The sequence below is a fragment of the Pseudomonas sp. GW821-FHT09A09 genome (assembly GCF_059418405.1).
Genome location: NZ_JBWKPU010000006.1, coordinates 85,438 through 199,784, shown reverse-complemented (window position 1 = coordinate 199,784; position 114,347 = coordinate 85,438). Strand labels below are relative to the sequence as shown.

The 114,347-nt window shown below is 61.9% G+C and carries 96 protein-coding genes and 1 pseudogene (1 of these 97 running past the window's edge); 34 read left to right on the top strand and 63 right to left on the bottom strand.

The genetic code is table 11. The features are described 5' to 3' along the window. From fapF to AC07OV_RS07480, 7 genes are all read right to left on the bottom strand, one after another. Positions 1 to 1,226 carry the 5' portion of a fibril amyloid transporter FapF gene (gene fapF, locus AC07OV_RS07510; RefSeq protein ID WP_176997764.1) on the bottom strand. 88 nt of this gene lie to the left of the window's left edge, so 1,226 of the gene's 1,314 nt are visible here — the first part of the coding sequence; its start codon is at positions 1,224 to 1,226; the stop codon falls past the left edge of the window. Between the two features lie 49 nt (positions 1,227 to 1,275). Next, positions 1,276 to 2,022: a fibril amyloid subunit FapE gene (fapE, locus tag AC07OV_RS07505; protein WP_494998769.1), complete on the bottom strand. Its 747-nt coding sequence runs from the start codon at positions 2,020 to 2,022 to the stop codon at positions 1,276 to 1,278. 37 nt (positions 2,023 to 2,059) lie between these two features. Then, entirely contained in the window at positions 2,060 to 2,737 is a 678-nt protein-coding gene (fapD, locus tag AC07OV_RS07500; protein WP_176997762.1) for a fibril amyloid maturation endopeptidase FapD, read from the bottom strand. Positions 2,738 to 2,799: 62 nt separating this feature from the next. Next, on the bottom strand, positions 2,800 to 3,507 hold the full coding sequence (gene fapC / locus AC07OV_RS07495) for an amyloid-like fimbrin subunit FapC (protein ID WP_494998768.1): 708 nt from the start codon (positions 3,505 to 3,507) through the stop codon (positions 2,800 to 2,802). A gap of 66 nt (positions 3,508 to 3,573) precedes the next feature. Continuing rightward, the gene (gene fapB / locus AC07OV_RS07490) at positions 3,574 to 4,137 is read right to left on the bottom strand and encodes a fibril amyloid subunit FapB (protein WP_494998767.1); all 564 of its coding nucleotides are present in this window, start codon (positions 4,135 to 4,137) and stop codon (positions 3,574 to 3,576) included. Position 4,138: 1 nt separating this feature from the next. Beyond that, the gene (fapA, locus tag AC07OV_RS07485) at positions 4,139 to 4,591 is read right to left on the bottom strand and encodes a fibril amyloid chaperone protein FapA (RefSeq protein ID WP_494998766.1); all 453 of its coding nucleotides are present in this window, start codon (positions 4,589 to 4,591) and stop codon (positions 4,139 to 4,141) included. Between the two features lie 328 nt (positions 4,592 to 4,919). Next, on the bottom strand, positions 4,920 to 5,915 hold the full coding sequence (locus AC07OV_RS07480) for a FecR family protein (RefSeq protein ID WP_494998765.1): 996 nt from the start codon (positions 5,913 to 5,915) through the stop codon (positions 4,920 to 4,922). 153 nt (positions 5,916 to 6,068) lie between these two features. Between AC07OV_RS07480 and AC07OV_RS07475 the strand changes: the two genes are divergently transcribed. Continuing rightward, positions 6,069 to 6,338, top strand: a complete 270-nt coding sequence (locus tag AC07OV_RS07475) for a PepSY domain-containing protein (protein WP_495091931.1) — start codon at positions 6,069 to 6,071, stop codon at positions 6,336 to 6,338. A gap of 20 nt (positions 6,339 to 6,358) precedes the next feature. On the opposite strand, the gene AC07OV_RS07470 is transcribed toward AC07OV_RS07475, so the two are convergent. Continuing rightward, positions 6,359 to 11,494 (bottom strand): dermonecrotic toxin domain-containing protein, encoded by a 5,136-nt coding sequence (locus AC07OV_RS07470; protein WP_495091930.1) that lies wholly within the window; start codon positions 11,492 to 11,494, stop codon positions 6,359 to 6,361. A gap of 174 nt (positions 11,495 to 11,668) precedes the next feature. On the opposite strand from AC07OV_RS07470, the gene AC07OV_RS07465 reads away from it, so the two are divergent. Beyond that, positions 11,669 to 12,706, top strand: a complete 1,038-nt coding sequence (locus tag AC07OV_RS07465) for an Ldh family oxidoreductase (protein ID WP_495091929.1) — start codon at positions 11,669 to 11,671, stop codon at positions 12,704 to 12,706. A gap of 36 nt (positions 12,707 to 12,742) precedes the next feature. On the opposite strand, the gene AC07OV_RS07460 is transcribed toward AC07OV_RS07465, so the two are convergent. Then, entirely contained in the window at positions 12,743 to 13,063 is a 321-nt protein-coding gene (locus AC07OV_RS07460) for an ElaB/YgaM/YqjD family protein (protein ID WP_016979401.1), read from the bottom strand. A gap of 163 nt (positions 13,064 to 13,226) precedes the next feature. Between AC07OV_RS07460 and AC07OV_RS07455 the strand changes: the two genes are divergently transcribed. Next, positions 13,227 to 13,481 (top strand): hypothetical protein, encoded by a 255-nt coding sequence (locus AC07OV_RS07455; protein WP_003190904.1) that lies wholly within the window; start codon positions 13,227 to 13,229, stop codon positions 13,479 to 13,481. On the opposite strand, the gene AC07OV_RS07450 is transcribed toward AC07OV_RS07455, so the two are convergent. Next, a complete protein-coding gene (locus AC07OV_RS07450; RefSeq protein WP_494998761.1) occupies positions 13,474 to 14,367 on the bottom strand; it encodes a LysR family transcriptional regulator in 894 nt (297 codons plus the stop codon). The two genes, AC07OV_RS07455 and AC07OV_RS07450, sit on opposite strands and share 8 nt — an antisense overlap. A gap of 83 nt (positions 14,368 to 14,450) precedes the next feature. Here AC07OV_RS07450 and AC07OV_RS07445 point away from each other — a divergent pair, with 83 nt between their 5' ends. Next, on the top strand, positions 14,451 to 15,377 hold the full coding sequence (locus AC07OV_RS07445; RefSeq protein ID WP_495091928.1) for a carbon-nitrogen hydrolase family protein: 927 nt from the start codon (positions 14,451 to 14,453) through the stop codon (positions 15,375 to 15,377). A gap of 88 nt (positions 15,378 to 15,465) precedes the next feature. Here AC07OV_RS07445 and AC07OV_RS07440 read toward each other — a convergent pair whose 3' ends face one another. The 3 genes from AC07OV_RS07440 to AC07OV_RS07430 are packed head-to-tail and all read right to left on the bottom strand — an operon-like array spanning position 15,466 to position 17,930. Then, positions 15,466 to 16,023 carry a GNAT family N-acetyltransferase gene (locus AC07OV_RS07440; RefSeq protein WP_495091927.1) on the bottom strand — a complete coding sequence of 186 codons (558 nt, stop codon included), beginning with the start codon at positions 16,021 to 16,023 and terminating at the stop codon, positions 15,466 to 15,468. A 5-nt stretch (positions 16,024 to 16,028) separates the two neighbouring features. Beyond that, positions 16,029 to 16,490 (bottom strand): LEA/WHy family protein, encoded by a 462-nt coding sequence (locus AC07OV_RS07435; protein ID WP_495091926.1) that lies wholly within the window; start codon positions 16,488 to 16,490, stop codon positions 16,029 to 16,031. Between the two features lie 12 nt (positions 16,491 to 16,502). Continuing rightward, complete coding sequence (locus tag AC07OV_RS07430) at positions 16,503 to 17,930, bottom strand: nucleobase:cation symporter-2 family protein (protein WP_457409025.1); 1,428 nt, start codon at positions 17,928 to 17,930, stop codon at positions 16,503 to 16,505. Positions 17,931 to 18,165: 235 nt separating this feature from the next. Here AC07OV_RS07430 and AC07OV_RS07425 point away from each other — a divergent pair, with 235 nt between their 5' ends. Further along, a complete protein-coding gene (locus AC07OV_RS07425) occupies positions 18,166 to 19,791 on the top strand; it encodes a methyl-accepting chemotaxis protein (protein ID WP_495091925.1) in 1,626 nt (541 codons plus the stop codon). A gap of 122 nt (positions 19,792 to 19,913) precedes the next feature. On the opposite strand, the gene AC07OV_RS07420 is transcribed toward AC07OV_RS07425, so the two are convergent. From AC07OV_RS07420 to AC07OV_RS07375, 10 genes and pseudogenes are all read right to left on the bottom strand, one after another. Beyond that, positions 19,914 to 20,891 (bottom strand): 2-hydroxyacid dehydrogenase, encoded by a 978-nt coding sequence (locus AC07OV_RS07420; RefSeq protein WP_495091924.1) that lies wholly within the window; start codon positions 20,889 to 20,891, stop codon positions 19,914 to 19,916. After that, positions 20,888 to 22,180, bottom strand: coding sequence for an MFS transporter (locus tag AC07OV_RS07415; protein WP_495091923.1), 1,293 nt, complete (start codon positions 22,178 to 22,180; stop codon positions 20,888 to 20,890). Before AC07OV_RS07415 ends, AC07OV_RS07420 begins: the two co-directional genes overlap by 4 nt. Positions 22,181 to 22,225: 45 nt before the next feature. Continuing rightward, positions 22,226 to 23,167, bottom strand: coding sequence for a sugar kinase (locus AC07OV_RS07410; RefSeq protein ID WP_495091922.1), 942 nt, complete (start codon positions 23,165 to 23,167; stop codon positions 22,226 to 22,228). Continuing rightward, complete coding sequence (locus AC07OV_RS07405; RefSeq protein ID WP_495091921.1) at positions 23,160 to 23,942, bottom strand: sugar phosphate isomerase/epimerase family protein; 783 nt, start codon at positions 23,940 to 23,942, stop codon at positions 23,160 to 23,162. Before AC07OV_RS07405 ends, AC07OV_RS07410 begins: the two co-directional genes overlap by 8 nt. A 96-nt stretch (positions 23,943 to 24,038) precedes the next feature. Continuing rightward, a pseudogene (locus AC07OV_RS07400) lies at positions 24,039 to 25,081 on the bottom strand (LacI family DNA-binding transcriptional regulator). Positions 25,082 to 25,189: 108 nt separating this feature from the next. After that, entirely contained in the window at positions 25,190 to 25,789 is a 600-nt protein-coding gene (locus AC07OV_RS07395; protein WP_494999092.1) for a LysE family translocator, read from the bottom strand. Positions 25,790 to 25,843: 54 nt separating this feature from the next. Continuing rightward, positions 25,844 to 26,683, bottom strand: a complete 840-nt coding sequence (locus tag AC07OV_RS07390) for an AraC family ligand binding domain-containing protein (RefSeq protein WP_494999093.1) — start codon at positions 26,681 to 26,683, stop codon at positions 25,844 to 25,846. A gap of 72 nt (positions 26,684 to 26,755) precedes the next feature. After that, entirely contained in the window at positions 26,756 to 27,397 is a 642-nt protein-coding gene (locus tag AC07OV_RS07385; RefSeq protein WP_495091920.1) for a DUF1345 domain-containing protein, read from the bottom strand. Between the two features lie 237 nt (positions 27,398 to 27,634). Continuing rightward, entirely contained in the window at positions 27,635 to 30,733 is a 3,099-nt protein-coding gene (locus tag AC07OV_RS07380; protein ID WP_495091919.1) for a multidrug efflux RND transporter permease subunit, read from the bottom strand. 6 nt (positions 30,734 to 30,739) lie between these two features. Then, the gene (locus AC07OV_RS07375; RefSeq protein ID WP_495091918.1) at positions 30,740 to 31,894 is read right to left on the bottom strand and encodes an efflux RND transporter periplasmic adaptor subunit; all 1,155 of its coding nucleotides are present in this window, start codon (positions 31,892 to 31,894) and stop codon (positions 30,740 to 30,742) included. A gap of 335 nt (positions 31,895 to 32,229) precedes the next feature. Between AC07OV_RS07375 and AC07OV_RS07370 the strand changes: the two genes are divergently transcribed. Next, positions 32,230 to 32,931 carry a response regulator gene (locus tag AC07OV_RS07370; protein WP_176997738.1) on the top strand — a complete coding sequence of 234 codons (702 nt, stop codon included), beginning with the start codon at positions 32,230 to 32,232 and terminating at the stop codon, positions 32,929 to 32,931. Between the two features lie 3 nt (positions 32,932 to 32,934). Next, positions 32,935 to 34,236, top strand: coding sequence for an ATP-binding protein (locus AC07OV_RS07365; RefSeq protein WP_495091917.1), 1,302 nt, complete (start codon positions 32,935 to 32,937; stop codon positions 34,234 to 34,236). Here the strand turns inward: AC07OV_RS07365 and AC07OV_RS07360 are convergent, their stop codons facing one another. From AC07OV_RS07360 to AC07OV_RS07350, 3 genes are all read right to left on the bottom strand, one after another. Next, entirely contained in the window at positions 34,237 to 34,905 is a 669-nt protein-coding gene (locus tag AC07OV_RS07360; protein WP_495091916.1) for an anti-sigma factor, read from the bottom strand. Then, entirely contained in the window at positions 34,902 to 35,429 is a 528-nt protein-coding gene (locus AC07OV_RS07355) for a sigma-70 family RNA polymerase sigma factor (protein WP_495091942.1), read from the bottom strand. The genes AC07OV_RS07360 and AC07OV_RS07355 overlap by 4 nt, the downstream gene beginning before the upstream one ends. Before the next feature lie 154 nt (positions 35,430 to 35,583). Continuing rightward, a complete protein-coding gene (locus AC07OV_RS07350) occupies positions 35,584 to 36,105 on the bottom strand; it encodes a DUF3455 domain-containing protein (RefSeq protein WP_178925999.1) in 522 nt (173 codons plus the stop codon). 138 nt (positions 36,106 to 36,243) lie between these two features. Here AC07OV_RS07350 and AC07OV_RS07345 point away from each other — a divergent pair, with 138 nt between their 5' ends. Then, positions 36,244 to 37,023: a class I SAM-dependent methyltransferase gene (locus AC07OV_RS07345; protein WP_494999098.1), complete on the top strand. Its 780-nt coding sequence runs from the start codon at positions 36,244 to 36,246 to the stop codon at positions 37,021 to 37,023. A gap of 82 nt (positions 37,024 to 37,105) precedes the next feature. Then, positions 37,106 to 37,891, top strand: a complete 786-nt coding sequence (locus AC07OV_RS07340; protein ID WP_494999099.1) for a sulfite exporter TauE/SafE family protein — start codon at positions 37,106 to 37,108, stop codon at positions 37,889 to 37,891. An 854-nt stretch (positions 37,892 to 38,745) separates the two neighbouring features. On the opposite strand, the gene AC07OV_RS07335 is transcribed toward AC07OV_RS07340, so the two are convergent. Next, positions 38,746 to 39,984, bottom strand: a complete 1,239-nt coding sequence (locus tag AC07OV_RS07335) for an acyl-CoA dehydrogenase family protein (RefSeq protein ID WP_495091915.1) — start codon at positions 39,982 to 39,984, stop codon at positions 38,746 to 38,748. 267 nt (positions 39,985 to 40,251) lie between these two features. On the opposite strand from AC07OV_RS07335, the gene sfnG reads away from it, so the two are divergent. Continuing rightward, entirely contained in the window at positions 40,252 to 41,337 is a 1,086-nt protein-coding gene (gene sfnG, locus AC07OV_RS07330; RefSeq protein ID WP_495091914.1) for a dimethylsulfone monooxygenase SfnG, read from the top strand. On the opposite strand, the gene AC07OV_RS07325 is transcribed toward sfnG, so the two are convergent. Then, positions 41,321 to 42,421 carry a GNAT family N-acetyltransferase/peptidase C39 family protein gene (locus AC07OV_RS07325; protein WP_176998389.1) on the bottom strand — a complete coding sequence of 367 codons (1,101 nt, stop codon included), beginning with the start codon at positions 42,419 to 42,421 and terminating at the stop codon, positions 41,321 to 41,323. The two genes, sfnG and AC07OV_RS07325, sit on opposite strands and share 17 nt — an antisense overlap. 94 nt (positions 42,422 to 42,515) lie before the next feature. Between AC07OV_RS07325 and AC07OV_RS07320 the strand changes: the two genes are divergently transcribed. From AC07OV_RS07320 to AC07OV_RS07310, 3 genes are all read left to right on the top strand, one after another. Beyond that, positions 42,516 to 44,102 (top strand): RimK family ATP-grasp domain-containing protein, encoded by a 1,587-nt coding sequence (locus tag AC07OV_RS07320; protein WP_494997043.1) that lies wholly within the window; start codon positions 42,516 to 42,518, stop codon positions 44,100 to 44,102. Positions 44,103 to 44,108: 6 nt separating this feature from the next. Further along, positions 44,109 to 45,050, top strand: a complete 942-nt coding sequence (locus tag AC07OV_RS07315; protein ID WP_495091913.1) for a magnesium transporter CorA family protein — start codon at positions 44,109 to 44,111, stop codon at positions 45,048 to 45,050. 90 nt (positions 45,051 to 45,140) lie between these two features. Then, complete coding sequence (locus AC07OV_RS07310) at positions 45,141 to 47,042, top strand: acyltransferase family protein (RefSeq protein ID WP_495091912.1); 1,902 nt, start codon at positions 45,141 to 45,143, stop codon at positions 47,040 to 47,042. 51 nt (positions 47,043 to 47,093) lie between these two features. On the opposite strand, the gene map is transcribed toward AC07OV_RS07310, so the two are convergent. After that, the gene (map, locus tag AC07OV_RS07305; protein WP_495091911.1) at positions 47,094 to 47,852 is read right to left on the bottom strand and encodes a type I methionyl aminopeptidase; all 759 of its coding nucleotides are present in this window, start codon (positions 47,850 to 47,852) and stop codon (positions 47,094 to 47,096) included. Next, positions 47,852 to 48,052: a ParD-like family protein gene (locus AC07OV_RS07300; RefSeq protein WP_003190946.1), complete on the bottom strand. Its 201-nt coding sequence runs from the start codon at positions 48,050 to 48,052 to the stop codon at positions 47,852 to 47,854. The genes map and AC07OV_RS07300 overlap by 1 nt, the downstream gene beginning before the upstream one ends. A 272-nt stretch (positions 48,053 to 48,324) precedes the next feature. On the opposite strand from AC07OV_RS07300, the gene ilvA reads away from it, so the two are divergent. Beyond that, positions 48,325 to 49,347 carry a threonine ammonia-lyase, biosynthetic gene (ilvA, locus tag AC07OV_RS07295; RefSeq protein WP_494997044.1) on the top strand — a complete coding sequence of 341 codons (1,023 nt, stop codon included), beginning with the start codon at positions 48,325 to 48,327 and terminating at the stop codon, positions 49,345 to 49,347. Positions 49,348 to 49,601: 254 nt separating this feature from the next. Further along, the gene (locus AC07OV_RS07290; RefSeq protein WP_176998385.1) at positions 49,602 to 49,871 is read left to right on the top strand and encodes a DUF1652 domain-containing protein; all 270 of its coding nucleotides are present in this window, start codon (positions 49,602 to 49,604) and stop codon (positions 49,869 to 49,871) included. On the opposite strand, the gene AC07OV_RS07285 is transcribed toward AC07OV_RS07290, so the two are convergent. From AC07OV_RS07285 to AC07OV_RS07235, 11 genes are all read right to left on the bottom strand, one after another. Beyond that, positions 49,868 to 50,266: a hypothetical protein gene (locus AC07OV_RS07285; protein WP_494997045.1), complete on the bottom strand. Its 399-nt coding sequence runs from the start codon at positions 50,264 to 50,266 to the stop codon at positions 49,868 to 49,870. The genes AC07OV_RS07290 and AC07OV_RS07285 overlap by 4 nt on opposite strands. 78 nt (positions 50,267 to 50,344) lie before the next feature. Then, positions 50,345 to 50,617 carry a DUF2790 domain-containing protein gene (locus tag AC07OV_RS07280; RefSeq protein WP_176998383.1) on the bottom strand — a complete coding sequence of 91 codons (273 nt, stop codon included), beginning with the start codon at positions 50,615 to 50,617 and terminating at the stop codon, positions 50,345 to 50,347. A gap of 159 nt (positions 50,618 to 50,776) precedes the next feature. Beyond that, a complete protein-coding gene (locus AC07OV_RS07275) occupies positions 50,777 to 51,715 on the bottom strand; it encodes a carbohydrate kinase family protein (RefSeq protein WP_495091910.1) in 939 nt (312 codons plus the stop codon). 12 nt (positions 51,716 to 51,727) lie between these two features. Continuing rightward, positions 51,728 to 53,209 carry a xylulokinase gene (gene xylB, locus AC07OV_RS07270; protein WP_494997047.1) on the bottom strand — a complete coding sequence of 494 codons (1,482 nt, stop codon included), beginning with the start codon at positions 53,207 to 53,209 and terminating at the stop codon, positions 51,728 to 51,730. 134 nt (positions 53,210 to 53,343) lie between these two features. Beyond that, on the bottom strand, positions 53,344 to 54,825 hold the full coding sequence (locus AC07OV_RS07265) for a mannitol dehydrogenase family protein (protein WP_495091909.1): 1,482 nt from the start codon (positions 54,823 to 54,825) through the stop codon (positions 53,344 to 53,346). A 16-nt stretch (positions 54,826 to 54,841) separates the two neighbouring features. Beyond that, complete coding sequence (locus AC07OV_RS07260; protein WP_176998379.1) at positions 54,842 to 55,945, bottom strand: ABC transporter ATP-binding protein; 1,104 nt, start codon at positions 55,943 to 55,945, stop codon at positions 54,842 to 54,844. Between the two features lie 141 nt (positions 55,946 to 56,086). After that, a complete protein-coding gene (locus tag AC07OV_RS07255; RefSeq protein WP_016968929.1) occupies positions 56,087 to 56,917 on the bottom strand; it encodes a carbohydrate ABC transporter permease in 831 nt (276 codons plus the stop codon). 10 nt (positions 56,918 to 56,927) lie between these two features. Beyond that, positions 56,928 to 57,818 carry a carbohydrate ABC transporter permease gene (locus AC07OV_RS07250; protein WP_176998378.1) on the bottom strand — a complete coding sequence of 297 codons (891 nt, stop codon included), beginning with the start codon at positions 57,816 to 57,818 and terminating at the stop codon, positions 56,928 to 56,930. A 181-nt stretch (positions 57,819 to 57,999) separates the two neighbouring features. Next, complete coding sequence (locus tag AC07OV_RS07245; protein ID WP_495091908.1) at positions 58,000 to 59,322, bottom strand: ABC transporter substrate-binding protein; 1,323 nt, start codon at positions 59,320 to 59,322, stop codon at positions 58,000 to 58,002. 302 nt (positions 59,323 to 59,624) lie between these two features. Then, positions 59,625 to 60,530 (bottom strand): AraC family transcriptional regulator, encoded by a 906-nt coding sequence (locus AC07OV_RS07240; protein WP_176998376.1) that lies wholly within the window; start codon positions 60,528 to 60,530, stop codon positions 59,625 to 59,627. 72 nt (positions 60,531 to 60,602) lie between these two features. Further along, positions 60,603 to 61,892, bottom strand: coding sequence for a glycosyltransferase (locus tag AC07OV_RS07235; protein ID WP_495091941.1), 1,290 nt, complete (start codon positions 61,890 to 61,892; stop codon positions 60,603 to 60,605). A gap of 222 nt (positions 61,893 to 62,114) precedes the next feature. Between AC07OV_RS07235 and AC07OV_RS07230 the strand changes: the two genes are divergently transcribed. The 8 genes from AC07OV_RS07230 to AC07OV_RS07195 all read left to right on the top strand — a co-directional run bounded on the left by AC07OV_RS07230 (position 62,115) and on the right by AC07OV_RS07195 (position 75,782). Next, positions 62,115 to 62,531 (top strand): hypothetical protein, encoded by a 417-nt coding sequence (locus AC07OV_RS07230; RefSeq protein ID WP_494997051.1) that lies wholly within the window; start codon positions 62,115 to 62,117, stop codon positions 62,529 to 62,531. 128 nt (positions 62,532 to 62,659) lie between these two features. Next, on the top strand, positions 62,660 to 63,160 hold the full coding sequence (gene tpx / locus AC07OV_RS07225) for a thiol peroxidase (RefSeq protein WP_178923335.1): 501 nt from the start codon (positions 62,660 to 62,662) through the stop codon (positions 63,158 to 63,160). Between the two features lie 231 nt (positions 63,161 to 63,391). After that, a complete protein-coding gene (locus AC07OV_RS07220) occupies positions 63,392 to 64,696 on the top strand; it encodes an MdtA/MuxA family multidrug efflux RND transporter periplasmic adaptor subunit (RefSeq protein ID WP_494997052.1) in 1,305 nt (434 codons plus the stop codon). Beyond that, entirely contained in the window at positions 64,693 to 67,794 is a 3,102-nt protein-coding gene (locus AC07OV_RS07215; protein ID WP_176998372.1) for an MdtB/MuxB family multidrug efflux RND transporter permease subunit, read from the top strand. Before AC07OV_RS07220 ends, AC07OV_RS07215 begins: the two co-directional genes overlap by 4 nt. Further along, positions 67,791 to 70,898: an efflux RND transporter permease subunit gene (locus AC07OV_RS07210; protein ID WP_176998371.1), complete on the top strand. Its 3,108-nt coding sequence runs from the start codon at positions 67,791 to 67,793 to the stop codon at positions 70,896 to 70,898. Before AC07OV_RS07215 ends, AC07OV_RS07210 begins: the two co-directional genes overlap by 4 nt. Then, the gene (locus AC07OV_RS07205) at positions 70,895 to 72,460 is read left to right on the top strand and encodes an efflux transporter outer membrane subunit (RefSeq protein ID WP_495091907.1); all 1,566 of its coding nucleotides are present in this window, start codon (positions 70,895 to 70,897) and stop codon (positions 72,458 to 72,460) included. Before AC07OV_RS07210 ends, AC07OV_RS07205 begins: the two co-directional genes overlap by 4 nt. A gap of 424 nt (positions 72,461 to 72,884) precedes the next feature. After that, positions 72,885 to 74,981 (top strand): putative bifunctional diguanylate cyclase/phosphodiesterase, encoded by a 2,097-nt coding sequence (locus AC07OV_RS07200; RefSeq protein ID WP_494997054.1) that lies wholly within the window; start codon positions 72,885 to 72,887, stop codon positions 74,979 to 74,981. Positions 74,982 to 75,035: 54 nt separating this feature from the next. Next, positions 75,036 to 75,782, top strand: coding sequence for an SDR family oxidoreductase (locus AC07OV_RS07195; protein ID WP_495091906.1), 747 nt, complete (start codon positions 75,036 to 75,038; stop codon positions 75,780 to 75,782). Positions 75,783 to 75,794: 12 nt separating this feature from the next. On the opposite strand, the gene AC07OV_RS07190 is transcribed toward AC07OV_RS07195, so the two are convergent. From AC07OV_RS07190 to AC07OV_RS07175, 4 genes are all read right to left on the bottom strand, one after another. Next, positions 75,795 to 76,259 (bottom strand): hypothetical protein, encoded by a 465-nt coding sequence (locus AC07OV_RS07190; protein ID WP_495091905.1) that lies wholly within the window; start codon positions 76,257 to 76,259, stop codon positions 75,795 to 75,797. A 92-nt stretch (positions 76,260 to 76,351) separates the two neighbouring features. Then, the gene (mapR, locus tag AC07OV_RS07185; RefSeq protein WP_176998367.1) at positions 76,352 to 77,761 is read right to left on the bottom strand and encodes a GntR family transcriptional regulator MpaR; all 1,410 of its coding nucleotides are present in this window, start codon (positions 77,759 to 77,761) and stop codon (positions 76,352 to 76,354) included. A 158-nt stretch (positions 77,762 to 77,919) separates the two neighbouring features. After that, the gene (ccoG, locus tag AC07OV_RS07180) at positions 77,920 to 79,335 is read right to left on the bottom strand and encodes a cytochrome c oxidase accessory protein CcoG (protein ID WP_495091904.1); all 1,416 of its coding nucleotides are present in this window, start codon (positions 79,333 to 79,335) and stop codon (positions 77,920 to 77,922) included. 184 nt (positions 79,336 to 79,519) lie between these two features. After that, positions 79,520 to 79,759, bottom strand: coding sequence for a DUF3203 family protein (locus AC07OV_RS07175; RefSeq protein ID WP_176998365.1), 240 nt, complete (start codon positions 79,757 to 79,759; stop codon positions 79,520 to 79,522). A gap of 121 nt (positions 79,760 to 79,880) precedes the next feature. Here AC07OV_RS07175 and AC07OV_RS07170 point away from each other — a divergent pair, with 121 nt between their 5' ends. After that, positions 79,881 to 80,378, top strand: coding sequence for an MgtC/SapB family protein (locus AC07OV_RS07170; RefSeq protein ID WP_176998364.1), 498 nt, complete (start codon positions 79,881 to 79,883; stop codon positions 80,376 to 80,378). 19 nt (positions 80,379 to 80,397) lie between these two features. On the opposite strand, the gene AC07OV_RS07165 is transcribed toward AC07OV_RS07170, so the two are convergent. Both AC07OV_RS07165 and AC07OV_RS07160 read right to left on the bottom strand, forming a co-directional pair. After that, the gene (locus tag AC07OV_RS07165; protein WP_495091903.1) at positions 80,398 to 81,048 is read right to left on the bottom strand and encodes a hypothetical protein; all 651 of its coding nucleotides are present in this window, start codon (positions 81,046 to 81,048) and stop codon (positions 80,398 to 80,400) included. Positions 81,049 to 81,266: 218 nt separating this feature from the next. Continuing rightward, a complete protein-coding gene (locus AC07OV_RS07160; protein WP_176998362.1) occupies positions 81,267 to 81,425 on the bottom strand; it encodes a hypothetical protein in 159 nt (52 codons plus the stop codon). Positions 81,426 to 81,628: 203 nt separating this feature from the next. On the opposite strand from AC07OV_RS07160, the gene AC07OV_RS07155 reads away from it, so the two are divergent. The 4 genes from AC07OV_RS07155 (at position 81,629) to AC07OV_RS07140 (ending at position 90,615) form a co-directional block, all read left to right on the top strand. Continuing rightward, a complete protein-coding gene (locus AC07OV_RS07155; RefSeq protein ID WP_495091902.1) occupies positions 81,629 to 83,617 on the top strand; it encodes an alpha-1,4-glucan--maltose-1-phosphate maltosyltransferase in 1,989 nt (662 codons plus the stop codon). A gap of 183 nt (positions 83,618 to 83,800) precedes the next feature. Beyond that, positions 83,801 to 87,163, top strand: coding sequence for a maltose alpha-D-glucosyltransferase (gene treS, locus AC07OV_RS07150; RefSeq protein ID WP_495091901.1), 3,363 nt, complete (start codon positions 83,801 to 83,803; stop codon positions 87,161 to 87,163). After that, the gene (glgB, locus tag AC07OV_RS07145) at positions 87,160 to 89,397 is read left to right on the top strand and encodes a 1,4-alpha-glucan branching protein GlgB (protein ID WP_495091900.1); all 2,238 of its coding nucleotides are present in this window, start codon (positions 87,160 to 87,162) and stop codon (positions 89,395 to 89,397) included. Before treS ends, glgB begins: the two co-directional genes overlap by 4 nt. 51 nt (positions 89,398 to 89,448) lie before the next feature. Then, positions 89,449 to 90,615, top strand: coding sequence for a GGDEF domain-containing protein (locus AC07OV_RS07140; RefSeq protein WP_494997061.1), 1,167 nt, complete (start codon positions 89,449 to 89,451; stop codon positions 90,613 to 90,615). Positions 90,616 to 90,618: 3 nt separating this feature from the next. On the opposite strand, the gene AC07OV_RS07135 is transcribed toward AC07OV_RS07140, so the two are convergent. From AC07OV_RS07135 to AC07OV_RS07110, 6 genes are all read right to left on the bottom strand, one after another. Continuing rightward, entirely contained in the window at positions 90,619 to 92,805 is a 2,187-nt protein-coding gene (locus AC07OV_RS07135) for an ATP-binding protein (protein ID WP_495091899.1), read from the bottom strand. A gap of 151 nt (positions 92,806 to 92,956) precedes the next feature. Further along, a complete protein-coding gene (locus tag AC07OV_RS07130; protein ID WP_176998356.1) occupies positions 92,957 to 93,808 on the bottom strand; it encodes a CAP domain-containing protein in 852 nt (283 codons plus the stop codon). Between the two features lie 81 nt (positions 93,809 to 93,889). Continuing rightward, positions 93,890 to 95,215: an MFS transporter gene (locus tag AC07OV_RS07125; protein ID WP_176998355.1), complete on the bottom strand. Its 1,326-nt coding sequence runs from the start codon at positions 95,213 to 95,215 to the stop codon at positions 93,890 to 93,892. A 58-nt stretch (positions 95,216 to 95,273) separates the two neighbouring features. Beyond that, complete coding sequence (lhgO, locus tag AC07OV_RS07120) at positions 95,274 to 96,467, bottom strand: L-2-hydroxyglutarate oxidase (protein WP_495091898.1); 1,194 nt, start codon at positions 96,465 to 96,467, stop codon at positions 95,274 to 95,276. A 105-nt stretch (positions 96,468 to 96,572) separates the two neighbouring features. Next, positions 96,573 to 97,283: a FadR/GntR family transcriptional regulator gene (locus AC07OV_RS07115; protein WP_495091897.1), complete on the bottom strand. Its 711-nt coding sequence runs from the start codon at positions 97,281 to 97,283 to the stop codon at positions 96,573 to 96,575. A gap of 54 nt (positions 97,284 to 97,337) precedes the next feature. Beyond that, positions 97,338 to 98,519, bottom strand: a complete 1,182-nt coding sequence (locus AC07OV_RS07110) for an MFS transporter (RefSeq protein WP_495091896.1) — start codon at positions 98,517 to 98,519, stop codon at positions 97,338 to 97,340. A gap of 113 nt (positions 98,520 to 98,632) precedes the next feature. Here AC07OV_RS07110 and AC07OV_RS07105 point away from each other — a divergent pair, with 113 nt between their 5' ends. Both AC07OV_RS07105 and AC07OV_RS07100 read left to right on the top strand, forming a co-directional pair. After that, on the top strand, positions 98,633 to 99,541 hold the full coding sequence (locus AC07OV_RS07105) for a LysR family transcriptional regulator (RefSeq protein WP_495091895.1): 909 nt from the start codon (positions 98,633 to 98,635) through the stop codon (positions 99,539 to 99,541). A 22-nt stretch (positions 99,542 to 99,563) separates the two neighbouring features. Further along, on the top strand, positions 99,564 to 100,238 hold the full coding sequence (locus AC07OV_RS07100; protein ID WP_495091894.1) for a GNAT family N-acetyltransferase: 675 nt from the start codon (positions 99,564 to 99,566) through the stop codon (positions 100,236 to 100,238). A 75-nt stretch (positions 100,239 to 100,313) separates the two neighbouring features. Here the strand turns inward: AC07OV_RS07100 and AC07OV_RS07095 are convergent, their stop codons facing one another. Together AC07OV_RS07095 and AC07OV_RS07090 are read right to left on the bottom strand one after the other, a co-directional pair. After that, on the bottom strand, positions 100,314 to 100,691 hold the full coding sequence (locus tag AC07OV_RS07095) for a COG4315 family predicted lipoprotein (protein WP_176998349.1): 378 nt from the start codon (positions 100,689 to 100,691) through the stop codon (positions 100,314 to 100,316). A gap of 112 nt (positions 100,692 to 100,803) precedes the next feature. Then, positions 100,804 to 101,406: a TetR/AcrR family transcriptional regulator gene (locus AC07OV_RS07090; RefSeq protein ID WP_176998348.1), complete on the bottom strand. Its 603-nt coding sequence runs from the start codon at positions 101,404 to 101,406 to the stop codon at positions 100,804 to 100,806. A 72-nt stretch (positions 101,407 to 101,478) separates the two neighbouring features. Here AC07OV_RS07090 and AC07OV_RS07085 point away from each other — a divergent pair, with 72 nt between their 5' ends. After that, positions 101,479 to 102,078 carry an NAD(P)H-dependent oxidoreductase gene (locus tag AC07OV_RS07085; RefSeq protein ID WP_495091893.1) on the top strand — a complete coding sequence of 200 codons (600 nt, stop codon included), beginning with the start codon at positions 101,479 to 101,481 and terminating at the stop codon, positions 102,076 to 102,078. A gap of 1 nt (position 102,079) precedes the next feature. On the opposite strand, the gene AC07OV_RS07080 is transcribed toward AC07OV_RS07085, so the two are convergent. From AC07OV_RS07080 to AC07OV_RS07065, 4 genes are all read right to left on the bottom strand, one after another. Beyond that, complete coding sequence (locus AC07OV_RS07080; RefSeq protein ID WP_176998346.1) at positions 102,080 to 102,469, bottom strand: hypothetical protein; 390 nt, start codon at positions 102,467 to 102,469, stop codon at positions 102,080 to 102,082. Positions 102,470 to 102,501: 32 nt separating this feature from the next. Beyond that, positions 102,502 to 103,758, bottom strand: a complete 1,257-nt coding sequence (locus AC07OV_RS07075) for a 3-phosphoshikimate 1-carboxyvinyltransferase (protein WP_494997070.1) — start codon at positions 103,756 to 103,758, stop codon at positions 102,502 to 102,504. 546 nt (positions 103,759 to 104,304) lie between these two features. Continuing rightward, entirely contained in the window at positions 104,305 to 104,859 is a 555-nt protein-coding gene (locus tag AC07OV_RS07070; protein ID WP_495091892.1) for a UPF0149 family protein, read from the bottom strand. A gap of 62 nt (positions 104,860 to 104,921) precedes the next feature. Further along, the gene (locus AC07OV_RS07065) at positions 104,922 to 106,190 is read right to left on the bottom strand and encodes a chloride channel protein (RefSeq protein ID WP_495091891.1); all 1,269 of its coding nucleotides are present in this window, start codon (positions 106,188 to 106,190) and stop codon (positions 104,922 to 104,924) included. Positions 106,191 to 106,382: 192 nt separating this feature from the next. On the opposite strand from AC07OV_RS07065, the gene AC07OV_RS07060 reads away from it, so the two are divergent. Next, positions 106,383 to 107,195, top strand: a complete 813-nt coding sequence (locus AC07OV_RS07060) for a crotonase/enoyl-CoA hydratase family protein (protein WP_178923397.1) — start codon at positions 106,383 to 106,385, stop codon at positions 107,193 to 107,195. A gap of 5 nt (positions 107,196 to 107,200) precedes the next feature. Continuing rightward, entirely contained in the window at positions 107,201 to 108,034 is an 834-nt protein-coding gene (gene nudC, locus AC07OV_RS07055; protein ID WP_494997073.1) for an NAD(+) diphosphatase, read from the top strand. On the opposite strand, the gene AC07OV_RS07050 is transcribed toward nudC, so the two are convergent. The 3 genes from AC07OV_RS07050 to AC07OV_RS07040 form a co-directional block, all read right to left on the bottom strand. Continuing rightward, the gene (locus AC07OV_RS07050; RefSeq protein WP_178923401.1) at positions 108,002 to 108,781 is read right to left on the bottom strand and encodes a TSUP family transporter; all 780 of its coding nucleotides are present in this window, start codon (positions 108,779 to 108,781) and stop codon (positions 108,002 to 108,004) included. The two genes, nudC and AC07OV_RS07050, sit on opposite strands and share 33 nt — an antisense overlap. A gap of 191 nt (positions 108,782 to 108,972) precedes the next feature. Continuing rightward, positions 108,973 to 109,692: a phosphatidylcholine synthase gene (gene pcsA / locus AC07OV_RS07045; protein WP_494997074.1), complete on the bottom strand. Its 720-nt coding sequence runs from the start codon at positions 109,690 to 109,692 to the stop codon at positions 108,973 to 108,975. Between the two features lie 149 nt (positions 109,693 to 109,841). After that, positions 109,842 to 110,756, bottom strand: coding sequence for a class I SAM-dependent methyltransferase (locus AC07OV_RS07040; protein WP_495091890.1), 915 nt, complete (start codon positions 110,754 to 110,756; stop codon positions 109,842 to 109,844). Between the two features lie 191 nt (positions 110,757 to 110,947). On the opposite strand from AC07OV_RS07040, the gene mdeB reads away from it, so the two are divergent. After that, positions 110,948 to 113,626: an alpha-ketoglutarate dehydrogenase gene (gene mdeB, locus AC07OV_RS07035; RefSeq protein WP_495091889.1), complete on the top strand. Its 2,679-nt coding sequence runs from the start codon at positions 110,948 to 110,950 to the stop codon at positions 113,624 to 113,626. Positions 113,627 to 113,748: 122 nt separating this feature from the next. Here the strand turns inward: mdeB and AC07OV_RS07030 are convergent, their stop codons facing one another. Then, complete coding sequence (locus AC07OV_RS07030) at positions 113,749 to 114,237, bottom strand: DUF1289 domain-containing protein (RefSeq protein ID WP_176997511.1); 489 nt, start codon at positions 114,235 to 114,237, stop codon at positions 113,749 to 113,751. Between the last annotated feature and the right edge of the window lie 110 nt (positions 114,238 to 114,347).

Sequence of the window (114,347 nt, the reverse complement as noted above, 5' to 3'; positions counted from 1 at the left end):
TTGTCGGTGGCCGCGATCGTCATGCCGACGTTGAAATAGCCGGCGTTGGCATCGCTGGAAACCACCGACTGCCAATCGCCGCCATCCGGCTTGAGCTGGCTCTTGCGTTGCACCAGGTCCGACACCGAGAACGACATACTCATCTTCTCGTTGAGTGCAAAGGCCACGCCTGCACCGATCTGGAAGCTGTCACCCAGTTTGACCTTGCCCGGCACTTTCTGGCCGACGTTGGAGCTGATGTCGCTGAACGAGTCTTCCAGGTTGTGGGTATAGGACAACGAGCCGAACAGCACCGCCGGATCGAAGGTCTTGACCAGGGAGATCCCCGGCGTGATCGACCACACACCGTTGCCGGTCGGCAGGTTTTCCGGGACATACAGGTTGGTGTTGGTTGGCGACTGGACCAGCTTGATGCCGAACGGATCCTCGCCGGTAGGCGCTTTCACCCGCACCGATACCACCGCATCCGGCAGGTTGACGCTTTCGTCGAGGAACTTGTAGGCAATGCCAAAGTTGACGTCACCAATGGTTGGGTCACGGGTCACCGACTGTTCGGAGGTGGCGGTGCCGCTGCCACCGTTGGCGCCGCCCGACTGATACGTCGACTCGCGGTAAACCACCGGCACGTTCACGTCGAACTGCCAACGGTTATCCAGGTTGTAGCGACCGGTGAGGTCCAGCGTCCAGTTATCCGACTTGATCCGGTCCAGGTTGATGTTGCCGAGGAAGATCGAATCGAGCGCCAGAAAACCGTTCAGCGTCAACTGACGGGCATCGTAGCGAGAATAGGTCACCCCGGTTTCAAAGCTGAACTTGCCGTTGCCGAAGAAACCGCTGGCTTCGTTGTACAAGTTGCTCACGCTCTGCGCGGGCGCCGAGTCGTCCTTGAGCGATTGGCCATAGGATGCACCGCCGCCAGCCCCTCCCGAGGCTGCGGCTGCGCCAACCCCCGGCGTATTGCCAGCCACGGTGGTGCCACCTTTCTGGAAGTCGGCTGGCGACTTGGCCAGGCGTTTGGGCGGTGGTGCCGCTGGCTGATCCTCGACCTGCCGAACCCGTTGCTCCAATACCGCCAGTGCTTTCTGCTGAACTTCGTAGCGTTGCTTGAGTTCCAGCAGTTCCTGTTTCAGCGTTTCAATATCGGCGTCCGGCGCGGCATACAACATGGATGCCGGCAGGAGCGTACTCAAACAAACCACGGCACGTAGCGATAAAGATCGATGCATGAAGTCAGCCGTCCCTTTCTAATGCGTAAGTGTCGAGGCTCAGCGTAGTTCAATAACCGGGAGTGCGTAGGCCCTTGAGTTGATTCAAATTGAGGTTCTGCGCGAAATTGTTCAAACCGTTGTTGCCCAGCACCACATTGAGCTGAGTCAGGTTGTTCACAAAGTTGCTGTTGCCCTGAATAACCGTGCCCTGCAGGACGTTGCCGCCACCAATCTGCTGGACCACGTTGCCCTGGTTATTGTTGGCCAGGATCGCCATTTGCAACCCGCCATTCTTGGCCGAAACGCTGACCTGGCCGGCGCCGCTTTGCCCGGTGATGGTCTGGCCAGCAACCAGGGCTTGCCCGGACTGCACGATGTTGGCCGGTGCCAGACCGTTCTGGGTCACATTGATGTCGACGCCATTGTTGGCGGTGTTGCCGTCGCCGGCCGCCCGCACGCTCTGGGTCACACCCTGGCCGCTGCCCAGGCCGGAGCCGCCGATGACGGTGCCTGTGCCCGTGTTGGGTGTGGAGCCGTTGCCGACGGTGCTGGTGGTGGTGACATAAAATTGCGGTGTGACGGTGGAGGAGTTGACCTGCATGCTGGCATTGGCGGTGATGCTGTCACCGGCAGCGTTGGTCCAGGTGCTGCTCATGACAATGCCAAAACTGATGATCCGCCCGGGCATTACGTAGCGCCCACGCAGGTCGGCCATTTCTGAATCCTTGAGTTCGATCGGCTTGAACGCCGATGACGCATAAACGGGCATTGAGGCTGCCAGGCACATGACCGTCAGCCAACGGTAAGTGTTCATCGTCTGCTCCTGGAGCGTCCTGCCCCGTGTGGCGCTTTTAGAAAAAGTCGCTCTGGATGAAACCGAAGTCCTTCAATTCGCTGTCCCGCACTGGGGCGAATTCGTTCAGCTTGTTCTTGGCGGTCAGCGGTGTGGGTGGGTCGAGCAGGGCGTTGGTCTTGTCGTAGCCTTGGCCCAGCACAGCGAACACGATGCCGTTCCAGCCTTTGACGAAGTCGTCCTTCGCGTACCGTTTGTGGCCCAGTACCGGGTCGCCGATGTACACCCAATCCTTATCGGCCCGCTGCATGACCACGAAGTGCTTGTAGCCGCGTATTTCCAGCAGCACCACAACGGGCACTTTCACCGTGAGCAACACTTCTGGTGTGATCCGGTAGCCCTTGGCACGCATGCCGATGCTTTCCAGGTAGCGCTTCATGTCGAGCATCGAGAAGCCCTGGGTACGCACCAGGTCCTGGTCGGCGTTGACCAGCATGCCTTTGATCACGTGGTCTTCATCCACGTCCATCCAATAGGCTTGGCGCAAAATGGTCGCGAGCGCGGCAGCACCACAGCTGAAATCGGTTTTCTGTTCCACCAGGTTGGCGAACTTGCGCTCGCGGATGCTCTCAACCTTTTTGTAGATCAGCCCACCACCGGGCATGACCACGGCCATTTGCCCTGCCCAGGTCGGGCCGGTGAGTGATAACAGGAGGAGGAAGGCAACGAGGCGCATGATCGTATGACCTGTTGGACACTGGAATGAAAAAGGGCCTTGTTGCCAAGGCCCTATCTGGATCAGAAGCGAGTGGTGGATTGCACGACTACGTTGTTCTGACCTTGGTTGTTGCTACCCGACAGTACGTTGGAGTTCGACACCCCGGAGCCGTAGTTCATCGAGTTGTTCACGCTGGCGTTGTTGACCACAGGTTTGGTGTTCCAGCCATGGCCGCTGCTCAGGTTGAGCACCAGGTTGCCGGACACGTCCTGCACGCCGTTGATGGTTGCAGCACCACCAGTACCGTCTTTGTTAGCCTGAACAACGGTGCTGTTGCTGCCTTGGTTGGAGTTGCCGGCTGCGGCGTTCAACTGAATGATGCCCGAGGCGTTGTTGCCGCTGTCGTTGAGCGATGCGTTGTTTTTGGTGCCGCTGTTGAGCACGAAGTTGCCGGTGTTCGATTGTGCCGAGTTCACGGTGGCGAACACGAAGTCAGCATCGGCGTTTTGCACGATGACATCGTTTTTGCCTTGGTTGTTGGCACCGCTGAGTACGTTGCCGTTTGTTACGCCGCTGTCGTGGTTATACGAGTCGTTGGCCGAGGCATTATTTTTGGTTTTGTCATTGATCACCACGTTGCCATGGTTGCTTTGACCATCATTGGAGGTCGCGCTGGCGCTGGTGGTTGGAGCAGGCTGTGGATGATGGGGTTGACCCGCTTGAGCAGCAACAGCCATGAGAGCAGCGAGAGCGAAAGCCAGTGGTTTGAGGGCCATTGTAGTTTTCATGGTGTATCTCCTTGCTTCTATTAGTTGGTTAAGTGTTGGTACGGTCTAGCTATCGACCCAGCTCCATCAGTTGAGTCGTAAATTCAGGGTGTTAGCCACTCGGTTCCCCACCCCGGCGCTCTGGTTGACCTGTACCACTCCACGGCTACCGGTGAAGGCCTGGTCGCTGGTAACGACCTGGCGGCTGCCAGTGGTAGAGGTCAATCCCGAGTCTGTTGCAAGCGCAACGTTCTGTTGCGACATGACACTGTCGTCGATGCTCTGCGGGCCAGCGTTGACGCTGATACGCACGGCATTGATCATCTGGTTCTGGGCCCCGGCCGACTGATTGACGCTCAGTACGCCGTTGCCATTGCTGAAAGAGTTGCCCTGGATCGACGCCTTGGCGTTCAGGGACCGGTCGGCGGGTGCGCCGCTGATTTTCTGGGTGACGTTGATGTTGGCCTGGACGTTGTGGCCCATGGTGATGGCGACGTTGTTGCTCAACTGTTGTTGGTCGCCTGCGGCCTGGTTGAGCGTGACGACGCCGCTGTATTGCTTGCCCGAGTTGTCGATGGTGGCGTTGTCATTGCTGTCGGCCATCGCCGATGAGCAAGCCAGCATCGCAAGCAGGATCAAGGAGTGATTCATGTCAGCGTCCCCCTACCATGCTGCCGAGGTTATTCAGAGGCTGCAGGCCTTGGGAGATCGCGCCGTTTACGGTTCCGGAGACGCTGCTGCCGCCACCGTGCCCGGCAGCCATGCTTGAACCGAGGCCAGTGCCATTGGCGGTAAGGGTGTTCAAACCCGAGAGGTTGCCGCCCGGCATGAGGGTACGGTTGATGCTGGTGCCGCTGCTGATCCCCGCGATGTCGCTATCGCTGAGCTCGCCGTTCATGGCGCGGAAGACTTGGGATGAAGGATTGGCGTTGGCGGTAACGGGATTCGGGTCAACACCCGGAGAGCGGCCAGCCATGTGGCCTTGAACAGTGCGCTGGATAATGATCTCGCCATCCCCGGCAGCCAGCACCGGAATGCTCACGCTGGCACTCAGTGCACAGCTGATCAGCAGGAGGCTCAGTGAGCCTGGATTGTGAGTGTCCATGGCAGTGTTCCTTATTCTTCGCGCTGACCCTAAACAGCGCTGTCAGGGATAGAGCAGAACGCGTGCCGCTTTTTGTTTTCCTCATGTATTCAATGGGTTGTGGTCGGTCTATGAAAATTCCTTCGAGAGGCTGTTTCAGCCGTGAGACAGCCATTGTTGCGCCGGATATACGCAGGCACGCCGCGTTGCATTCGCCGGGCTGTATCAGCGATGGAACAGTGCGTATGACAAAACGATGAATCCGCTCAGGGCGGGCGGTTCAGGGGAGGAGGGTGTTTCAAAAATGGACACTGCAGGCGCGAGAGCGCCCAAGACGTGCAGGTACGGCTCAGCCTTTCGGGGCTTTACGCGGGATTGAATTGAGTACAGGGTTGCCGTCCAGGTTCTGTGTCAGGTAGACCGGCAAGACCTTGGGCAGGGAGGGGACGAGGTTGTTGACCTCATTAATGTTGTAGATGCCGCCGATGCGGATTGCACCGGTATTGGCGTCCGCCAGCATCACGGGTTTGTTCAAGTAGCGATTGATCAGCGGCAATGCGTCGGCCAGTGCCAGGTTGTCTAGCACCAGTTTGCCCTGGCGCCAGGCAAGTGCGGTGTCATTGGGGTTGAATGCATTCACGCGAGGGGTGAAGTCACCATGCTGGTAGCTGGCCTGCATCCCTGGGGTCAGCGGCACGCTGCCGTGCACGGTGTCGCTTGCGATCTGCACCGAGCCTTCGAGCAGCATCACCCGCACCTGGTCTTCATATTTCCAGACGTTGAACTGTGTGCCCGTCACCCGTACCTGGCCTTCGCCGGCCCGCACGATAAACGGGTGGCTGCTGTCATGGGTGACTTTGAAAAAAGCCTCGCCCTTTTTCAGCGTGACCCGGCGTTGGTCCTTGTAGTTGCTGTAGACCAGCTCCGTGCCGAGGTTCAATTCCACCTGGCTGCCATCTCCCAGGGTGACTTTGCGCAGGCCATTGGCCGCTTCGAAGTGTTCGTACGAGCTGGGTAACCAGCCTGCCTCCCAGCCGGTAAAGGCCGCAATAGGCAGGGCGGCGAGGCAGACGGCAGCCGCCACGGCGTAAGTGCGCAGGCGGCTGCGAGGCTTGAACGGCACCACGGTCGGCGCGGGTTCAGTGCGCGGGAGGTGATCGGCGACGTCCCAGATCTCCAGCATGGCCGCGTATTCGAAGGCGTGCAGCGGATGAGCATCGTGCCATTGCTCAAAAGCCTGACGTTCGTCTGCGGTGCAATCACTGGCATGCAGGCGCATGCACCAATGCGCGGCGGCGTCGGTGATAGCGTCGTATTCGGCTTCTGAAAGGGACTTTTCGCTCATTAACTCATCCTGATTTCGCACATTCTAACCTCCCCAGGTGGACCACGAGAACAGCCATCATGGCGATTGCACATCAATTGGAACTTATTCTCGTTTGGAAACACCTAAAATATTCAGGACATGAGTCCGATATTGCCTTGATGGAGAACGAAGATGCTCAAGAAAACGTTAATCGCCCTGTGTGCCACTTCTGCCTTGCTGAGCGCCGGCTCAGCCCTGGCTGACAAGCCTGGCGCGGGCTGGATCACCATTGAAAAGGCCATTGAAGTCGCCAAGACCAAGGCCGGGTATGTCGAGGTCTACCAGGCCGAGGCTGACGACAACGGCTATTGGGAAGTCAAGGGGCGCAAGTCCGATGGCACTGTGTACGAAGCACGCATTGACGGTGCGTCGGGCAATATCCTGCGCGACCAGAAAGATTGATACCCACCACCGGGGGCCGCTCAGGCCCCCGGATCCAATCTGCGGCCCAGGTGCGTGATCAGATACGTCACCGAATCTGCGTTGGCCAGAATGATGTCCAGCCGCCGATCTGGATCACTCATGAACGTTTGCCGGGCATCGTCCAGCGTCCTCGTGCCCGTGAGATGCAGCACTTTATTGCGCAGTTTGGTCGAGCCGACGCTGCCGAAGTCCTCCCAACGCTCTGCCAAGTCATCCCAGCTTTTGAATAGCATGGTTGCCGGTGTCAATACAGACAGCGCGGTGCTTTGCAAATTGGACAGGGCCGTGTATTTACGCAGGCCGTCAGCGGTTCCACGATTGATGATATCGAGAAAGGGACGCATCGTGTCCATATACGCGATGTCTTCAGTATCGGAGACCAAGTGACTCATCTCGTGAATCAACGTCGCTGCACGGGCATGGTCGTCAAGGTCGAACGGCACCATGAGATGCGGTTGATAGGTGCTCATTCGTGTATTGAAAAAGTGTTCCAGCAAGTAGATTTTTCGATCCGCGTCTTCAGGAATCACAAAAGCATAGGTTTGGGTGGGCGACCACCGGGCGGAGCCAGTGACAAATCGGGGTGAGTTGAGGCTGATCAAATCTTGCTGGGTCAGCCCATTGAAGATTTCTGCGACGCGCGTTTGAATCTTGAGCAACTGGCCCGGGGTAATGTTGAGTATGCCGAACATCTCCGTCAAGAAACGTCCGCATGGGGAGTCGGGATCGCTTTGCAGTGCAAATAGCGCCAGATTGCGTGCGCATCTGAATGTGTAGAAAACCGCAACATTGAGTGCCCCATCAATGCAGGCCGCTCTTGTGGGGGCCGCCGACCGGATTGCTGGCATTCCTACCGCTTCAATATTGATCGAATCACGCTCGGTTCTGCGGGTAATGGTACGGTTTCTGACGCGCGACAGTGCAGGACCGAAGCGCGGCTCCCGCTCGGATAGATCAAGCACCCATTGGCCCTGCGAGTTGCGTTCGAGGTAGGGCCCCAGTGCCTGGGCAAGGCTTACTCGCCAACGTTCACCCACCCTTTGGACCGGGTACACACGTCCGGCTACCGGCGCGTACGTCCGGTTCCGGGTCGGGTCGGTGAACAGGTGGTTGGCGGAGCTTTCCTGCAGATCCGCGAGGGACGCGCCGACATCTTCAAAGCGGCGCATCCGCGTGCGTGTAGGGTCGGTGATATCCAGGCCTTCGATGGTCATGGCGGGCGCTGGTGAGTCTGCTGGCAGATCGGTGGGAGGTGAGGGCGTGACAATCGTCATCAATGCATCAAGCTCCTTGCGCAGGGAGGCCAGTGTCGCTACGCCCTGGATGAAAGTGCGCAGTCCCTCCCCGAAATGCTGTTCTTGCAGCGCCTCGGCCGAGGCTTTGAACAGTTTGTAGCTGCGCCAGACCACCAGTGGGTATTCGAGCTTGCCCGCAATGAAGTGCAGCGCCATGGGAATGCCTTTGCGCAACAGGCTGGTGATTCCGTCCCATTGATCCTTGCCGTCGCGGGTGAATTGGCAGGCGAGCATCTTGAGCAGTTGTGCGACGTTATCACTGAATAGCCGCAGTAAAATATTGTGCCTGATCGGATTCGACGCCAGGCGGGCGTCGCTTTTGCCCTGACGGGTTGGTTGTTTGAGCAGGTTGCGCCATATCGCTTGGTCGGGATCGCCCAGTTGCAGGATGATCCAATCCTGAAGGGCACCGGCTCGATTAATCTCACTGAGCAGTTCGTCTTCGTTGGCGTATTCGGTGAGCACACGCAGTGGCGCATACGGCGCATAGAGCACAAGCGGGCCAGTTGCCGGCGCCCGGGGACCGATGACGTAGACACAAGGCACCGTCACCGGTAGCGCCCCGGCAGTCGCGATTATTTGCAGAGGGCGAATCATTGCAGTGGCGCCGCTGACTTTATCCCGCGCCACAGCATCCGGCATGTCAAAGATTTGCTGAATAACGCCCCAGGCCGAGGGGCTGATGCGTTCTTCAAGTTTTTCCTCATGGGCGTGGCGCAACAGTTGCCATGGCAGTTGCCGGCAAAACAGGTCACGTCGCTTGCGGGCATCGTCGGTGTCGGCGCTGAGGTGGGTGGTGATCAGTTCGCGATAGGTTTTGGCAATGTCCAGTTGGCGTACCAACTGCACCACCGCCATGCCGTCCAGGCTCGCTGGCAGCGGCGTGAGCCCCAGGGCGCTGGGGGTGAGGTTGTCGGGCAGCAGGTCGGGGAGGTGGCGCAAGGCAAAATCGGTCAGGGTTTGAGTATGGCCGTCGAGCGCCACGCGTGCAGGTATCAAGATCGCTTCAGGGTCCAGCGCGGTATCCGGATAACGTGCCTTAATCAGGTTCGTCAAGGCACTGGCGACGTGCTCGCGCAGGGGGGGCAACCCATGCAGGTAATCCTGATTGTCCGGCGCACTGAGCCGGTATTGCTCAAGCAGTTCGGCGTGGAGCAATTGCTCTTCGGCGGACGCCATGCCCAGCCACACCGGCAGCGTCTGCTGGTGAACGATCGCTTCTGCGATTGCACGGGCGCGCGGCAGATTCGACGGTGCCAGCCGTTGCATTTCATCGTCCAGACGGTCTTGCAGCCGTGTGGGCTTCAATGGCATGGCAAGCCAATAGTCGAGCGTATCCAGGTGGTAGTCCAGGTAGCTCTGCTGGCGGTTGTTCAGGAAGTGTTCGTCAATGCGCTGCAAGGGACCGAGGCGATAGACCTGATGGGGCGCGCGAAGACTGATGGGCAGGTTCTGCAGCAGGTATCGATCAGGCAGTGCCAGGCGCTGTTGAAGTGCCTGACGCAAAACCTTCAGTGAGGCAAAGGGCTCGTGGCCCTGTTGCGGAGTCCAGAGGACGACTTCACCTGAAAGGTCAGGGTCGGTCCCACCGCGCTGTGTCAACACGAAACAGTTGGCCAGGGCGCGGGGTGTTTCGTCATCGCCGCGGGTCAGTGTCAAGCTATAGGCATCGGGCAGGAAACCTTCAAGCCCATGACGCTTGTCGCGGGTCATGCTGTCTGGGCGCAGGACCGTATCGAGTATGGCGTGATGGTGGGGGCTCAACGTCTTGTTGAGCAGACGCAATTGAGCCTCGCTGCGTAGCCCCTGCATCAAGGCCGCGCTCATGTCGGCGCGATGGCTTTCCAGGAACGCGCGCGGCAGTGCGCGTAAGTCCTGCTCAACAAAAAGTGGCATGGCCCGCTCTATGATCTGATTGAAGCCAAGGCTGTCCAGGTTATTCCAGCGCGTGGCTGTCCCGGCACGGCGAGCGTTGTACAGGCCAGTGCGTGGTGAGCCGTCGATAGGTGTTGCTGCGTTTGCTAAACGTTCTACAAGGTGATCGACCATGTTTCGTGAAGACACAGGGTCCCGATCCTCTTGTTGTTGCGCCTCAGTGGCGTAGGTATTGGCAAACACATCCGTGGGGTCCAGGTCCAGCAAACGCAGGTTCAACTCCTGCTTCAGGGCATGCGCGGCCAGGCTGCGCAACGTGGGGTGCTTCTGCCGTTGTGCCTTCAAGGCTGCTTCAGCTGCACGCAGCGCGACCAGATGTTGTTTGGCGCGTTCTGCCTGTACCGTCGAGGGACGGCCATTGCCGCTGCTGGCCGGGTGCAGGCTCCACCGCCCTCCGGCTTCCAGTGCCAGCAGCCGACTGTCGAGCATGTGGCGCAGGTCCAGTGCGCAGTCGAGCAGCGCAGCCAGGTCGGCTTCGCCATCGCTGCGGCGAAACAGCGCGAGTGCGTGCTCCACGTTGCTCGATTGCTTGCGCGCAATGTCTTGGACCATTCCGGCGAAAACGCTGCCCCCCACGGGCAGTCCGCTGACTTGCACCCCATCCATTGCCAGGTACAGGCTGCGCTCGTCCAGGGACAGGAAGTTCAACAGTTCGTTCTGATGGCCGGCCGCCTTGAGCATGCTCAGCAGGACATCTTTCAGGTCCTCAAGGTCCTTCAAGACTTGCAGCCCGCGGGATTGGGTATAGAGGTAGGCATGCTGGCCGCTGATCAACAGCGTCGCGGCCAGTTCCACATAATGTTGATAGGGCGCATGGAGGCTGATCTTTTCGATATTCAAGGTCGCATGCCAGTCGCGGCGTGATGCCTTGTCGGGAAGGAAAAACGCGCGCAGTCGATGCGCTTCTTCGGATGAAAGAATCCCGTTTTGGTGCTTGAACAGCAGGTCGGCGCGAAATTTGTCACTCATCAGTTGAGCAAACAGATCCATGCGCGATTGATCGCCGTCAACAGTTTCATTCCACCACGTCTGCAACCGGCTGCTCAACAGAGAGGACAGCACGCCAGCGGTGTGTTCCACAACGCGCTCCCAGCGTTCGAAATCCTGTTTGAGCCTTTCCTCTGTCATGGCGCTTCTATCGTGCCTGGGGTGGGTGAAGGTGCGCGTACGGTTGGGCGGCCACTCCGGTTTCAGGTAGTACTGCAACAGGGTTTCACTGAGGGGCGTCGAGGCTAACCATCGGTCAACAGCGTTATCTCCTGCTGAAACCAGGAACGTGTTTACCAACGTATAGCGTTGATCGAGGGTGGGAAAATAAGAGCGCGCCATGATGTTCAACAGCGTGTCGAGCATTGAGGTGAGGCTCGGCGTCGTGCGTAATTCATCCAGGGCACGTTGCACGTTCTGCTGCTGGCTTGCCTCAATCGCCTGTTCCTGCTCCACAAACACAATGCCTTCAACCGGTGCAGTGGTCAGGGCGAATAAGCTGTCGAAAGCAAAATCCTGACGCTCTTTTATGGATAAAAAGCTAATTAAATCAATATGTAGCGTTTTGTTTCTAAGGCGTTCTCTGATGGCGGCAAGGGCCACAGCGCGGTTGTCGAATACTTCGATTCCTCCATAGGGGCTGTACAGCAGGGCCTTCCTCGCATCAGGAGTCGGGCTCATCATGAAGACGCCAGCCAGCGTTGTTGCAGGTTCTCCGGACCTCTCGATCACCAGCGATTCGACGATCATCGGAAACTCACACGCTTGGCGCCCGGCATCGGTTGCGGTGTAGATCGTCATCAGCCAGTCGAGATCGTTCAACGTCAAGCCCAGCGCGCGTTCCCGTTCTGAAGGGTGTTTGCGACGGATCGGGCGCAGGAATTCATCAAAAAAATACGGTGGAGTGAGCTGTACCATCAACCTTTCTCTGTGGCATTCGGGGCGGGCCAGCAGGCTAGGGCGGTGGTGTTGCCTAATGGGGCTACATATTTGCCGTAAACGCCATTGACAGTAGCCGCAGGCGGCGTTGTTTAATCACAGGTCTGGATTTCACGCTGTATGCCCCCTCCAATCATAAAATCGGAGCTTCAGATGTCTGCCCAGCCCACGGTTGTTGACAGTTCCAGTGCCACCATCGGTTTCTCCAAGCTGGTGGCCTTGCTCCACGCCATCTTTGTCCGTCACGGCACTTCACCTGAAGTGGCCGCCATCCTCGCGCACAATTGCGCCAGCGCCGAACGGGATGGCGCCCACAGCCACGGTATTTTTCGTATTCCCGGTTACCTCAGCACCCTGGCCAGTGGCTGGGTGAATGGCAAGGCAGCGCCTGTGGTCACCGACGTGGCTTCCGGTTTTGTACGAGTGGACGCCGGCAACGGTTTCGCCCAGCCGGCCCTGGAGGCCGCTCGCAGCTTGTTGGTAGAGAAAGCCCGCAGTGCCGGGATCGCCTTGCTGGCCATCCACAACTCCCATCACTTTGCCGCGTTATGGCCGGATGTCGAGCCGTTTGCCGAGCAAGGTCTGGTGGCCCTGAGCGTGGTCAACAGCATGACCTGCGTGGTGCCCCACGGGGCGGACCGCCCGCTGTTTGGCACCAACCCTATTGCCTTCGCTGCACCGCGTGCCGATGGCTTGCCCATCGTGTTCGACCTGGCCACCAGCGCCATCGCCCACGGTGATGTGCAGATCGCTGCCCGCAAGGGCGAGCGCCTGCCACCGGGCATGGGCGTGGACAGCCTGGGCCAGCCCACCCAGGACCCAAAGGCCGTGCTGGAAGGCGGCGCACTGTTGCCGTTTGGCGGGCACAAGGGTTCGGCGCTGTCGATGATGGTCGAGCTGTTGGCAGCGGCCCTGACGGGCGGCAATTTCTCCTTCGAATTCAACTGGGCCGATCACCCGGGCGCCCGCACGCCGTGGACCGGCCAACTGCTCATTCTGATCGACCCGAGCAAGACCGCCGGGCAAAGCTTCGCCGAGCGCAGCCAGGAACTGGTGCGGCAGATGCATGCGGCGGGGTTGCGGCGTTTGCCAGGGGACCGACGTCATCGCACGCGGGCGCGGTCGGACCAGCAGGGTATCGAGGTTGATGCAGAGGAATTGGCGCGGCTGCGCGTGCTGGCCGAGCAATAAAACAGGCTGCGCCGTATCCGGCGCAGCCTTCATGTATCAGTTGCGGCGGCCCAGCAGCAGGCCTACCACCAGGCCGAAACCTGCGGAAATCGCCACGGTCTGCCACGGGTGGCCACCGATGTAGGTTTCGGTGGCGTCTACGACGGGCTTACTGCGCTCGCGCACATTGGACACCGAGTCCAGGGCTTGCTTGAGCTTGATGGCGACCTGCTCGCGCAGGGTTTCACCTTCTTCGCCCACCAGGGATGCACTGCTTTTGAGCAGCTTGTCCGATTCTTCGATCAGCGCGGTCAGTTCGCTGAAGGCTTGGTCCTTGATTTGGTCTTCGACGGCTTGGGCAGCGGTTTTGCGGGCCATTGTGTGACTCCTTGCGAGTGAATGTGACAGTGAACAATGGAGTGCCGGGCAGCGGCAAAAGTTGCAGTTTTTTTGCGCCTGCCAACGACTGGGCAAAATCCGAATCAGGAAATTTCGACCTACAGTGTAAGATGTCGTCTATTTGTGCAGCAGGTAATTCAACATGAGCTTCAATCTGGCCAACAAGACCCTCGCCGAACGCGCCGAGCTGGAAGATGAAAAGTCCCGCCTCTACGACCTGTGGCAAACCAACCTGGGCAAGGCCAAGGGCGAAGCGGCACGGTTATTCGGCGAGCGCGCCAAACGCAAGGGCAAGTGGGCCGAGTGGGTCCGCGCCGAGCTGGACGGCATGTCGCCGCCCGAGTTCTCCAACATGGTGCGCAGTGAGGTCAACAAGTTGATGGCGGCGGCTAAATAAAGCTCGCCACAATCGCTTCACGCACCTTCAGCAACATCGGGTCCAGCTGCGCCTGGGTCCGCCAGCCCAACTCCACCGGGTAGCGCGGCAACGCCAGCGGGCAGGGCAGTACGTGCAGGCCGGTCATGTCGGCAATAGCCTGCGCCGCGTGCCCGGGAATGGTCGCCACCGCCTGGCTGCCCTTGAGCAAAAACGGCAGCGCCGCGAAGTGGCTGGTGGAGGCACAGACTTGGCGGCTCAACCCCTGTGCCGCCAAACCCTCATCGGTAATCCCGATAAACCCACCGGATGACACCAGCACGTGTTCACGGGCGACGAACTCGTCCAGGCTGATGCTGGCCTGGTCTGAATCCACCAGGCAGCGGTAATCACCTTCTCCCAACACTTGCCGACTGAGCCGGCCGTGGGCAAAGCCGCCCGCCGTGATTGCCAGGTCCAGGGTACGGTCGAGCAGGGCACCGGCGACGATCTGGCTGTGGGTCTGGCGAAAGATCACCCGCAGTTTCGGCGCGCGCCGGGCGATTGCTTCCATCAGGCGCCGGCCGTAGGCAATCTCGAAATCATCCGACAACCCCAGCACCACGGAGCGTCCCTGATACTGCTGGTTATCCGGGTTGACCATGGCCAGGCTTTGCCGGCAGCGCTCCAGCGCCTCGCTGATCACCGGTTTCAACTGATTGGCACGCAATGTCGGCGCCAGGCCGCGCCCGGTGCGCACGAACAATGGGTCGCCATACACTTCGCGCAAACGCCGCAACCCCGCACTGATGGCCGACTGCGTCACGCCCAGGCGCACGGCGGCGCGGCTGGCGCTGGACTCGTCATGCAGGGCTTCAAAGGTTTTCAGCAGATTGAGGTCAACCTGGGCGATATTCATTTGGTTCATATCATTCAGCATTGGGGTGGGCTTTATTCATGATCATGGCTGGCCGGAGAATGGGCAACCCCCCTGACTCTGGAGTGATCGTGATGCCTGTTTCTACTGTGGCGGCCCTGCAAATCGGATCCTTGCCGGGCGGCAAAGGCGAGACCCTGGCGCAAATCCTTGGCTACGAGGACGCAATCATCCGCAGCGGCGCGCAACTGGTGGTGATGCCCGAGGCGCTGCTGGGCGGCTATCCCAAAGGTGAAGCCTTCGGTACTCAATTGGGCTACCGCCTGCCGGAAGGTCGCGAAGCCTTCGCCCGCTACTTTGCCAATGCGGTCGATGTACCCGGCGTCGAGACCGACGCCCTGGCCAGCCTGTCGGCGCGCACCGGCGCCAGCCTGGTGGTGGGTGTGATCGAGCGCAGTGGCAACACCCTGTATTGCACGGTGCTGTATTTCGAGCCTACGGGCGGGTGGGTGGCCAAGCACCGCAAGTTGATGCCCACCGGCACCGAGCGGTTGATCTGGGGCAAGGGCGACGGCTCGACTCTGCCAGTGATCGACGCGGCGGTGGGGCGTATCGGCGGTGCCGTATGCTGGGAAAACATGATGCCGCTGCTGCGCACGGCCATGTACGCCAAGGGCGTGGACATCTGGTGCGCACCCACCGTGGATGAGCGTGAAATGTGGCAAGTGAGCATGCGCCATGTGGCCCATGAAGGCCGCTGCTTTGTGGTGAGCGCCTGCCAGGTACAGGCCTCGCCGGCGGCGTTGGGGGTGGAGGTGGCCAACTGGCCGTCAGACCGTCCCTTGATCGCCGGAGGCAGCGTGATTGTCGGGCCCATGGGCGACATCCTGGCCGGGCCATTGGTGGGGGAAGCAGGACTGTTGACGGCGCAGATCGACACCGATGACTTGGTGCGGGCGCGGTATGACTATGACGTCGTGGGGCACTATGCGCGGCCGGATGTGTTCGAATTGAGCGTGGATGAGCGCGCCAAACCGGGCGTTCGCTTCACCACCGGTTAAACCTGTAGGAGCCGGCTTGCCGGCGATAGCGGTCTATCAGTCACTCAATTTATTGGCAGGGAGGCCGCCATCGCCGACAAGCCGGCTCCTACAGGGTGGGTGTCGATTTTTGGAAATTCAGCCATTCCTCGCGGGTAATTTCCCAGATTTCCCGGGGAAAGGTGCCTTCGACAAAGTGACCTTCTACCGTCTTGACCAAGCGCATGCCGCCCCGCTCGGAGATCCGCCGCGATCCCTGGTTGGGCGCTGCCTTGGGCGCGCGCAATACCGGGCGTTCGAGCACGTTGAACCAGTAGTCGGTGACCACCGCGCAGGCCTCGGTCATCAACCCTTGGCCGTGCCATGGCTGGCCGAGCCAAAAGCCGCGGTTGTCGTCTTCGGAATCGAACAGGCTGATGTTGCCGATCAACGTGTCAGGTGAGTCCCTCAGGAAGATCGACCAGCACCATTCCTCGCCCCGTGCCATGCCGGGCAAGGCCACGTTCTCCAGGAAGCTGCGCGCACCATCCGCCGGGTAAGGCCAGGGCACCTCATCGTTGAGGTAACGCACCACTTCCCAATGGGGGAATATCTGCTGGATCGCGTCGGCATGGTCCAGGGTCAGTGGGCGCAGGATCAGGCGTTCGGTATAGAGCGTCGGTTGCATGGCGATCACCACGTGGCCGTGTTGGGCAGGTCGAGCGTGCCACGGTCGACAAAACGCATGGTGCCAAACAGCCCACCCGCCAGCTTGCCGCGTAGCACGTATGGCAGGTTGTTCAGGCTCTGGGTCTGGCTCAGGCCCAACGTCTGGCGCAACACAGAAAACGCCGAAACACTCACCGGGACCATCAAAACCGTCTCGGAAAAACGCGGGATGGAACCGCTCTGGTCACTCACCCCCGAGGCCAACGGCCGACCATTGACGTCCAGGTCCAGGGCCACGCCGTTGTAGTTGATCGCCGTTTCATTGGGGTTTTGCACCCGCAACTTCACGGCGAAACGCACTTCCAGGTCCTGGCTTTGCAGGGGTTCAATGCCGACCACGGTGATATTCACCGGGTCGCGGTTGGGGAACAGGGCGCAGGCGCTCAAGGTCAGCAGTAACAGCGATACAACCATGAGCTTGCGCATTAACAGTGCTCCCTATTTCGTGACGTCCGGGTCCTGCATCACCTTGAGGGTAGAGGACTCCGGATCAAATTCATCTTCTTCCAGTTCTATGAACTCTTCCGGCAGGAAAATGTTCAGCAGGATTGCACAGAACGCGCCCACGGTGATCGGCGATTCGAAGATGTTGTGCAGCGCCTTGGGCAGGTCGCGCAGCACTTCCGGCACGGCGGCGACACCCAGGCCCATGCCGAGGGAGATTGCCACGATCAGCACGTTGCGTCGATGCAGCCCGGCTTCGGCGAGGATCTTGATACCGGCCACGGCCACGGTGCCGAACATGATCAAGGTAGCGCCGCCCAGCACCGGCTTGGGCATCAACTGCAGTACCGCGCCGATCATCGGAAACAGCCCCAGCAGCACCAGCAGGCCGGCGATGAAGTACGCCACGTAGCGGCTGGCCACGCCAGTCAACTGAATCACCCCATTGTTCTGGGCGAAGGTCACCATCGGCAGGCTGTTGAAGGTCGCGGCCATCGCCGAGTTCAAGCCGTCGGCCAGCAGGCCCGACTTGATGCGCTTGATGTACAGCGGGCCCTTGACCGGCTGTTGGGAAATCATCGAGTTGGCGGTCAGGTCACCGGCCGCTTCCAGCGGGGAAATCAGGAAGATCACCGCCACCGGGATAAACGCCACCCAGTCGAACGAGAACCCGTATTTGAACGGCACCGGCACGCTGATCAGCGGCACATGGGGCAGGGCGGCCATGTCGACGCGGCCCATCCACCAGGCCACCACAAAGCCCAGGGTCAGGCCGATCACGATCGAGCCCAGGCGCAGGAACGGGTTGCTGAAGCGGTTGAGTACCACGATGGTCAGCAGCACCAGCGCGGCCAGGCCCATATTGCCAGCGGCACCCAGGTCGCTGGCGCCAAAGCCACCGGCCATGTCGGTGACCGCGACTTTGATCAGCGACAGGCCCATCAAGGTGATGATGGTGCCGGTCACCACCGGGGTGATCAGTTTGCGCAGCTTGCCGATGAACTGGCTGAGCACCACTTCAATAAAGGCGGCAAAAAAGCAGATGCCGAAGATCGTCGACAGGATCTCATCGGTGCCACCGCCCCGGGCCTTGACCATGAACCCCGCGCTGAGGATCACGCTGATAAACGAAAAGCTGGTGCCCTGCAGGCACAGCAGCCCCGAGCCCACCGGGCCGAACGTGCGCGCTTGCACAAAGGTGCCCAGCCCCGACACGAACAACGCCATGCTCACCAGGTACGGCACTTCGCTTTCCAGGCCCAGCACGCCGCCCACGATCAATGTCGGGGTGATGATGCCGACAAAACTCGCCAGCACGTGCTGCAGCGCGGCAAAGATTGCTGCGGTGAAGTGCGGGCGGTCTTCCAGGCCGTAGATCAGGTCGGATTTATAGCGGGGGCGGGGGGCTTGAGCGTCAGACAAAATGCGGGCTCGGGTCAGAAAATGGAGGCGAAGAATGCCAGAAACTGCCGGTCGTCAGAAGTGTAAAAAAATATTTATGAAGGCCCTGCGGGAAACCGCAAGCCCTGCCGATACCTCGTATAGGCCCACATACTAACGATAACAGTGGTGACCAAAGGTCAGAGCGGCGCGTTGACACCGACTGATCGTTTCGCGGCAGGGACGCTCGCAAACACTACTTCTGAGAGCACCCCCTATGTCCCTCCGTCATCTGAATATCGCCCCACGCGCATTTCTCGGTTTCGCGTTCATTGCGTTGCTAGTGGTTTTACTGGGGGTGTTTGCGGTCAACCGCATGACGCAGATCCGTCAGTCGTCGGTGGACATGAGCGCCACCCAACTGCCCAGCGTGACCTACCTTGGCAACATCACCGAAAACGTACTGCGCCTGCGCATCCTGTCGTTCCGCGTGCTGGTCAACCGTGAGCCGGCTGGCTTGCAGGAAGCTGAAACCCGCATGGCTGTGTTGGCCGACAAGGTAAAAACGGCCCAGGCCGGCTATGCGGCGTTGCCGGCCGGTACGGAGGAGGCGGCGCTGTACAAGACGTTTGTCACCACGCTGAACAACTACTTCACCGCCCAGGCCGAGATGCTGGCCCTGTCCAAGCAGGGCAAAGTCGAAGAGATGCGCACGCTGATCAACACCCGCATCAAGGACGGCACCGACCTGATGGGCGAGCAGTTGAACAAGCTGATCGCTATCAACGCAGCCGATGCCAAGGAAGCCGACGCCGAAGCGGGGCATAGCTACGAGGGCGCCATTACCGGGGTGATCGCCGTGTCAGTCGCGGCTGCACTGCTTACGGTGCTGCTGGCCTGGTTGTTGACCCGCAGTATCGTCACCCCATTGCGCAAAGCGCTGGAAGTGGCCGAGACGATTGCCGGTGGCAACCTGAGCAAGGCCATCGAAGACGACGGCAAAGATGAACCGGCCCGCCTGCTCAGCGCCCTGGCGTCGATGCAAACCAACCTGCGCCAGACCATCCAGCACATCGCCGGCTCGGCCACTCAGCTAGCGTCGGCGGCGGAGGAGTTGAGCGCCGTTACCGAAGAGGCTTCTAAAGGCCTGCAGCAACAGAACAATGAAATCGACCAGGCGGCCACCGCCGTCAATGAAATGACCGCTGCCGTGGAAGAAGTGGCGCGCAACGCCGTGTCCACTTCCGAAGCGTCCAGCCAGTCCAACCAGGCCGCCCGCGAAGGTCGCGACCGCGTGGTGGAAACCGTCGGCGCGATCCAGACCATGACTCAGGACGTGCAAAACACCGCCGCAATGATCGAAGGCCTGGCCACCCAAGGCCGTGACATCGGCAAAGTACTCGACGTGATCCGCGCGATTGCCGAGCAGACCAACCTGCTGGCGCTCAACGCCGCCATCGAAGCGGCGCGTGCCGGGGAAGCGGGGCGCGGTTTTGCGGTGGTGGCAGATGAAGTGCGGGCCTTGGCCCACCGTACGGCGCAGTCGACCCAGGAAATCGAAAAGATGGTCGCCGGCATCCAGAACGGCACCGGTGAAGCCGTGCAATCGATGCAGCAGAGCAACCAGCGCACCCAGACCACCCTGGAAATGGCCCGCGCTGCCGGTGTTGCCCTGGAGCAGATTACCCAGTCCATCAGCCTGATCAACGAACGCAATCTGGTGATCGCCAGCGCGTCGGAAGAGCAGGCCCAGGTGTCGCGCGAAGTGGACCGCAACCTGGTCAACATCCGCGACCTGGCGACCCAGTCGGCGGCGGGCGCCAACCAGACCAGCGCGGCCAGCCACGAGCTGTCGCGCCTGGCGGTGGACCTGAACGCGATGGTGGCGCGCTTCGTCATCTAACCGCCCCCCCTGTAGGAGCCGGCTTGCCGGCGATAGCGGTCTGTCAGTTAACACATGCGTCGACTGATACACCGCTATCGCTGGCAAGCCAGCTCCTACAGGGGTGTGTGGTGTGTCAGGTATTAGCGTTTCCAGGCGGCTGCATTGACCAGATTCTTCGGTCGCTCGCCGTCCAGCGCCTGCAACAGATTATCCACCGCACACTTGGCCATCGCCTCCCGCGTCTCATGGGTGGCCGAGCCGATGTGCGGCGTCGCCACCACGTTATTCAAACGCAGCAACGGCGAGTCGTGACTCAACGGCTCACGCTCGAACACATCCAGCCCCGCCGCCCGAATCGTGCGCTGTTGCAAGGCCTCCACCAGTGCCGCTTCATCCACCACCTTGCCCCGCGAGATGTTGATGAAAATCGTCTCCGGGCCCATCAGGGCAAATTCTTCGGCGCCGATCAGCTTCTCGGTTTCCGCAGTCAACGGCAGCGTCAGGCAGACAAAGTCGGCCTGTTGCAGCAAATCATTCAAGCTGCGGTACTGCGCGCCAAAACGTGCCTCCACCGCGGGTTTGGGCGAATGGCTGTGGTAGATCACCGGCATGCCAAAACCGAAATGCCCGCGCTGGGCCAGGGCTTCGCCGATACGGCCCATGCCGATGATGCCCAGGGTCTTGCCGTGTACATCGGTGCCAAAATGCGCCGGGCCGATGTTCTTGTTCCATTGGCCGGCACGCACCATGTCGGCCAGTTCCACCACGCGGCGGGCGGTGGCCAGGATCAGCGCGAAGCCGGTGTCGGCAGTGGTTTCGGTGAGCACGTCCGGGGTGTTGCTGAGCAGGATGCCGCGCCGGGTCAGGTAGTCGATGTCGTAGTTATCGACCCCTACCGAGACGCTCGCCACGGCTTCCAGCTGCGGCGCCAGGTCCAGCAAATTGGCATCCAGGCGCAGACTGGCACCGAGCAGGCCATGGGCGCCAGGCAGAGCGTCGCGCAGCTTGGCCAGGCCGGTGTCGTCGAGGGCTTCGATCAGGGTGACATCGGCCTGTTCATGCAGGCGGGCCATCAACGGCGCGGAGAGTTTCTTGTACAACACGACAGACTTTTTCATGCGGTCTTTACCTTCAATTCCAGGTTGGGCGCCGGCGTGCGGTCGCTGGCGCCGGGCTTGAGAAAAATCGTCAGTACCACCGACAGCAGCAACGCGCCGCTCATCAGCAGGTACGAGGCACCGGGCGAGCCGGTGCTGCTATTGAGGTAGCCCACCAGGTAGGAGCCGCCAAAGGAGCCAAGGGCGCCCATGCTGTTGATCAGCGCCATGGCGCCACCGGCCACGTTGGCTGGCAGGATCTCCGGGACGATGGCGAAAAACGGCCCGTAGGGCGCATACATGCAGGCCCCGGCGATCACCAGCAGGGTATAGGACCACCAGAAATGCTCGGCCCCCAGCACGTAGGAGGCGTAGAACGCGACCGAGGCAATCAGCAACGGCGGCCACACGAAGCGTTTGCGCTTTTGCAGCTTGTCCGAGCCCCACGACACCGCGAGCATGCCAATCACCGCCGCCAGGTAAGGCAACGCCGACAGCCAGCCGGCCTCGACCATGTCCATCTGCAAGCCGGCCTTGAGGATCGACGGCAGCCACAGCACAAAGCCGTACACGCCGATGCTCCAGCAAAAGAACTGCAACGCCAGGATGACCACCTTGGGCGAGCGGAACGCTTCGGCGTAATTCTTCACCGCCTTGATGCCGACCTGCTCGGCGGCCAGGGCACTGTCCAGGTCGCGCTTTTCAGTGTCGCTGAGCCACTTGGCATCCTTGGGACGCTCGTCTGCCAGCTTCCACCAGATAAATGCCCAGATCACCGCCGGCAGGCCCTCGATGATGAACATCCAGCGCCAGCTGAAATGCTGCACCAGGTAGCCCGACACCACCGACATCCACAGCATGGTCACCGGGTTGCCGAGGATCAGGAAGGTGTTGGCCCGCGAGCGTTCGGCCCGGGTGAACCAGTGGCACAGGTACACCAGCATTGCCGGCATCACCGCGGCTTCGACCACGCCGAGCATGAAGCGTATGGCGATCAGCATGTAGGCGTTGGACACCACGCCGGTCAGCGTGGCCAGGCCGCCCCAGAGGATCAGGCTGACGAAGATGAGTTTTTTCACGCTGCGCTTTTGCGCGTAGATCGCCCCCGGCACCTGGAAGAAAAAGTAGCCAAGGAAGAACAGTGCTCCCAGCAACGACGACATGCCGGGGGTGATCATCAGGTCTTCGGCCATCCCGGAGGCAGCGGCAAAGCCATAGTTGGCACGGTCCAGGTAGGCCAGGCTGTAGGTGATAAAAACGATCGGCATGATGTACCACCAGCGGCGGGTGGCGAGTTTCAGCGTATCCATGGTGTGGCTCCTGAGCTTGTTGTAGTTGTGGCAACAGGGAGTGGTTTATGCAACGGATCGAACGGGCAGCTCTGAACGGGTGGGCAAGCCTTCCATGTCGCCACGGCTCTGCACGGCACGGCTGCCGATCCAGTTGCCGCGCTGGATGGCCTCGGGGAAGCTGAGGTTTTCCAGGAGTGCGCTGATCATGCCGACGGCAAAACCGTCGCCAGCGCCCACCGTGTCCACGACTTTTTCCACTGGCACGGCGGCGACAAAGCCCTGGTCCATGTGTGTGCGGTAGTAGGCGCCATCCGGCCCCAGCTTGATGGCCACGGCTTCGGCGCCCTGGTCGAGGTAGAAGGCGGCGATGTCGGCGGGGTCGTCGAAGCCGGTGAGCAAACGGCCTTCGCCCAGGCCCGGCAGTACCCAGTCGGCCAGGGCGGCCAGGGCGTTGATCTCGCGGATCATCGTTTGCTGGTTGGCCCACAGCGACGGGCGCAGGTTCGGGTCGAACGACACGCTGCGGCCCGCCTTGCGCATTTGCGTCATCAGCTCGCTGGACAGTTCGCGGGTAGCGTCGGACAAGGCCGGCGGAATGCCGGTGGCGTGCAGGTGGCGGGCCTCAAGCAGCGCCGGGCTGATGGCCGCCACCGATAAATGGCTGGCGGCCGACCCTTTGCGAAAGTACTCCACCTGCGGGTCGGCCCCGGCTTCTTCGCGGGACTTGAACTGGAAGCCGGTAGGGTGTTGCGGGTCAACCGCGACGTGCTGGCAATCCAGGCCTTCCTGGCACAGCGTGTCGACCACGAAGCGGCCCAGGGAATCGTCGCCCACCCGGCTCAGCCAGGCGACGTTGAAACCCAGGCGCGACAGGCCGATGGCGACGTTGCTGTCGGCCCCGGCAATGCGCTTGTGAAACTGCGCCACTTGGGCCAGGTCGCCGGTCTGCTCGGCGACAAACATCGCCATGGTTTCACCAAACGACAGGATATCGATCTCAGACATGGGCGTTCTCCGCACGGGGCTGGCCAAGCAGGGTGAGGGCGGCGACCTGTTGCGCGGTGACGTCGATCAGGTCATCGCCTTGCAACGGGAATTCCACGGCCCGGGTAATACCTTGAGTCATGTGCTTGAGCAGTTGTTCCCACACATGCAGGTCGGTGGCGCCAGGCGGTAGGGCCACCAGCTTGCCGTCCGGGCGACGGGCCACGGCCTTGCAGTGCAGGTAATCCACATGCCGGCCCAGCAGGCGAGCGGCGGTGAGGGCCGATTGGTCCTGCCACTGCCAGTTGCCGATGTCGAAGGTCATCTTCACCGGCAGGCCCAGGCGTTCGACGTCGCTGAAAAAACGTTGCAAGGGTTCGATGCGCCCGCCGTGCAGGGTCTGGTCGTTTTCCACCAGCAGTTTGACCGGGTGACGGTCGAGCAGGGCGTGCAGGCTTTCGAGGTCGTTGGTGTCGGTGAAGTAACCCAGGGACACTTTGAGCCAGCGCGAGCCGAAGGCTTGGGCGCGATCCAGGGTGGCGACCAATTCCGCATTCGGCTGGGCGCGTCCGGCGACCCAGAGTTCCAGCGGTGAAGAAAAAACGGATTCCAACTGATGTTGCGCCGCTGCCTGGGCCAATTCGGCGGGCTGTTCATGGGTCAACAGCTCTTCACGCCACTCGATGCGTCGGGCGCCTGCGGCCGCGAGCAACTCGACAAAACGCAATTGGCCCTGCTGGCGCACGAGGTCGGCGCCGTAGCTGGAGAGGCTGATGGAAACGGGGTATTTATGCATTGTTATTGACCTCTGAAACCGGTTTCATTTTTTCATACAATTCAAACTGTAGGAGCCGGCTTGCCGGCGATGGCGTCCTTGCTTACACCGCAAGGCTCATGGCCCAATCGCCGGCAAGCCGGCTCCTACAGGGGGGTAGTGGAGCCTCGGACGATGAGTTCGGGCAGGAAATCCAGGGTGCGCGTCGGTTCGGTGTCGCCGCGCAGGCGCTTGAGCAGGCAGTCGAACGCCGTGGCGCCAATGGCCTGGGTCGGTTGGGCGAGGGCGGTGATGCCGCTGCCGACCAGCGGGTACCAGTCCAGGTCATCCAGGGCGATCAGGCCGACCTCGTTGAACAGGTCGCAACCGAGGTTTTTCAAGGCGCGGGTACAGGCCAGCGCGGCAACGCCGTTGCCACAGAACAGCGCCTTGGCGCCGGGTTTGGCGAGAAAGGTGTGCAGGTGGTTTTCCAGCGTTTCATCGAGCTCCAATACGGCGCCGGCCAGGCCCGGGCGCTTGGCAATTTCGGCCTTGAAGCTGGCCTGGCGTTCGAGCCGTGAGCTGGTGCCATCGGTGGTTTCGCTGACCATCAACACGTCGCGATAACCCTGTTGCTGCAAATGCTCGACGGCCATGCGCACGGCGGCCGGGTTGTCCAGCCCCACCAGGTCGCTGTGCAAGGGCTCGACCTTGCGGTCCACCAGCACCAGGGGCATTTCCCGTTGCAGTTCGAGCAATTGATCGAGGTGATGGCCGAGGGTGTTCACGATCAAGCCTTCGATGTTGTACGAACGCAGTGCTGCAAGGTGCTGGCGCTCCTGCTCGTCATCGCGGTCGGTGTTGCACACCACCAGGCTGTAGCCGTGCTGGCGGCAGGCGGTTTCGACGCCGTGCATCACGGCAATGGAATAGGGGTTGCGGATATCGGCCACCAGCATGCCGATCAGGCGCGTACGCCCGCGTTTGAGGCCACGGGCCATCTGGTTGGGGCGGTAGCCAAGCTGTTCGATGGCTTGTTCGATGCGCAGGGCGATGGCATCGGAGAGCAGGGCGCGGTCGTCACCGATGAAGCGCGACACGCTGGCCTTGGAGACGCCAGCGCGTTCGGCAACATCATGCATGGTGACGCGGCTGCGCTGGGCGGCAGAAAAAGTGTTCACGGCCATCGACCTTCTGTTTTTATTGGAATGACTGAAACCGGTTTCAGGAAACCATCAAATGAGGAAAGTCGTCAAGTTGTTGTAGGACAAAGCCTGACAGCCGGTGCTTCACACCACCACGCTCAGCCACGTGGCCGCCAGCAGTAAAACCGCCATGCCCCGGTTGAAGCGCTGCATCGCCCTGGGCGACCGAAACACCCGCGCAGAACCCACGCCCAGCAGCGCCCACGTGCCCAGGCACGGCATGGAGACGAGGAAAAACACCAGGGACAGCAGCACCACCTGGCCTTGGCGTTCAGCCCCGTGGCCGGCAAACACGCTGACCACTGCGACAGCCATCATCCAGGTTTTCGGGTTGATCACCTGCAGGGAGGCGGCGCCGATCAGGCCAAGGGGCTTTTCAGTGGCCTCCACTTCGACGGCCTGGGGCGGCGCACGGTAGATCTGCCAGGCCAGGTAGCTCAGCCACGCCACGCCGAACCCTTGCAGCGCAGTCTGTACCCGGGGCAGTTGCACCAGGGACTGGCCGACCCCGGTTCCTACCAGCAACACCAGACCTGCCGCGCCCGCGCAGGCGCCGAAAATGATCGGCAATGCAGCCTTCAAGCCATACCGCGCGCTGTTGCTCAGCACCAGGATGTTGGTGGGGCCAGGGGTGATCGAGGCGACAAAGGCAAACAGCATGAAGGGCAACAACGTGGACAGCATGGTCGGTGACTCCGGTAAACCAATCGATGGAGTCGATCTTCACAAGCCCGCGCCTTATCTGTCTGGAAGATTTGAGCAACGTTTGCGGTAAGCGGCGGGCGTGAGGCCATAGGCGCGCACGAACCAGCGGCCCAGGTGGCTCTGGTCGGCAAACCCCAGGGCAATCGCCACGTCGGCGGGCTGCTCACCCTTGGCCAACAAATGCCGGGCGCGGGCCAGGCGCAGTTGCACCAGATAAGCATGGGGCGGCAGGCCAAACGCGCTCTTGAACGCACGGGTCAGGCGGAAACGGTCGACGCCACAGGCCAGCGCCAGTTCGTCCATGCCCACGTCCTGGTGCAGGTGCGCATGCAAGTATTCCCGGGCCTTGTGCGCCACTAACGGCAGGCGCGGGTCGTCGCGATAGCGGGTGCGCCAATGAAGTTGCCCGGTGAGCTGTTCCAGCAGCTGGTCGGTGGCGCGCTGGCGCACGATGCGCAGTTCATTGCTGTGCAGGGTCTGGAAAGCGTGGCTGGTGGCGTGTGCCAGGCGGGGATCATTGATCAACGTGCTGACCACACTCAGTTGGCTGTTGACCGGTGCCTCTTCAAACACCGCGCTGACTTCCCGCGCCAACCAGTGCGGGTCGAGGTAGAGCATGTGGTAGGTAAAGCCGTCTGCGGTGGGCGCGTCGCCGTCATGCAACTCGCCGGGCTCGACCAGAAACACCTGGCCCGGGGTGCTGTTGTGCCGGGTGCGGCGGCAGTTGAATTGCTGCACGCCTTGCTCGGTCACGCCAATGAGGTAGCTGTCATGCCAATGGGGATCGTAGGCGTGGCCTTCAAAATGCGCGCGCAGGGTCTCGATGCCGGTGTCGGCGTCCTGGGACAGGTCGATCCAATTGTGCGCGGCCATGACTCACCGAGACGAATAAGGTCTGCCATTAGCGCCCGGTGGTGGGCGGGCGTCTAGAAGGTTTGTGCAGCCTCAACCGAACAGCCCGGCTGCGATGTTGATCGAAAACCCCAGAATCGCGGTGTTGAACAGAAAGCCGATCAACGATTGCCCCAGCACCACTTTGCGCAGGCTGCGCGTGGCCACGCCTACATCCGACGTTTGCACCGCCACGCCGATGGTGAATGAGAAATACAGGAAGTCCCAGTAATTGGGGGTTGTCAGGCCCTCGGCAAAGCGCAGCGCCGGTTCCTTGCCGTCCCAGGTGTAATAAAGCCGCGCGTAATGCACGCTGAAAATCACCCCGATCAACAGCCATGAGCCAATCACCGTCAAGCCGGTAAAGCCGTAGTGCAGCAGGCGTGCGGTGGTGGGTAGGTCCTTGCTGCCGACCAGTTCAAAGGTGATGGTTGCCAGGCTGGCAATGGCCGCGATGCACACCACGAACAGCACCAGGCCGGCGTTTTCATCTTCGATTTCGGCGATACGCTTCACGTCCGGCGCCTTGGCGCGGATAGTCAGCCACAGCATCAGCACCAGATAGGTCCACACGCCGGAGTTCCAGCCGATGAGGATTTTGCTGATCACCGTGTCGGCCGGTGCCAGCACACCCACGGCAATACCCAGCACGGCGGCGGCGGAAAGGCGAGGGTGGGTGCGGGCGAGGAAGGGCATGGCGGCTCACAGCAGACGGGGTGTGAGCAGACTGTACCCGATCCCGAACGCAACCCATAACCCTTGTAGGAGCCGGCTTGCCGGCGATGGGGCCCTTGAGAATGCCATCGCCGGCAAGCCGGCTCCTACAGGGAATTTCGCCAGCCCAAGAAACCCCTGGCAAAACACAAACCTGTAGGAGCTGGCTTGCCAGCGATGGGGCCTTTGAAGACACCATCACCGGCAGGGTGGTGCTGATCAGTCGGCTTTGTGGCGTTTGCGCACCAGTTTCATCACCACCACAAAGAACACCGGCACAAACACCACTGCCAGCGTCGCCGTGATCATCCCGCCGATCACCCCGGTACCAATCGCCTGTTGGCTCGCCGAGCTGGCCCCGGTGGCAATCGCCAGCGGCACCACGCCGAGGATGAACGCCAGGGACGTCATGATGATTGGCCGCAGGCGCAGCCGCGCCGCCTTCAGCGTGGCGTCGATCAGGTCTTCGCCTTGCTCGTGCAGGTCCTTGGCAAACTCGATGATCAGGATCGCGTTCTTCGCCGACAGGCCGATGATGGTGATCAGGCCCACCTTGAAAAACACATCGTTGGGCATGCCGCGCAAGGTCACCGCCAGCACCGCACCGAGCACGCCCAGTGGCACCACCAGTAGTACAGAGGTCGGGATCGACCAGCTTTCATACAGCGCCGCCAAACACAGGAACACGATCAGCAGCGACAGGCCCAGCAGCAACGGCGCCTGGGAACCGGACAAACGCTCCTGCAGCGACAACCCGGTCCATTCCTGGCCCAGGCCGGCCGGCAGCTGGCTGACCAGGCGCTGAATCTCTTCCATCGCCTGGCCGGTGCTGTGCCCTGGGGCCGCTTCGCCGGAAATCGCGATGGCCGGGTAGCCGTTGTAGCGCGTCAACTGCGCCGGGCCCTGGGTCCACTTGGCTTCGACAAACGCCGACAGCGGCACCATCTTCCCGGCGTTGTTGCGCACGTGGATCTTCATCAAATCCGCCACCTGGCTGCGCTGGTCGCCTTCGGCCTGCACCACCACGCGCTGCATGCGGCCCTGGTTGGGAAAGTCGTTGATGTAGGCCGAGCCGATCGCCGAGGACAGCACGTTGCCCACATCCGCGAACGAGACGCCCAGCGCATTCGCCTGTTTGCGGTCCACTTCCAGTTGCACCTGCGGCGCCTCAGCCAGGGCGCTTTCGCGCACGTTGGCCAGGATCGGGCTCTTTTCGGCCGCCGCGAGCAACTGCGTGCGGGCGGCCATCAATGCGGCGTGGCCTACACCGCCACGGTCTTGCAGGCGGAATTCAAAGCCGCTGGACGTGCCCAGGCCATCCACCGGAGGCGGCAGGATCGCGTAGGCAATCGCATCTTTAAGCTCGCTGAACGCGGCGTTGGCCCGGTCGGCAATCGCCGAGGCCGAGTCGTCGCCGCTGCGCTGGGACCAATCCTTGAGGGTGGTAAACGCCAGCGCGGCGTTCTGCCCGGAACCGGAGAAGCTGAAACCCATGATCATGGTGGTGTCGCCCACCCCAGGCTCCCCGGCGTTGTGCGCCTCAATCTGTTCGGCCACCTGCACCGTGCGGTTCTTACTGGCGCCGGGGGGCAATTGAATGTCGGTGATGGTGTAGCCCTGGTCTTCCACCGGCAGGAACGAGGAGGGCAGGCGCGTGAACATCAGCCCGAGGCCCACCAGCAGCACCAGGTAAATCAGCAGGTAGCGGCCGCTGCGCTTGAGGGCGTAGGCCACCCAGCCTTCGTAGCGGTTGGTGAGCTGTTCAAAGCGCTGGTTGAACCAGCCGAAGAAGCCGCCCTTGGCATGGTGCTCGCCCTGGGGGATCGGCTTGAGCAGCGTGGCACACAGCGCGGGGGTCAAGGTCAGGGCGAGAAAGGCCGAAAACAGAATCGAGGTGGCCATCGACAGCGAGAACTGTTGGTAGATCACCCCCACCGAACCCGGCATGAACGCCATCGGCAGGAACACCGCCACCAGCACCAGGGTGATACCGACGATGGCGCCGGTGATCTGGCCCATGGCTTTGCGCGTGGCGTCCTTGGGCGACAGGCCCTCGGTGGCCATGATGCGCTCCACGTTTTCCACCACCACAATGGCGTCGTCCACCAGGATGCCGATGGCCAAGACCATGCCGAACATGGTCAGCACGTTGATCGAAAAGCCCAGCAGCAACATGGTGGCGAACGTGCCCATCAACGCCACCGGCACCACCAGGGTCGGGATCAGCGTATAGCGCACGTTCTGCAGGAACAGGAACATCACCGCAAACACCAGTGCCATGGCTTCCAGCAAGGTGTAGACCACCTTGGTGATCGAGACCTTGACGAACGGCGAAGTGTCGTACGGGATCTTGTATTCCACATTGGCCGGGAAGTAGCGCGACAGTTCGTCCATCTTCGCCCGCACCAGGTTGGCGGTGTTCAGCGCGTTGGCGCCCGGGGCCAGTTGCACGCTGACGGCGGTGGACGGCTTGCCGTTCAGGCGCGTGGAGAACTGGTATTCCTGGCTGCCGACTTCCACGCGCGCCACGTCGCCGACGCGCACGGTGGAGCCATCGGGGTTGGCCTTGAGCACGATGTCGGCAAACTCGGCCGGCGTGGACAGCTGGCCCTTGACCAGGATCGCCGCGGTGATTTCCTGGGTCCTGGTGCCCGGCAGGTCGCCGATGCTGCCGGCCGAGACCTGGGCGTTCTGCGCGCTGATCGCGGCATTCACATCGGCCGGCGTCAGGTTGAAACCCACCAGTTTCTGCGGGTCGATCCAGATGCGCATCGCGCGCTCGGCGCCATACAGCTGCGCCTTGCCCACGCCATCGAGGCGCTTGAGCTCGTTCATCACGTTGCGCGCCAGGTAATCGCTGAGCGCAACGTCATCGAGCTTGCCGTCGTTGGAGGTCAGGGTCACCAGCAACAGGAAACCGGCGGAGACTTTTTCCACCTGCAAACCTTGCTGGGTTACCGCCTGGGGCAGGCGTGGCTCAACGGCCTTGAGGCGGTTTTGCACGTCCACCTGGGCCATTTCCGGGTCGGTGCCCGGCTGGAAGGTGGCGGTGATGGTCGCCGAACCGAGGCTGCTCTGGGATTCGAAATACAGCAGGTGATCGGCGCCATTGAGCTCTTGCTCGATCAGGCTGACCACGCTTTCGTCCAGGGTCTGGGCCGACGCGCCCGGGTACACCGCGTAGATTTCGACTTTGGGCGGCGCAACGTTGGGGTACTGGGCCACCGGCAACTGCGGGATGGCCAGCGCGCCGGCCAGCAGGATAAACAGGGCCACCACCCAGGCGAAGATCGGGCGGTCAATAAAGAACTGCGGCATGGCGGGTTATTCCTTTACCAGATGGCCCGAGGCAGGGCTGTCATCCACTTCGACTTTTTCACCGGGGCGCGCATGTTGCAGGCCTTCGACGACAATGCGGTCACCGGGCTTGAGGCCGCTGCTGACGATCCAGCGGTCCTCGATCACCGCGCCCAGTTCCACCGGCTGCTGACTCACGGTCTGCTCGGCGTCCAGCAGCAACACCATGGGGATGCCCGCGCTGTCACGGGTGATGGCGCGTTGCGGCACGCTGATGCCTTGCTTGTCGACGGCTTGTTCCAAACGCACCCGCACAAAACTGCCGGGCAGCAGGTCGAGGTCCGGGTTGGGGAATTCGCTGCGCAGGATGATCTGCCCGGTGCCCGGGTCGACGCTGATCTCGGCGAACAGCAGCTTGCCCGGCAACGGGTACAGGCTGCCGTCGTCCTGGATCAGCGTGGCCTTGGCCTGGTCCTGGCCAACCTGCTTCAGGCTGCCGGCACGGAAGGCGCGGCGCAGGTCGTTGAGTTCGCGGGTGGACTGAGTGAGGTCGGCGTGGATCGGGTCCAGTTGCTGAATGATCGCCAGTGGCGTGGCCTCGTTCTGGCCCACCAACGCGCCCTCGGTCACCAGTGCGCGACCGATGCGCCCGGAAATCGGCGCGGTCACGGTGGCGTAGCCCAGGTTCAGCTTGGCGCGCTCCACGGCGGCCTTGTTGGCGGCGACTTCGGCGTTGGTCTGGCGCAGGTTGGCGCGGGCGTTGTCGTAGTCCTGGCCGCTGATGGCGTTGCCTTCCACCAGTTGGCTGTAGCGTTGCTCTTGCAGGCGCGCCTGGAAGGCGTTGGCTTCGGCCTTGCTCAAATTGGCCTGGGCGCTGTCGAGGTCGGCCTTGAACGGGGCCGGGTCGATGCGAAACAGCACGTCGCCCTGTTTCACGTCGTGGCCTTCCTTGAACACCCGCTGCATCACCACGCCCGCCACCCGCGCACGCACCTCGGCGATACGCGGCGCGGCAATGCGCCCGCTCAATTCGCTGGTGATGGAGAGGGGCTTGGCCTGCAGGGTTTCGATGCGGACCTTGGCCAGGGGCATTTCCGGCGCTTGCGCGCTGGACTTGTCACAGGCACTCAAGGCCAGCGTCAGGGCCAGCAGGCAAAACGGCGCAAACAGATTCTTCGACATGCTCATATCCCAATATTGACTGGCGCATCCTAAAGACACCTGCGCCGTGGTGCTGTGAAGCTGTGTAGGTCGTGTGTGAAGAAATGTAAGGTGCGGCCCATAGTCCGCAAAGGGCGTATATCCTTGCACAATCCTGCAAACAACAAAGATCAAATGTGGGAGCAGGGCTTCTGTGTAGGAGCTGGCTTGCCTGCGATAGCATCACCTCATTTTAGCTGGGAGACCGAGGTGACTGCATCGCAGGCAAGCCAGCTCCCACACAAGCCAGCTCCCACACACGCCCGCTGCCACATGGGTCTTTGCTCAGCCTACGAACCGTATTATCTGGAAACACCATGCCCAACATCCTCCTGGTGGAAGACGACGCCGCACTCTCCGAGCTGATTGCCAGCTACCTGGAGCGCAATGGCTACCACGTCAGCGTACTCAGCCGTGGCGACCACGTACGCGAACGTGCGCGCCTCAACCCGCCGGACCTGGTGATCCTCGATCTGATGCTGCCGGGCCTCGACGGCCTGCAAGTGTGCCGCCTGCTGCGCGCCGATTCGGCGGGCCTGCCGATCCTGATGCTCACCGCCCGCGACGACAGCCACGACCAGGTGTTGGGCCTGGAAATGGGCGCTGACGACTACGTCACCAAACCATGCGAACCCCGGGTGCTGCTGGCCCGTGTGCGTACGCTGTTGCGCCGCAGCAGCCTGTCCGAGCCCCTGGCGGCCAACGACCAGATCATCATGGGCAACCTGTGCATCGACCTGTCGGAGCGCACCGTGACCTGGCGCGAACAGGCGGTGGAGCTGTCCAGCGGCGAATACAACCTGTTGGTGGTGCTGGCCCGGCACGCCGGCGAAGTGCTCAGCCGCGACCAGATCCTGCAACGCCTGCGCGGTATCGAGTTCAACGGCACCGACCGCTCGGTGGACGTGGCCATTTCCAAGTTGCGCCGCAAGTTCGACGACCATGCCGGCGAAGCGCGCAAGATCAAGACCGTGTGGGGCAAGGGCTACCTGTTCAGTCGCTCCGAGTGGGAATGTTGATCCATGTTTCGTGTGCTGCTGCGCCTCTACCTGATCACCATCGTCACCTACAGCGCGGCGATCTACCTGATCCCCAAGGGGGTGATCCAGGTGTTCGAACACCGCTACATGAACTACAACATCGAGCAGTCCCGCGGCCAGCAAAAGCTCATCGTCAAGCAGTACCTGCGGGCGCCGGTGGAGCGCTGGTCCCAGGTCACCGAGCAACTGGGGCGTGATTTTGCCCCGCTGAAAGTGCAACTGCTGCTGCGCCAGGACGCCAGCTACACCCCCGCCGAAGAGCTGCTGCTGGAACAAGGCAAACCGGTGATCCGCCTGGGCGAGTGGGGCTGGATGGAAGAGGTCAGCTCGCCGATCAATGCGCAGTTCGTGGTCAAGCTGACGATCCCGCCCGACCCGATGGACATGAACCTGCTGTACTGGGTGATCAACGTACTGATCGTCGCCGCCTTGCTCGCCTGCCTGCTGGTGTGGCTGCGCCCGCACTGGCGTGATCTGGAGCGCCTCAAGAGCACGGCCGCGCAACTGGGCAAAGGCAACCTCAGCGAGCGTACGCAGATTCCGCCCAGCTCCAACATCGGCAGCCTGGCGTCGGTGTTCGACACCATGGCCGATGACATCGAACACCTGCTCAACCAGCAGCGCGACCTGCTCAATGCGGTCTCCCACGAATTGCGCACGCCGCTGACCCGCCTGGATTTCGGCCTGGCCCTGGCACTGTCCGAAGACTTGCCGCCTGCCGGTCGCGAGCGCCTGCAAAGCCTGGTGGCGCACATTCGCGAGCTGGATGAACTGGTGCTGGAATTGCTGTCCTACAGCCGTCTGCAAAACCCGGCGCAAATGCCGGAGCGGGTCGAAGTGGTGCTCGATGAATTCATCGACAGCGTGTTGGGCAGCGTCGACGACGAGCTGGAAAACCCCGAGATCGTCATCGACGTGGCGCTGGACTGCGCGGTGGAGCGCTTCAGCCTCGACCCGCGCCTCACTGCGCGCGCCCTGCAGAACCTGCTGCGCAATGCCACGCGTTACTGCGACAAGCGTATCCAGGTCGGCGTCAAGGTGTGCGCCAACGGCTGTGAGATCTGGGTGGATGACGATGGCATCGGCATACCGGTGGACCAGCGTGAGCGCATCTTCGAGCCGTTCTACCGCCTGGACCGCAGCCGCGACCGCGCCACCGGTGGCTTCGGCCTGGGCCTGGCGATCAGCCGGCGCGCCCTCGAGGCCCAGGGCGGCACTTTGACTGCCCTGGCATCGCCGCTGGGCGGGGCGCGGTTTCGCGTGTGGTTGCCCACCGTCAGCTGATCACAGCACCTTCACCGCACGGCCGATGGCCTGGATCGGCCCCGTCGGTTTGCCGGTGGGCGAGCCGTGCGGGTCTTCCAGGGTCAGTTCGAACAGCTGGTTTGGGCTGAGCGGCGGCAGCGTGTCCAGAGGCACCGACAGCGTCTCCCCAGGCTTGACCAACCCCAGCGATACCGGGCCTTGCCAGCCATCGCCCTTGGTCCAGAACTGCAAGGCCTTGTCGGCCGGCACGTGCATCGTGCCCAGCGGGATCAATTGAATGCGTTGATTGTTACTGGCCTGGATCACCCAGCCCGGTGCCTGGTTTTGCGGGGCCACCAGCACCACGACAAAGGTCGGTTCGGCAGTGGGCGGGCGGGTCAGCAACAACGCCGCCAGGACCAGTGTGGCGACCAAGCCGGCGCTGGCCAAACCGCGCCACACCGCCAACAGATCCCACCACGGTGTGCGCGCCGTCGCGATATGGCGTTCGATGCGCTGCCACAGGTGCGCCGAAGGCGGTACGGGTTCCGCGAGGGCGGTCAGTGGCAACAAGCGCTGCTCCCAGGCATCGACCGCCGCGCGCAGTGGCGCATCATGGGGCAGGCGCTGTTCCACCTCGGCACGCTGTTCGGCGGGCAGGGTGCCCAGCACGTATTCGCTGGCCAGTTCGTCCAGTGGGTTGCTCATGCCATGCACTCCCGCAGCGCGGCGAGGCTACGTTTGATCCAGGCTTTGACCGTCCCCAATGGGGTGTCCAGTTTCCGGGCGATTTCGCTGTGGGAAAAACCGTCGACGTAGGCATGCAGAATGCAGCTGCGGCGGGCGGGGTCGAGCTGTTCCAGGCAGGTGTGGATCTGCCCCGAACGTGCAGCGAATTCAAAGGTGTCGTTTACAGCGACTTGCTCGTGTTCGTCGCCCAAGGGGACTTCGCGGTAATGGTTGCGCACGGCATTGAGCGCCAGGTGCCGGGTCACGCTGAACACCCAGCCACGGGCCGAGCCGCGACGGGGGTCAAAACTGCCGGCGCCGCGCCAGATCTTGATAAACGCGTCATGCACGATGTCTTCAGCCAGCGACTTGTCCCGGCTGATGCGCAGCGCCACGCCGAGCAGCCGACTGCTGTCGTGCTCATAGAGCCGGCGCAAGGCACGTTGATCGCCCCGGGCGCAGGCCAGCAGGCAGGCTTCATAATCAAAATTGACTTCTGGCAAAGACACGTATTCCCACCACCGTAATATCGAACACCGCCCCTTGTAGGAGCTGGCTTGCCAGCGATGGCGGCGTTCCAGCCGACCTATTCCTCTACTGGTTCACCGCCATCGCCGGCAAGCCGGCTCCTACAGGGGGCAGCGTAGTCGAGTTTGGTCAGTTGGCGGCCCAGAAGATGTAGTCCGCCTGGTACTTCACCACTTCCTGCTTGCCCTTGTCGGCCACGGTGCAAGCACTGCTCGGCGCCACGCCGCCTTTGAGCGCAACCCGCTGGATATAACTCACGCCACTCATCGCCCCTTTGCCTTCGGCGGGGTTGGCCTTGACCAGCTGATACGGCAGGTTGCCCGCCCCCGACGGCGCCACGGCCAACTGTGTGCCGGTCACTTTCGAACCGTCCTGGGCCTGCCAGGTGGCCGGTGGGCCGAAATAGGTGCCCACCTGCTTGCCGCTGCGATCATTGAGCACCGCCTTGGGCCCGACAAAGGTCCATTCCACCTGGCCCGCCGCGTTGGCCTTGTCGCGGCATTCGTAAGTGATTTCGCCTACGCCTGTGGTCTCCAGCGCCACCTTGTGGCCATCCGGCACCTTGATGCTGTCGGGTAAACCGGTCTGGGCGAAAGCGGATGGCGCAGCGGCGAGCAGGGCAGTCAGGCAGAGCAGGGCTTTAGCGTTCATGGGTGACTCTCCATTGGGTAGAACAGCAGGGTTGCTGCAGGGACTACCCAGGGAAGGCACGATTGGATGCACCGATTAGAAAATAAACGGTTGAGGGCGCACACTGTGGCCCCCGCTATACCTGAGGAGAGATTGGCAATGACTGGTGTTCACACGTCTGCTCAACAGGGTTTCTCGACCCAGGCCGTCACCTACGCCCAAGGCCGGCCCGACTATCCGCGACAACTCACCGGCTGGCTGACCGACGCGCTGCACATCGATGCGCAGGCCACGGTTATCGACCTGGGCGCCGGCACCGGCAAATTCACCCGCTTGCTCAGCAGCCTGGCGCCGACGCTGATTGCCGTCGAACCGGTGGCGGCCATGGGCGAACAGTTGCGTAAGCTCTTGCCGGAGGTGCGCTTGCTCAACGGCACCGCCGAATCGATCCCCCTGGAATCAGCCAGTGCCGATGCGGTGGTCTGCGCCCAGGCCTTCCACTGGTTCTCCACCGAGGCGGCATTGGCGGAAATCCATCGCGTGCTCAAACCCGACGGGCACCTGGGCCTGGTGTGGAATGTGCGCGATGAGTCGGTGGATTGGGTGGCGGCGATCACCGACATCATCACGCCTTATGAAGGCGACACCCCGCGTTTTCATACTGGCCGTTGGCGTGAAGCTTTCACCGGAGAGTATTTTTCCGCACCGCAGATGACTTGTTTTCCCTACCACCATGTAGGCAGCCCGCAAGAAGTAATCATGGATCGCTTCCTGTCGGTGAGCTTTATCGCGGCCTTGCCGGCTGCCGAAAAAGCCACGGTCACGGCGCAGTTGCAGGCGTTGATCGAGACCCACCCGGCGCTGCAGGGGCGTGACACCGTGGCGTTTCCTTATCAGACCCAAGCCTATGTCTGTCAGCGACTGGCGAAAAAGGCATAAAGTCAGATCACATTGATATAAGTCGTTATAAGAAAAATCGCTATCCTGCGGCCAGAAATTTATAAGGCCGCAGGTAGCTGTAATGGATGTGGGTAATATTGGTTTCGTGGTGGCTGGCCTGATCGTTGGTTTTATCGTCGGCATGACGGGCGTAGGCGGGGGCTCGTTGATGACGCCGATCCTGCTGTGGTTCGGGATCAACCCGGCCACTGCCGTGGGCACCGACCTGTTGTACGCGGCTATCACCAAGTCCGGTGGTGTGCTGGTGCACAGCAAGAACAAGAATATCGACTGGACCATCACCGGCTGGCTGACCCTGGGCAGCGTGCCAGCGGTGCTGCTGACCTTGTGGTTCCTCGCCAGCCTGCACACTGACCCTAGCGCGATGAATGCGGTGATCAAGCAGGCGTTGGGTGTTGTGCTGTTGCTGACGGCCCTGGCGATCCTGTTCAAGAAAAGTTTGTTGGCTTTTGCCCAGCGGCATGCGGGTGACAGCTATCACATGAGCCCGCGTAACCTGAATGCGCTCACCGTGGTGACCGGGGCAATTTTGGGGACCATGGTGGCGTTGACATCCATCGGCGCTGGGGCGCTGGGGACTGTGGCGTTGTTTATCCTTTATCCGTTCCTGGCTACCCGGCGGTTGGTGGGGACTGAGATTGCCCATGCCGTGCCGCTGACCCTGGTTGCGGGGTTGGGGCATGCGAGCATGGGGAATATGGATTGGCATTTGCTGGGGTTTTTGCTGATGGGGTCGTTGCCGGGGATCTACATTGGCAGTCACATGACTGGGAAGGTGCCGGATGGGGTGTTGCGGCCGTGTTTGGCGGTGATGTTGATGACTATTGGGTATAAGTTGGCGTTTTGAGTTTTGGGTATATCCGTTATTTGGGTAACGGCTGCTTATGGTTCCGCTCTTACAGCGGCTCACTTTTGATAGAGCGCAAAAGTAAGCAAAACGCTCTTGCCCCAACACTCGGCACCTCGCCTAGGCTCGGTGTTCCCTCACTCCGGCTTGAATCCGTGGGCCGCCGTCATGGGCCATCCCTGGCCCAGGACGGCTAACCCGGCGTCCTGCCGGGTTACCCACGGATTCAAGCCTGCGTTCGGCCAGCGTGTTTAACGGGGCGCCTCAGATCAAAATCAAAAGCAAGAGCACGGCGGCCTAGTAGCCGACCTGAGTGGTTAGATCAAAAGCAGATACGTGTAGGAGCTGGCTTGCCGGCGATGCGGACACCTCGGTGAATCAGGCATACCCGGTTGATGCCATCGCAGGCAAGCCAGCTCCCACAGAAAATGCGCGGTGTTCTGCCTGGTTTTTAGCGTCATCGTTTACGACCATCGCCGGCAAGCCGGCTCCTACAGTGGTTTGCCTTTGCCCTTGCTCCACACCACTCAAGCCGGCTGTCAGGCCGCTGTGCTTCTGCTTTTGATCTTGATTTTGATCTTAGGCGCCCCGTCAAACACGCTGGCCGGAATTCGGCAGGGATTTGGGGGGTAAACCGGCAGGGATGCCGGTTTAGCCGCCCCGCGCCATGGATGGCGCGTGGCGGCGGCCCCCCAAATCACTGTCGGATTACGGGCACACCGAGCCTAAGCGAGGTGCCGAGTGTTGGGGCAAGAGCCCTTTGCTTACTTTGGGGCTTTTCCAAAGTGAGTCGCCGTAAGGGCGAAACCATACTCAGCCATCACCCCAATAACGGATAAGCCCCCAATCAAACCTCACCCCCGACCCACCCCATTCCCAATCTGCCAAACAAACGGCGGCTCACGCCCATTCACCACCCAATCCCCCACAATCCGCGCCTTATAAATCACCGGATTATGCGAAGACACCGTCCGCGCATTCCGCCAATGCCGGTCCAGCGCTTTCCCCTGGCGCACATCCGAAGCCCCCAGCGCATTGAACAACTCAGTGGTCGCCCGCTGCACCAACTGCGACACCACCACCTGCGCCGTCGCCGACTCAATCTCCGCCGCCACATTGGCCTCCCGCTCCAACACCGCATCCCCCGAAAACCGCGCCAGGTAAGCCCGCTGCGCCGGAACAGCCGCCTTCAACGCACTGGCCTCAGCCGCATACACCAAAGCCGCCACTTCACCCACCACCTGCAGAATCTGCGCATCCTGACTCACATGCGCCGCATTGCCATGGCTGTAAATACGCTTACGACTACGCACCTGCTGCGCCACATCATTAAGCGCCGCCCGCCCAATCCCCGCCAGGCTCGCCAACAGCACCAACTGGTAAAAGGCCGTCTGGTACTTGAACCGGGTAGCAAAATCGATAACGTTGTCGCCCTCGACCACCGCATCGGTAAAACGCGTAGTGCCACTGCCCGTGGTGCGCTGGCCAAACCCGTCCCAGTCATCGCTTTGCACCACACCCGGCTGGCGCGTGCGGGTGGCGGCGATCACCGAAGCGCCGGTGTCGCTGCGCTGGGCGTACACGTCGATCCAGTCCGAAAACAGGCTGCCGGTGCTGTAGAACTTCTCACCGTTAAGCTTCCAATGCTCGCCGTCCGGGCTGACCTGAGTGACCACATCGCCAATCGCGACATCGCCGATTTCCGTCCAGGCGCAGCCGACGATATCGCCGTCGACAAAACGCTTGAACCACAGGTCGCGTCCGGCACCGGGTGGCGCGTTCAGTCGGTCCTCGGCAAACGCAAAGTGCCCGCGCAGGGCCTGGGGCACGTTGGAGTCGGCAGCGGCGAGTTCGATCAGCAACTCGAACAACTGGGGCAGTGACGCGCCGCCACCGCCATATTCCACCGGCACCCGCACCGCGCCAAAGCCGGCTTCCTTGAGCCACTGGATGGGTTCGTAGGGCAGGGTGCGGGCCTGCTCACGCTCAACCGCGCCGTCGGCGATGCGCTGGAAGATCGGCCGAAAGCGTGCGGCCAGTGTGGGGTAGTCGACGCCGATGGACAGCGGGTTGATCACGTGTTGCTCGGTCATGGGAGGCAGCTCCTTGGCAGTGTTCAAGTACCAGGGCGATTGCACAGTCCGTGCCGGATGTTTCAGCCCGTATTTACGGGCTGAAACCCTGGCTGACTGTTGCTCCAGCAACAGTGGAACGACAAAGCGGTGCGATCTCTGACACCCGCGACACAGCCCCTCACTGCCCGGTTTCTTGACGCAGCGCCTATACGCCGGGCCTTTGCCGGTGGCTGGCACGCTTGCTGCTCTGACCCTCCTACATCCCTGTGTGCGAGGTAAGGTCCGATGAGTCAGCAAGCCGTGAAATTTGCCTATTGGGTGCCCAACGTCAGCGGTGGGCTGGTAGTGAGCAAGATCGAACAGCGCACCCATTGGGGCATCGACTACAACCGCAAACTGGCGCAATTGGCCGAAGAGGCCGGCTTTGACTATGGCCTGACGCAGATTCGCTTTACTGCCGGCTACGGCGCCGAGAACCAGCATGAGTCCGTGGCGTTCAGCCACGCATTGCTGGCAGCGACGACCAAGCTCAAAGTCATTGCAGCGATCCTGCCCGGCCCGTGGCAACCGGCGTTGGCGGCCAAGCAATTGGCGACCATCGACCAGCTCACCAACGGCCGCATTGCGGTGAACATCGTCAGCGGCTGGTTCAAGGGCGAGTTCCAGGCCATCGGCGAACATTGGCTGGAACACGATGAGCGTTATCGCCGTTCCGAAGAGTTCATCCGTGCCCTCAAGGGCATCTGGAGCCAAGACGACTTCACCTTCAAGGGCGACTTCTACCGCTTCAGCAACTACACCCTCAAGCCCAAGCCACTGGGCCAGCCCGAAGTGTTCCAGGGCGGCAGCTCACGGGCCGCGCGGGACATGGCGGCGCGGGTGTCGGACTGGTATTTCACCAACGGCAACACCCCGGAAGGCATCAAGGCCCAGGTCGACGATATCCGCGCCAAGGCGGCCGCGAATAATCATTCGGTCAAAGTCGGTGTGAACGCGTTTGTCATCGCCCGGGATACCGAGGAAGAAGCCCGCGCCGTGCTCGCCGAAATCATCGAAAAAGCCGACCCGGAAGCCGTGAATGCATTTGGCGATGCGGCGAAGCAAGCGGGCAAGGCGTCGCCCGAAGGCGAGGGCAACTGGGCCAAGTCCAGCTTTGAAGACCTGGTGCAGTACAACGACGGCTTCAAGACCAACCTGATCGGCACCCCGCAACAGATTGCCGAGCGCATCGTCGCGCTCAAGGCGGTCGGTGTGGACCTGGTGCTCGCCGGCTTCCTGCACTTCCAGGAAGAAGTCGAGTACTTCGGCAAGCGCGTGTTGCCGCTGGTGCGCGAGCTGGAAGCCAAGGCCGCGATCAAGCAGGTGGCATAAACAGCACCACCGCCGCGCGCAACTTGTTATTGCCAAACCGGCACATGCGCTCGAACTCCCCATGGCTGACCGGCAGGTGCTGGCAGTCCAGGGGCTGGCGGTGCTGGCTGTGGTCCACATCCGGGTCGTGCAGGTAGACAAACTCGTCGTCGCAGTCAGTGACCATCACCCAGTGCGGCGACTTGGAGCGCGTAAGGCGGTAGCTGCTGATCAACACCAGCGGTTGCCCGCCTGCCTGCAGCACCCGTGGCAAGTCCAGGGCGCCGCCGAGCACCTGTTCGACGTCGCTGCCTGCCAGTTCTTCCTCGAACGCCTCGTGCACCACACGCATCACGTCCTTCTTGTGCGGGTCGCGCACGCCATCGAGAAACAACGGCCCACGTACATTCACCTGCATCCGCACGCGAAACCCCCGGCGCCAGGCGGCCAGCGCCAAACCCTGAGGGCTGCAACCGCCATGGCCGGCGGTCATGAACACGGTGGTCGCTTCGCGCCAGATCTGCAGCTCTTCGCGCCGCTGCGCCACACGCCCAGGCACTAGCGCGCCCATGGCCATCAGCAGGCAGGCGGCGCCACAGGTGAAGTCGGTGGTCTGCTGGTAATACGGCACGCTCTGCGGGCGCGCGGTGTGATGCTGCAGGATGCGTTTTTCCAGGCGCAGGGCGGCGGTATGGTCTTCGTAGTAATCGTTGATCAGGGCGAAGCGCCGGTAGCCATTGCGTTCGTAGAGGGCGAGGGCGCCGGGGTTGTCGGTGCGCACTTCCAGGCGCAGGTAGGCACAGTCGTGCTCGACGGCGCAGGCCTCGATACGGGCCAGCAATTGCTTGCCCAGGCCTATGCCGCGCGCGTGTTCGGCAATGGCGATGGAGTACAGGCGCGCCAATGAGGTGCCGCGATGGAACAGCACCAGGGCGTAGCCGAGCAATTGCTCGTCATTTTCCGCCACCAGCAACTGCCCGTGGGCGCGGCTGACCATCCACTGGAAACTGCGCGGCGAGAGCCGGTCGGTGGTGAAACAATGCTGTTCCAAGGCCACCAATTCAGGCACGTCGGCCGGTGTTGCAACGCGAAAGGAAAGAGCCATATAACCGCCGTAAAAGTTGCGTAACGAAACGGGACTTCTCTAAAAGATCGTGCTTAATAGAAAAGGTCGAGTTCTCTAAAGCGGATCAAATATTATGTCGGCGGTACAAGGTCATTGGCGTGAAGTATCCGAGCAAACCCTCGCGGCGACAATAACTAATAAAGGTTATTTTTGCGCACCACCCAAAGGGGCCAGTCAAGTAGTGATCATTGTCGAACGCAAGGAAGATTGGGCCTCCTACTTCCCCAGCGAAGACATCGTCACCGCCCAGGAATACCTGGAACAGACCCGGGAAAACGAGAGCGGCAAGCGCGTGCAGGTGATCAACCTGTGCCGCAGCTACAAGTACCTGGGGCACGGCTATTACTGCTCGTTGCTGGCTGAAGCGCGGGGGCACAAGGTGATTCCGTCGGTGCGCACCATCAGTGAACTGACCAAAAAATCACTGTATGGCCTGGCGCTGGATGACCTGGATAAAACCCTCGATAAAGCCTTGAGTCATCATCTTTACAGCAATACCGAAGGGTTTACCCTGACCCTTTATTTTGGCCGCACCAATATAGAACCGTTGCAGGATCTGGCCCGCCAGTTATTTGAAACCTTCCCGTGCCCGATCCTCTTAGTTGAATTCAGAAAGAACAATGGCTGGCATATCGAAGGGGTCAAGTCCGGCGTGCTGCACAAGTTGCGTGATGATCAGGAAGATCAGTTCGCCCACGCCCTCGACAACTTCAGCCGCAAGATCTGGCGCCAACCCCGTTCACGCCGATTGGCCCGTTATGACCTGGCCATCCTCCACGATCCTCAAGAGCAACTGCCCCCGTCCAACGCCCGTGCCCTGGACAACTTCGTGCGGGTCGGCAAAGGCCTGGGTATCGACGTGGAGCTGATTGAACGCAAGGACTACGCACGCCTCGCCGAATACGACGCCTTGCTGATCCGTGAGACCACCAGCGTCGACAACCACACCTACCGCTTCGCCAAGAAGGCCGAGAGCGAAGGCCTGGTGGTGATGGATGACCCGGCGTCGATCCTGCGCTGCACCAACAAGGTCTACCTCACCGACCTGCTTAACAGCCATCAACTGGGCATGCCCGCCACCGAGATTCTCTACAAGGAACGACCGGAAGACTTCGAACGGGTCGGCGAACGCCTGGGTTTCCCCTTGGTACTGAAGATCCCCGACGGTTGTTTCTCCCGGGGTGTGATCAAGGTGGAGAGCCAGGAGGCCCTGCTCAAGGCCACGGCCGAGCTGTTCGAACATTCGGTGCTGCTGCTGGCCCAGGAGTTTTTCTACACCGAGTACGACTGGCGCATCGGCGTACTCAACCGCAAGCCGATCTTTGCCTGCCAGTACTTCATGTCCAAGGGCCATTGGCAGATCTACAACCACAAGGCCATCGGCCAGGACATCAACGGCGAATGCCGCACCCTCGCGGTCCACGAGGCGCCGAAGGCCGTGGTCGAACTGGCTGTGAAGACCGCCAACCTGATCGGTGACGGCCTGTATGGCGTGGACCTCAAGCAATCCGGTGACAAGGTGGTGGTGATCGAGGTCAACGACAACCCCAATATGGACGCCGGCATCGAAGACGCCTATTTGCAGGACGACCTGTATGCCCTGGTGCTGGAGGAGTTTGTGCGGCGCCTGGAGCTCAAGCGCCAAGGCCAGGTCTGGTAGCCGGCGATGATCCAGCGCTTTGACCTGATCGATGGCACGCTGCGCAGCGGGGACAGTGACGAGGCCCCCATCCTGTTGTTCAACAACCCTGACCCGGCCGAGCGAGACAGGCTGCGTGACCATTACAAGCTGGATGAACACGCACTGGCCTCGGCACTCGACCCGGACGAAGTCTCGCGAATCGAGTTCCACCCCGACAACCTGTTCCTAATCTGGAAACGCCCGGAAAACTACTCCGGCGGTGGCAGCCTGGTGTTTGAAGTGTCGTCCTGCGGCTTGCTGTTTTCACCGGAACGGCTGCTGGTGATTGCCCCCGATGAAACCCCGCTGACCGGCTTGGGCAAGCGCCACCCCTTGCACGCGCCACTGGACGTGCTGCTCGACTTGCTGCTCAACAACATCCACCACTACCTGGGCCACCTCAAGGTGATCAAGCTGGTTGCACGGGAGTTGCAGCAGCAATTCAACGCCTCCATGAGCAACCATCACCTGATGCAGATGTTCAGCCTCAGCGAGAGCCTGATCTATTACATCAACGCCCTGCACAGCAACGGCGCCGTGCTGACGCGGCTGCGCAACCACGCCGAGAAGGAACACTTCAGCGCCCAGACCCTGGGCCTGATCGACGACCTGATCATCGAAAACCACCAGTGCTACAAACAGGCAGAGATCTACTCCAACGTGTTCTCCGGGCTGATCGACGCACGCGGCAACCTGATGAACAACAGCATGAACAACCTGTTGCGCAAGCTGACGTTGATCAACGTGGTGTTCCTGCCGCTCAACCTGATCGCCAGCGTGGGCGGCATGTCGGAGTTCAGCATGATGACGGCAGGCACGCCGTGGTGGATTTCGTACCCGCTGTTCCTGGCGGCGATGGGGCTGGGGGCGGGGTTGATGGTGTTGGGGTTGAAGCGACTGGCGGGGGGAGGGCTGAAAAGCGTTTGAGGTGTAAGGCAAATGATACATTTCATTATTAATACGACATCATGGCCATTACAATGCCATCCCCATAAGGATTTGGTAATGGATGCGTAAATGCAATTTCGTCGAAGTATCAACGCGTTACGGGCTGTAGCGGTTATCTGTGTGGTGCTCTTCCACTTCAAGGTCAGCGGTTTTCAGGGAGGGTTCGTTGGCGTTGATATCTTCTTCGTGATTTCCGGTTTTTTAATGACGGGGATCATTTTCAGCGGTTTGCAAAAGCAGCGCTTTTCGTTGATTGGTTTCTACGCATCGCGAGCGCGACGGATTATTCCAGCGCTGTTGGTGCTGTGCCTGGCGTTATGGGCCTTCGGCTTTATCTATTTGCCCTTGGAAGACTACCGGGCGCTGCTCAGGACAATCAAAAGCAGCCTGTTTTTTGCGTCCAACCTGGAGTTCGCCAAGACCGGCAATTACTTCGCCGCGCCACTGCGCGAGAACTGGCTGTTGCACACCTGGTCACTTTCGGTGGAGTGGCAGTTCTACATGCTCTATCCCCTGCTGCTGATGGGACTGCACAAGGTCTTGGGCAGTTCTGGAACCAAGGCGTCGCTGGTGCTGTTGGCAATGGTTTCCCTGGGAGCCTCGGTGTATCTGAGCCCGTCTGCACCGGTTTTTGCGTTCTATATGCTGCCCACCCGCGCGTGGGAAATGCTCGCGGGAGGACTGGTGTATCTGTTTCCGTTGGCACTGGGCAAGCGCGCGCGCCAGGGTGCCGAAGTGCTTGGCTTGGTGGCCATTGCAGTCAGTATTTTTTGTTTTTCCGAGCAGGACGTATGGCCCGGTATCCTTGCCCTGGTACCGGTAGTGGGCACCGCCTTGGTGATTCTGGCCAACTCCGAGTCGGCGTTCAGCCGCAATGGCGCGCTGCAATTCACTGGCGGCGTTTCATATTCTGTTTACTTGTGGCACTGGCCGTTGGTGGTGTTCTTGTATGCCTGCGGATTGCTTGACAGCTGGCCGTATGTGGTGGCCGGTATCATCGTGTCATTTGTCCTGGGCACGCTTTCGTATTACTGGGTCGAATCGCGCGTCGGTACATTAACGACGGCTCCACGCGCGTTGTTCAAGTACGCGTCCTTCGTGGTGTTGGGTGTCGGGTTTTCTGCCATTACGTCATCGGTGGTCAAAGATCACCCCGGCGTGCGCTTTGCCTACGTCGACCTGGGGCGGCCAGACTACGCCAGCGCGCTCTATGAGCAGGAGTGTTATCCCAGCGCCTTCGGTGCGTCGGACTGCAAAATGGGGAAAGGGGAGGTTTCCGTCATTCTCTACGGCGACAGCCATGCTCAATCCACTGCGGCGGCCATCCAGATGGATAATCCCCACGCAGCGCTGTACTGGGCCCGTGGCGGTTGCCCGACGTTGCGGCACTTTGAGATGCACGACAAGGAGTTGAGCCGTAAATGCAGCGGCTTCAATGCCGAGAAACTGGGCGTACTGCAGACCTCGTACCCAGGTGTACCGGTCGTCTTGTTCAGCCGCGCTTCGATGTATTTGGATACGAGTCGAGGGAACAATTATCGCGTTTACTTTCCTGGCCAGGAACATCTGTCAGGACGTGCGTATGTCGATACCTACACGGCCGAATACAGCAGGACGGTCTGTTCGATCGCTGAAAACCATCCTGTCTACATCGTCAAGCCGATCCCGGAGATGCCCTTCAGTATTTACAAAGGGCTGAATCTGCACCAGCGCATCTTCCAGCGTTCGTCGGACATCTCCGTTTCATTGTTCGACTACGAAAAGCGTAATCGCACGGCCATACAGGCGATAGAAGCCGCGGCGAAACAGTGCAATGTCCACATCATCGACCCTACTCCCAAGCTGTGCCCGAATGGGCAGTGCATGGGGTCGAAGAATGGCGTGCCACTGTACTTCGACGATAACCATCTGGTTGACTCCGGCAACGAGCAACTTGAAGGGTTATTCAAGGCAGTACTGGCACCCATCTAGCCAATGGTGGGAGCTGACTTGCCGGCGATGAAATCGCCAGCAAGCCGCCTCCTACAACGAGGAGGGCTGCAGGGTCAGCACTTCGAAGCCGTCCGCCGTCACCGCCACGGTGTGTTCCCACTGCGCTGACAAGCTATTGTCCTTGGTCACCACCGTCCAGCCATCCTTGAGGCTGCGCACCTTGGCGCCACCCTGGTTGAGCATGGGCTCGATGGTGAACACCATGCCTTCGCGCAGTTCCAGCCCGGTGCCAGGGCGGCCGAAGTGCAGCACTTGCGGTTCCTCGTGCATCTGCCGGCCGATGCCATGGCCGCAGTAATCACGCACTACGCTGTAGCCGTTGGCCTGTGCGTGGCTCTGGATCGCATGGCCGATATCACCCAGGCGCGCGCCGGGCTTGACCTGGCGAATGCCGGCCCACATCGCCTCGAAGGTCATTTCCACCAGGCGCCGTGCCTTGGGTGCCACGTTGCCGATCATGTACATCTTGCTGGAATCGGCGATAAACCCGCCTTTTTCCAGGGTGATGTCGATGTTGATGATGTCGCCGTCCTTGAGGATGTCCTTGGCGCTGGGCATGCCATGGCACACCACCTCGTTGATCGAGGTGTTGATGCTAAATGGGTAGTCGTATTGGCCCAGGCTGGCGGGGCGGGCTTTCAGGTCGTTGCGGATGAAGGCCTCGACGGCGGCGTCCAGCTCCAGGGTGGAGCGGCCGGCGCAGACAAACCCGTCGAGCATGCTGAACACCTGGGCCAGCAGGCGGCCAGATTCACGCATTACGGCCAATTGTGGGGCGGTCTTGATCATCAACTGCGCCCCCGGATCAGGTCGGGCTTGTCCAGCAACAGTTTGTTGATCAACTCGTTGTAGGGCAGGTGGGGGTTGAGTTCGGCGAGCAGGCCGATCTTGATCCAGAACTCGGCCTGGGCGTTGATGGAGCGGTCCATGGCGGCGCTGGCCAGGCGAAGCTGTTCGTGCAGTTGGTCGGTGATCTTGACGATGCCCATGGTCTTCACTGTGCGGGGTTGATATACAAAGCGTATATGTTTCGTATATCCATCGTAAACCCCCAGCCGCTAAATGGCAGCAGGCCATTGACGTGCCCGCCAGGCGCCGGTTAATTTCGTTGCATGACATTACAAACCTTGCGTAGCCCGCTGATGATTATTACCGCCATTCCTCATTTGGCGGGATAGCACACGGCTGCACCCAAACCCGCCCTAGAGGCGGGTTTTTTTTCCGTCTCCAGGGCCTTCAAACAAAGCGCCAGGAGACACCGATGAGCACGTGCCCCGTTCCACACACCGCCAACCCGGAACTGCTTGAGCACTACGTGAAAAAGATCCTCGCCGCCCCGGTCTATGACCTGGCAGTGCGCACGCCCTTGCAGGCAGCCCCGGCGTTGTCGGCGTTGCTAGGCAATCAGGTGTTGCTCAAGCGTGAGGACCTGCAGCCGACCTTTTCCTTCAAGATCCGCGGCGCCTACAACAAGTTGGTGCAGCTCACGGCCGAGCAAAGGGCCCGGGGCGTGGTCACCGCGTCGGCCGGCAACCACGCCCAAGGTGTGGCACTGGCCGCGCTGGAGCTGGGGATCAAGGCACGCATCGTCATGCCCTGCAGCACGCCACAATTGAAAGTGCTGGGCGTGCGCTCCCGAGGCGCCGAGGCGGTGTTGCATGGGGAGAGCTTTCCGTTTGCGCTGGCCCACGCGCTGCAATTGGCCGAGACCTCGGGTTGCACCTTTGTGTCGCCGTTCGACGACCCGGACGTCATCGCCGGCCAGGGCACCGTGGCCATGGAAGTGCTGCGCCAGCAACAGGGTGCGCTGGATGCGATCTTCGTACCGGTCGGCGGCGGGGGCTTGATCGCCGGCGTTGCCGCCTACGTCAAATACCTGCGGCCCCAGGTGCGCATCATCGGCGTCGAGCCCGAAGGCTCCAGCTGCCTGTTGGCGGCCTTGCGTGCCGGTGAGCGGGTGGTGTTGCCCAGTGTCGACGGGTTTGCCGATGGCACCGCCGTGGCGCAGGTCGGTGCCTATGGGTATGAAATCTGTCGCGACTGGGTGGATGAAGTGATCACCGTGAGCAACGACGAGTTGTGCAGCGCCATCAAGCTGATCTACGACGATACCCGCTCAATCACCGAACCCTCAGGCGCACTCGCCGTGGCAGGCATTCGTCGTTACGTCGAGCGAACCGGTACGCGTGGCCAGACCCTGGTGGCGATCAACTCAGGCGCCAATATCAATTTCGATAGTTTGCGACATGTTGCTGAAAGAGTGGCGGCGCAAACGGCTGTTTAACCGGAAGTCCGGGATTAAACGTTTAATCCCTGCCATTCGCCGAGAGTTTGATGACTGAATGTAAAAACCTTTCCGGGATATATAACAATCCTCGTCACTTATGAGGAAAGGTTACAACGAGAGGGGATTTTGCCGAGTAGGCTGGTGATTGAAAGCGTCTTCCAGGGTTGGCAAGACGTGGCAGGCACGCACCTGCCAGCAACTTGAGCGTTCATAAAAACTGATTGGCAGTCTCATAAAAGGAGAGGTTGGCCATGCTTTCGGAATTAGAACTTCGCAGCATTATTGAAGGAAGTTTCCTGCCCAAACGGTGCGAGTGCACCAAAGCCGAAGATGCCTCGCTGACGATCAAGGTCTATGACGACCGCGACCGTGACCGAGTGGATCTGGAAGTAAAAGGCATCAACGCCGACAAGCTCGACAGCAGTCGAGCCATTTGCAACCTGATCACCGGGTTGCGCGAAGACCTCAAGCACACCCATGCACCCGCCCTGCAAAGAGTGGGAGGACGCGGCTACTACTAGGCCGACGTCTGAGGTTGAATCACCGACGACCTGTGGGCCTGGAGAAACGCCAGGCCCAGTACGGTTTCTGTTGCCACTGCCAGCAGGATGCCTGGCCCTGCATTGCCATTGATCCATTCACTGAACCCCAGCACAGCCAATACCAGGCACCCGGTGATAAAGCCGGTGGTCAGGGCGCTTCGTGTGTCAGAGGGCGGTGCATGGCGAGCGCGGTAGAACATGATGCCGATCGCCAGGAACAGCGCGGCGTTGCGGCGTGAGACCAGCCCGGTCGCGCTGGAATACTCGACGCTCCACAACCACAGCAGCAGGTCGGGACGCAGGCCCCAGACCAATGCGAGGGCAAAGCACAGCAGGGCGGTAAACGTAGCGAGGGCGCGGAAGCTAAGTGACATGGCGAATCCTTTCAGCCTGGTGACAAGCCCGCAAGACTACTCGTTTATGCGCGGGCCTGCCTTGTCTGTTTCAACGGCTCAGTTCTGGAAGTCGCAGGCTTCCGACATCTTGCGGTAGCCCACATCTTCGATTTTGCCGGCTTTATCGACGAACTTGATGTCGGCGTTGATGACTTTGCACACATTGGTGTCGGTTTCGTGCATGGCAATCACTTTGTCGATGTTCAAGGGCATGCCGTATTGATAGGGCACGGGTTTGGCATCGGTTTGCTGGGCAGTGTCAGCCTGGGCGACGCCTGAGAGCGCGGCCAGGGCCAAGGTGCCGGTGAACAGTAAAGTACGCAGTTTCATGAGGGTTCTCCGCAAGTCGTTCGCAGGCCCATCAACACGACGGGCCGGCGGCCGCACGGGCCCCCGGGGGCGGTGAGTGCGGTCAAGTTCACTGTCGACCTGGGGGATTAACCTTCGATTAATGATGCGCTAACTGACAAAACCTTCATGAACGCGTGTTCAGCCCAACTGCTGGCGATACGGCAGGTCCGGCCCGGTCTTACCGCAAGTGAGGGCGGCGGCGCGGATCGCGAAGCCGAGCATGGCGTCGATCTGCGCGCGGCTAAGCTGTTGCAGGCCCTCGACCGAATCCAGATTGTGCTCGGTCAACCAGGCAATCAGCGCGGCCTGGAAGGTATCGCCGGCGCCGACCGCATCGGCCATCACCACCTCTACGGCCGGTTGCGACCAATGGCCGTGCTGGCGGCTGAACACGCAGGCCCCTTCGCCACCCCGGGTGAGGAACACCAACTGGCAGCGGTGTTGCAGCCAGCCTTGCAGCACGCTTTCCGGCGACTGCTCGGGGTAGAGCAAGTGCAGGTCTTCGTCGCTGACCTTGATCAGGTCGGCATGCTTGACCAACTCGGCCACACGGTCACGCCACAACTGGATATCCGGTTGCGGGTTGAGGCGCACGTTGGGGTCGAGGCTGATCAAGCGCTTGCCGCTTTCACGCTTGACCAGGTTCAGCAGCGTGTCGCCACTCGGCTGCACGACCAGGGAGAACGAGCCAATGTGCAGGCCACGGATGTCTGCGCCCAACTCGGGCAGATGGGTGACTTCCAGCAGCCGGTCGGCACAGCCTTCACCACGGAAGTTGTACTGCGGTGAGCCGTTGGCGCCCACGGCCACCATCGACAGGGTGGTCGGTGCGGCGAACTCCACCAGGAACTGCTCGCTGACGCCTTCGTCCCTGAGCACCTGCAACAGGCGGCGGCCGAGGAAGTCGGTAGACACGCCGCCAAACAGCCCGGCTTCGATGCCCAGGCGGCGCAAACCCACGGCCACGTTGAACGGCGAGCCCCCGGCAATGGCCTTGTAGTTGACCTTGGAAGCCTGCCCGCTGGCATCTTCCTCGCTGAAGAAATCGAACAGCGCTTCACCACACACCAGATACATAGTCGTTCGCTCTTAAAGGGTTGCCACGAGTTGTTGATAGCGTTCGTACGCCTGTTGATAGGCGCTGACACTGGCCGCCACCGGCAGGGTACGGCTGGCCGGGTCGACGCTCACGCATTTGTCGCACAGGCTGGCCAGGGTTTCGCCGGACTGGCACCACGCCGCCTGGATCGCCGCGCCCAGGGCGGCGGCTTCGCTTTGTTCTGTACAGATCACTTCGGTGTTCATGATATCGGCAACCATCTGCCGCCACACCGGGCTCTTCGAGCCGCCGCCGATCAAGCGGATGCTTTGGCTTTGCAGGCCGGTCTGGCGCAGCAGGTCCAGGCCGTAGCGCAGGCCGAAGGTCGTGCCTTCGACCACGGCGCGGCACAGGTTGGCGCGCGTCAGGTTAGTCATGGTCAGCCCATGCAGGCTGCCGGTGGCGTGGGGCAGGGCGGGCACCCGTTCACCGTTGAGGAACGGCAGCATGCTCACGCCGTCGGCGCCGATGGGGGCCTGTTCCACCAGCGTGTTGAACGCGACCAGGTCGAGGTCGAACAGCTCGCGGATCACCCCGGTGGCGTTGGTCAGGTTCATGGTGCAGATCAGCGGCAGCCAACCGCCGCTGGACGAGCAGAACGTGGCGACCGAGGCCTGCGGGCTTACATTTGGTTGCTCGGCGAACGCATAGACGGTGCCGGAGGAGCCGAGGCTCATGGTGATCACGCCCGGCGCGATATTGCCGGTACCGATGGCGCCCATCATGTTGTCACCGCCGCCACTGGCGACGAGGGCGTTGGGGTTGATGCCCAGGCGCTCGGCAATTGCTGGCAGGATAGTGCCGACGCGTTGGTCGGCCTCGATCAAGGTGGGCAACGCGGCTTCAAGGCGCCCGCTGGGGTCGATGTGCTTGAGCAGGTCCACGTCCCACTGGCGGCTGCGCACGTTGAAATACCCGGTGCCCGATGCATCGCCATATTCCGCGGCGGCACGGCCGGTGAGCCAGTAGTTGAGGTAGTCATGGGGCAGCAGGATATGCGCGATGCGCGCAAAAATATCCGGGTGCTGCTCGCGGGTCCACAGCAACTTGGAGACGGTGTAGCCCGGCGCAATGGCCACGCCGAGGCGCTCCAGCGAACCGCTTTCACCGCCCAAGTATTCGAGCAGGCGGTCGTTTTCGGGCGCGGTTTCGGTGTCGCACCACAGCTTGGCCGGACGCAGAACCTGGCCACTGTCATCCAGCAGCACCAGGCCATGTTGCTGACCGGAAACGCCGATGCCAAGAACGTCCTGGCCGTCCACGCCAGCCTGCTGCAAGGCACGGTGGGTGGCTTCGGTAAAGGCGTCCAACCATTCCTGGGTGTGCTGCTCGCGACGGCCATTGGCGCCGCTGATCAGGCTGTGCGCAGCCGCGCCCAGGCCCAGCACCTTGCCGCTGCTGGCGTCGAGGACGATGGCCTTGGTGCCCTGGGTGCCGCAGTCGATGCCGAGAAACAGGTTTTGCTGGGTCATGGTGGTCTGCTCAGCAGTATTGTCGGAGTGAAATACGCTCCCTGTAGGAGCCGGCTTGCCGGCGATGGCGGTGGTTCAGCCAGCCAAGAAGTGACTGACAGACCGCTATCGCCGGCAAGCCGGCTCCTACAGGTTTAAGCGGGTTGCTTCAGGAGGGTTTGCAGGGTGGCGGTCACGCCGTGGTCGCGCAGGCTCGCAAAACACCGCTCAAACGCTGCCACAAACGCGGGCGAGTTGGGAATAGCCGTGCCGAAAATCTCCTCCACCCCCAGCAGGCGCTTGCTGATCAGCGCATCGTCACTCACCAGCTCTTGGCAAAACTGCGCACGGGGATCCGGGATCTTGTAGCTCACGCCATTCTCATCCACACCCTTCAGGTACAACGCCCAGGCCGCCACCACCAGCGCCGCGCGCTCGGTCTCGCGCCCGTCGGCAATCAGGCGGTTGATGGTCGGCACGGTGAACTTGGGAAACTTCGACGAGCCATCGGAACAGACGCGTTCCAACTGGTCGGCAATCGCCTGGTTGGAGAAGCGGTCCACCAGTGTCTGCTTGTATTCGGCCAGGTCGATGCCCGGCACCGGCGCCAGGTTCGGTGTGACGTCCAGGTCCATGTACGCACGCATGTAGGCCACGAACACCGGGTCATTCATGGTCTCGTGGACAAACCGGTAGCCCTTGAGAAAGCCCAGGTAAGTGAGGGCCAGGTGGCTGCCGTTGAGCAGGCCGATTTTCATTTCTTCGTAGGGCGTCACGTCGTCGGTGAACTGCACGCCGACGTTTTCCCAGGCAGGGCGGCCGTTGACGAATTTGTCTTCCAGCACCCACTGCACAAAAGGCTCGCAGACCACCGGCCAGGCATCGTCGATACCGTGTTCGTCGTGCAATTGAAGACGGTGCGCGGTGCTGGTCATCGGCGTGATGCGGTCGACCATTGCATTGGGGAAGCTCACATTGGCTTTGATCCAGTCATGCAGCTCGGCGTTGTGCAGCGCGGCGAACGCCAGCAGTGCCTTGCGCGTGACGGCGCCGTTGTGCGGCAGGTTATCGCAAGACATCACGGTAAACGCCGGGGTGCCGGCGGCGCGCCGTTTAGTGAGGGCGGCGCAGATGAAACCGAATACGGTCTTGGGTGCATTCGGGTGCGCCAAATCGTGCTGGATCTGTGGCAAGTGGGCCATGAACTCGCCGTTGCTGTCGTCGATGCAGTAGCCGCCTTCGGTGATGGTCAGCGACACAATGCGAATCGCCGGGTCCGCCAGTTTGTCGATCAACGCCTGGGCGCCGTCTTCGGCCAGCAGCATGTCGCTGATGGCGCCGATCACGCGCACGTCGGTGTCGTCGGTGTCGCCCAGTTCATACAGGGTGAACAGGTAGTCCTGGCCCGCCAGGTCGTCGCGGGCCTTGCGGTCCTCGGCACGCAGGCCGACGCCGCAGATGCTCCAGTCCAGGCCCACGCCGGTGTTCATCAGCGCGTCGGTGTAATAGGCCTGGTGCGCACGGTGGAAACCGCCGACGCCAATGTGGGCGATGCCCTGGGTGGTGCTGGCAATGGCATACGCCGGGATTTTCACCTGCGGCGCCAACTGGGTGAGGTTCTGTTTATTCAGTTTCATGGCAACTCTCGCAAAATCAGGCGGCAGCGCGCAGTGGGCGGGCCACGGCTTTGCCTTCGGTGTCGAACAGATGGCAGTGCGCCGGGTCCAGGTGCAGGTGCAGCGTCTCGCCGTATTGGCTGGCCATGTCGCCACGAATGCGCATGGTCAGCGGTTCACCATTGGCGGTGACGACGTGGCAGAAGGTGTCGCTGCCCAGGCGCTCGCCGACGTCGGCGGTGACGGTCAGGCTGGTCTGGCCCGGCGTGGCGATTTCCAGGTGTTCCGGGCGAATGCCCAGGGTCACGGCACTGCCGACGCTCAGCGTGGCGCCGCTCTGAGGCAGGTTGATCAGGGTGCCGGCGTCCAGTTGTACTTCGCAGCCCTGGCCGTCGACGCGGGTGACCTTGCCTTTGAGGAAGCCCATTTTCGGCGTGCCGAGAAAGCCCGCCACAAACAGGTTGGCCGGCTGGTGGTACAGCTCCAGGGGTGAACCGACTTGCTCGATGCGGCCGCTGTTGAGCACCACCACTTTGTCGGCCAGGGTCATGGCTTCGACCTGGTCGTGGGTCACGTAGATCATGGTGGCTTGCAGTTCTTTATGCAGGCGCGCCAGTTCCAGGCGCATCTGCACGCGCAGGGCGGCATCGAGGTTGGACAGCGGCTCGTCGAACAGGAAGATCTTCGGGTTGCGCACAATCGCCCGGCCGATGGCCACACGCTGGCGCTGGCCGCCGGAGAGCTGCTTGGGCTTGCGCTCCAGCAACGGGCCCAGCTCGAGGATGCGCGCCGCTTCACTGACTTTGCTCTCGACCAGCTTCTTGTCGACACCGGCCAGGTCCAGGGCAAACGACATGTTCTTGCGCACGCTCATGTGCGGGTACAGCGCGTAGGTCTGGAACACCATCGCCAGGTCACGCTTGGCCGGGGTCACTTCGGTGATGTCGCGACCGTCCAGCTCGATGGTGCCTTCGCTGACTTCTTCCAGGCCGGCGATCAGGCGCAGCAGGGTGGACTTGCCGCAGCCCGACGGGCCGACGAACACCACGAATTCCTTGTCATTCACCTCAAGGTCGATGCCCTTGATGATGGAGAAACCTTCGAAGCCTTTTTGCAGATTCTTGATTTTCAGGTTGGCCATGATGGGCCTCCGCTTGTAGTTATTCGTTAAAACCGCACACGCTCTTCGTAGGAGCCGGCTTGCCGGCGATGGCGATTTGCAGGTCGGCGCAGGGCTCAAGGGCCTTATCGCCGGCAAGCCGGCTCCTACAGGGCATGTGGGTTATTTCACGGCGCCGAAGGACAAGCCGCGCACCAGCTGTTTCTGGCTGATCCAGCCAAAAATCAGGATCGGCGCGCAGGCCAGGGTCGAGACGGCAGACAATTTGGCCCAGAACAACCCTTCGGGGCTGGAGTAGGAGGCAATCAGCGCGGTCAGTGGCGCGGCGTTGGACGAGGTCAGGTTCAGCGACCAGAACGCCTCGTTCCAGCACAGGATCAACGACAGCAGCACCGTGGACGCCAGGCCACCCTTGGCAATCGGCAGCAGCACGCGGACCATTTCCTGCCACAGGGTGGCGCCGTCCAGGCGGGCAGCCTCGAGGATGTCCTTGGGGATGTCCTTGAAGTAGGTGTAAACCATCCACACCACGATCGGCAGGTTGATCAGCGTGTAGATGATGATCAGCGCGATCCGCGTATCCAGCAGGCCAAAGCTCTTGGCCAGCAGGTAGATCGGCATCAGCACGCCCACCGGCGGCAGCATCTTGGTGGAGAGCATCCACAGCAGCGTGCCCTTGGTGCGCTGGGTTTCGTAGAACGCCATGGAGTAGGCGGCCGGCACCGAGATCAGCAGGCACAGGGCGGTGGCGCTGAACGAGATCACCACCGAGTTCCAGGCGTAGGCGAAGTAGTTGCTGCGCTCGTTGATGTGCAGGTAGTTCTCCAGCGTCGGCGTGAAGATGAACTGCGGCGGTGTGGCGAACGCGTCGATTTCGGTCTTGAAGCTGGTCAGCACCATCCAGAAGATCGGGAAGAAAATCAGGATCGCGATGGCCCAGGCCAGGGTGCCGAGCAGCAGGCTTTGCAGGCGGCGGGATTGTTGAAGCGTCATGGCGCGGCCCTCAAGGCTTGTCAGTCAGGTTTTTGCCGATCATCCGCACCAGGATGATCGCCGCGATATTGGCGATGACCACGGCAATCAAGCCGCCGGCCGAGGCCATGCCCACGTCGAACTGCACCAGCGCCTGGTTGTAGATGAGGTACGCCAGGTTGGTCGAGGCGTAGCCCGGGCCGCCGTTGGTGGTGGTGAAGATTTCGGCAAACACCGAGAGCAGGAAGATCGTTTCGATCATCACCACCACGGCAATCGGACGGGCCAGGTGGGGCAGGGTGAGGTGCCAGAAGATCGCGATGGCGCCGGCCCCGTCCAGGCGCGCGGCTTCCTTTTGTTCCTGGTCGAGGGACTGCATGGCGGTCATCAGCAGCAGGATGGCGAAGGGCAGCCATTGCCACGACACAATGATGATGATCGACAGCAGCGGGTAGTGCGCCAGCCAGTCCACCGGCTCGGCACCGAACAGCTTCCACACGGCGGCGAGAATCCCCGATACCGGGTGGAAAATCAGGTTCTTCCAGATCAGCGCACCGACGGTGGGCATGATGAAGAACGGCGAAATCAGCAACACCCGTACCAGGCCGCGACCGAAGAACTCACTGGCCTCCAGCAACGCACTGATCAACACGCCAAACACCACGCTGATCAACAGCACACTGCCCACCAGCAGCAAGGTATTGGTGGCGCCGGGCAAGAAGCCCGAATCGGTGATGAAGTAGGTGAAGTTCTCCAGCCCCACGAATTGGTTTTCACCGGGGTAGAGCAGGTTGTAGCGGATCAAGGAGAAGTACAGGGTCATGCCCAGCGGCACGATCATCCACAGCAGCAGCAAGGCCACCGAGGGGCTGACAAGGAACCAGCCGGGGTTGGCCAGGCGGTTTTTGGGAGGTGTATTCATGGTGATCAAAACCAGTCGATTACAGGCAGGGCCAGCGTCGGAGCGCGATCCAATGTGGGAGCTGGCTTGCCTGCGATAGCGGTGTGTCAGCACACACATTCATCAACTGACAGACCGCTATCGCGGGCAAGCCCGGCTCCCACATTGATGGGGTTCCCACATTTACAAGGGTGAGTCAGGCCTATTTGGGATAACCGGCGCGCTTCATCTCGCGCTCGGTGGTGGTCTGCGCGGCAGTCAGCGCCTGGTCCACCGTTTGCTGACCGGTCAAGGCGCCGGAGAAGAACTTGCCGACCTGGGTACCAATGGCCTGGAACTCAGGAATGGTCACCAACTGGATACCGATATACGGCACCGGCTTGAGGGTCGGTTTGGTCGGGTCCGCGACTTTCAGCGATTCCAGGGTCACCTTGGCAAACGGCGCGGCCTTCATGTATTCGTCGCTGTAGGTCGATTTGCGCGTGCCTGGCGGTACGTTGGCGATACCGTCGGTCTTGGCCACGAGCTGGCTGTATTCCTTGGAGGTCGCCCAGCTGGTGAACACCTTGGCGGCGTCCTTGGCCTTGGAACTGGTCGGAATCGCCAGGCTCCAGGAGTACAGCCACGAGGTGCCCTTGTCGGTCTTCTCGTGAGGGGCAAAGGTAAAGCCGACGTGGTCGGCCACTTTGCTCTGGGTCTTGTCGGTGACGAACGAACCCGCGACGCTGGCATCGACCCAGATCGCGCACTTGCCGCTGTTGAACAGCGCCAGGTTTTCGTTGAAACCGTTGCTGGAAGCGCCCGGCGGGCCGGATTTTTTCATGTTGTCGACGTAGAAGGTCAGCGCGTCTTTCCACTCGGGGCCGTTGAATTCCGGTTGCCATTTTTCGTCGAACCAGCGCGCACCGTAGCCGTTGGCCAGGGTGGTGATCAGCGCCATGTTCTCACCCCAGCCGGCTTTGCCGCGCAGGCACAGGCCGTACTGTTCTTTGGTCTTGTCGGTGAGTTTTTCCGCGAATTCGCCGATCTGGGTCCAGGTCGGGTGCTCGGGCATGGTCAGCCCGGCGTCCTTGAACAGGTCGGTGCGGTAATAGGTAATCGAGCTTTCGGCGTAGAACGGCAGGGCGTACAGCGAGCCTTTGACAGACAAACCGTCACGCACAGAAGGGAAAACATCGTCGAGGTCGTAGGACGCCGGCAGGTCTTTCATTGGCTCCAGCCAACCCTTGGCGCCCCAGAGTGCAGCTTCGTACATGCCGATGGTCAACACGTCGAACTGTCCGCCCTGGGTGGCAATGTCAGTGGTCAGGCGCTGGCGCAGCACGTTTTCTTCGAGTACCACCCAATTCAGCTTGATCTCCGGATGCTCGGTCTCGAAGGTTTTCGAGAGCTTTTGCATGCGGATCATGTCGCTGTTGTTGACGGTGGCAATGGTCAGGGTCTGCGCGCCAAAGCTGACGGCGCTGAGGGTCATGCAGGTCATCATGCAGGTAGAGGCAAGCAGAGCTTTTGCTGTGAACTTCATCGCGCACTCCATTTCTGCGCCCAGGGGCTACAGAAGGACAGTTATTGTTGTTGTGTCTTCCTGCAACGAGCCAGGAAGAGTGTGCGGTTGATTACAGCCTTGAAATGGCGATGTGACAAATCCTTGGGCGCACTGGCACTGATACTTTTTTGCACTTGCGTCGTGATGGGCTGAAACGATTGACCCAAGCAGACCCCGCCCCCCCCTGTAGGAGCCGGCTTGCCGGCGATGGCATCGACACGGTGCCCCCGACACCCCGCGGTGCCTGCATCGCCAGGAAGCCGGCGCCCACAGAAAGCGATTCAGGCCAGGTTCTGCTCGGTCAACCGCTGCACCGCCAGGCGGCGGTAGTGGGAAGGGGTCATGCCCTTGAGCTGCTGGAAGCGCCGGTTGAAATTGGAGATGTTGTTAAAGCCCGACTCAAAACACACATCCGTCACCGCCTTGTCGCCATCGGCCAACAATTCGCACGACTTGCTGATGCGCAGCCGGTTGACGAACTCGATAAACGTACGCCCGGTGGCCTGTTTAAACACCCGCGAGAAATACGTCGGCTTCATACCCAGGTAATCCGCCACTTCCTCCAGCGGCAACTCGCGCGCGTAGTGGGCAAAGATGTAGTCCACCGCGCGGTTGGTGCGGTCGATGCTGTGTTCGTCGGCCAGTTGCGGCGTGTTCACCCCGGACAGCAACTGGTAGTCCTCGCAGGCGCTGAGCACCTCCAGCAGGATAAAAAAGTGCCCCAGGCGCGCCATGCCCTGGGCGTCTTCGATGCGTTGCATCAAGGTCATGGCCTGGGCGATGGTTTTTTTGCAGCGAAACTCGATGCCGTATTGGGCGCGCTCCAACAACGGTGCCAGGGTCTTGAGTTCAGCGAAGATCTGGCTGCCGCTTTCAAACAGCTCATCCGTGAAGTTCACCAGCATGTCGCGCTTGGGCACCACCTCGTCTTCCTCCACTTGGCTGATCCAGTTGTGGGGCAGGTTGGGGCCGGTGAGGAACAGGCTTTCCGGGTAGAAGTTGCCGATATAGTCGCCGATGAACACTTTGCCGGAACTGGCGACAATCAGGTGCAGCTCGTATTCCTTGTGGAAATGCCAGCGCACCAGCGGGCAGGGGAAACCGTGCTGGCGATAGATGATGGACAGGCCGTTGTGGTCGTCCATCAGCTCGTAGGAAGGGTCGGTGATACGCGCTGCTCGGGTCATGCTGCCGTCGCTTTATTGTGGTTGCTGCGTAGGATAATGCCCCCTCGTGCGCGACCTCGCCAGCGCTGGTGTTTACACGACGCGGTTTTTCGCTTCGATCCATTGGGACATGTACTGCGTACTTTTATGCGCATGGTGGCGCAGCATGCTGCCGGTGAAGTTGTCCCGGCGATGGGCTGCCAGGTTGCGGCGACAGTGTTCCAGGCACGCCACCAGCGCCGGGCCATGGATGTCCTGGTCATAACGGCGAGCCAGCAACTGGCGACCGTTTTCCTGGGCCTCGGTCCAGCGTGCGCGGTCCTGGTACAGCGCCACGGCCGCCGCCGCCAGGGCCGAGGCGCTCTGTTCGATCACACCCGGCCACGGTTGGCCATCGCCCATGGCTTCGGCACCGATCGGCGTGGTGACACTCGGCGTGCCGCAGAGCATCGCGTCCACCAGTTTTCCCTTGATGCCGGCGCCAAAGCGCAGCGGCGCCAGGCAGAGACGTGCGGCGGTCATCACCTGCAACGCGTCTTCGGCCCAGTTCATCACATGAAAGCCCTGCGCCGGGTTGTGCAGTGCAGTGGCCTTGGGCGGCGTGTACGCGCCGTAGACATGCAGCTGGGCGCCCGGCAGTTGCTGGCGGATCAGCGGCCACAGGCTGTTCTTCATCCACAGCACCGCGTCCCAGTTCGGCGCATGGCGGAAGTTGCCGATGCTGAGAAAGTGCGCGCGGTCCTCGAATGGCGCGAAAACCTCGGTCGGCGGCTGCAGCATCAGCGGGCACCAGTGGAGCAGGGCGGCAGGCACCTTGAATTGCTCGGTGAGCAGGCGGATTTCCACGTCAGAGATCATCAGGCTGATATCACAGCGGTAAATCGCCGCGATTTCGCGCTTGGCCAGGTCAGTGTCGGCCATCAACTGGAACTCTTCTTCCAGCGCTGGTGCGAACAGTGCGGTGAAGTCGTCGCTGTCCGGATGGGCTTTCAGGTGGTCTTTCTGGCGTTGGTGACGGGCGTCGCGCAGGCTCTGCAGGTCGGAGGTTTCCAGTACGCGCAAGGCGTTGGGGCAGCATTTCTCCACGCGCCAGCCGAACTGCTCTTCCATCATGAAACGGTCGAACAGCACGATATCCGGGGCCAGTTCGCGGATAAAGTCATCGAAACTGCTGTTATTGAGTTCAATCGCGCATTCGCGGATGCCCAGTCCGGGCAAGTCAGCCTTGTGTTCGCCGATCGTCGCAGGGCTGCTGAAGGTGATGTCCCAGCCTTGCGTCAGGAAACTCTCAAGAATCTGCATCATATGCCCGCCTGCCGCCGAGGAACGGGGTTCCGGCCAGACATAACCAATGACCAGGACTTTGGTGGCGGGTTGAGTAATCAAGGTGACGGACCCTCGGGGTGTGTGCGAAAAACCGGCGATTAGAGCACATCCCGCGTTGACCGGGTGTTCGAAGAGACGGCGATTAGCCCGGTTATTTTGATGCGCAATTCATCTTTAAGACTGTGATTTGTCACAGTGATCGAACTCGCCGGGCGGTGATAGCGTGAGCTCGGGCCCTAAGTTCAGGGTTCACCGAACCCGATTATGGAGATCACTGAAATGAAAGCAGCAGACCCCAAGGACGACAAAACCATCGATCAACACTCTGACGCGCCGCATAACTGGCAGAGCGCGACGATAACCGGCGAGTACGACAACAGATACGCCGGTCACCTGAGCGTCCGCTGGCTGAAGCAGGACAGCATGCTGAGGTTCCAAACCGATAGATACAAGATCACCGGCCACATCAATCGACACAAAGCCAATATCAATGTGGAAGTAACCGGTAACGTCACCGGGAGCTATGCGCTTAACTCGCCCGACAGCATGCGCCAGGACGGGGTTTGGCATGACTGGCTCACAGAGAAAAATTTCTCGATAGGCAGCTCCACGGCGATTACCGTCAAAGTCGTGTTCATTTTTGATATGGATGGACCGGATGATCGCAAGACGGTGACGCAGACCTTCACGCTCTAGAACCTGGCAGCGCCCTCAGAGGGGGGCGCTGTAAAAGAATGCACCCGCGCATAGTTGCCTGTCCTACTTTGTGGTTAACTTCGGCCTCTCGAATTCGTTTCAATAAACCCAGCATAAGGATTCTGTTCATGGCTCAAGTCACCCACCGTGGCAACCCGATCCAGGTTGAAGGCGATCTGCCGCAAGTCGGCTCCCAGGCGCCGGACTTCACCCTGACCGCCGGCGACCTGTCGGACGCAACCCTGGCCACCTTTGCCGGCAAGCGCAAAGTGCTGAATATCTTCCCAAGCGTCGACACCCCGACCTGCGCGACGTCGGTTCGCAAGTTCAATGCCCAGGCCAACGACCTGAACAACGCCGTTGTGCTGTGCATCTCCACCGACCTGCCATTCGCCCAGGCACGCTTCTGCGGCGCTGAAGGCCTGGAAAATGTGAAGAACCTGTCGGACTTCCGCAGCGCTGCCTTCGCCGTCGACTACGGCGTGGCCATCGCTGAAGGCGCCCTCAAGGGCCTGACCGCTCGCGCTGTGGTCGTACTGGATGAAAACGACAAGGTGCTGCACAGCGAGCTAGTTGCTGAAATCGGCCAAGAGCCGAACTACGAAGCAGCCCTGGCTGTTTTGAAGTAACTGTTTCTGCGCATTACTGTCGTTTTGCAGTAACACGCGTGCTGCATGATTGCGGCCTGGCCTAGTCCAGGCCGTTTTTATTTGTCGCTCAAACGCTTAGCCCAATAGCGAATGGACTAAGGTCAGAAGTTAAAAGTTGTAAGTCCAAGGTAAATAGCCGGTAAAGGCGCTTTTCTAAATGCGCACCAGTGCTTATCTTTCAGCCTCCCAAAGAAGAAGCTCTCGCGCCCAATGGTTGATCATTCCATGCAATCCTCCCCCCGCAATTCCCGCCGCTGGCTGTTCGGCCTGCTCGTGCTGCTGGTCATCGCCGGCCTGTGCTGGAAATTCTGGCCCGCCAGCCACAAGGACGCCGCCGCCAAGAAACCGGCCGAGCGCGCTGGCAAGTCGGGGATGATGCGCCCGGGCTTCGGCGGTTCCACCGGCCCGATTCCGGTGCGCGTGGCGCCGGCGGTATTGGGTGACTTCCCGGTGTACTACAAGGCGTTGGGCACGGTGACGGCGCTCAACACCATCAATGTGCGCAGCCGGGTGGGTGGCGAACTGGTGAAGATCGCCTTTGAAGAAGGGCAGATGGTCAAGGCCGGTGACCTGTTGGCGGAAATCGACCCGCGCAGCTACCAGAACGCCTTGCTCCAGGCCCAGGGCACTCTATTGCAGAACCAGGCGCAGTTGAAGAACGCCCAGGTCGACGTGCAGCGTTACCGCGACCTGTATGCCCAGGACAGCATCGCCAAACAGACCCTGGACACCGCCGAAGCGCTGGTCCTGCAATACCAGGGCACGGTCAAGACCAACCAGGGCGCGGTGGACGACGCCAAGCTCAACCTCGAATTCACCAAGATCCGCGCGCCGATCAGCGGCCGTGTCGGCCTGCGTCAGGTCGATGTGGGCAATCTGGTGGCGGCCAACGACACCACCTTCCTCGCCGTGATCACCCAGACCCAGCCCATCAGCGTGGTCTTCACCCTGCCGGAAAACACCCTGGACACCGTGCTCACCCGCTACCACGCCGGCAACAAACTGCCCGTTGAAGCCTGGGACCGAGGCGACGTCAAACAACAGGCAACCGGCGTGCTGCAAAGCCTCGACAACCAGATCGACGTGACCACCGGCACCCTGAAGTTCAAGGGCCGTTTCGATAACAAGGACCAGGCGCTGTTCCCCAACCAGTTCGTCAACGTGCATTTGCTTGCCGACACCCTGCACAACGCGGTGCTTGCACCGTCTGCCGCCATCCAGTTCGGCAACAACGGCACCTTTGTCTACAAGCTCGACGGCGACAAGAAGGTCAAGGTCCAGCCCCTGGTGATCGGCGACAGCGACGGCGACAACACCGTGATCAAGGAAGGCCTGGCGGCGGGCGACCGTGTGGTGCTGGAAGGCACCGACCGCTTGAAGGACGGCAGCGAGATCGAAGTGGTCAATGACAGCAGCGAAGTGCCGACCACCCCGACCGAACACCTGCAAGGCAAGCCTGCGGCGAAAGGGGAGACCGGCGCCAGCGCCGGCAAGGCGCAAAAGGTCGGTTCATGAACCTGTCGCGGCTGTTTATCCTTCGCCCGGTTGCTACCACGCTGAGCATGCTGGCCATTGTCCTGGCCGGCATCATCGCGTACCGCTTGCTGCCGGTGTCGGCTCTGCCCCAGGTGGATTACCCGACGATCCGAGTGATGACCCTGTACCCCGGCGCCAGCCCGGACGTGATGACCAGCGCGGTCACCGCGCCCCTTGAGCGCCAGTTTGGGCAAATGCCCGGGCTGACGCAGATGGCGTCCACCAGCTCGGGCGGCGCTTCGGTGCTGACCCTGCGTTTCAACCTCGACATCAACATGGATGTCGCCGAGCAACAGGTGCAGGCTGCGATCAACGCCGCCACCAACCTGCTGCCCAAGGACTTGCCCGCGCCACCGGTGTACAACAAGGTCAACCCGGCCGATACGCCGGTGCTGACCCTGGCGATTACCTCCAAGACCATGCTGCTGCCCAAGCTCAATGACCTGGTCGACACGCGCATGGCGCAAAAAATTGCACAGATCAGCGGCGTCGGCATGGTCAGCATCGCCGGTGGCCAGCGCCAGGCCGTGCGCATCAAGGTCAACCCGGAGGCCCTGGCGGCCAATGGTTTGAACCTGTCGGATGTGCGTACCCTGATCGCCGCGTCCAACGTCAACCAGCCCAAGGGCAACTTTGACGGCCCCACTCGCGTGTCGATGCTCGATGCCAACGATCAGTTGGTCTCGCCCCAGCAGTACGCCGAGCTGATCCTGGCCTACAACAACGGTGCGCCGTTGCGTCTGAAGGACGTGGCACAGATCGTCGACGGCGCCGAGAACGAACGCCTCGCCGCCTGGGCCAATGAAAATCAGGCCGTGCTGCTCAATATCCAGCGCCAGCCGGGCGCCAACGTGATTGAAGTGGTGGACCGCATCAAGGCGCTGCTGCCGAGCATCACCGACAACCTGCCCGCAGGCCTTGACGTGACGGTGCTCACCGACCGCACCCAGACCATCCGCGCCTCGGTCACCGATGTACAACACGAATTGCTGATCGCCATTGCCCTGGTGGTGATGGTGACGTTCCTGTTCCTGCGCCGTTTCAGCGCCACGATCATTCCGTCCATCGCCGTGCCGTTGTCGCTGGTGGGCACCTTTGGCGTGATGTACCTGGCGGGGTTCTCCATCAACAACCTGACGCTGATGGCCCTGACCATCGCCACCGGGTTCGTGGTGGACGACGCCATCGTGATGCTGGAGAACATCTCCCGCTACATCGAGGAAGGCGAGACGCCGCTGGCCGCCGCGCTCAAGGGCGCCAAGCAGATCGGCTTTACCCTGGTGTCCCTGACCTTGTCGCTGATCGCCGTATTGATCCCGTTGCTGTTCATGGCCGATGTGGTCGGGCGCCTGTTCCGCGAATTTGCCATCACCCTGGCAGTCGCCATCCTTATTTCCCTGGTGGTGTCCCTGACCCTTACACCGATGATGTGCGCGCGCTTGCTCAAGCGTGAGCCCAAGGAAGAAGAGCAGGGGCGTTTCTACAAGGCCAGCGGCGCGTGGATCGATTGGCTGATCGAAGCCTACGGGCGCAAATTGCAGTGGGTGCTCAAGCACCAGCCGCTGACCCTGCTGGTGGCCATCGCCACCCTGGGCCTCACCGTGTTCCTGTACCTGGTGGTGCCCAAGGGCTTCTTCCCGGTGCAGGACACCGGCGTCATCCAGGGCATTTCCGAAGCACCGCAGTCGATCTCCTTTGCGGCCATGAGCCAGCGCCAGCAGGAGCTGGCCAAGATCATCCTGGCCGACCCGGCCGTGGAAAGCCTGTCTTCTTACATTGGTGTGGACGGTGATAACGCCACCCTCAACAGCGGTCGCCTGCTGATCAACCTCAAGCCCCACGGCCAGCGCGACTTGAGCGCCGCCCAGGTGATCACGCGCCTGCAGCCGGAAATCGACAAGCTGGTGGGCATCCGCCTGTTCATGCAGCCGGTGCAGGACCTGACCATCGAAGACCGCGTCAGCCGTACCCAGTACCAGTTCAGCATGTCCTCGCCTGACGCCGACCTGCTGGCGCTGTGGAGCGACAAGCTGGTGCATGCCCTGAGCCAATTGCCGGAACTGACCGATGTGGCCAGCGACCTGCAGGACAAGGGCCTGCAAGTGTTCCTGGTGATCGACCGCGACGCCGCCTCGCGGCTGGGCGTGAGTGTGTCGACCATCACCGATGCGTTGTACGACGCTTTCGGCCAGCGGCAGATTTCTACGATTTACACCCAGGCCAGCCAGTACCGCGTGGTGTTGCAGGCCCAGTCCGGCGAAACCCTCGGCCCGGCTGCGCTGAACCAGATCCATGTGAAAACCACCGACGGCGGCCAGGTGCGCCTGTCCAGCCTGGCGCATGTGGAACAGCGCCAGGCACAGTTGGCCGTCGCGCATATCGGCCAGTTCCCGGCAGTGATGATGTCGTTCAACCTGGCCCCCGGCGTGGCGCTGGGCAAAGGCGTGGAGCTGATTAACCAGACCCAGAAGGACATCGGCATGCCGGTGGGCGTGCAGACCCAGTTCCAGGGCGCGGCCCAGGCGTTCGAAGCCTCGTTGTCGAGCACCTTGCTGCTGATCCTGGCGGCGGTGGTCACCATGTACATCGTCTTGGGTGTGCTCTATGAGAGCTATATCCACCCGATCACCATTCTCTCGACCTTGCCGTCGGCCGCCGTGGGGGCGCTATTGGCGTTGCTGCTCAGCGGCAATGACCTGGGCATGATCGCGATCATCGGCATCATCTTGCTGATCGGTATCGTGAAGAAGAACGCGATCATGATGATCGACTTCGCCCTCGACGCCGAACGCAACCAGGGCCTGGACCCGCAGACCGCGATCTACCAGGCAGCGCTGTTGCGCTTCCGGCCGATCCTGATGACCACGCTGGCGGCCTTGTTTGGTGCGGTGCCGTTGATGCTGGCCACTGGTTCCGGCGCGGAGTTGCGCCAGCCCCTGGGCCTGGTGATGGTCGGCGGCCTGCTGGTGAGCCAGGTACTGACCCTGTTCACCACGCCGGTCATCTACCTGTACTTCGATCGTCTGGGCCGGCGCTGGCGCAAAGAGCCGCAAAGCCTGGAGCCGGTTGAGTCATGAACCTGTCCGGACCTTTCATTCGCCGGCCGGTAGCTACCATGCTGCTGAGCCTGGCGATCATGTTGCTGGGCGGCGTGAGCTTCAACTTGTTGCCGGTCTCGCCGTTGCCGCAGATCGACTTCCCGGTGATCGTGGTGTCGGCCAGCTTGCCCGGGGCCAGCCCCGAGGTGATGGCGTCCACCGTGGCCACGCCGCTGGAGCGCTCCTTCGGCTCGATTGCCGGCATCACCACCATGAGCAGCTCGTCGAGCCAGGGCTCCACGCGGGTGATCCTGGCGTTCGACTCCGACCGGGACATCAACGGCGCGGCGCGGGAAGTGCAGGCGGCGATCAATGCATCGCGCAACCTGTTGCCCAGCGGCATGCGCAGCATGCCCACCTACAAGAAGATCAACCCGTCCCAGGCGCCGATCATGGTGCTGTCGCTGACCTCGGACGTGCTGCCCAAGGGCGAGTTGTACGACCTGGCCTCGACCATCCTGTCCCAAAGCCTGTCCCAGGTGCCGGGCGTGGGCGAAGTGCAGATCGGCGGCAGTTCGTTGCCCGCCGTGCGCATCGAGTTGCAGCCCAAGGCCCTCGACCAATACGGCGTAGCCCTCGACGACGTGCGCAATACCATCGCCAACGCCAACCAGCGCCGGCCTAAAGGTTCCCTGGAAGACAGCGAGCGCAACTGGCAGATCCAGGCCAACGACCAACTGGAAAAAGCCAAGGACTACGAGCCGCTGCTGATTCGCTACCAGAACGGCGCCGCCTTGCGCCTGGGGGATGTGGCCAAGATCAGCGACGGCGTGGAAGACCGCTACAACAGCGGCTTCTTCAACAATGATGCGGCGGTGCTGCTGGTGATCAACCGCCAGTCCGGCGCCAACATCATCGAGACCGTACGGCAGATCAAGGCGCAATTGCCGGCCTTGCAGGCGGTGCTGCCGAGCAGCGTCAAGCTGAGCCTGGCGATGGACCGCTCGCCGGTGATCACCGCGACCTTGCATGAAGCCGAAATGACCCTGCTGATTGCCGTGGCGCTGGTGATCCTGGTGGTCTACCTGTTCCTGGGCAACTTCCGCGCCTCGCTGATTCCGACGCTGGCGGTGCCGGTGTCGCTGGTGGGCACTTTTGCGGTGATGTACCTGTTTGGCTTCTCGCTGAACAACTTCTCGCTGATGGCGCTGATCCTGGCCACCGGCCTGGTGGTGGATGACGCCATCGTGGTGCTGGAGAACATTTCTCGGCATATCGACGAGGGCGTGCCGCCGATGAAGGCGGCGTACCTGGGCGCCCAGGAAGTCGGGTTTACCTTGCTGTCGATGAACGTGTCGCTGGTGGCGGTGTTCCTGTCGATCCTGTTCATGGGCGGGATTGTCACCAACCTGTTCCGCGAGTTTTCCATCACGCTGTCGGCGGCGATCATCGTGTCGCTGGTGGTGTCGCTGACGCTGACGCCGATGCTCTGCGCACGCTGGCTCAAGCCGCATATCAAAGGCCAGATGACCGGCCTGCAACGCTGGAGCCAGAAGGTCAACGACCGTATGGTCGCCGGTTATGCCACCAGCCTTGACTGGGTGTTGCGCCACCGGCGCCTGACCTTGTTCAGTCTGTTGCTGACGATTGGCGTCAACGTCGCCCTGTATGTGGTGGTGCCGAAGACGTTCATGCCGCAGCAGGACACCGGGCAGTTGATCGGTTTTGTGCGCGGTGACGACGGCCTGTCGTTCGGCGTGATGCAGCCGAAGATGGAAACCTTTCGCCAGGCCGTGCTCAAGGACCCGGCGGTGCTCAGCGTGGCCGGCTTTATCGGTGGCAACAACGGCACCAATAACGCGGTGATGCTGGTGCGCCTCAAGCCCATCAGCGAGCGCAAGATTTCCGCCCAGGCGGTGATCGAGCGCCTGCGCAAGGACGTGCCACTGGTGCCGGGCGGGCGGTTGTTCCTGATGGCCGACCAGGACCTGCAGTTTGGTGGCAGCCGTGACCAGAGCAGCGCGCAGTATTCCTACATCCTGCAGAGCGGTGACCTGGCGGCGCTGCGCGAGTGGTACCCGAAGGTGGTGGCCGCGTTCCATACGTTGCCTGAGCTGACCGCCATCGACGCCCGTGAAGGACGCGGCGCAGCGCAGGTCACGCTGATCGTGGACCGCGACCAGGCCAAGCGCCTCGGGGTGGACATGGCCATGGTCACCTCGGTGCTGAACAACGCCTACAGCCAACGGCAGATCTCGACCATCTACGACAGCCTCAACCAGTACCAGGTGGTGATGGAGGTCAACCCGCTTTATGCCAAGGACCCGATCACCCTCAACCAGGTGCAGGTCATCACCTCCACGGGCGCGCGGATTCCGCTGTCGACCATCGCCCATTACGAAAACAGCCTGGCCGATGACACCGTGCGCCATGAGGGCCAGTTCGCTTCGCAGAACATTGCCTTCGATATGGCGCCCGGCGTGACGGTGGAGCAGGGCATGGCCGCCATCGAACGGGCGGTGGCCAAGGTCGGCTTGCCGGAAGACGTGATCGCCAAGATGGCCGGCACCGCCGATGCGTTTGCGGCGACCCAGAAGGGCCAGCCGTTCATGATCCTCGGCGCGCTGGTGGCGGTGTACCTGGTGCTGGGCATCCTGTACGAAAGCTACATTCATCCGTTGACCATCCTGTCCACCTTGCCGTCGGCGGGGGTGGGGGCGCTGCTGTCCATCTACCTGTTGGGCGGCGAGTTCAGCCTGATCTCGCTGTTGGGCTTGTTCCTGCTGATCGGCGTGGTGAAGAAAAACGCGATCCTGATGATCGACCTGGCGCTGCAACTGGAACGCCACGATGGCATGAGCCCGTTGGAGTCGATCCGCAGTGCCTGTCTGCTGCGCCTGCGGCCGATCCTGATGACCACCCTGGCGGCGATCCTCGGCGCCTTGCCATTGCTACTGGGTGCTGGCGACGGCGCCGAAATGCGCCAGCCCCTGGGCCTGACCATTATCGGTGGCCTGGTGTTCAGCCAGATCCTGACCCTTTACACCACCCCGGTGGTTTACCTCTATCTAGACCGCGCACGCCATCGCTTCAATGCCTGGCGCGGCGTGCGGACCGATGCTGCCTTGGACACTGCGCTATGACCGATTCAACACCTGCCAATGCACCGCATCTGTTTGCCGCTCCGATGCATTTTCCTGTAGGAGCCGGCTTGCCGGCGAAAAACGCCCAGGCACCGCGTACCTGCGGATTGAGCGCATTCTCGTTGACCACCTTCGCGAGTAAGTTCGTTCCTACCGTCGTGTTGGCCCTGCTGCTCAGCGCCTGCGCCATCGGCCCCGACTACAAACGCCCGGACGTCATCGAACCGGCGCAATTCAAGGAAGCCCAGGGCTGGCGCCAAGCCACCCCCAGCGACTCCCTGGCCCGTGGCGCCTGGTGGGAGCTCTACGGCGACCCTCAGCTCAATGACCTGGTGGTGCGCCTGAACACCTCCAACCAGACCGTCGCCCAGGCCGAAGCGCGCTTTCGCCAGGCCCAGGCCCAGGTGCGCAGTGCCCGTGGCGCGTTTTTCCCGACGGTGGACCTGAGCGCCGGTAAAACCCGCGCCAGCCAGGGCACTGGCAGCAGTAACGCCAGCCTGAGCAGTTCCAGCAGCGGTATCCGTGACACCCTCAATGCTCAACTGGGTGTGAGTTGGGAAGCCGACGTCTGGGGCAAGCTGCGCCGAGGCCTGGAAGCCAATGAAGCCACGGCCGAAGCCAGCTCGGCGGACCTGGCGGCGATGCGCCTGAGCCAGCAATCGGAACTGGTGCAGGACTACCTGCAACTGCGAGTCATGGACGAACAGACCCGTCTGCTGCAAGCCACATTGGACGCCTACCAGCGTTCGCTGACCATGACCGAAAACCAATACCGTGCCGGCATTTCCGGCAAGGACGCCATCGCCCAGGCGCAAACCCAGCTCAAGACCACCCAGGCCAGCCTGATCGACCTGATCTGGCAGCGCGCCCAGCTGGAAAACGCCATCGCGGTGTTGATCGGCGAGGCGCCGGCCAACTTCAACCTGGCCGTCAGCCAAAGCATCCCGGCGCTGCCGCAGATTCCGGCCAGCCTGCCGTCGCAGTTGCTGGAGCGCCGCCCGGACATCGCCTCGGCCGAACGTTCGGTGATCGCCGCCAACGCCAACATTGGCGTGGCCAAGGCTGCTTACTACCCGGACCTGACCCTGAGCCTGGCCGGCGGCTATTCGAGCAGCACCTACGCCGACTGGATCAGCCTGCCGAACCGTTTCTGGTCGGTGGGGCCCAAACTGGCCATGACCCTGTTCGACGGCGGCCAGCGCTCGGCTGAAGTCGACCGCAGCATTGCCAGCTATGACGAAACCGTGGCCAAGTACCGCCAGACCGTGCTCGACGGCTTCCGTGAAGTGGAAAACTACATGGTGCAGCTCAAGGTGCTGGAAGACGAGGCCGTGGTCAGCAACGAAGCGCTGGCCGCAGCACGTGAATCCCTGCGCCTGACCCAGAACCAGTACAAGGCCGGCCTGATCGCCTACCTGGATGTGGTTACCGTACAGGCCACGGCCCTGAGCAACGAGCGCACTGTATTGACCTTGTTGCAGACGCGCTTGGTCGCCAGCGTGCAACTGATTGCCGCGTTGGGTGGCGGTTGGGATGGCAACACGGATGTGAAGGCTGACTGAGTGTGGGAGCCGGGCTAGTGTGGGAGCTGGCTTGCCTGCGATACAGGCGACTCGGTGGTCAGGTGCAACGAGGCGATGCTATCGCAGGCAAGCCAGCTCCCACATTTGGATCTATGCCCGGCCGGGAAACTGGTTACACCACCGACCCCCTGTAGGAGCCGGCTTGCCGGCGATCGCGTTGGTCCAGTCGACTATGCGGTAGCTGATGCACCGCTATCGCAGGCAAGCCAGCTCCCACACAAACCCCATATTTGGATTCAATTTCGCGCCGAATTTCCTTCGGTTTTGAGTCGGTAGATTGACGTCAAAATGCCAGTGATGGCTATACGCTAATAATTCAACTGTACAAGAATTATTCTCGCTACAATCGCTCGCTTTGCCACCTGGCACGGGCTTTTCAGGCCCGTCGGTTTTGAGAAGTCCCATGCTCATCGGTAGTTATTCTCCCTCTCTTGTCGTGATCTCCTTGTTCGTCGCGATCCTGGCGTCCTATACCGCCCTGGACCTGGCCGGTCGCATCGCGACCACCAAAGGCCGCGCGGTGTACCTGTGGATGACCGGCGGGGCCGTGGCGATGGGGGTGGGCGTGTGGTCCATGCACTTTATCGGCATGTTGGCGTTGCGCCTGCCGTTCGCCCTGGGCTTTGACGTGGGCATTACCGCGCTGTCACTGTTGATCGCGGTGCTCTCCAGCGGCTTCGCATTATGGCTGATCAACCAACCCCGCTTGCTCGCCTGGCAACTGGCGTTTGGCGCATTGGTCATGGGCGCCGGCATCAGCACCATGCACTACACTGGCATGGCCGCCATGCGCATGACCCCCGGCATTGACTACGACCCCACGCTGTTTGGCGCCTCGTTGCTGATCGCCGTGGTGGCGTCCGGCGCAGCGCTGTGGATCGCCCACAACTTGCGGCGCAACACCCCGTACGTGCGCCTGGCGCGCGGCGGCGCGGCGGTGGTAATGGGCGTGGCGATCGTCGGCATGCACTACACCGGCATGGCCGCCGCACGCTTTGCCGACGAGAGTTTCTGTGGCGCGGCGCTGACCGGCTTGAGCGGTAAAGGCCTGGACAACGTGGTGTTGGTGACCTCGTTGGCGGTGTTGATCATCGCACTGCTGACCTCGTTGCTCGACGCTCGCCTGGAAGCCCGCACGGCGGTGCTGGCCGATTCCCTGACCCTGGCCAACCAGGAACTGACTCACCTGGCGCTGCACGACATGCTCACTGGCCTGCCCAATCGCACCTTGTTGGCCGACCGTATCCAGCAGGCCATTCAGGCAGTGAAGGAGCAGGGTGGTTGCTTTGCGTTGATGTTTATCGACCTGGATGGCTTCAAGCCGGTCAACGACGCCTTCGGTCACCACATGGGCGACCAGTTGCTGCGCGAAGTCGGCCTGCGCCTGCGGGAAGACCTGCGCGGCCAGGACACCCTGGCGCGTATCGGCGGCGATGAATTCGTGCTGCTGGTGCAACTGAGCCAGCCCGATGACGCCATGGGCCTGGCCGAGCGCCAGGTGGGCCTGATCAATCGCGCGTTCAAGGTGGCGGAACACGAATTGAAGATTTCGGCCAGCGTCGGCATTGCCATGTTTCCGGGGAACGGTAACAACCCCCAGGAACTGTTGATGAACGCCGATGCCGCGATGTACCACGCCAAGGGCATGGGCAAGAACGGCTACAGCTTCTTCGATGTGTCGATGAACACCAATGCGCGCAAGCAATTGCAGTTGTTGCAGGACTTGCGCAACGCCGTCGAGCACGAGCAGTTCCGTTTGTATTACCAGCCCAAGTTCGACGCGGTCAGTGGTATCGCGGTGGGCGCCGAGGCCTTGTTGCGTTGGGAGCATCCGCAACAGGGCCTGTTGTTGCCGGCGATGTTTATCGAGCTGGCGGAAAAGACCGGGCTGATCATTCCGATTGGCGAATGGGTGCTCAACGAAGCCTGTCGCCAGATGGCGCTGTGGTACGCCCAGGGCTATGAGGACTGGCGCATTGCGGTGAACCTGTCGGCCTTGCAGTTCTGTCACGCCGGGCTGGTCAAGAGCGTGGCCACTGCACTGGAGCGTCACCAGTTGCCGGCCAACAGCCTGACCCTGGAAATCACCGAGACCACCGCCATGAGCGACGCCGACGCGAGCATGACGGTGTTGCAACAGCTCTCCGACATGGGCGTCGACCTGTCCATCGATGATTTCGGTACCGGCTACTCCAGCCTTATGTACCTCAAGCGCCTGCCGGCCAACGAGTTGAAGATTGACCGGGGCTTCGTGCGCGACCTGGAGCACGACAGCGACGACGCCGCCATCGTTTCGGCCATTGTTGCCCTGGGTCAGGCCCTGGGCCTGCGTATTGTGGCCGAAGGCGTGGAGACCGATGTGCAGCAGAACTTCCTGACGCGCCTGGGGTGTAATTCCCTGCAAGGCTACCTGTTGGGGCACCCGCTGCCTGCCGATGGATTCATGGCCGATATCCAGCGCGCCGAAGACGCCGTAGCCCCTGACAAAAGCCGTGCGTGACAGGTATTCTTGGATCCAGCCATACACATCAGGTTGAATCAGGAGACCACACGCATGGACAAAGTCGTCATCATCACCGGGGGCAGTCGTGGGATTGGCGCCGAGGCGGCCTTGCTGGCGGCGCGCCAGGGCTATCGCATCTGCATCAACTACCAGTCTGACGAAGAGGCGGCCCATCGCGTGCTGGAGCAGGTCCGTGCGCTGGGTGCCCAGGCGATCACTGTGCGCGCCGATGTGAGCATCGAGGATGAAGTGATTGGCCTGTTCCACCGCGTCGATGCCGAGCTGGGCCGAGTCACTGCGCTGGTCAACAATGCCGGTACCGTGGGGCACAAGTCGCGGGTCGATGAAATGTCCGAGTTCCGCATTCTCAAGATCATGAAGACCAACGTGCTGGGCCCGATCCTGTGTGCCAAGCATGCGGTACTGCGCATGTCGCCCAAGCATGGCGGGCAGGGCGGCAGCATTGTCAACGTGTCGTCGGTCGCGGCGCGCCTGGGGTCGCCGGGTGAGTACGTCGACTATGCCGCGTCCAAAGGCGCGCTCGACACCTTCACCGTGGGCCTGTCCAAGGAAGTGGCAGGTGAGGGCATTCGGGTCAACGCCGTACGTCCTGGCTATATCTTTACTGACTTCCATGCCCTCAGTGGCGATCCGGACCGTGTCAGCAAACTCGAGTCGGGCATCCCCATGGCGCGCGGCGGGCGCCCGGATGAAGTGGCCGAGGCGATTATCTGGTTGCTGTCGGACAAAGCCTCGTATACCACCGGCACCTTTCTGGATTTGGGCGGCGGCCGCTAAGGGCGTGGGTGGTCAGGTCGGCAGGTAGCGCAGAATCTCGTAGCCTTTATAGGAAAAGGCCTGCAACAGGCGGGCCTCCGAGTTGTGGGCGGTGCCATAGCCATTTGTGCAAAAACCGTCGATATAGCCATTGCGGTTTCGGCTGCAACTGAGGGCGCGATCGTCGACGTTGTCGATGAAACGCAAGACTTTGTCTAGGTCGTAGGCCGCGTTGGCCCGGGATTTCGGGTCAGGGTTAGCCTCGGTCCAATTACCGACCTGCATCATCAATTCATCAAGCACGTGGTAGTTGTCGTGGTTGTCCAGTAAGCGCCTCAGCACCGGGCTTTGTTCGATGATCCGTTCTGCCGAGCGATGGTCGCCGGCCGGGCGTCCCATCGGGCTGGTCATCTCGCGCACTTGTTTCTGTTCGGCTGCACGCATGTAGTTGGGGGGGATGGGTGGCCGTGGAAGGCCCGTGCGAATAGGCATGCTCATGGGGAACTCAACATTGAACCAGGGAAGGTGCAATCTTCAATAAGAGAAGAATGCGCCCTCCTGTGTGGCCATTTCCTTGATTCGGTTCCGGCTCAAAATGACCGCACGATCCGCCCCAATGTCTCCATCGCTTTCTCCGATGCCTCGGTCCATGGGCTGCCATAGTTCAGGCGAATGCAGTTGCGAAAGCGCTGGGTCGCCGAGAAGATCGGCCCTGGTGCGATGCTGATGCCTTGGGCCAACGCCATCTGGAACAGTTTCAGCGAGTCGGTCTGCTCCGGCAGTTCCAGCCACAGGAAATAGCCTCCGGCCGGCTGGCTGACCCGGGTCTGCGCCGGGAAGTAACGGGCAATCGCCGCCAGCATCGCACTTTGCTGTTCTTCCAGGGCGTAGCGCAATTTGCGCAAGTGCCGGTCATACCCGCCATGTTGCAGGTAGTCGGCAATCGCCGCCTGGGCCGGCATTGAGGGGCACAACGAGGTCATCAGCTTCAGGCGCTCGACTTTCTGCGCAAAGCGCCCGGCCGCCACCCAGCCCACGCGGTAGCCCGGGGCCAGGCTCTTGGCGAACGAGCCGCAATGCATCACCAACCCTTCAGTGTCAAAGGCCTTGGCCGGCTTGGGCGCCTGCTGCCCGTAATACAGCTCGGCGTACACATCGTCTTCGATCAGCGGTACCTGATGGCTGCGCAGCAGCTCCACCAACGCTTGTTTCTTGGCTTCCGGCAGGGTGGCGCCCATGGGGTTCTGGAAGCTGGTCATGGTCCAGCATGCCTTGATCGGGTAGCGCTCGAGGCTTTGGGCCAGGGCGTTGAGGTCAATGCCGTCGCGCGGGTGCACGGGGATTTCCACGGCTTTGAGTTTCAGGCGCTCCAGCACCTGCAGGCAGGCGTAGAACGCCGGGGCTTCAATCGCTACCAGGTCGCCGGGTTCCGTCACCGCTTGTAAGCACAGGTTGAGGGCCTCCAGGGCGCCATTGGTGATCAGCAGTTCTTCCATCGGCAGCATCAGGCCGCCGACCATGTAGCGCAGGGCGATCTGCCGACGCAGTTGCGGGTTGCCCGGCGACATATCGGTGACCACCAGGCGCGGGTCCATCTCGCGGCTGGCGCTGGCCAGGGAGCGGGCCAGGCGCGGCAGCGGGAACAGCATGGGGCTGGGGAACGCCGAGCCGAACGGCACGGTGTTCGGGTCCTTGATCGAGTCGAGCACCGAGAACACCAGTTCGCTGACGTCGACTTCGGTGGACTCGTGCACCTGTTCGCTTACCACCGGTTCGGAAAACGGGCTGGGCGCATGGGTATTCACAAAGTAGCCCGAACGCGGCCGTGCGCGAATCAGCCCGCGCCGCTCCAGCAGGTAGTAGGCCTGGAACACCGTGGACGGGCTGACGCCGTAGGTCTGGCTGGCATAGCGCACCGACGGCACGCGCTGGCCGGGGCCAAGCACCCCGGAGCGGATCAGTTCTGCGATGTCATCGGCGAATTTTTCGTAGCGTTTCATGGGGGCCTAATTAACGTGTTGAAATTGACGCCGGGCAACATGTGGGAGCTGGCTTGCCTGCGATGACGGCGGCACATCCGACGGCAGTGCTGGCTGACCTGACGCTATCGCGGGCAAGCCCGCTCCCACAGTTGGATTTTCACAGATTTGGATAGACCTCAGCGGTTCAATGGCGCCACAAAGCGGCTGTCGGCGGCACTGTAGATCCACGGCTCATCCACATCCGTGACCTTGAAGCGCAACGTCTGCGAACTGCTCGCCGGCTTGTCGGCCAGCAGCGCCACCGACACCGGCACATCGCTGATTTCCCCCGGGGCCAAGCTGATCTCGGTCTTGCCCTGCAGCTGGAAGCCTTCGGCGTCCACCAGTTCCAGGCGGTAGTCCTGGCGTTGCTGGGTCTTGTTGATGACCTTGAGGCTGTAGATGTTTTCGATCATGCCCTGGCTGTTCTCACGGAACATGCCACGGTCCTTGGTCACGTCCAGCGACACCATTGGTCGTTCGATCAACGCCACCACCAACGCCGCAATCATCACCAGCAGCACCGCACTGTAGCCGATCAGGCGTGGCCTGAGCAGGTGAGTCTTGCCACCTTGCAACTGATGTTCGGAGGTGTAGCTGACCAGGCCACGGGCGTAACCCATCTTGTCCATGATCGAATCGCAGGCATCGATGCAGGCGGCGCAGCCGATGCACTCCATTTGCAGGCCGTCCCGGATGTCGATACCGGTGGGGCACACCTGCACGCACAGCTGGCAGTCGATGCAGTCACCCAGGCCGACGTCGGCGGGCTTGACCTCGCGTTTGCGCGGGCCTCTGTTTTCGCCACGGGCCACATCGTAGGAAATGGTCAGGGTGTCCTTGTCGAACATCACGCTTTGGAATCGCGCATACGGACACATGTGCATACACACTGCTTCACGCAGCCAGCCGGCATTGATGTAGGTGGCGCCGGTAAAGAACAGCACCCAGAACAGGCTTACGCCGCCCATTTGCCAGGTCAGTAGCTCTTCAGCCAGGGGGCGCACGGGGGTGAAGTAGCCGACAAACGTCAGGCCGGTCAACACGCTGATGCCCAGCCACAAGGTGTGCTTGGCCGAGCGCCGTGCCAGTTTGTTCAGGCTCCAGGGCGCGGCCTGCAGTTTGATGCGTTGGTTGCGCTCGCCCTCGGTGACCTTTTCGCACCACATGAACAGCCAGGTGAACGAACTTTGCGGGCAGGTGTAGCCGCACCACACACGCCCGGCAAACACGGTGATCGCAAACAGGCCAAAGGCACAGATGATCAGCAGGGCCGACAGGAGGATGAAATCCTGGGGCCAGAAGGTGGCGCCAAAGATGTGGAACTTGCTTTCAGCCAGGTCCCACAGCACAGCCTGGCGACCGCCCCAGTTCAGCCACACCGTGCCGAAGAAGGCCAGGAACAGAAAGCCTGCACCACTGACGCGCAAGGTGCGGAACAAGCCGGTGAAACTGCGGGTATGGATCAGGGTGTCGCTGGATTTGGCCTTCACCTTCTTTGGGTGCGCAGGCTCATGGATTTCCACGGTTCGGACGGGGATTCTTTCGCTCATGGTCGTTTGCTCATCAGCCTCCATCAGGCGAATGAACTATGACCGGCGCTCTGTTTGCATAACAGACTCAGCTATTGCGATAAAAAGCGGATCAGATGAAGCGCGTTTCACCGCCTGCGACAATGTGCTGCACCCCGTGTCGCAAGGGGTGCAGGCCATTGACGAAGGTGCTGATACAGATCAATCAAATCACCGAATCACTGTCGGTGGCCTTCAAGTGCTTACGCCCGTCCTTGGCGCCGGCAACGGTCAAGGCGTCGGCCTCGGCTTCTGTGATGTACACCCGGTCGGCGCCCAGTTGCACAAATGACATGGCTTTGGCGCTGTCGGTGCTCACCGTCACTTGCTCAGCGGGCAGGCTCTGTTCCTGGCCGTTCTCATCGACCTTGAAGCGGCAGGTGTGGCTTTCGATACGTACAGGCATGACACGTTCCTTTTCTCAGGCTGGTAAAGATTGGGCTTGGCCAGGTCCTCCAACGTTCCAGGCAACTGACTGACGGTCGCCGCTGTCCATCCATTACCCATAACGACAAAGGAACGCATCCATGGACGCCTGGTGGCATGAAGTGTGGCAAACCCTGCAGGCCGAATTCGCCGATATCGGCGATGCCCGGCAGGTGACACAGATTACCGTGCGCCTGCTGATTGCCGCTGTGCTGGGCGGCATCCTCGGGTTTGAACGAGAGAGCAAGGGCAAGGCGGCCGGGGTGCGCACCCATATGCTGGTGGCCTTGGGGGCTGCCCTGTTTGTGTTGGTACCGCAGATGTCTGGCAGCCAGGCGGATGCCATGAGCCGGGTGTTGCAGGGTGTGATTGCGGGGATCGGGTTCCTCGGGGCTGGCACCATCCTCAAAGGCAAGGAGGATGAGGCGGGACAGCACGTCAAGGGCCTGACCACCGCAGCCGGGTTGTGGATGACGGCCGCCATCGGTGTGGCGGCGGGGCTGGGGCGCGAGTCGACGGCGGTGCTGAGTACGTTGCTGGCCCTGGCGGTCTTCAGCCTGATGCCGAGGATCGTCAAACTGCTCGAAAAGGAACCGTGAGCGGGGTTGAAGCATTGACTCAGCTTTGGCCGCCTGGGCCTTCGCGTCGCATCTTTTCGATTTTACCTTTGCTCAGGCGGCCACCGAAATCGTTCAACTCTTTGGTGTTAGCTTTCGTCCCGAACATTCGCGTCTTGAGGTTTTTCAGGTTTTCATTCGAGCTGCTTAAAAAGTTGGCGAAATCGCCAAGCTCCGCATCGAATGCTTTAAATAGCATTTCGAGATTTCTGTATTTGGCCTGATGCAGGTATTTATCACCTAACCCTTTGAGGCATGAATTCTGGTTGGCTTCGAGCTTGTTCTTGTCTAGACGCTCGCCAATTTTTTCAAGAGTCTTGGCGTTCGCTTCAGCATTTTGACCTTGCAAACATTGGCTGATATTGGCTTGGGTCATGAGTGGGCGGAGCTTGGTGAGGATCGCACGCGACTTGTCCGAGTCGGGGTTGTTCATGAGTTCTTCGATGTTTTCCGGGGTCAGCAGTGCGTTCAATTCATTGACGGTATTATCCCCTTTTCCCGGGGCAGGCTGCGTGGGCGGTGTGGACCAGTTTGGGCCAGAGCTCGGTGTTGGATTCGGGAGATTGGCGGGCGGTGATGAGTGACGTGGCGGCACGTTGGTGTTTTGCCCAGTACCGGCAGGGGGGACGTAATGCGGATTGATGATCGACATGGTTTTGGCCTCGTGGGAGTTCAACAAAACGCTACTGCCAGCAACCTGACCAGAGCGTTTACGCACACGAGTATAAGGACGTCGAATCGTGGTAAAACGGGGTGTAGACCGATAGTGCTGTAAGGCATTTCGCTAATTGTAGTGAAAGGACGGCTCTCATACGCAGGTGCTGAAAAGGGCCCGGCGTCGAGCACCGAGCCCCTGCGTGTATGAGCGTTTCAAACAATGACGGGCGGCATTGTCGTCGGCGGTTCCTCCACCGCAGGCGGCTCGTTTTCAGGCGGTTCTTTCTCCGGAATCGGCTCTGGTTCGCTGGGCGGCAGGGTCGGGTTGTCGATATTCGGGTCCGGCGTTTCAGCCGGGATCGGGATATTCATCGGTGTGGCCTCCTTTGTGCTTTGCTCTATCGGTGGACAGCCGGCGCGGCGAATTGATTCCCCGCTCAATGGCGGCACATCCACCTGAACTTTTAACCGGGGCCCGGGCTCGGACCTATGACGGCCCGCTCAGGGAGAGCTTCGCCGTATCAGAATTCGGATCAAGCAAAGAGCGTCCACAGGGCGTAAGGGGAAGATGCTCGATGACTGCTGAAACACTGGCTCCAGACGATTCCATATTGCCGCTGTCCCAGGCCTTGCTGTTGCCCAGGATCGCCATCGAAAGCACCACACCCGTGATCGACGGCGGCGAATTTGCCGTCAAGGCCGTGGTTGGCCAGCGGGTTCACGTGACCAGCAAGGTGTTCGCCGACGGTCATGACAAGCTCGCTGTCTTGATCCGCTGGCGCCCGCTGCGCGATGAAAGCTGGCACAGCGTGGTGATGACTGACGTGGGCAACAATGGCTGGGAGGGGGCGTTTACCGTCGAAGCGCTTGGGCCCCACGAATATTGCATCGAGGCCTGGATCGATACCTTCGCCAGTTTCTGCTACGAACTGCGCAAGAAACACGAGGCCGGCGTGCCGGTCAGCCTGGAGTTGCAGGAGGGGCGCAGCCTGGTGCTGCAAGCGGCCGAGCGCAGCGACAACGAACTGCGCGACCGTCTGATGTTGTTGCACCATGAACTCTCGGGCTTGCTGGAAACCGAGCAGGTCGCGCAGTTCCTGCACGAAGACAGTGCACACCTGATGACCCAGGCCGACCACCGTGCCTACTTGAGCATCAGCACCGTGTACCCGATCGATGTGGAGCGTACGGCTGCGCAATTTGCCAGTTGGTACGAGTTGTTTCCCCGCTCGATCACCGACGATCCCTCCCGTCACGGCACCTTCAATGACGTGCACTCGCGACTGTCGATGATCCATGACATGGGCTTCGACGTGCTGTACTTCCCGCCGATCCACCCCATCGGGCGTAGCCACCGCAAGGGCCGCAACAATTCCCTCACGGCCGGGCCGGACGACCCGGGCAGCCCTTACGCCATCGGTAGCGAGGACGGCGGCCACGAGGCGATTCACCCGCAACTGGGCAGCCGCGAAGACTTCCGCCGCCTGGTCAAGGCCGCCGCCGAGCATGGCCTGGAAATCGCCCTGGATTTTGCTATCCAGTGTTCCCAGGACCACCCGTGGCTCAAGCAGCACCCGGGCTGGTTCAACTGGCGGCCGGACGGCACGATCAAATACGCGGAAAACCCGCCGAAGAAATACCAGGACATCGTCAACGTCGACTTCTATGCGGCGGACGCGATTCCGAGCCTGTGGACTGAGTTGCGTGACATCGTGGTGGGCTGGGTGGAAGAGGGCGTGAAGACTTTTCGCGTCGACAACCCGCACACCAAGCCGCTGCCGTTCTGGCAATGGCTAATCAGTGACGTGCGCGCCAAGCACCCGGAGGTGATCTTCCTGGCGGAAGCCTTTACCACCCCGGCGATGATGGCGCGGCTGGGCAAGGTCGGTTATTCCCAGAGCTACACCTATTTCACCTGGCGCAATACCAAGGCCGAACTGAGCGAATATTTCACCCAGTTGAACGAGTCGCCCTGGCGCGAGTGCTTCCGGCCGAACTTTTTTGTCAACACGCCGGATATCAACCCAGGCTTCCTGCACGAATCTGGCCGCCCGGGTTTCTTGATCCGCGCGGCGCTGGCCACCATGGGCTCGGGCCTGTGGGGCATGTATTCGGGCTTTGAGCTGTGCGAAGCCGCACCTGTGCCGGGTAAAGAGGAATACCTGGATTCGGAAAAGTACGAGATCCGCGTCAGGGATTTCACCGCCCCCGGCAACATCATTGCCGAGATCGCCCAGCTCAACCGTATCCGCCGGCAGAACCCGGCCTTGCACACCCATCTGGGGCTCAAGCTGTACAACGCGTGGAATGACAACATCCTGTATTTCGGCAAGCGCAGCGAGGATGGCAGCAACTTCATTCTGGTGGCGGTGAACCTCGACCCCTATAACGCCCAGGAAGCGAATTTTGAGTTGCCGCTGTGGGAATTGGGCCTGCCCGACGATGCCCAGACCCAGGGCGAAGACCTGATGAACGGCCATCGCTGGACCTGGTACGGCAAGACCCAATGGATGCGTATCGAGCCGCACATGCCGTTCGGTATTTGGCGTATCACCGTTTCCTGAGCCGATGGAGAACCCCTGTGGGAGCTGGCTTGTCGGGTCGCCGCATCACTGCGATAGCGGTCTATCAGCCAGCCTTTCTGGCCCTGACACACCGCTATCGCAGCGATGCGGCGACCCGACAAGCCAGCTCCCACATTGACCGTGCTCCATCGGGCAAATGTCAAAGAATTCCAGGAGTTTCCAATGGCGAAGAAACCCACACCGTCCACCTTCATCAAAGACCCGCTCTGGTACAAGGACGCGGTGATCTACCAGGTTCACGTCAAATCCTATTTCGACGCCAATAACGACGGTATCGGTGATTTTCCAGGGCTGATCGCCAAACTGGACTACATCGCCGACCTGGGCGTGAACACGATCTGGCTGCTGCCGTTCTACCCCTCGCCACGGCGCGACGACGGCTATGACATCGCCGAATATCAAGGTGTGCATAGCGACTACGGCACCCTGGCCGACGCCAAGCGCTTTATCGCTGAGGCCCACAAGCGTGGTCTGCGGGTGATCACCGAGCTGGTGATCAACCATACGTCCGACCAGCACCCCTGGTTCCAGCGGGCACGCAAGGCCAAGCCCGGCTCGGCGGCGCGGGACTTTTACGTGTGGTCCGATGACGACCAGAAGTACGACGGCACCCGCATCATTTTTCTCGACACCGAAAAGTCCAACTGGACCTGGGACCCGATGGCCGGCCAGTACTTCTGGCACCGTTTTTATTCCCACCAGCCGGACCTGAATTTCGACAACCCGAAAGTCATGGAGGCGGTGCTGTCGGTGATGCGCTACTGGCTCGACATGGGCATCGACGGCCTGCGTTTGGACGCCATTCCGTACCTGATCGAACGCGACGGCACCAATAACGAGAACCTCCCCGAAACCCATCAGGTGCTCAAGCAGATTCGCGCCGAAATCGATGCGCATTACCCCGACCGCATGCTGCTGGCCGAAGCCAATCAATGGCCCGAAGACACCCAGCTCTACTTTGGCGACAAAAAGGGCGACGACGGCGACGAGTGCCACATGGCCTTCCACTTCCCGTTGATGCCGCGCATGTACATGGCGTTGGCACAGGAAGATCGCTTCCCCATCACCGACATTCTGCGCCAGACCCCGGAGATTCCTGCCAATTGCCAGTGGGCGATCTTCCTGCGCAACCACGATGAATTGACCCTGGAAATGGTCACCGACAAAGAGCGCGACTACCTGTGGAATTATTACGCCGCCGACCGTCGTGCACGGATCAACCTCGGCATTCGCCGGCGCTTGGCGCCGTTGATGGAGCGTGACCGTCGCCGTGTCGAACTCCTCAACAGCCTGCTGTTGTCGATGCCCGGCACGCCCACCCTGTATTACGGCGATGAAATCGGCATGGGCGACAACATCTACCTGGGCGACCGCGATGGAGTACGCACGCCGATGCAATGGTCCATCGACCGCAATGGCGGTTTCTCCCGTGCCAACCCGGCCAGCCTGGTGCTGCCGCCGATCATGGACCCGCTGTACGGCTATCAATCGGTCAACGTCGAGACCCAGACCCAAGACCCGCACTCGCTGTTGAACTGGACCCGGCGCATGCTCGCCGTGCGCAAGCAATCCAAGGCATTTGGCCGGGGCAGCTTGAAAATGCTCTCGCCGAGCAACCGGCGCATCCTGGCGTACACCCGGGAGTTCACTGGAGAGGACGGCCGCACCGAGATCATCCTGTGCGTGGCCAACGTGTCGCGCAGTGCCCAGGCGGCCGAACTGGACCTGTCGGCCTTCGCCGGCATGGTGCCGGTGGAGATGCTCGGCGGGAATGCCTTCCCGCCCATCGGCCAGCTAAATTTCCTGCTGACGTTGGCGCCCTACGGTTTCTACTGGTTCGTGCTGGCGGCGGAAAACCAGATGCCGAGCTGGCATGTGGAGCCGGCCCAGAGCATGCCGGACTTCACCACATTGGTCCTGAAGAAACGTATGGAAGAACTCCTGGACGCGCCGTGCCGCGACACCCTTGAGCACACCTCATTGCCGGCCTGGCTGCCCAAGCGCCGTTGGTTTGCTGGCAAGGACGCCGCCATTGACCGCGTGCATATCGCCTACGGTGTGCGCTTTGGCGACCCGCAGCACCCGGTGTTGCTCAGTGAAATCGAGGTGACCAGCGACGGCCAGGTCAGCCGCTATCAACTGCCGCTGGGGTTTCTGGCCGAAGACCAGCTCACCACGGCGTTGCCCCAGCAGTTGGCGCTGGCCCGGGTACGGCGCACGCGCCAGGTCGGGCTGGTGACCGATGCCTTCAGCCTTGAGGACTTTATTCGGGCGGTCATCCAGGGCTTGCAGACCGGTACGGTAATTGATTCCAGCGATGGTCCCCTGCGCTTTGCCGCCACACCGCACCTGGCGGCGCTGCAACTGACCGATGAGGCGCAGGTGCGTTACCTGTCGGCCGAGCAATCCAACAGCTCGGTGGTGGTGGGTGAAAGCCTGGTACTCAAGCTGATCCGCAAGGTGGCCTCCGGGGTGCACCCCGAACTGGAAATGAGTGCCTATCTGACCGAGGCGGGTTATCCGAATATTTCGCCGCTGATGGGGTCGGTGATCCGCCGTGACGGGCAAGGGCAGGACAACCTGCTGATGATTGCCCAGGGTTACCTGAGCAATCAGGGCGATGCGTGGGCGTGGACCCAAAACAGCCTGGAGCGGGCGATCCGGGATGAGCTGGCCGAGGCGATGTCCGAGCAGGAACAGCACTACAACGCCCTTGGCGAGTTGCAGGACTTTGCCGGGTTGCTGGGGCAACGCCTGGGAGAAATGCACGTCGTCTTGGGCGCAAGCACGCCGAACAAGGACTTCGCGCCTGAAATGACCACGGCGAAGGACACCCAGGCCTGGGCCCGGGATGTGGGCGCGCAGCTCGACCGGGCGCTGCAATTACTCAAACTTCATGAAACCCGGTTGAACCCCGCGGATCAGGCGTTGGTCAGTGAATTGCTGGCCCGGGAAAAAGCCATAGGCCGTTACGTGCAGGCCTTGGCCAAAGCCACGAAAGGCGGGCTGCGCATCCGGGTACATGGGGACTTGCACCTGGGCCAGGTACTGGTGGTACAGGGCGATGCCTACCTGATCGACTTTGAAGGGGAACCGGCGCGTCCGTTACATGAACGGCGTGGCAAGCACAGCCCTTATAAAGATGTGAGTGGCGTGCTGCGCTCGTTTGATTACGCGGCGGCCATGGCCCTCAATGTTCAGGGCGTGGATCACTCGCCCGAAGCGGAGTTGGCGCGCAGACGGGTAACCGAGCGTTACCTCAAAGAGGCGCGCGAGGCATTTATCCAGGCTTATCAGGCAGCTACGTCTACACTGGCGCATGACTGGCAGGATGCCAACGGCCAGGACGCAGCGCTGACGTTGTTCAGCCTGGAGAAGGCCGCGTACGAAGTGGCCTACGAAGCGGAAAACCGCCCGACCTGGTTGCCGGTGCCCCTGCAAGGGTTGCACGGTTTACTCAGCGGGGTCGCTTCCAGTGAGCAAGCACCTATATCGAAAACTGCACGCGGTGGGGAGACGTCATGAGCTTTACACATAAAGAACCGCTGCAACCAAAGTTGACTGCATTACCGGCAGCCAAAGATGTCGAGGCGCTGGTACGCGCCGAACACCATGACCCGTTCTCGATTCTCGGGCCCCATGATGACGAGCAGGGCGGCCAATTCATCCGCGCCTTCCTGCCGGAAGCCTTGAGTGTCCAGGTACTGGCACGCGACAGTGGCGACCCCATCGGCAGCCTCAATGCGACCCAGGTGCCGGGCTTGTTTGTCGGCCACTTCAGCACGCGCCAGGATTACCTGCTGAAAATCCAGTGGGCCGGTGGCGAGCAGATCACCGAAGACCCCTACAGTTTCAGCCAATTGTTGTTGGGCGAAATGGACCTGTACCTGTTTGCCGAAGGCAACCACCGGGACCTCAGCAGCTGCCTGGGCGCTCAGGTGACCAGCGTCGATGGCGTGCAGGGTGTGCGCTTTGCGGTGTGGGCACCGAATGCGCGGCGGGTGTCGGTGGTGGGCGACTTCAATATCTGGGACGGTCGCCGTCACCCGATGCGCCTGCGGCATCCGTCGGGCGTGTGGGAGATCTTTATCCCACGCCTGCAACCGGGCGCGGCCTACAAGTACGAGATTCTCGGCAGCCACGGCATTTTGCCGCTCAAGGCTGACCCGGTAGCGCTGGCCACGCAGTTGCCTCCCGACACCGCGTCAAAGGTCGCCGAACCGCTGCAGGTCGAGTGGCAAGACCATGAGTGGATGCAGGCGCGGGTCGAGAAACAGAAGCACACCGCGCCGCTGTCCATTTACGAACTGCACGTGGGGTCCTGGCAGGCCGAGCTGGACGAGGCGGGCGAAGTGGCGCGCCAGTACAACTGGCGTGAGCTGGCCGAGCGCTTGATCCCCTATGTGCAGCAATTGGGCTTCACCCATGTCGAGCTGATGCCGATCATGGAGCACCCGTTCGGCGGCTCCTGGGGCTACCAGGCACTGTCACAATTTGCGCCGACTGCGCGGTTTGGTTCGCCGCAAGACTTTGCCTACTTTGTCGACGCCCTGCACCGGGCGGATATCGGTGTGATCCTTGACTGGGTGCCGGCGCATTTTCCTACCGATACCCACGGATTGGCGCAGTTCGACGGCACCGCGCTGTACGAATACGGCAACCCCCTGGAGGGCTTTCACCAGGACTGGGACACCTTGATCTACAACCTGGGTCGCACCGAAGTGCATGGCTTTATGCTGGCCTCGGCCCTGCATTGGCTCAAGCATTTCCACGTGGACGGCCTGCGCGTGGATGCCGTGGCCTCGATGCTGTACCGCGACTATTCGCGCAAGGCCGGCGAATGGGTGCCCAACCGCCATGGCGGCCGCGAGAACCTGGAGGCCATCGACTTTTTGCGCCACTTGAATGACGTGGTCGCCCTCGAAGCGCCCGGCGCCTTGGTGATCGCCGAAGAGTCCACGGCCTGGCCCGGCGTGAGCCAGCCAACCCAGCAGGGTGGCCTGGGCTTCAACTACAAGTGGAACATGGGCTGGATGCACGATTCGCTGCACTACATCCAGCAGGATCCGGTGTACCGCGCCCATCATCACAACGAGTTGAGCTTCGGCCTGGTGTACGCCTGGTCCGAGCGTTTTATCCTGCCGATCTCCCACGATGAGGTGGTGCACGGCAAGCATTCGCTGATCGACAAGATGCCCGGCGACCGCTGGCAGAAGTTTGCCAACCTGCGCGCCTACCTGGCGTTCATGTGGATGCACCCGGGTAAGAAGCTGCTGTTCATGGGCTGCGAGTTCGGCCAGTGGCGCGAGTGGAACCACGACCAGCAACTGGACTGGTACTTGCTGCAATACGCCGAGCACAAAGGCGTGCAAAAACTGGTGGGCGATTTGAACCGTCTGTACCGCGAGGAACCGGCGCTGCACGAGCAGGACGACGCGCCCCAGGGCTTCCAGTGGCTGATCGGCGACGACGCGATCAACAGCGTCTACGCCTGGCTGCGCTGGAGCAAGGATGGCCGGCCGGTGCTGGTGGTCGCCAACTTTACCCCGGTGCCGCGGGAGGCCTATGGCGTGGGCGTACCGTTTGCCGGGCGCTGGAGTGAGGTGATCAACAGCGATGCCGACACCTATGCCGGCTCCAACTACGGCAACGGCGGGGCGGTGTTTACTCAGGATGAGCCACGTCACGGGCAACCGGTGTCGCTGTCGCTGAATTTGCCGCCCCTTGGCGTGCTGATTCTGCGGCCGGAACCGCTTTAAGGGCTCTACCGTGCTGGATTCTGTTGTCCGCGCTACTGGCAGGGTGCCACAATGGCGCCTTTGTCGTGGCAGTCGAAGCAGGCGGATTTCATGAACGGCCTTGGGCGTGGGCGGGACCAGGATTGTTTTATCGAGGAGCAGGTGCGAACGGACCGTTTGCACCAGCTGTTTCGTCAGTCGTTCGCCGCCATTTTCGGCAGTTACCTGGGCGCCGCCATGCTGTGCTGGCTGTGCTGGGATCGCTTCGACCATAAGGTGATGCTGATCTGGATGGTGGTGCTGGCGGTCACCTCGCTGCTACGCCTCAAGATGTTCATGGACTGGTTCCGCTGCCCGAACATCGAACGCACTCCCGACCGTTGGGAGCGCCGCTATTGGGTTACGCTGATGCTGTCGGCCGGCGTCTGGGGCCTGGGTGCCCTGGCCGTGATGCCCACCGACGACCGTGTCTCCCAGGTGCTGGTCATGCTGTTTACCGTCGGCATGTCGGTCAGCGCGGTGTCCTGTTACTCGGCTTATCGCTACATGACCCTGGGCTCCATGGGCCTGGTGTTGCTGCCGTGCACGCTGTGGCTGCTGTTTCAGCCGTCGTCGATGCAAGTGGGCGTGGCGATTGCGGTGCTGGTGTTCTCGACCTTTGTGGTCAGCGCCACGCGCAAATTGTCTGACGCCCTGGAAAAAGCCTTTCGCCTGACCCGGCAGATGGAACGCGCCCACAATATCTCCACCCGCGCCGCACAGACCGACGAGCTTACCGGGTTGATGAACCGTCGCGCCTTCTTCGAACACGCCCAGTTGTTGTACGCCCAATGCCGGCACAACCAGCAGCCGCTGAGCGCGCTGATGATGGACATGGATCACTTCAAGGACATCAACGACACCTACGGCCACCAGGCGGGTGACCAGGTGTTGCGTCAGATTGGCGGGGTGATCAGCGCGTCGTTTCGCCAGGCCGACGTGTACGGCCGCCTGGGTGGTGAAGAGTTTGCCGTGCTGTTGCCCAACACCTCATTGGAAACCGCCCGCGACATCGCCGAGCAACTGATCAAGGCAATTTCCGGCCTGGCCGCCGAACCCGTGCACGGCCTGACCGCCAGCTTGGGCGTGGCCACCACCCGCAGCCTCGACCAGGACCTGCACAGCTTGATGAACACCGCCGACAAGGCGCTGTACCGGGCCAAGGCCCTGGGGCGCAATCAGGTGGCGGTGGCGGAGTAGGCCTCAGTCCCGGGCCATCGACTTGGCCAACGCCCGTGCCACCTGCTCGGCCGAGTAGGGCTTGGCCAGGAACTCAAAGCCTTCATAGCCGCTGTCGGCCAATTCTTCGCTGTAGCCCGAAGTGAGCACCACCGGCAGGTCCGGGCGGCGTTGGCGCAGCAATCTGGCCATCGCCACGCCGGTCATGCCCGGCATGACCACGTCCGAGAAAATTCCGTCGAAGGCCATGGCATCCGCCCCGGCCAGTGCCAGTGCCTGTTCGGCATCGGTGGCCCAGGTGGTCTGGTAGCCCAGATCCTGCAGGATCTGGTTGGCAAATCGGCCCACTTCAAGGTTGTCTTCCACAATCAGGATATGTCGCAGGGCGGTGTCGGGCAGCGGAGCGTGTTCTTCGGCAAGCGCGGTGGGTTGCAGGATGGGCGGTGCCACTTCGGGCAGGTACAGGGTAAACACCGTGCCGCGCCCGAGGGTGCTGGCCACATCGACGTTGCCGCCCGATTGCTTGGCAAATCCGAACACCTGGGACAAGCCCAAACCGGTGCCTTTGCCGACGGCCTTGGTGGTAAAAAACGGCTCGAAAATGCGTTCCACGTTGTCGCCGGGAATGCCGCTGCCGGTGTCGGTCAGGGACACGGCCACACACGGCTGGCGCACCTCGGCCTCCCCGCGAATGCGCGGCAAGGCCGGCACGCTGGCCACGCGCAGGGTCAGTTGGCCCTGGCCGTCCATGGCGTCACGGGCGTTGAGCGCCATGTTGATCAAAGCGGTTTCAAACTGGCTGGAATCGACGCGTACATGACACGGCGTGGCAGGCAGCTCAATCTGCACGTGGATGCGCGCACCGGTCACGCTTTCGAGCATTTCGCCGATGTTCTTGACCCGCAGGCTCACGTCGAAGACTTCCGGGTTCAGCGGTTGGCGACGGGCGAAGGCGAGCAGTTGGCTGGTGAGCTTGCTGGCCCGCTCGACGGTGTCGGAGACGGCGCCCATGTAGCGTTGGCGGCGTTCTTCGGACAGCCCGGGCTGGCGCAGGAAGTCCATGGACGAGCGAATGATGGTCAGCAGGTTGTTGAAGTCATGGGCCACGCCACCGGTCAATTGGCCGATGGCTTCGAGTTTTTGCGATTGGTGCAGGGCGGCTTCGGCCTGGGTCAGCGCGGTGGTGCGCTCTTCTACCCGTTGCTCCAGGGTGGCGTTCAATTCGGTGATGGCCGTCAGCCCGTCGCGCACTGCCGCGTCGGCGCGCACGCGCTCGATATGCGCCCAGGAGCGTTCGGTGACTTCGCCCACCAAGGCCAGGTCGTAAGGTGACCAGACGCGGGCGTTCTTGTGATGCACCGCCATCAGGGCCGTCAGGTGCCCGTCCTTGATCAGTGGGAAGCACACCGTCGCCAAGGCGCCGAGGGCCTGGTAGCTGGCGGCTTCGTTGGGGGCGAACTCCACGCGGTTGTCATGGATTACCAGCGGTTCGCCTGCGCGCAAGCGGCGCACTGCCAGCTCGCCGAACGACGCCAGGCTGTAGCGCCCGACGATGCTGGGTGACCCGGGCGCGGCCCAGTTGCCGCGAATGGTGAAGCCGTCCTGGTCGTCGTCCATGTCGGCATACGCGCAGTTCGACACGTGCAGGTGCTCGGCCAGCAACCGCGTGGTGCTGGTCATGATGGCTTCTGCATCGATGGCATTGGCCACTGCACTGCCGATGGCGTCCAGCACCGCCAGACGGCGCGTGAGAAACACGGTAGCGGTGGTTTCGGTGACGGTATTGAGCATGCCCACGACTTTGCCCAGGGAGTCGCGGATCGGGCTGTAGCAGAAGGTAAAATACGCCTGCTCGGCCCCGGCGCCGCGTTCGATCACCAGCGGGAAGTTCTCGACATAAGTCGCATGCCCTTCGAAGGCCGCCTGGGCGATGGGGCTGACCTCTGCCCAGGCTTCACGCCACACCTCGTTGAACGGACGCCCCAGCGCATAGGGCTTGTCGCCCAGGATCGGGGTCATGGCATCGTTGTAGAGCATGGTCAGGTGAGGGCCCCACGCGATGGACTGCGGGAAGCTGGAGGCAAAGCACAAGGCTACGGTGGTCTTGAGGACATCGGGCCACTGTTCCAACGGGCCCAAGGGCGTGGTTGCCCAATCATGCTGGCGTACCCGCTCAGCCATGTCGCTGCTGCTTTGCAGCCAATTCATCATTGGGAAAACACCTTGTGTGCCTCGGTCGATTCAATGCCAGGAAGGGGTGGCCTGACAAGCAACAGACCGGAATGCCCGCCGGCAGTTCAGCGGGATTTTCCGAATGATATCAATTTGATGCTTCGGTGGCGTGGAGGCCGCTGAAAATCGTTTATTGCGCGCCGAAAACCCCCGTCCAGTAGATCCCCGCATCGCTCTTGGGGTCCATCGCATACGCGGCGCCCAGCTCACGGAATTGCGGGTTCATCAGGTTGGCGCAATGGCCCGGGCTGGCCAGCCAGCCGTCGACTACCTTGCGTGGGGTGTCCAGGCCGGCGGCGATGTTCTCGCCGATGTTCTTGGCGATATACCCGGCCAGTTCGGCGCGGTCTCCGGGGGTGCGGCCGTCGTGGTCGAGGTGGTCGAAGAAGTTACCGTTGGCCATGTTGCGTGTGTGACTGTTGGCGGCGTTGGCCAGGTCGTCGTTCCACGACAGCGGGGTGGTGGCGGTAAAGGCCTGGGTGCCGCATTGGCGCGGCTGTTCGCGGGCGGCGTTGATCAGGCCGAGCAGTTGCTTGCCTTCGGTCTGCCAATCGCCCAGGCCGCTGGACAGCAGCGGGCGGGCGAGCACGATGCGCCAGTCCTGGCCGCTGTTGCTCACGCCGATGTCGACAAATTGCGGGTCAAGCACCACGCGGCAGAAGCTTTCGCGTACGGCTTTCATCGCCGCTTGCGCATCCTTGGGGCCCGACAGACTGATGGCCTGCACGTTGACCATCGGGTAGGCCGCACGGGCCAGGGCCTGCTGCAGGTCGCCAACGTTGGTGGCGGGCAGCACCAGCCGTGTGTCGCTGGCCAGTGGTGGCAGTTCCTGGGAACCCTGGTTACCGCAGCGTTGTACCTGGCTGCGGTATTGATTGATTTGTTGGACTAACTGGCTTTCTTCATTCGCCATCGCGCTGGCGCAGAACACCGTACTGGCGGCCAGCGTCGTAAGACCCATCATCAATGACAGAACGCGCATGGACGTTACCCTTGAGCTTGAAAGTGCCCATGATGCGCGATGTAGGTGCGTCCATGCACCCGTTGGTCCGAACTTTTTTCCTCAGTTCTTGAATGCCGAGTGTTTGCGACCCTGGTCGCACAAGGCGAACACCACCACCAGCAAGGCCGAAACCGCGAGGATTATCACAACGCCATCAGTGGAATGGGTGGCCGAGGCCGCGACCATCGACAGCGCGCCTAATGGCGCCAGGCCACCGGCGATGGCCGTGCCGATTTCACGCCCGGTGCCGAAGCCCGAAGAGCGGGTCTGGGTCGGGAACTGACGGCTCAGGAACGAGCCCTGCGGCGCAAACATCATCGGCGCCAGGATGCCGGTGCCCACGCCAATGGCGAGGTAGATCATCAGGCTTTCGCCACTGTTGAGCAGGGCCAGGAACGGGTAGGCGAACAGCAGAGAGCACACCCCGCCGAGCATCAGCACGGTCTTGCTGCTCCACTTGTCGCACAGCCAGCCAAAGCAGGGCACGGCGACGATGGCGATCAGGCTGGCGATGGTCACCGACAACGAGGTGACGTGCACGTCCACGCCTTTGAACTGGGTGAGGTAGGCCAGGGAAAAGGTCTTGAAGATGTAGCTCAGGGCGTTGTAGCCAATGGCCACGAAGAACACCACCGCCAGGCCCTTCAGGTCGTTCTTGAACAAGGCCTTGAGTGGCGACGCCTTGGCTTTGCTTTCGGCCTTGCTCAGCTCATTGAATTGCGGGGTTTCCGGGATGCTGTTGCGCACCCACAGGCCCACGCCCACCAGCACGATGCTGCACACAAACGGGATACGCCAGCCGCCGGCCAGCAGGAACTCGTTGCCGTTGATGGTCAGCAGGTACACCGTGAGCGAGGACAGCAGCAGGCCCAGGTTCAGGCCCAGCGCCGGCCAGGCACCCTGGCTGCCGCGTTTGTTTTGGGAGGCATGTTCATAGGACGTCACTGCCGCGCCAGACAACTCGGCACCCGCGCCCAGGCCCTGGATGATGCGGATAAACACCAGCACGATCGGCGCCCAGATGCCGATGGAAGCGTAGCTGGGGATCAGGCCGATCAGCGTGGTGCACACGCCCATCAGGCAGAAGGTCAGCACCAGCACTTGCTTGCGGCCGAACTTGTCGCCCAGGTAGCCGAACAGGATGCCGCCGAACGGGCGTGCGATAAAGCCGATGGCGAAGGTGGAAAAGGCCATCAGCGTGGCAGTCTTCGGGTCACTGTTATCGAAGAATATCTTCGAAAACACAATCGCCGCCATGGTGGCGTAGAGGTAAAAGTCGTACCACTCCAGCATCGAGCCAAAGATGGTCGCGGCGGCGACTTTGCGCAGGCGCTTGCGGGTTTGCTCGGGTGTTTCAGTGCTGGGGATGGAGGCGGGAGCCGTCATGCGTTACTTCCTTCTGAGTCTTTATAGTTATTGTCAAATGGACGTTTGGTGCCGGGTGTTACGTGGGGGTGAACAGGCGGTCGGCGATCATCGCGCCGATGGGCATGGCTGACGTGGCGGCCGGCGAGGGCGCGTTGCACACGTGCAGCATTCGCGAGGTCTGGGCGAACAAAAAATCGTGTACCAGGCTGCCGTCGCGCATCACTGCCTGGGCGCGGATGCCCGCTTCATAGGGCAGCAGGTCGTCGAGGGTCAGCGATGGGCAGTACTTGCGGCACTGCTCCAGGTAGCCCGACTTGAACAGCGAATTTTTCATCTCGGTGGTGCCCGAGCCGAGGTTCTGCCAGATGGTTTTCCAGAACCCCGGGAAGCTGGCGTACTGCGCCACATCGCGCCAGTTCACCGAAAACTTGCGGTAATTCTCACGGCCCAGGCCCAGCACGGCATTCGGGCCGACGGTGACGCTGCCGTCGATCATGCGCGTGAGGTGAACGCCAAGGAATGGCAGCTCCGGGTCGGGAATCGGGTAGATCAGGTGGTTGACGATGTTGTTTTTTTCCGGCGGCAGGCGGAAGTATTCGCCCCGGAACGGGATGATCTGGTGGTCGATCTTCACCCCGGCCAGCGTCGCCAACCGGTCCGACTGCAAGCCTGCACACACCACCAGGTGGCGCGCCTGCCAGGTTTCGCTGCGGGTGCTGATGGTGACCTTGTCGGTGTCTTCGCGGATCGCGGTCACGGTGCGGTCCAGGCAGATCTGGCCACAGCGACGGCGGATCACCTCGGCCATGGTCTCGCACACCTCGCGGTAGTCGACGATGCCGGTGGCGTCGAGAAACAGCCCGCCCAGGCCGACGATGTTCGGTTCACGCTGGCGCAGCTGGTCGGCATCCAGGCGCTCGACCTTCATGCCGTTGAGCTGAGACCGCGCATACAGCGCTTCCATACGTTGCATTTCCAGCGGGTTGGACGCCACCAGCAGCTTGCCGCACACCTCGAACTTGATGCCGTGTTCGGTGCAGAACTGTTTGGTTTGCTCGGCGCCGCGCTTGCACAGGTCGGCCTTCAGGCTGCCGGGTGCGTAGTAGATGCCGGCGTGGATCACACCGCTGTTGTGGCCGGTCTGGTGCTTGGCCAGCACCGACTCTTTTTCCAGGATCACCAGGGACGCGCCGGGCTTGCGTTTGAGCAGTTCCATGGCGGTGGCCAAGCCGACGATGCCGCCGCCGATGATGCAATAGTCGTGGATCATTACGCGGAGTCTCTAAGGTTGCACATTTCGGTCTGCTTATCAGGTTGTCAGACTAATGTTTTTGTTAAAAAAAGGGCGTGTCCAGGGACACGCTACTTAAAGCAATCAATGGGTGGCGGGCAGCTCCAGGCTCAGGCGGCGCGCGGCAGCTCGCAGGTGAGCCTCTGCACTCGCGGCGGCGCGTGAGGCGTCACCGTCGGCGATGGCTTGATAAAGCGCTTGGTGTTCCTGAGTGGCATCGGCCGAGCCGATCACAAAGCGAGATGCGGAGTTTTCCCAGGCGGTCTTGCGCGCACTGGCCAGTTGGCTGCGCAGGAAGTCGTGGAAGGCCACGAAGTAGTCATTCTTGCTGGCGTCGGCGATGGCGCGGTGGAACTCGACGTCGGCGATGGCGGCGGCTTCGAAGTTGTCGCGGTTGTCCTGCATGGCCTGCAGGGCGCTTTTCATGCGCTGCAGGTCGGCGTCATCGCGGCGCTGGGCGGCAATCAAGGCGGCCTGGGTTTCGATCCACAGGCGCACTTCGAACATCTGCGCCAGGTCGGGGCGGCGGCCGTCGGCCTGGGGGAAGCGGAACACCGTACCGGCCGGCGTCTGCGAAATGAACGAGCCCAGGCCCCGGCGCGCGGTGATCACGCCATCGGCCTTGAGCTGGGCAATCGCCTCGCGCACCACGGAACGGCTGACATTGAGTTGTTCAGCCAGTTGCTGTTCGGTGGGCATGCGCGACTCGGGCGGCAGCTGGCCGGAGTCGATTTCTGCGCGGATGGCACTGACAACCCGGACGACGAGCGAATCGGGGCGTTGGAGCTCAAGCATGGGACTGCCTTGGTGATCAGGTTGTCAGACAATAGTCGTTACGATTTTAACTTGTCAATATTTGTGTCGTATCCCCGCCGCCAACAGGATCAGGCCAAGCGCCACGCCAAAGGTGACGTGCAGGCCGTAGGCGACTGATTGCGGCAGCGCACGAGTAACGTCCGGTGTAGCCCAGGCAAACACCGCGCCGAGGGCCGACGCGCCGAAGATCAGGCCGAGGTTGCGTGACAGGTTCAACAGGCCCGAGACCTTGCCACGGCGTGAGGCCTGCACATCGCTCATCACCGCGGTGTTGTTGGCGGCCTGGAACAAGCTGTAACCGGCGGTCAGCAACACCAGCGAACCCAGATAGGCCGGTAGCCCGCTGACCAGAGACAGCAGCAGGGCGCCGAGGGCCATGACGCCTAGCCCCGCGAGGGTCATGCGTTGGCTGCCCAGGCGGTCCACCAGACGGCCGGCGGGCACACCGGTCAGCGCGGCCACACAAGGCCCGACCGCCATGGCCAGGCCCATCCAGGCGGGATCGAGCCCCAGCCCCCGAGACAGATAAAACGGCCCCACCACAAAGGTGGTCATGATCACGGCGGCCACCAGCGCACTGATCACCAGGCCGACGCGCAGGGCAGGATTGTTCAGCGGTGACCAGAAGCGTTCGTCCGTGGGCCGATGCTCCGGCTGCCGGTCAACCGGCAGGTAGTAATAGGCGAGGGCAGCGGCCAGCAGACCCAAGGGCACGCCCACCAGGAACAACGCTCGCCAACCCCACAGGCTGAGCAGCATCCCGCCCACGCTAGGCCCCATCGCGGTCCCCACGGCCGACATCGTGCCGAGCAAGCCCATCACCCGTCCGGTGCGTTCCTTGGTCACGGTGTCGCCGACCATCGCGAGGGTCATTGCCATCATCACCGCCGCGCCGAGGCCCTGCAGGACGCGCGCCGCCACCAGCCATGGCAGGGACGGCGCCAACCCACACAGCCCGCACGCCACGGCGAACAACAACAAGCCGGCGAGCAACAAACGCCGACGGCCCAGGCGATCGCCCAGGCTGCCGGCGCTGACGATCACCGCGGTGATCGCCAGCAAATACGCCAGCACTACCGATTGAACGGCGTGAAACGATGCATCAAATATTTGAGCCAGCGCCGGCAACCCGACGTTGGCAATGCTGGTGCCCAAGGCGGCCAGCAACATGGACAGGGACAGGCTGACAAGGGCGCCTCGTGAAGCAGTGTGCATGGGTAAATCCTTGAGTGAACACGACTGTCACAACTCTATGGCGTGGCCTAACATGGCGGAAGACGCCGGGTATGCAGTTAATACCTGCATGAAACGCCTGATGAGGAGCCGTGATGCCCGACCTTAATTTGTTGATCACCCTGGACGTGTTGCTCGCCGAAGGCAGCGTCGCCCGCGCCGCAGAGCGCCTGCGCTTGAGCCCGTCGGCGATGAGTCGGGCGCTGGCACGCCTGCGTGAGACCACCGGCGATCCGCTGCTGGTGCGCGCGGGTCGCGGCCTGGTGCCGACGCCCCGGGCGATGGCGTTGCGTGAGCAGGTCAGCCGCTTGGTGCAGGAGGCCCAGGCGGTGTTGCGGCCCGCCGAGTCCTTGGACATGGCCCGGGTGGAACGTACGTTCACCCTGCGCACCAGCGAAGAGTTCGTCGAAAACTTCGGCCCGGCATTGCTCGCGCGCATCGCCCGGGAGGCGCCTGGCGTGCGCCTGCGCTTCGTCACTAAAACCGACAAGGACACCGCCTTGCTGCGCGATGGCAGCGTCGACCTGGAGACCGGTGTGGTCGACGCCAGTGCCAACCCCGAGGTGCTGACCCAGGCGCTGTTTCGTGATCGCTTGATCGGTGTAGTGCGCAGCGGGCATCCGCTCAGCCGGGGGACTGTCAGCATTCGGCGCTATGCCGAAGGGCAACACGTGTACGTCTCCCGCCGTGGCCAAGCGCGAGGGCAGATTGATGATTTGCTTGAGTCCCAAGGCATGCCGCGACAGATCATTACCATCGTGGCCGGGTTCTCCACCGCCATCGCACTGGCACGGGACACCGACCTGATCGCCAGCGTGCCCGAGCGCTACACCGTCCACCAGCGCGAGGGCCTGCACAGCTTCGAGTTGCCATTGGCTTTACCGGCCTTCACCGTGGCGATGCTCTGGCACCCGCGCCTGGACGCGGACCTGGCCCATCGCTGGTTGCGCGGATGTTTACGTGAGGTGTGCGGGCTGCAACAGGTACAATCGCCGCTGTCTTGACGCGAAATTCCCAGGAACCTGCATGTTCAGCCTTACCCGTTACACCACCCCGTGCCCCGAGCCTGTCAACGGTCAGATCCTGCAGATGGTGGTGGACAACCTCACCGACATCAGCAGCGTGGCGCTGCCGCCGAGCAACTTGCTGTACAACATCTACCAATATGCGATCGGTTTTGAGGTGCACCTGTACCTGGAGGCACTGGGCGGAGCCAAGGGCATTGCGGTCGAGTTGATCGTTGCCACCGACGCGAAAGACCCGGAACAGGTCATCGGCTTTGTGCTGTACCTGCCGGTCAAGGACGATCCCGAGGCGTGTGGCATTGCGTTCATGGCGGTGCAGGCCGGTAAGCGGCGCCAAGGCGTGGCGCGGGCGATGCTGCAGGACGTGCTGGCGCACTACCCCCACGCCGAACTGGCCTGTGCGGTGGAGAAGGTGCCGGCGTTCGAGGCCATGGGCTTTCAAGTGCGCGGCGCGCGGGGCACCCAGGTGCTGATGAACACGCGGGATTACGCAACGGATGGCCTGATGGGCGTGCTGGATGTGGCGTCGATCTACAGCTCATTGGAAGTGCGGCAGATTCACACCTACTTGCTGCAAAAGCACGGCAAGCGCGCAATGGTGGATGCCGAGAAACAGCGTGACCGCCACCTCGACCAGCTCACGCACAAAGCCCAACGCTTCGTACAAAACCTGTAGGAGCCGGCTTGCCGGCGATGGCGCCCTCAAATTCGCTATCGCCCGCAAGCGGGCTCCTACAGGGGCGGGGTTTGCTTATGGCTTGGCCAGGTTCCAGTTGCCGCCAACGCCGTCACCGGTGATGTCGCCCGGCTTGCTGTCCTTGACCCAGGTGTACAGCGCCTGGCCCTTGTAGGCCCATTGCTTGCTGCCGTCGTCACGGGTGATCACGGTGTAGCCGTCGGCATCCTTGGCGGCGGCCGAAGCGGTGAACGCCGGCCAGTTGGCCAGGCACTGGCCGCTGCAGGCCGACTTGCCGGCGCTGTCTTTGGCGAAGGTGTAAAGCGTCATGCCTTTGCTGTCCACCAACACTTTGCCTTTGGCGCTGTCGGCGATTTTGGCAGGGGCGGCGAAGGCCATGGACGAAGCACAGGCAATCAGGATGGCAGCAGCAAGGGAGCGTTTGTTCAGCATGTCGAACTCCTGGGTCTTTTCTGGTTTGGGTACTGGCCATGTGCTGTATTCACACGCCGTACTCAGGTAAACACCCGCCGCGCCGCTTTATTCCTCGCACGTGAATAATTATTTAACCGCGCGCACGATTGACCATCGCCAGGATCGTCGCCAGTAACTCCTGTTGCGCCTCTTCACGGCTGATCTCGCCACTGGCCGCCGCGTGGGACAATGCTTCCGCCGCCCCGAGCATGGCGCGCAGGCCCGCCTGTGACACGCTGCCAGCCGCCGCGAACGGCGACAGCGCGTCGCGACACTTGGCCAGGAAAATCGCCTCGTACTCGCGCTTGAGGGTTTCCAGTTCCGGCGAACTGCTCAGCGCCGCGATCACCCCGGGAATCTCCCGCCCTTGCAGCAACACGCAATCGACATAGGACGAGGCGATCACCCAGGCGCGGTCATCCAGGGTGGCCGCGCTGGCTTCGATGGCATCGCTGAACACCTGGTTCTGGCGCCCGTCGAAATCTTCATAGAGCGCCGCCAGCAGGCCCGCACGGGTAACAAAATGGTCGTAGACCACCGGCTTGGTCACACCCGCCAGTTCGGCCAGGCGGCCCAGGGTCAGGGCTTCGGTGCCTTCGTCGCGCACCAGCTGCCAGGCCACATCCAACAGTTGGCGCAGGCGATCTTCACGGGACAGGCGACGGCGTGGGGCAGGGGATTCACTGCTTGACATGCTTATATACCAAAAGTAACTTAATCGGCGTAACTTACTAATCGTAGCTTAAGCCGAAAGGGAGCCACTGTCATGCATGCACTTATCGTTGTCGCTCATCACGACCCGCAATCCCTCACCCACAGCCTGGCCGCACATGTCGCCACGGGGCTCGCGGCCGCAGGCCACACCTACGAAATCGCCGACCTGGCCGCCGAAGGCTTCGATCCACGTTACAGCGCCGCAGACCACCTCGTGCACCGCACCCGCGCCACACCGCCCGCCGACGTGCTCGCCGAACAGGCGCGTATCGACCGCGCCGATGCGCTGGTGCTGGCCTTCCCGATTTATTGGTGGTCGATGCCGGCATTGCTCAAGGGCTGGGTCGACCGCGTGTTCGTTAATGGCTGGGCCATCGATTACGGCCCGGACACCCCGGTGGTGAAAAAACTGCGGCACTTGCAGGTGCACCTGCTGGCGCTGGGCGCCGCCGATGCAAGCGCGTTTGAACGCCACGGTTATGCCAAGGCCATGGGCACCCAGATCGACTACGGGATATTCGATTACTGCGGCGCGCAGGTGGTGACGTCCGAATTGTTGCTGGAGTCGGAAAGCGGCAGTGCCCAGGTTCATCTGCACAAGGCCAAGTCCATCGGCATGAACCTGTTTGAAACGCAGGCGGTGGCGGGCTGAGTCAACCTTCGCGAAACAGGTCGTGGGCATCGAGCAGGCGGTAGGCGATTTCCGGGCGCTTCTCCATGCCACGGCGAATCGCGGCCGGGATCGATTGTCTAGTTTTACGGCACAGCCCCGGCAAGTCGTCGATGACGATCTGGATCCCGCGCATGCTCTTGACCTCGGTGTGGCCTGGCGCGACATGCACGCGGATGCCCAATTGCTGGTACATCAGCTGTTGCATGCGTTCGAGGTCTTGCAGGCTCTTGAGGTCTTCGAGGCGCTCGAGCAGTTTTTTCTCTTCCTGGCGCGTGAGCTGGAGGATGCGCTGGTCGGTGCCGGGCGCCTCCAACAGCTGTTCGCGCTGGCAGTCGCAGGCGCCGGGTGGGCAGGGTTGGCGAATGTTCATGTGCAATGCCTCCCCCTTCCAGCGCCTGGTGCTCAGTAGCTCAGTTGAACCCCAAGACTGCCCAGGGCCTTCCAGTACTCAGGATAGGTCTTGGCCACGCAGTCCGGGTCCTGGATGCGGATGCCCGCCACCTTCAGGCCCGCCAGCGCAAAGCACATCGCGATGCGGTGGTCGGCGTGGGTGTCGATCAGCGCGTTGCAGGCGGTGCCGGCCAGTGCCGGGTCGCTGGCCACAATCAGGTCGTCGCCTTCGATGGTCGCGAGGCCCGGGCGGATTTCGTTGAGGCCGTCATGCAGCGCTTGCACGCGGTCGCATTCCTTCACGCGCAAGTTGGCCAATTCGGTGAAGCGCACCGGGGTGTTGTTGAACGCCGCCAGCACCGCGAGGGTCGGGATGGCGTCCTGCATTTGCGAACCGACCACCGTGGCCTGCATGTTCGGGAACTGGGCGATCACGGCCTGGGCCTTGGCGTCCGGCTGGGTGAAGTCCTGGGCGGCCACGCCGATGTCGATGCGGCCAGCGGTCAGCACTTCGGCGGCCCACAGGTAGGTGGCAGCGGAGGCGTCCGGTTCGATCAGGTAGTCATGGGCGGTGTAGCCGGTAGGCGCGACGCGCCAGGTGGTGTCGTTGACGGCTTCCACTTGGGCACCGAAGGCGCGCATGCAGTCCAGGGTGAGGTCCACGTAGCCACGGGCGCCGATGTCCTTGCCGGTCAATGCCACTTCAATCGGCGCTTCGCCGCACGCCGCGAGCATCAGCAGGGCCGACACGTATTGGCTGGACAAACCGCCGTCGATTTCAAACCGCTTGGCCTGCACCTTGCCCACGCCATGCACGGTGACCGGTGGGCAGCCGGTGGGGCTGTCAACCTTGATGCCGTTCTGGCCGAGGGTGGCCAGCAGGGGACCGATCGGGCGTTTTTGCATGTAGTCGTCGCCGTCCAGCACCACGGTGCCTTCAACGGTGGCCACGGCGGCGGTCAGAAAGCGCATGGCGGTGCCGGCGTTGCCGAGGAACAGGGGCTGGGTGGGCAGTTGCAGTTTGCCGGAGCCGGTGACGACGAAAGTGGTGTCGTCGGGTTCGTCGATGGTCACGCCCATTTGGCGCAGGGCCACGGACATGTGGCGGGTGTCGTCGCTTTTGAGGGCGCCGCTCAGGCGGCTGGTGCCTTTGGCGAGGGCGGCCAGCAGGAGGGCGCGGTTGGTGATGGATTTGGAGCCGGGGGGCGCGACCTTGCCATTGAGGGGGAAGTTGGGCGGTGTAACGGTCACGGTTTTTTGCGAACTCAAGGTACAGGGCTCCTGATCAAGGCAAGGTGGCACGGAGTGGCCGACGGGCGGACCCGAATAATCGGGTATAGATGCGGTGCTTGTCGAGCGCGGGGTAACGGCCACCGGTATTTTCTGGTTGTGCATCAATCCACCTGTGGGAGCTGGCTTGCCTGCGATGGCGGCCTCACGGTGTACATATCCATTTCTTTGGTAACGGCGGCTATTGGTTCCGCTCTTACAGCGGCTCACTTTTGATGGAGCGCAAAAGTAAGCAAAACGCTCTTGCCCCAACACTCGGCACCTCGCCTAGGCTCGGTGTGCCCGTAATCCGACAGGTATTTGGGGGGCCGCCGCCACGCGCCATCCATGGCGCGGGGCGGCTAAACCGGCATCCCTGCCGGTTTACCCCCCAAATCCCTGTCGAATTCCGGCCAGCGTGTTTGACGGGGCGCCTAAGATCAAAAGCAGACGCGGCGGCCTTAGAGCCGACCGGTAGCGTTTGCCGACCGCATTCCCCTGTAGGAGCCGGCTTGCCGGCGATGCAGGCGCCTCGGTCTCAGGCGGTTACCGTTTTACCAACCAATAATCATGCAGCGCCCGTGCAGCCGGTTCGATTTGGCTGACGCGTTGTTGGTGCGCCTGTACATCCAGGTCGGCGGGCAGTTCGAAGTTGTCTTGTTCGGCGCACCAGGAGATTTTTTCCAGCTCTGCAGCCTGGGCGGCTGGCAGTTCCGGCCAGTTGCCGATGGCGGCACCGCGGATGTAGCCGAAGCACCATTCTTCGGCGAGGGTCACGGTGTGGCCCTGGTGGTCGGTTTCGTCGAAGCGGGCCTTGAAGCCGCTGGCGTCGGTGGCCAGTTGTTCGGCCAGGGTGTTGAGGTGGCGCACGCACAGTTCGAGGAAGCGTTGCGCTTCGTCCATGCTTTCCCAATCGGGGTTTTGTCCGCCCCAGATCGCCGGGAACCACTCGGCCACGTCCACCTGGGCCGGGCTGGACACCAGGGCGGTGAAGTAGCCGTCGAGTTCGGCCAGGTTCAGCACGGAGTGGTCGTCGCCGTATTTGAGCAGGGTGTCTTCGATGAATTCGAATTCGGCCGGGGTGAGGGGGTGGGCGTGCATGGGCATTTCCTTTAAACGTCGAGCGCCGCAGGTGGGGCGGCTTAAAGCGCGAAGGATGGTACTTAGGACGGTTTTTTTCCAGTACTTTCCAGGCGCAAGCACAGCTTGCTCACGCACATCGAGCCCACCACTGCGAGGATGATGGGCACCAGGAAGTCATGCTCGATACGGGTGAATTCCGCCACCAGCACAATCGCCGTCAGCGGCATGCTCATGCTGGACGCCAGAAAAGCCGCCGCACCGATGATCGCAAACGCCCCCAGGGGGACGCCCGGCCACGCCAGGCTCCAGGCGCCACCAAGGATGATCGCCAGCAGTGCGCCGTTGGCCAGGCCCGGCGTCAATAGCCCGCCTTCGGCGCCGGCGCGCAGGCTGCTGGTGGTGATCAGCACCTTGACCAGCAACAGCAACGCGGCCAGGCCGATGCTCAGTTCATTGTCGAACCCCAGTTGTGCCGGGCCTTTGCCATTGCCGAGTATTTGCGGCAGCCACATCGCCAACACGCCGATGACCGTGAAGTTGATCACTGACAACACCGGCAGGCGCCAGCCTCGTGCGGCATTCGCCCGTGCGCGGCCGGTGAGCCGGGTGAAACCGTAAGCTGCCAACCCGAACACTGGCCCGCACACCACCGCCCAGGCGATCAAGGCCGGGCTCAGCACAAAGTGCGGCACCACATATTGGGATTCGGCACCCAACCCGATCCACGCCACCGAGGCGGCAATCGCAGAGGTCGCCAGGGCAATCACCGCCGCCGGCCAACTGAACACGCCCACCAGCACTTCCAGCACGAACACCGCGCCGCCCAACGGCACGTTGTACACCGCCGCCAGGCCTGCGCCGGCGCCGCAGGCGACGATCAGGCGATGCATCGGCGGGGCGAGTCGCGCCCGCTGCGATAACCAGGTGGCGGCCAAGGCCCCGACTTCCCGTGGCGCCACTTCACGGCCCTGGGGCGAGCCGAGGGCCACGGTGATGATTTGCAGCACGGCGTGGGCGAGGGTGGTCTTGGGCGGCATGATCGGCATCTTCTCCGACACCGCCTGCTTGATGCTCACCAGCGGCCGGCCGTAGCGATAAATCAGCCACCAGCCGAACCCGGCCACCAGGCCACACACCACCAGCACCAGCAAGCGCCGTTCGGGGGCGGCCGCGGTCACGCCGAGCAGGAAAGTTTCGTGGCTGACCAGGCTGTCGAGGCTGTAGCCGTAGGCCAGGTGTTGAATACCGTGCAGCAGCAACGCCAGGAGCATGCCGCCAAGCCCCGCGCCGATGCCGGTCAGCACGACCACCAGGGCCAGTATCAACGATGAGCGAAACGTGGACGGCATACACAACTCCAGACAATGGCCCTGATTGTATAGCCGATAAATCGCCTGCCCTGGGTGAAATGTATCGCCGCTGCATGAAGCGCCGCGCCACAACATTTCATTACCTTTGCCAGTCCCGGTTTTGGCCGATGCGCCGTCCTGCACCCTTGGTATAGTTCGGGCCTTACTACTCGCCAGTCAGGGATCACTGCCATGTCCGAATACCAAGCTTTCGTCGTCGAACTCACCGGCAACGTTGCCCATGTGCAGATCAACCGCCCGGAAAAGATCAACGCGATGAACGCCGCGTTCTGGACCGAAATCATCGACATCTTCCAGTGGGTCGAAGACACCGACGCCGTGCGCGCCGTGGTGCTCAGCGGGGCCGGCAAGCATTTTTCGTCTGGCATCGACCTGATGATGCTGGCTTCGGTGGCCAATGAATTCGGCAAGGACGTGGGCCGCAACGCACGCCTGCTGCGCCGCAAGATCCTTGAGCTGCAAGCCTCGTTCAATGCTGTCGACAACTGCCGCAAGCCGGTGCTGGCGGCCGTGCAGGGCTACTGCATCGGCGGTGCGATCGACCTGATCAGCGCCTGCGACATGCGCTACGCCGCCGAGGGCGCGCAGTTCTCCATCAAGGAAATCGACATCGGCATGGCCGCCGACGTCGGCACCCTGCAACGTTTGCCGCGCATCATCGGCGACGGCATGTTGCGCGAGCTGGCCTACACCGGTCGCCAGTTCGGTGCCGAGGAAGCGCGCAGCATCGGCCTGGTCAATCGCGTCTATCCCGATCAGGAAAGCCTGTTGGCCGGGGTGATGGAAATTGCCCATGAAATCGCCGCCAAGTCGCCGATTGCCGTGGCTGGCACCAAGGCCATGATCAGCTACATGCGTGACCACACAGTCAATGATGGTCTGGAATACGTTGCCACCTGGAACTCGGCTATGTTGCAATCCAACGACCTGCGCGTGGCCATCGCGGCCCACATGAGTAAGCAGAAACCCGAATTCGTGGATTGACTGACATGACCCCAGGCTGGATTACCACAACACTTCTGGACAACGACACCCCTGGCGGCTGGGCCGTCGCCCGCAGCCGCGACGGCTTCTTGCATGACGCCAACGGCCCGCTGTTCCCCCGGGAATGGCTCAAGCGCCAGGACCTGGCGGTGTTTGCCGAACACGGTATCGGCCACCTCGACGGCGAGCCGGTCTACCTGCTGGAGCTGGACGCCGCCGCCGAGGTGGAAGGTTGCAGCTGGCAGGGCCTGCGCGCGTTCATGCTGCAAGGCGACCACACGCTGTACAAAGTGTTGGGTTACGCCGCGCAGATCGGCACCTGGGCGCGCGAACACCGTTTTTGTGGCAGTTGCGGCCAGGCCATGGTCCAGGTGCCCCGCGAGCGTGCGATGCATTGCCAGGCCTGCGACCTGCGCAGCTACCCACGCATTTCGCCGAGCATGATTGTGCTGGTGACCCGTGGCGATGAGATCCTGTTGGCCCGTTCGCCACGCTTTGTCACGGGTGTGTACAGCACGCTGGCGGGGTTTGCCGAGCCGGGGGAGTCGGCCGAAGACTGCCTGATCCGCGAGGTGCGCGAAGAGGTGCAGGTGGAGGTCAAAAACATCCAGTACATGGGCAGCCAGTGCTGGCCGTTCCCGCACTCGATGATGCTGGGCTTCCATGCCGAATACGCCGGTGGCGACATCGTGCCCCAGGCCGACGAGATCGAAGACGCGCAGTGGTTCAACATCCACGACCTGCCGCCGTTGCCGGCGTCACGTTCGATTGCGCGCTACCTGATCGACCTCTACCTGGCCCGTCGCTTAGGCCACGCTGAACCAGTGCTGCCAGGCTAGGCGTACTGTCAGGCCGAGGACCACGGTGATGAACACCGGGCGAATGAATTTGGCGCCGCCGCTGATTGCGCTGCGGGCGCCAAAGAACGCGCCGCACATCACCGAAACGCCCATTGCCAGGCCGACGATCCAGTCCACCGAACCATTGATGATGAACACCGTCAGCGCGCCCGCGTTGCTGACGAAGTTCATGCTGCGCGCCACGCCGCTGGCTTTCACCAGGTCGATGGGGTGCAGCAGCATGGTGCTCACGGTCCAGAACGCCCCGGTGCCTGGGCCGGCCACGCCGTCGTAGAAGCCCAGGCCGAAACCCTGGGTGGATTGCCATTTCTTCTTGATCGGCGCATCGGCGTCCAGCGGCGCCTTGGGCGTGCCGCCGAACAGCAGGTACACGCCACAGGCGAACACAATCACCGGCAGCATTTTGTTCAGGGTTTCGGCGGGCAGGTAGTGGGCGACCACGGCGCCGCTCAATGCGCCGATCAATGTGCCGACGATGGCATGCACCCACTGGCGTGGGTGGAACAGCTTGCGGCGGTAAAAGGTGAAACTGGCGGTGGCCGAGCCGAAGGTGGAGCTGAGCTTGTTGGTGCCCAGCACCAGGTGCGGTGGCATGCCGGCCGTGAGCAGGGCCGGTGTGGTCAGCAGACCGCCGCCGCCCGCGATGGCGTCGATGAAACCGGCGATAAAGGCGACAAGCGCCAGGATGGCGAGGGTGGTGAGGTCAACGCTGAGTTCGAAGGGCATGGGCAGGGCTTATTCTTGGCAGGGTGCGCAGCGAAGGGGCTGCGCCAAAGGCCTGCATCTTACCTGCCGGAGGTAGGTAGTTCCAATGTGGGAGCTGGCTTGCCTGCGATGACGGTGGACCTGCTACCGATAGGTTGACTGACCCACCGCTATCGCAGGCAAGCCAGCTCCCACATTCTTACGGTGCCCGCTTAGGACCTGTGTGTTTCGATCCACTCAAGCGCCGTACGCCACACACAAATCCCCAGGAAATACGCCGACATCAGCGACCACAACCCAAACGTCCACGGGTTGGTGTTCGGGTAGTCCACCACCATCAGGAAGCTGCACAGCAGCCAGATCGTGGTGACGGCGATATTGATTGGCATGAAGCGCTTGACCCGGAACGGGTGCAGGAACTTCATCGGCGTCACGGTCAGCAGTGCCAGGCCGATCACCGTGAGCAAGGTGACCCAGGCCTCCGGCTGGATGATGTACACGCACAGCGCCACCACGTTCCACGCCGCCGGGAAGCCGACAAAGTAGTTGTCCTTGCTCTTCATGTTCACGTTGCAGAAACAGAACAGCGACGACACCAAAATCACCGACACCGTGAACAGATGGGTGAAGTCCGGCAGGTCGATGTAGCGGTAGATGAACAGCGCCGGGATGAACACGTAGGTCAGGTAGTCGATCACCAGGTCCAGCACCGAGCCGTCGAAGCTCGGCAACACGGTGCTGACATTGACCCGGCGTGCCAGGGAACCGTCGACGCCATCGACCACCAGCGCCAGGCCCAGCCACAGCAGGCAGGCCTTGGGCGAGTTTTCCAGCAGCGCCAGGGTGGCCAGAAAGGCCAGCACCACACCGGTGGCGGTGAAGCCGTGGGCGCCCCAGGCTTTGAGTCTGGCTACATGCAGGGTCGATATCACGGGCGGTTCTCCAAAAGGTGAAACGGGGCAGCCGACAACGTAACGCCGTCGAGTCTGGCCGGGGAATGCAGGTATCGACCGGGAAGGGGGGGATAAGGTTCACCGCCCCGGTGTATCACTTAGCGTAGCAAGCGTAGGACGATTCGGCATCAGCCCTGGCGGAACACCAAGGCCTTCAAGCCACTTTGCGCGTCAATATCAGGAAATTCCGGCGGGTTTTGCAGCCGTTCGATAAAACGCAGGCCCGGCGCTTCGCGGGTCACGCCGTCGATCAGGAAGTCTTCGCCCAGGGCCGGGTCGTTCATGCAGGCCAGTACCGTGCCCTGTGGCGTGAGCAGGTCCGGCAGGCGGCGCAGCACGCGCTGGTAGTCCTTGGTCAGCAGGAAACTGCCTTTCTGGAAGGACGGCGGGTCGATGATCACCAGGTCGTAAGGGCCGTTGTGCGTGACCTTGGCCCAGGACTTGAACAGGTCGTGGCCCAGGAAGCTGACCTGGCTCAGGTCATGACCGTTCAGGCGGTGATTGTCACGGCCACGGCTCAAGGCGCCACGGGCCATGTCCAGGTTCACCACATGCTCGGCGCCACCTTCGATGGCCGCCACGGAGAACCCGCAGGTGTAGGCAAACAGGTTGAGCACGCGCTGGCCCTTGGCCTGTTCGCGCACCCAGTTGCGGCCGTAGCGCATGTCGAGGAACAGCCCGCTATTCTGTTTTTTACCCAGGTCGATCAGGTAACGCAGGCCGCCTTCGGTGATGATCAGCTCTTCGACCGGGTTGCCCACCAGCCATTCGGTGGTGCTTTGCGGCAGGTAGCGGTGTTGCAGGGCCACGGTGTAGTCGGCCAGTTGCGTGTGCAGCAGCTGTTTCAAGTCTTCCAGTGGCTGCGCCTCGGGCTCCTTGAACAACGAGACCAGCACCACGCCTTGCAGCCAGTCCACCGTCAGTTGTTCCAGGCCCGGCCAGCAACGGCCACGGCCGTGGAACAGGCGGCGGGTTTCGTCCGGTGGCGTGGCCAGGGCGGTGACGAGGTGAGCATGCAGGGTGGCGAGTGCGTCTGGGGTCATCGTTGGGCGTCAGTCATTGAGCGGGCGGCATTTTAAACACAGTTGCAGGGTTTCGGGGTGCTTGAGCACAACGTGCTGGAAAAAAGCCGGTTGGCAGTGATTCATGCTCAAAAAGCTGCAAGCTGCGCCTGATAACAGGCAAATAATCCTTTGGCACCGACATAAACTGGAAAAAAAGCCCGGAGGTGCCCATGAACGGTTTCGCGAGTGCAGTCAATCACACAGCAGTGGATCAGGTAGAGCTGGACGAGTGGCGTGACGCCCTGGCGTCCCTGGTGGCCAACGCCGGCCCGGCCCGGGCCCGGCAGATCCTCGACCTGCTGGCCCGTGAAGGCAGCGCCCCGCACATCGACTGGAAACCGCGCCACGGCACGCCGTATATCAATAGCATCAGCGTCGAACAGCAACCGCCATTCCCGGGTGATCTTGCTACCGAAGAGCGCGTGGCGTCGCTGGTACGCTGGAACGCGCTGGCCATGGTGGTGCGCGCCAACCAGGCCTATGGCGAACTGGGCGGCCATATCGCCAGCTACGCCAGTGCGGCGGACTTGTTCGAAGTGGGCTTCAACCACTTCTTCCGCGCGCGCAACGAGGGCTTTGGCGGTGACCTGGTGTTCTATCAGCCGCATTCGGCACCGGGGATTTACGCCCGTGCCTTTCTGGAGGGGCGCCTCAGCGAGCACGACCTGGCCCACTATCGCCAGGAGATCGGCGGCCCCAACCATGGCGCACGGGGCCTGTCCAGCTACCCCCATCCGTGGTTGATGCCCGACTTCTGGCAGTTCCCCACCGGTTCCATGGGCATTGGCCCCATCAGCTCGATATTCCAGGCGCGCTTCATGCGCTACTTGCAGCATCGCCACTTGCAGGACACCACCGACCGCCATGTGTGGGGCGTGTTCGGCGACGGCGAGATGGACGAACCGGAAAGCATGTCGGCCCTGACCCTGGCCGCCCGCGAAGGCCTGGACAACCTGACCTGGGTGGTCAACTGCAACCTGCAGCGCCTCGACGGCCCGGTGCGCGGCAACGGGCGAATCATCGACGAACTGGAAGCGCTGTTCGCCGGCGCCGGCTGGAACGTGATCAAACTGGTCTGGGGCTCGGACTGGGACGCCTTGCTCGCCAAGGATGCCGACGGCTCGCTGGTCACCACCCTGTCCAATACCGTCGACGGCCAATTCCAGACCTTTGCCGCCAAGGACGGCGCCTACAACCGCGAGCACTTCTTTGGCCAAAGCGAGTCCCTGAAGGCGCTGGTGGCAGGCATGAGTGACGAGCAGATCGACCGCCTCAAGCGCGGCGGCCATGACATGGTCAAGATTCACGCGGCTTACCACGCGGCACGCCGGGTCAAGGGCAAGCCCACGGTGATCCTGGCCCAGACCAAGAAGGGCTTCGGCATGGGCGAGGCCGGGCAGGGCAAGATGACCACCCACCAGCAGAAGAAACTCGACCGCGACGCGCTGATCGCCTTCCGCAATCGCTTCCAGTTGCCGCTCAGCGATGAACAGACCGAATCCCTGAGTTTCTTCAAACCGGCTGATGACAGCCTTGAAATGCGTTACCTGCACCAGCGGCGCAATGCGCTGGGCGGCTATGTGCCCAGCCGCAGCCAGGTGGCGGCAACGGTCGCGGTGCCGTCGATAACGGGGTACGCCGGGTTTGCCACGGCGGCCGACGGCAAGGAAATGTCCACCACCATGGCCTTTGTGCGCATGCTCACCAACTTGCTCAAGGACAAGGCCCTGGGCCCGCGCATCGTGCCGATCGTGGCCGATGAAGCGCGCACCTTCGGCATGGCCAACCTGTTCAAGCAGATCGGCATCTATTCCAGCGTGGGCCAGCGCTACGAGCCGGAAGACATCGGCTCGATCCTCAGCTACCGCGAGGCCACTGACGGGCAGATCCTCGAAGAGGGCATCAGCGAGGCCAGCGCCATCAGTTCCTGGGTCGCGGCGGCCACCAGCTATTCGGTGCATGGCCTGCGGATGTTGCCGTTCTACATCTATTACTCGATGTTCGGCTTCCAGCGGGTCGGCGACCTGATCTGGGCCGCCGCCGACCAACGTGCCCGAGGGTTTCTGCTGGGCGCCACGGCCGGGCGCACCACCTTGGGCGGCGAAGGCCTGCAGCATCAGGACGGCAGCAGCCACCTCATGGCGGCGACGGTGCCCAATTGCCGTGCCTACGACCCGGCGTTTGCCGGTGAGTTTGCGGTGATCCTCGACCACGGCATGCGCCAGATGCTGGAGCACGATGTGGACGAGTTCTACTACGTGACCCTGATGAACGAAAACTACCCGCAGCCGAGCCTGCCGGACGGCGTGGAAGCCGCGATCATCAAGGGCATGTACCGCCTTGAGGGCGCCGCCAATGCCCAAGTGCGCCTGCTCGGCTCCGGCACGCTGGTGCGCGAAGCCCAGGCGGCGGCGCAGCTGCTGGCGGACGATTGGCAGGTGACCAGCGAAGTGTTCAGCGTGACCAGCTTCAGCGAACTGGCGCGGGATGCGCGGGAGGTGGAGCGCTGGAATCGGCTGCATCCGCAGGACGCGACGCGGGTGAGTCATGTGAACGCGTGCCTGCCCCAGGGTGCGCCGGTGGTGGCGGTGTCCGACTATGTGCGGGCGGTGCCGCAGATGATTGGTGCGTACGTTGATTCCCGTTACACCGTGCTCGGCACGGACGGCTTTGGACGCAGTGATACACGGGCGGCGTTGCGGGATTTCTTCGAGGTGGACCGCCATCATATCGTGCTGGCGGCACTGACGGCGTTGGTAGAGCAGGGGAGTTTGGCGCGGGAGGTATGCCAACAGGCAATAGAGAAGTACGGCTTGCAATCGGAGCGTGCCGCGTCCTGGATCTCCTGAACAACAGAGATCACCTGTGGGAGCTGGCTTGCCTGCGATAGCGGTGGGTCAGCTACAGATGCATCGGCTGACCCACCGCCATCGCAGGCAAGCCAGCTCCCACATGGGTTTTGTGGTGTTGCTTAGATAGTGGCAATCAGGGCAGGGCCGAAGGCTTCCTTGAGGAAACCTGGGGCGATGTACCGCTCGTAATGCGCCTCCGACAACAGGAAAAACTCCCGGTCAATCGCATCGCGCAAATCCGCCAGGTGCCGCTCGCGAAACTCCGGCAGCAGCGCCAGGCCATAGGCCTCCAGCTTGGAAATCACCCGTGCACCCCGGGCAATCAACTGGTAGGCCCAGCAATACGGCGACTGGTGCGGCACAAAACGGATCTTGCGGCTTTCCAGCTGCTGACGCAGCAGGTGGGCGTCGAACACTTCCAGCTTGCTGGCCATCACCTGCACCAGCAACTGCTCCAGGCGCAACCACACCGCCTGCTTTTCCTCGGCGTTATAGCCGTTCCACTGGATCACCTCATGGTGATAACGCTTGCAGCCTCGGCAGACCAGGTCCCCGTAAACGGTGGAGCACAGGCCGACGCAGGGCGTCTTGATGGTTTGATTGGGCATAAAAACTTTTTAACGAGAGTGAACGCAAACCCTGTAGGAGCGGGGGGGGGGGGGGGGGGGGGGGGGGGGGGGGGGGGGGGGGAGGAGGGGGGGGGGGGGGGGGGGGGGTG

Excerpts from the sequence above, each read along its gene's own strand:
- AC07OV_RS07230 (WP_494997051.1), top strand. The coding sequence starts at position 62,115 with ATGAAAGCAGCAGACCCCAAGGACGACAAAACCATCGATCAACACTCT.
- ilvA (WP_494997044.1), top strand. The coding sequence starts at position 48,325 with ATGAGCACGTGCCCCGTTCCACACACCGCCAACCCGGAACTGCTTGAG.
- lhgO (WP_495091898.1), bottom strand. The coding sequence starts at position 96,467 with ATGATCCACGACTATTGCATCATCGGCGGCGGCATCGTCGGCTTGGCC.
- nudC (WP_494997073.1), top strand. The coding sequence starts at position 107,201 with ATGACCCCAGGCTGGATTACCACAACACTTCTGGACAACGACACCCCT.
- AC07OV_RS07315 (WP_495091913.1), top strand. The coding sequence starts at position 44,109 with ATGATCCAGCGCTTTGACCTGATCGATGGCACGCTGCGCAGCGGGGAC.
- AC07OV_RS07160 (WP_176998362.1), bottom strand. The coding sequence starts at position 81,425 with ATGAATATCCCGATCCCGGCTGAAACGCCGGACCCGAATATCGACAAC.
- AC07OV_RS07415 (WP_495091923.1), bottom strand. The coding sequence starts at position 22,180 with ATGGATACGCTGAAACTCGCCACCCGCCGCTGGTGGTACATCATGCCG.
- AC07OV_RS07340 (WP_494999099.1), top strand. The coding sequence starts at position 37,106 with ATGGATGTGGGTAATATTGGTTTCGTGGTGGCTGGCCTGATCGTTGGT.
- AC07OV_RS07105 (WP_495091895.1), top strand. The coding sequence starts at position 98,633 with ATGCCCGACCTTAATTTGTTGATCACCCTGGACGTGTTGCTCGCCGAA.
- AC07OV_RS07450 (WP_494998761.1), bottom strand. The coding sequence starts at position 14,367 with ATGAACCAAATGAATATCGCCCAGGTTGACCTCAATCTGCTGAAAACC.
- AC07OV_RS07060 (WP_178923397.1), top strand. The coding sequence starts at position 106,383 with ATGTCCGAATACCAAGCTTTCGTCGTCGAACTCACCGGCAACGTTGCC.
- AC07OV_RS07210 (WP_176998371.1), top strand. The coding sequence starts at position 67,791 with ATGAACCTGTCCGGACCTTTCATTCGCCGGCCGGTAGCTACCATGCTG.
- fapD (WP_176997762.1), bottom strand. The coding sequence starts at position 2,737 with ATGCGCCTCGTTGCCTTCCTCCTCCTGTTATCACTCACCGGCCCGACC.
- AC07OV_RS07480 (WP_494998765.1), bottom strand. The coding sequence starts at position 5,915 with ATGAGCGAAAAGTCCCTTTCAGAAGCCGAATACGACGCTATCACCGAC.
- AC07OV_RS07300 (WP_003190946.1), bottom strand. The coding sequence starts at position 48,052 with ATGGGCATCGTCAAGATCACCGACCAACTGCACGAACAGCTTCGCCTG.
- AC07OV_RS07275 (WP_495091910.1), bottom strand. The coding sequence starts at position 51,715 with ATGTATCTGGTGTGTGGTGAAGCGCTGTTCGATTTCTTCAGCGAGGAA.
- AC07OV_RS07195 (WP_495091906.1), top strand. The coding sequence starts at position 75,036 with ATGGACAAAGTCGTCATCATCACCGGGGGCAGTCGTGGGATTGGCGCC.
- AC07OV_RS07255 (WP_016968929.1), bottom strand. The coding sequence starts at position 56,917 with ATGACGCTTCAACAATCCCGCCGCCTGCAAAGCCTGCTGCTCGGCACC.
- AC07OV_RS07335 (WP_495091915.1), bottom strand. The coding sequence starts at position 39,984 with ATGACCGAGCAACACGTGATCAACCCGCTGTCCATCGGCGTCGACTAC.
- AC07OV_RS07445 (WP_495091928.1), top strand. The coding sequence starts at position 14,451 with ATGCCTGTTTCTACTGTGGCGGCCCTGCAAATCGGATCCTTGCCGGGC.
- AC07OV_RS07380 (WP_495091919.1), bottom strand. The coding sequence starts at position 30,733 with ATGCCGCAGTTCTTTATTGACCGCCCGATCTTCGCCTGGGTGGTGGCC.
- AC07OV_RS07205 (WP_495091907.1), top strand. The coding sequence starts at position 70,895 with ATGACCGATTCAACACCTGCCAATGCACCGCATCTGTTTGCCGCTCCG.
- AC07OV_RS07370 (WP_176997738.1), top strand. The coding sequence starts at position 32,230 with ATGCCCAACATCCTCCTGGTGGAAGACGACGCCGCACTCTCCGAGCTG.
- AC07OV_RS07350 (WP_178925999.1), bottom strand. The coding sequence starts at position 36,105 with ATGAACGCTAAAGCCCTGCTCTGCCTGACTGCCCTGCTCGCCGCTGCG.
- fapB (WP_494998767.1), bottom strand. The coding sequence starts at position 4,137 with ATGAATCACTCCTTGATCCTGCTTGCGATGCTGGCTTGCTCATCGGCG.
- mdeB (WP_495091889.1), top strand. The coding sequence starts at position 110,948 with ATGAACGGTTTCGCGAGTGCAGTCAATCACACAGCAGTGGATCAGGTA.
- AC07OV_RS07325 (WP_176998389.1), bottom strand. The coding sequence starts at position 42,421 with ATGGCTCTTTCCTTTCGCGTTGCAACACCGGCCGACGTGCCTGAATTG.
- AC07OV_RS07080 (WP_176998346.1), bottom strand. The coding sequence starts at position 102,469 with ATGAACATTCGCCAACCCTGCCCACCCGGCGCCTGCGACTGCCAGCGC.
- glgB (WP_495091900.1), top strand. The coding sequence starts at position 87,160 with ATGAGCTTTACACATAAAGAACCGCTGCAACCAAAGTTGACTGCATTA.
- AC07OV_RS07475 (WP_495091931.1), top strand. The coding sequence starts at position 6,069 with ATGCTCAAGAAAACGTTAATCGCCCTGTGTGCCACTTCTGCCTTGCTG.
- AC07OV_RS07460 (WP_016979401.1), bottom strand. The coding sequence starts at position 13,063 with ATGGCCCGCAAAACCGCTGCCCAAGCCGTCGAAGACCAAATCAAGGAC.
- AC07OV_RS07420 (WP_495091924.1), bottom strand. The coding sequence starts at position 20,891 with ATGAAAAAGTCTGTCGTGTTGTACAAGAAACTCTCCGCGCCGTTGATG.
- AC07OV_RS07240 (WP_176998376.1), bottom strand. The coding sequence starts at position 60,530 with ATGACCCGAGCAGCGCGTATCACCGACCCTTCCTACGAGCTGATGGAC.
- AC07OV_RS07050 (WP_178923401.1), bottom strand. The coding sequence starts at position 108,781 with ATGCCCTTCGAACTCAGCGTTGACCTCACCACCCTCGCCATCCTGGCG.
- AC07OV_RS07425 (WP_495091925.1), top strand. The coding sequence starts at position 18,166 with ATGTCCCTCCGTCATCTGAATATCGCCCCACGCGCATTTCTCGGTTTC.
- AC07OV_RS07320 (WP_494997043.1), top strand. The coding sequence starts at position 42,516 with ATGTCGGCGGTACAAGGTCATTGGCGTGAAGTATCCGAGCAAACCCTC.
- AC07OV_RS07265 (WP_495091909.1), bottom strand. The coding sequence starts at position 54,825 with ATGAAACTGAATAAACAGAACCTCACCCAGTTGGCGCCGCAGGTGAAA.
- ccoG (WP_495091904.1), bottom strand. The coding sequence starts at position 79,335 with ATGAGCGAAAGAATCCCCGTCCGAACCGTGGAAATCCATGAGCCTGCG.
- AC07OV_RS07345 (WP_494999098.1), top strand. The coding sequence starts at position 36,244 with ATGACTGGTGTTCACACGTCTGCTCAACAGGGTTTCTCGACCCAGGCC.
- AC07OV_RS07385 (WP_495091920.1), bottom strand. The coding sequence starts at position 27,397 with ATGCCCTTCCTCGCCCGCACCCACCCTCGCCTTTCCGCCGCCGCCGTG.
- AC07OV_RS07470 (WP_495091930.1), bottom strand. The coding sequence starts at position 11,494 with ATGGTACAGCTCACTCCACCGTATTTTTTTGATGAATTCCTGCGCCCG.
- fapC (WP_494998768.1), bottom strand. The coding sequence starts at position 3,507 with ATGAAAACTACAATGGCCCTCAAACCACTGGCTTTCGCTCTCGCTGCT.
- AC07OV_RS07360 (WP_495091916.1), bottom strand. The coding sequence starts at position 34,905 with ATGAGCAACCCACTGGACGAACTGGCCAGCGAATACGTGCTGGGCACC.
- AC07OV_RS07250 (WP_176998378.1), bottom strand. The coding sequence starts at position 57,818 with ATGAATACACCTCCCAAAAACCGCCTGGCCAACCCCGGCTGGTTCCTT.
- AC07OV_RS07465 (WP_495091929.1), top strand. The coding sequence starts at position 11,669 with ATGTCTGCCCAGCCCACGGTTGTTGACAGTTCCAGTGCCACCATCGGT.
- tpx (WP_178923335.1), top strand. The coding sequence starts at position 62,660 with ATGGCTCAAGTCACCCACCGTGGCAACCCGATCCAGGTTGAAGGCGAT.
- AC07OV_RS07215 (WP_176998372.1), top strand. The coding sequence starts at position 64,693 with ATGAACCTGTCGCGGCTGTTTATCCTTCGCCCGGTTGCTACCACGCTG.
- fapE (WP_494998769.1), bottom strand. The coding sequence starts at position 2,022 with ATGAACACTTACCGTTGGCTGACGGTCATGTGCCTGGCAGCCTCAATG.
- AC07OV_RS07040 (WP_495091890.1), bottom strand. The coding sequence starts at position 110,756 with ATGACCCCAGACGCACTCGCCACCCTGCATGCTCACCTCGTCACCGCC.
- AC07OV_RS07285 (WP_494997045.1), bottom strand. The coding sequence starts at position 50,266 with ATGTCACTTAGCTTCCGCGCCCTCGCTACGTTTACCGCCCTGCTGTGC.
- AC07OV_RS07065 (WP_495091891.1), bottom strand. The coding sequence starts at position 106,190 with ATGCCGTCCACGTTTCGCTCATCGTTGATACTGGCCCTGGTGGTCGTG.
- sfnG (WP_495091914.1), top strand. The coding sequence starts at position 40,252 with ATGAGTCAGCAAGCCGTGAAATTTGCCTATTGGGTGCCCAACGTCAGC.
- AC07OV_RS07100 (WP_495091894.1), top strand. The coding sequence starts at position 99,564 with ATGTTCAGCCTTACCCGTTACACCACCCCGTGCCCCGAGCCTGTCAAC.
- mapR (WP_176998367.1), bottom strand. The coding sequence starts at position 77,761 with ATGAAACGCTACGAAAAATTCGCCGATGACATCGCAGAACTGATCCGC.
- AC07OV_RS07170 (WP_176998364.1), top strand. The coding sequence starts at position 79,881 with ATGGACGCCTGGTGGCATGAAGTGTGGCAAACCCTGCAGGCCGAATTC.
- AC07OV_RS07110 (WP_495091896.1), bottom strand. The coding sequence starts at position 98,519 with ATGCACACTGCTTCACGAGGCGCCCTTGTCAGCCTGTCCCTGTCCATG.
- xylB (WP_494997047.1), bottom strand. The coding sequence starts at position 53,209 with ATGACCCAGCAAAACCTGTTTCTCGGCATCGACTGCGGCACCCAGGGC.
- AC07OV_RS07455 (WP_003190904.1), top strand. The coding sequence starts at position 13,227 with ATGAGCTTCAATCTGGCCAACAAGACCCTCGCCGAACGCGCCGAGCTG.
- AC07OV_RS07200 (WP_494997054.1), top strand. The coding sequence starts at position 72,885 with ATGCTCATCGGTAGTTATTCTCCCTCTCTTGTCGTGATCTCCTTGTTC.
- treS (WP_495091901.1), top strand. The coding sequence starts at position 83,801 with ATGGCGAAGAAACCCACACCGTCCACCTTCATCAAAGACCCGCTCTGG.
- AC07OV_RS07260 (WP_176998379.1), bottom strand. The coding sequence starts at position 55,945 with ATGGCCAACCTGAAAATCAAGAATCTGCAAAAAGGCTTCGAAGGTTTC.
- AC07OV_RS07365 (WP_495091917.1), top strand. The coding sequence starts at position 32,935 with ATGTTTCGTGTGCTGCTGCGCCTCTACCTGATCACCATCGTCACCTAC.
- AC07OV_RS07220 (WP_494997052.1), top strand. The coding sequence starts at position 63,392 with ATGGTTGATCATTCCATGCAATCCTCCCCCCGCAATTCCCGCCGCTGG.
- map (WP_495091911.1), bottom strand. The coding sequence starts at position 47,852 with ATGATCAAGACCGCCCCACAATTGGCCGTAATGCGTGAATCTGGCCGC.
- AC07OV_RS07155 (WP_495091902.1), top strand. The coding sequence starts at position 81,629 with ATGACTGCTGAAACACTGGCTCCAGACGATTCCATATTGCCGCTGTCC.
- AC07OV_RS07085 (WP_495091893.1), top strand. The coding sequence starts at position 101,479 with ATGCATGCACTTATCGTTGTCGCTCATCACGACCCGCAATCCCTCACC.
- AC07OV_RS07280 (WP_176998383.1), bottom strand. The coding sequence starts at position 50,617 with ATGAAACTGCGTACTTTACTGTTCACCGGCACCTTGGCCCTGGCCGCG.
- AC07OV_RS07245 (WP_495091908.1), bottom strand. The coding sequence starts at position 59,322 with ATGAAGTTCACAGCAAAAGCTCTGCTTGCCTCTACCTGCATGATGACC.
- AC07OV_RS07090 (WP_176998348.1), bottom strand. The coding sequence starts at position 101,406 with ATGTCAAGCAGTGAATCCCCTGCCCCACGCCGTCGCCTGTCCCGTGAA.
- AC07OV_RS07405 (WP_495091921.1), bottom strand. The coding sequence starts at position 23,942 with ATGCATAAATACCCCGTTTCCATCAGCCTCTCCAGCTACGGCGCCGAC.
- AC07OV_RS07375 (WP_495091918.1), bottom strand. The coding sequence starts at position 31,894 with ATGTCGAAGAATCTGTTTGCGCCGTTTTGCCTGCTGGCCCTGACGCTG.
- AC07OV_RS07290 (WP_176998385.1), top strand. The coding sequence starts at position 49,602 with ATGCTTTCGGAATTAGAACTTCGCAGCATTATTGAAGGAAGTTTCCTG.
- AC07OV_RS07095 (WP_176998349.1), bottom strand. The coding sequence starts at position 100,691 with ATGCTGAACAAACGCTCCCTTGCTGCTGCCATCCTGATTGCCTGTGCT.
- AC07OV_RS07410 (WP_495091922.1), bottom strand. The coding sequence starts at position 23,167 with ATGTCTGAGATCGATATCCTGTCGTTTGGTGAAACCATGGCGATGTTT.
- AC07OV_RS07070 (WP_495091892.1), bottom strand. The coding sequence starts at position 104,859 with ATGCACGCCCACCCCCTCACCCCGGCCGAATTCGAATTCATCGAAGAC.
- AC07OV_RS07130 (WP_176998356.1), bottom strand. The coding sequence starts at position 93,808 with ATGCGCGTTCTGTCATTGATGATGGGTCTTACGACGCTGGCCGCCAGT.
- AC07OV_RS07175 (WP_176998365.1), bottom strand. The coding sequence starts at position 79,759 with ATGCCTGTACGTATCGAAAGCCACACCTGCCGCTTCAAGGTCGATGAG.
- AC07OV_RS07140 (WP_494997061.1), top strand. The coding sequence starts at position 89,449 with ATGGCGCCTTTGTCGTGGCAGTCGAAGCAGGCGGATTTCATGAACGGC.
- AC07OV_RS07310 (WP_495091912.1), top strand. The coding sequence starts at position 45,141 with ATGCAATTTCGTCGAAGTATCAACGCGTTACGGGCTGTAGCGGTTATC.
- AC07OV_RS07435 (WP_495091926.1), bottom strand. The coding sequence starts at position 16,490 with ATGCGCAAGCTCATGGTTGTATCGCTGTTACTGCTGACCTTGAGCGCC.
- AC07OV_RS07390 (WP_494999093.1), bottom strand. The coding sequence starts at position 26,683 with ATGGCCGCGCACAATTGGATCGACCTGTCCCAGGACGCCGACACCGGC.
- AC07OV_RS07440 (WP_495091927.1), bottom strand. The coding sequence starts at position 16,023 with ATGCAACCGACGCTCTATACCGAACGCCTGATCCTGCGCCCACTGACC.
- fapA (WP_494998766.1), bottom strand. The coding sequence starts at position 4,591 with ATGGACACTCACAATCCAGGCTCACTGAGCCTCCTGCTGATCAGCTGT.
- AC07OV_RS07135 (WP_495091899.1), bottom strand. The coding sequence starts at position 92,805 with ATGATGAATTGGCTGCAAAGCAGCAGCGACATGGCTGAGCGGGTACGC.
- AC07OV_RS07395 (WP_494999092.1), bottom strand. The coding sequence starts at position 25,789 with ATGCTGTCCACGTTGTTGCCCTTCATGCTGTTTGCCTTTGTCGCCTCG.
- AC07OV_RS07030 (WP_176997511.1), bottom strand. The coding sequence starts at position 114,237 with ATGCCCAATCAAACCATCAAGACGCCCTGCGTCGGCCTGTGCTCCACC.
- AC07OV_RS07190 (WP_495091905.1), bottom strand. The coding sequence starts at position 76,259 with ATGAGCATGCCTATTCGCACGGGCCTTCCACGGCCACCCATCCCCCCC.
- AC07OV_RS07125 (WP_176998355.1), bottom strand. The coding sequence starts at position 95,215 with ATGACGGCTCCCGCCTCCATCCCCAGCACTGAAACACCCGAGCAAACC.
- AC07OV_RS07115 (WP_495091897.1), bottom strand. The coding sequence starts at position 97,283 with ATGCTTGAGCTCCAACGCCCCGATTCGCTCGTCGTCCGGGTTGTCAGT.
- AC07OV_RS07165 (WP_495091903.1), bottom strand. The coding sequence starts at position 81,048 with ATGTCGATCATCAATCCGCATTACGTCCCCCCTGCCGGTACTGGGCAA.